The 115,343-nt window shown below is 34.3% G+C and carries 114 protein-coding genes (2 of these 114 running past the window's edge); 64 read left to right on the forward strand and 50 right to left on the reverse strand.

What is annotated here, in order from left to right; translation table 11 throughout:
- The 3 genes in view from glmS to PQ462_RS23085 are tightly spaced (at most 22 nt apart) and all read right to left on the reverse strand, a layout consistent with a single transcriptional unit that may run on beyond the window.
- A protein-coding gene (gene glmS / locus PQ462_RS23075; protein WP_073410147.1) for a glutamine--fructose-6-phosphate transaminase (isomerizing) crosses the window boundary here: on the reverse strand, positions 1-19 show its 5' end (the start). 1,832 nt of this gene lie to the left of the window's left edge; 19 of the gene's 1,851 nt are visible here — the first part of the coding sequence; it begins with the start codon at positions 17-19; its stop codon lies beyond the left edge, outside the window.
- Positions 20-28: 9 nt separating this feature from the next.
- A complete protein-coding gene (locus PQ462_RS23080; protein WP_274251755.1) occupies positions 29-1,645 on the reverse strand; it encodes a DUF4270 domain-containing protein in 1,617 nt (538 codons plus the stop codon).
- Positions 1,646-1,667: 22 nt separating this feature from the next.
- Positions 1,668-2,474, reverse strand: a complete 807-nt coding sequence (locus PQ462_RS23085; protein WP_274251756.1) for a glycogen/starch synthase — start codon at positions 2,472-2,474, stop codon at positions 1,668-1,670.
- Between the two features lie 78 nt (positions 2,475-2,552).
- On the opposite strand from PQ462_RS23085, the gene panC reads away from it, so the two are divergent.
- The 5 genes from panC to PQ462_RS23110 all read left to right on the forward strand — a co-directional run bounded on the left by panC (position 2,553) and on the right by PQ462_RS23110 (position 8,497).
- Positions 2,553-3,431 carry a pantoate--beta-alanine ligase gene (gene panC, locus PQ462_RS23090; protein ID WP_274251757.1) on the forward strand — a complete coding sequence of 293 codons (879 nt, stop codon included), beginning with the start codon at positions 2,553-2,555 and terminating at the stop codon, positions 3,429-3,431.
- Positions 3,432-3,445: 14 nt separating this feature from the next.
- Positions 3,446-3,796 carry an aspartate 1-decarboxylase gene (gene panD, locus PQ462_RS23095; RefSeq protein WP_274251758.1) on the forward strand — a complete coding sequence of 117 codons (351 nt, stop codon included), beginning with the start codon at positions 3,446-3,448 and terminating at the stop codon, positions 3,794-3,796.
- A gap of 197 nt (positions 3,797-3,993) precedes the next feature.
- Positions 3,994-5,148 (forward strand): alpha/beta hydrolase, encoded by a 1,155-nt coding sequence (locus PQ462_RS23100; protein ID WP_149205965.1) that lies wholly within the window; start codon positions 3,994-3,996, stop codon positions 5,146-5,148.
- The gene (radA, locus tag PQ462_RS23105) at positions 5,148-6,509 is read left to right on the forward strand and encodes a DNA repair protein RadA (protein ID WP_274251759.1); all 1,362 of its coding nucleotides are present in this window, start codon (positions 5,148-5,150) and stop codon (positions 6,507-6,509) included. The genes PQ462_RS23100 and radA overlap by 1 nt, the downstream gene beginning before the upstream one ends.
- Positions 6,510-6,529: 20 nt before the next feature.
- The gene (locus PQ462_RS23110; protein ID WP_274251760.1) at positions 6,530-8,497 is read left to right on the forward strand and encodes a transglycosylase domain-containing protein; all 1,968 of its coding nucleotides are present in this window, start codon (positions 6,530-6,532) and stop codon (positions 8,495-8,497) included.
- 174 nt (positions 8,498-8,671) lie between these two features.
- Here PQ462_RS23110 and PQ462_RS23115 read toward each other — a convergent pair whose 3' ends face one another.
- The 3 genes from PQ462_RS23115 to PQ462_RS23125 form a co-directional block, all read right to left on the reverse strand.
- Positions 8,672-9,709 (reverse strand): aldo/keto reductase, encoded by a 1,038-nt coding sequence (locus PQ462_RS23115; RefSeq protein WP_274251761.1) that lies wholly within the window; start codon positions 9,707-9,709, stop codon positions 8,672-8,674.
- A 257-nt stretch (positions 9,710-9,966) separates the two neighbouring features.
- The gene (locus tag PQ462_RS23120) at positions 9,967-10,911 is read right to left on the reverse strand and encodes an OmpA family protein (protein ID WP_012022918.1); all 945 of its coding nucleotides are present in this window, start codon (positions 10,909-10,911) and stop codon (positions 9,967-9,969) included.
- Between the two features lie 76 nt (positions 10,912-10,987).
- On the reverse strand, positions 10,988-11,749 hold the full coding sequence (locus PQ462_RS23125) for an exodeoxyribonuclease III (RefSeq protein ID WP_274251762.1): 762 nt from the start codon (positions 11,747-11,749) through the stop codon (positions 10,988-10,990).
- Positions 11,750-11,869: 120 nt separating this feature from the next.
- Here PQ462_RS23125 and PQ462_RS23130 point away from each other — a divergent pair, with 120 nt between their 5' ends.
- Entirely contained in the window at positions 11,870-13,672 is a 1,803-nt protein-coding gene (locus tag PQ462_RS23130; protein ID WP_012022920.1) for a GNAT family N-acyltransferase, read from the forward strand.
- A gap of 86 nt (positions 13,673-13,758) precedes the next feature.
- Here PQ462_RS23130 and PQ462_RS23135 read toward each other — a convergent pair whose 3' ends face one another.
- The 5 genes from PQ462_RS23135 to PQ462_RS23155 all read right to left on the reverse strand — a co-directional run bounded on the left by PQ462_RS23135 (position 13,759) and on the right by PQ462_RS23155 (position 16,466).
- A complete protein-coding gene (locus tag PQ462_RS23135; RefSeq protein WP_274251763.1) occupies positions 13,759-14,124 on the reverse strand; it encodes a DUF805 domain-containing protein in 366 nt (121 codons plus the stop codon).
- A gap of 196 nt (positions 14,125-14,320) precedes the next feature.
- The gene (locus tag PQ462_RS23140; RefSeq protein ID WP_121359828.1) at positions 14,321-14,560 is read right to left on the reverse strand and encodes a TM2 domain-containing protein; all 240 of its coding nucleotides are present in this window, start codon (positions 14,558-14,560) and stop codon (positions 14,321-14,323) included.
- A gap of 84 nt (positions 14,561-14,644) precedes the next feature.
- On the reverse strand, positions 14,645-14,923 hold the full coding sequence (locus tag PQ462_RS23145; RefSeq protein ID WP_012022924.1) for a TM2 domain-containing protein: 279 nt from the start codon (positions 14,921-14,923) through the stop codon (positions 14,645-14,647).
- Between the two features lie 24 nt (positions 14,924-14,947).
- A complete protein-coding gene (locus tag PQ462_RS23150) occupies positions 14,948-15,319 on the reverse strand; it encodes a DUF805 domain-containing protein (RefSeq protein WP_012022925.1) in 372 nt (123 codons plus the stop codon).
- Between the two features lie 202 nt (positions 15,320-15,521).
- Positions 15,522-16,466, reverse strand: a complete 945-nt coding sequence (locus tag PQ462_RS23155; RefSeq protein ID WP_274251764.1) for a 2-hydroxyacid dehydrogenase — start codon at positions 16,464-16,466, stop codon at positions 15,522-15,524.
- Between the two features lie 469 nt (positions 16,467-16,935).
- Between PQ462_RS23155 and nhaA the strand changes: the two genes are divergently transcribed.
- From nhaA to PQ462_RS23170, 3 genes are read left to right on the forward strand one after another with little or no spacing between them, the layout of a single operon-like run.
- Complete coding sequence (gene nhaA, locus PQ462_RS23160; protein WP_274251765.1) at positions 16,936-18,081, forward strand: Na+/H+ antiporter NhaA; 1,146 nt, start codon at positions 16,936-16,938, stop codon at positions 18,079-18,081.
- Between the two features lies 1 nt (position 18,082).
- A complete protein-coding gene (locus PQ462_RS23165) occupies positions 18,083-18,619 on the forward strand; it encodes a hypothetical protein (RefSeq protein ID WP_274251766.1) in 537 nt (178 codons plus the stop codon).
- 24 nt (positions 18,620-18,643) lie between these two features.
- Positions 18,644-19,063, forward strand: a complete 420-nt coding sequence (locus PQ462_RS23170) for a c-type cytochrome (protein WP_274251767.1) — start codon at positions 18,644-18,646, stop codon at positions 19,061-19,063.
- 77 nt (positions 19,064-19,140) lie between these two features.
- Here PQ462_RS23170 and proC read toward each other — a convergent pair whose 3' ends face one another.
- The 9 genes from proC to PQ462_RS23215 form a co-directional block, all read right to left on the reverse strand.
- Positions 19,141-19,917, reverse strand: a complete 777-nt coding sequence (gene proC, locus PQ462_RS23175; RefSeq protein ID WP_012022929.1) for a pyrroline-5-carboxylate reductase — start codon at positions 19,915-19,917, stop codon at positions 19,141-19,143.
- A gap of 113 nt (positions 19,918-20,030) precedes the next feature.
- Positions 20,031-21,380, reverse strand: coding sequence for a magnesium transporter (gene mgtE / locus PQ462_RS23180; RefSeq protein WP_012022930.1), 1,350 nt, complete (start codon positions 21,378-21,380; stop codon positions 20,031-20,033).
- A complete protein-coding gene (gene rsmA, locus PQ462_RS23185) occupies positions 21,364-22,149 on the reverse strand; it encodes a 16S rRNA (adenine(1518)-N(6)/adenine(1519)-N(6))-dimethyltransferase RsmA (RefSeq protein WP_012022931.1) in 786 nt (261 codons plus the stop codon). The genes mgtE and rsmA overlap by 17 nt, the downstream gene beginning before the upstream one ends.
- Positions 22,150-22,357: 208 nt before the next feature.
- The gene (locus PQ462_RS23190) at positions 22,358-22,669 is read right to left on the reverse strand and encodes a DUF4286 family protein (RefSeq protein WP_012022932.1); all 312 of its coding nucleotides are present in this window, start codon (positions 22,667-22,669) and stop codon (positions 22,358-22,360) included.
- Between the two features lie 140 nt (positions 22,670-22,809).
- Complete coding sequence (locus tag PQ462_RS23195; protein ID WP_274251768.1) at positions 22,810-24,591, reverse strand: tetratricopeptide repeat protein; 1,782 nt, start codon at positions 24,589-24,591, stop codon at positions 22,810-22,812.
- 88 nt (positions 24,592-24,679) lie between these two features.
- Positions 24,680-25,951 (reverse strand): serine--tRNA ligase, encoded by a 1,272-nt coding sequence (serS, locus tag PQ462_RS23200; protein WP_274251769.1) that lies wholly within the window; start codon positions 25,949-25,951, stop codon positions 24,680-24,682.
- A 162-nt stretch (positions 25,952-26,113) separates the two neighbouring features.
- Positions 26,114-27,523: a tetratricopeptide repeat protein gene (locus PQ462_RS23205; protein ID WP_274251770.1), complete on the reverse strand. Its 1,410-nt coding sequence runs from the start codon at positions 27,521-27,523 to the stop codon at positions 26,114-26,116.
- A 25-nt stretch (positions 27,524-27,548) separates the two neighbouring features.
- Positions 27,549-28,445, reverse strand: coding sequence for a hypothetical protein (locus PQ462_RS23210; protein WP_274251771.1), 897 nt, complete (start codon positions 28,443-28,445; stop codon positions 27,549-27,551).
- Positions 28,446-28,616: 171 nt separating this feature from the next.
- Positions 28,617-29,156: a DMP19 family protein gene (locus PQ462_RS23215; protein WP_274251772.1), complete on the reverse strand. Its 540-nt coding sequence runs from the start codon at positions 29,154-29,156 to the stop codon at positions 28,617-28,619.
- A gap of 203 nt (positions 29,157-29,359) precedes the next feature.
- Here PQ462_RS23215 and PQ462_RS23220 point away from each other — a divergent pair, with 203 nt between their 5' ends.
- The 6 genes from PQ462_RS23220 (at position 29,360) to PQ462_RS23245 (ending at position 33,672) form a co-directional block, all read left to right on the forward strand.
- On the forward strand, positions 29,360-30,103 hold the full coding sequence (locus PQ462_RS23220; RefSeq protein ID WP_274251773.1) for a hypothetical protein: 744 nt from the start codon (positions 29,360-29,362) through the stop codon (positions 30,101-30,103).
- Between the two features lie 131 nt (positions 30,104-30,234).
- Complete coding sequence (locus PQ462_RS23225; RefSeq protein ID WP_274251774.1) at positions 30,235-30,681, forward strand: protease complex subunit PrcB family protein; 447 nt, start codon at positions 30,235-30,237, stop codon at positions 30,679-30,681.
- Between the two features lie 187 nt (positions 30,682-30,868).
- Positions 30,869-31,360, forward strand: a complete 492-nt coding sequence (locus PQ462_RS23230) for a hypothetical protein (protein ID WP_274251776.1) — start codon at positions 30,869-30,871, stop codon at positions 31,358-31,360.
- A 12-nt stretch (positions 31,361-31,372) separates the two neighbouring features.
- On the forward strand, positions 31,373-31,930 hold the full coding sequence (locus PQ462_RS23235; protein WP_012022941.1) for a YdeI/OmpD-associated family protein: 558 nt from the start codon (positions 31,373-31,375) through the stop codon (positions 31,928-31,930).
- A gap of 74 nt (positions 31,931-32,004) precedes the next feature.
- Entirely contained in the window at positions 32,005-32,907 is a 903-nt protein-coding gene (locus PQ462_RS23240) for a PhzF family phenazine biosynthesis protein (protein WP_274251778.1), read from the forward strand.
- 15 nt (positions 32,908-32,922) lie between these two features.
- On the forward strand, positions 32,923-33,672 hold the full coding sequence (locus tag PQ462_RS23245) for a DUF2695 domain-containing protein (RefSeq protein WP_274251780.1): 750 nt from the start codon (positions 32,923-32,925) through the stop codon (positions 33,670-33,672).
- Between the two features lie 66 nt (positions 33,673-33,738).
- Here PQ462_RS23245 and PQ462_RS23250 read toward each other — a convergent pair whose 3' ends face one another.
- Positions 33,739-33,966 (reverse strand): CDGSH iron-sulfur domain-containing protein, encoded by a 228-nt coding sequence (locus tag PQ462_RS23250; protein ID WP_012022943.1) that lies wholly within the window; start codon positions 33,964-33,966, stop codon positions 33,739-33,741.
- Positions 33,967-34,423: 457 nt separating this feature from the next.
- Here PQ462_RS23250 and metG point away from each other — a divergent pair, with 457 nt between their 5' ends.
- The 13 genes from metG (at position 34,424) to PQ462_RS23315 (ending at position 47,584) form a co-directional block, all read left to right on the forward strand.
- Positions 34,424-36,559: a methionine--tRNA ligase gene (gene metG / locus PQ462_RS23255; RefSeq protein WP_012022944.1), complete on the forward strand. Its 2,136-nt coding sequence runs from the start codon at positions 34,424-34,426 to the stop codon at positions 36,557-36,559.
- Between the two features lie 125 nt (positions 36,560-36,684).
- Positions 36,685-36,897 carry a hypothetical protein gene (locus PQ462_RS23260; RefSeq protein ID WP_274251781.1) on the forward strand — a complete coding sequence of 71 codons (213 nt, stop codon included), beginning with the start codon at positions 36,685-36,687 and terminating at the stop codon, positions 36,895-36,897.
- Between the two features lie 237 nt (positions 36,898-37,134).
- Positions 37,135-37,413 carry a hypothetical protein gene (locus PQ462_RS23265; RefSeq protein ID WP_073410177.1) on the forward strand — a complete coding sequence of 93 codons (279 nt, stop codon included), beginning with the start codon at positions 37,135-37,137 and terminating at the stop codon, positions 37,411-37,413.
- Between the two features lie 1,026 nt (positions 37,414-38,439).
- Positions 38,440-39,000 carry an NfeD family protein gene (locus PQ462_RS23270; RefSeq protein WP_187775475.1) on the forward strand — a complete coding sequence of 187 codons (561 nt, stop codon included), beginning with the start codon at positions 38,440-38,442 and terminating at the stop codon, positions 38,998-39,000.
- Positions 39,001-39,011: 11 nt separating this feature from the next.
- Positions 39,012-40,526, forward strand: a complete 1,515-nt coding sequence (locus PQ462_RS23275; protein ID WP_274251782.1) for a flotillin family protein — start codon at positions 39,012-39,014, stop codon at positions 40,524-40,526.
- A gap of 120 nt (positions 40,527-40,646) precedes the next feature.
- The gene (locus tag PQ462_RS23280) at positions 40,647-41,531 is read left to right on the forward strand and encodes a DMT family transporter (protein WP_274251783.1); all 885 of its coding nucleotides are present in this window, start codon (positions 40,647-40,649) and stop codon (positions 41,529-41,531) included.
- 219 nt (positions 41,532-41,750) lie between these two features.
- A complete protein-coding gene (locus PQ462_RS23285) occupies positions 41,751-42,458 on the forward strand; it encodes an HAD family hydrolase (protein ID WP_274251784.1) in 708 nt (235 codons plus the stop codon).
- The gene (locus PQ462_RS23290) at positions 42,458-43,090 is read left to right on the forward strand and encodes a chloramphenicol acetyltransferase (protein WP_274251785.1); all 633 of its coding nucleotides are present in this window, start codon (positions 42,458-42,460) and stop codon (positions 43,088-43,090) included. Before PQ462_RS23285 ends, PQ462_RS23290 begins: the two co-directional genes overlap by 1 nt.
- A 109-nt stretch (positions 43,091-43,199) precedes the next feature.
- On the forward strand, positions 43,200-44,330 hold the full coding sequence (locus PQ462_RS23295) for an OmpA family protein (protein WP_274251786.1): 1,131 nt from the start codon (positions 43,200-43,202) through the stop codon (positions 44,328-44,330).
- 160 nt (positions 44,331-44,490) lie between these two features.
- Positions 44,491-45,960 carry a hypothetical protein gene (locus PQ462_RS23300; RefSeq protein WP_274251787.1) on the forward strand — a complete coding sequence of 490 codons (1,470 nt, stop codon included), beginning with the start codon at positions 44,491-44,493 and terminating at the stop codon, positions 45,958-45,960.
- 65 nt (positions 45,961-46,025) lie between these two features.
- Positions 46,026-46,544 (forward strand): ferritin, encoded by a 519-nt coding sequence (locus PQ462_RS23305; RefSeq protein WP_121359804.1) that lies wholly within the window; start codon positions 46,026-46,028, stop codon positions 46,542-46,544.
- A gap of 81 nt (positions 46,545-46,625) precedes the next feature.
- Positions 46,626-46,805 (forward strand): hypothetical protein, encoded by a 180-nt coding sequence (locus PQ462_RS23310; RefSeq protein ID WP_274251788.1) that lies wholly within the window; start codon positions 46,626-46,628, stop codon positions 46,803-46,805.
- Between the two features lie 86 nt (positions 46,806-46,891).
- The gene (locus PQ462_RS23315; RefSeq protein ID WP_274251790.1) at positions 46,892-47,584 is read left to right on the forward strand and encodes a DUF2461 domain-containing protein; all 693 of its coding nucleotides are present in this window, start codon (positions 46,892-46,894) and stop codon (positions 47,582-47,584) included.
- An 84-nt stretch (positions 47,585-47,668) separates the two neighbouring features.
- Here PQ462_RS23315 and PQ462_RS23320 read toward each other — a convergent pair whose 3' ends face one another.
- Entirely contained in the window at positions 47,669-47,995 is a 327-nt protein-coding gene (locus PQ462_RS23320; RefSeq protein WP_012022955.1) for a single-stranded DNA-binding protein, read from the reverse strand.
- 175 nt (positions 47,996-48,170) lie between these two features.
- Between PQ462_RS23320 and PQ462_RS23325 the strand changes: the two genes are divergently transcribed.
- The 3 genes from PQ462_RS23325 to PQ462_RS23335 are packed head-to-tail and all read left to right on the forward strand — an operon-like array spanning position 48,171 to position 52,455.
- Positions 48,171-49,697: a carbon-nitrogen hydrolase family protein gene (locus tag PQ462_RS23325; RefSeq protein ID WP_044048221.1), complete on the forward strand. Its 1,527-nt coding sequence runs from the start codon at positions 48,171-48,173 to the stop codon at positions 49,695-49,697.
- Positions 49,697-50,044 (forward strand): hypothetical protein, encoded by a 348-nt coding sequence (locus PQ462_RS23330; RefSeq protein WP_012022957.1) that lies wholly within the window; start codon positions 49,697-49,699, stop codon positions 50,042-50,044. The genes PQ462_RS23325 and PQ462_RS23330 overlap by 1 nt, the downstream gene beginning before the upstream one ends.
- An 11-nt stretch (positions 50,045-50,055) precedes the next feature.
- Positions 50,056-52,455: a M28 family peptidase gene (locus PQ462_RS23335; protein ID WP_274251791.1), complete on the forward strand. Its 2,400-nt coding sequence runs from the start codon at positions 50,056-50,058 to the stop codon at positions 52,453-52,455.
- 59 nt (positions 52,456-52,514) lie between these two features.
- On the opposite strand, the gene PQ462_RS23340 is transcribed toward PQ462_RS23335, so the two are convergent.
- Positions 52,515-52,910, reverse strand: a complete 396-nt coding sequence (locus PQ462_RS23340) for a rhodanese-like domain-containing protein (protein ID WP_274251792.1) — start codon at positions 52,908-52,910, stop codon at positions 52,515-52,517.
- A 147-nt stretch (positions 52,911-53,057) separates the two neighbouring features.
- Here PQ462_RS23340 and PQ462_RS23345 point away from each other — a divergent pair, with 147 nt between their 5' ends.
- The 4 genes from PQ462_RS23345 (at position 53,058) to PQ462_RS23360 (ending at position 55,980) form a co-directional block, all read left to right on the forward strand.
- Entirely contained in the window at positions 53,058-53,957 is a 900-nt protein-coding gene (locus tag PQ462_RS23345) for a LysR family transcriptional regulator (RefSeq protein WP_274251793.1), read from the forward strand.
- On the forward strand, positions 53,945-54,394 hold the full coding sequence (locus PQ462_RS23350) for a GNAT family N-acetyltransferase (protein ID WP_274251794.1): 450 nt from the start codon (positions 53,945-53,947) through the stop codon (positions 54,392-54,394). The genes PQ462_RS23345 and PQ462_RS23350 overlap by 13 nt, the downstream gene beginning before the upstream one ends.
- A gap of 147 nt (positions 54,395-54,541) precedes the next feature.
- On the forward strand, positions 54,542-55,354 hold the full coding sequence (locus tag PQ462_RS23355) for an SDR family oxidoreductase (RefSeq protein WP_274251795.1): 813 nt from the start codon (positions 54,542-54,544) through the stop codon (positions 55,352-55,354).
- A 149-nt stretch (positions 55,355-55,503) separates the two neighbouring features.
- Complete coding sequence (locus PQ462_RS23360; protein WP_274251796.1) at positions 55,504-55,980, forward strand: methylated-DNA--[protein]-cysteine S-methyltransferase; 477 nt, start codon at positions 55,504-55,506, stop codon at positions 55,978-55,980.
- Positions 55,981-55,984: 4 nt separating this feature from the next.
- Here the strand turns inward: PQ462_RS23360 and PQ462_RS23365 are convergent, their stop codons facing one another.
- On the reverse strand, positions 55,985-56,341 hold the full coding sequence (locus PQ462_RS23365; RefSeq protein WP_274251797.1) for a winged helix-turn-helix transcriptional regulator: 357 nt from the start codon (positions 56,339-56,341) through the stop codon (positions 55,985-55,987).
- A gap of 115 nt (positions 56,342-56,456) precedes the next feature.
- Between PQ462_RS23365 and PQ462_RS23370 the strand changes: the two genes are divergently transcribed.
- From PQ462_RS23370 to PQ462_RS23400, 7 genes are all read left to right on the forward strand, one after another.
- Positions 56,457-56,873, forward strand: coding sequence for a carboxymuconolactone decarboxylase family protein (locus PQ462_RS23370; protein ID WP_274251798.1), 417 nt, complete (start codon positions 56,457-56,459; stop codon positions 56,871-56,873).
- Positions 56,874-56,911: 38 nt separating this feature from the next.
- On the forward strand, positions 56,912-57,625 hold the full coding sequence (locus PQ462_RS23375; RefSeq protein WP_274251799.1) for a 3'-5' exonuclease: 714 nt from the start codon (positions 56,912-56,914) through the stop codon (positions 57,623-57,625).
- Positions 57,626-57,693: 68 nt separating this feature from the next.
- Positions 57,694-58,767, forward strand: a complete 1,074-nt coding sequence (locus PQ462_RS23380; RefSeq protein WP_274251800.1) for a winged helix DNA-binding domain-containing protein — start codon at positions 57,694-57,696, stop codon at positions 58,765-58,767.
- Positions 58,768-58,923: 156 nt separating this feature from the next.
- Positions 58,924-60,363 carry a nucleoside recognition domain-containing protein gene (locus PQ462_RS23385; RefSeq protein WP_274251801.1) on the forward strand — a complete coding sequence of 480 codons (1,440 nt, stop codon included), beginning with the start codon at positions 58,924-58,926 and terminating at the stop codon, positions 60,361-60,363.
- Between the two features lie 184 nt (positions 60,364-60,547).
- Positions 60,548-61,009 (forward strand): IS200/IS605 family transposase, encoded by a 462-nt coding sequence (tnpA, locus tag PQ462_RS23390; RefSeq protein ID WP_274251802.1) that lies wholly within the window; start codon positions 60,548-60,550, stop codon positions 61,007-61,009.
- A 4-nt stretch (positions 61,010-61,013) separates the two neighbouring features.
- Positions 61,014-61,757, forward strand: a complete 744-nt coding sequence (locus PQ462_RS23395; protein ID WP_274251803.1) for a hypothetical protein — start codon at positions 61,014-61,016, stop codon at positions 61,755-61,757.
- A 72-nt stretch (positions 61,758-61,829) separates the two neighbouring features.
- Entirely contained in the window at positions 61,830-63,434 is a 1,605-nt protein-coding gene (locus tag PQ462_RS23400) for a fumarate hydratase (protein ID WP_121359790.1), read from the forward strand.
- 148 nt (positions 63,435-63,582) lie between these two features.
- On the opposite strand, the gene PQ462_RS23405 is transcribed toward PQ462_RS23400, so the two are convergent.
- Together PQ462_RS23405 and dinB are read right to left on the reverse strand one after the other, a co-directional pair.
- On the reverse strand, positions 63,583-64,083 hold the full coding sequence (locus PQ462_RS23405; protein ID WP_274251804.1) for a PAS domain-containing protein: 501 nt from the start codon (positions 64,081-64,083) through the stop codon (positions 63,583-63,585).
- An 83-nt stretch (positions 64,084-64,166) separates the two neighbouring features.
- Positions 64,167-65,249 carry a DNA polymerase IV gene (gene dinB, locus PQ462_RS23410; protein ID WP_274251805.1) on the reverse strand — a complete coding sequence of 361 codons (1,083 nt, stop codon included), beginning with the start codon at positions 65,247-65,249 and terminating at the stop codon, positions 64,167-64,169.
- Between the two features lie 140 nt (positions 65,250-65,389).
- On the opposite strand from dinB, the gene PQ462_RS23415 reads away from it, so the two are divergent.
- Both PQ462_RS23415 and PQ462_RS23420 read left to right on the forward strand, forming a co-directional pair.
- Positions 65,390-66,124: a metallophosphoesterase family protein gene (locus PQ462_RS23415; protein ID WP_274251806.1), complete on the forward strand. Its 735-nt coding sequence runs from the start codon at positions 65,390-65,392 to the stop codon at positions 66,122-66,124.
- Positions 66,125-66,173: 49 nt separating this feature from the next.
- On the forward strand, positions 66,174-66,704 hold the full coding sequence (locus PQ462_RS23420; RefSeq protein WP_274251807.1) for a DUF6646 family protein: 531 nt from the start codon (positions 66,174-66,176) through the stop codon (positions 66,702-66,704).
- Positions 66,705-66,865: 161 nt separating this feature from the next.
- Here PQ462_RS23420 and PQ462_RS23425 read toward each other — a convergent pair whose 3' ends face one another.
- The 6 genes from PQ462_RS23425 to PQ462_RS23450 form a co-directional block, all read right to left on the reverse strand.
- A complete protein-coding gene (locus PQ462_RS23425; protein WP_274251808.1) occupies positions 66,866-69,637 on the reverse strand; it encodes a M4 family metallopeptidase in 2,772 nt (923 codons plus the stop codon).
- A gap of 351 nt (positions 69,638-69,988) precedes the next feature.
- Complete coding sequence (locus tag PQ462_RS23430) at positions 69,989-70,642, reverse strand: CoA transferase subunit B (RefSeq protein ID WP_012022974.1); 654 nt, start codon at positions 70,640-70,642, stop codon at positions 69,989-69,991.
- An 81-nt stretch (positions 70,643-70,723) separates the two neighbouring features.
- Positions 70,724-71,425 (reverse strand): CoA transferase subunit A, encoded by a 702-nt coding sequence (locus PQ462_RS23435; protein WP_274251809.1) that lies wholly within the window; start codon positions 71,423-71,425, stop codon positions 70,724-70,726.
- A 168-nt stretch (positions 71,426-71,593) separates the two neighbouring features.
- The gene (locus tag PQ462_RS23440; RefSeq protein ID WP_274251810.1) at positions 71,594-73,900 is read right to left on the reverse strand and encodes a penicillin-binding protein 1A; all 2,307 of its coding nucleotides are present in this window, start codon (positions 73,898-73,900) and stop codon (positions 71,594-71,596) included.
- Positions 73,901-73,910: 10 nt separating this feature from the next.
- On the reverse strand, positions 73,911-74,390 hold the full coding sequence (locus PQ462_RS23445; protein ID WP_012022977.1) for a gliding motility lipoprotein GldH: 480 nt from the start codon (positions 74,388-74,390) through the stop codon (positions 73,911-73,913).
- Positions 74,374-75,744, reverse strand: coding sequence for a PSP1 domain-containing protein (locus PQ462_RS23450; protein ID WP_274251811.1), 1,371 nt, complete (start codon positions 75,742-75,744; stop codon positions 74,374-74,376). The genes PQ462_RS23445 and PQ462_RS23450 overlap by 17 nt, the downstream gene beginning before the upstream one ends.
- Positions 75,745-75,974: 230 nt before the next feature.
- On the opposite strand from PQ462_RS23450, the gene PQ462_RS23455 reads away from it, so the two are divergent.
- The 7 genes from PQ462_RS23455 (at position 75,975) to PQ462_RS23485 (ending at position 82,333) form a co-directional block, all read left to right on the forward strand.
- Positions 75,975-76,766, forward strand: coding sequence for a hypothetical protein (locus tag PQ462_RS23455; protein WP_274251812.1), 792 nt, complete (start codon positions 75,975-75,977; stop codon positions 76,764-76,766).
- 229 nt (positions 76,767-76,995) lie between these two features.
- Entirely contained in the window at positions 76,996-78,177 is a 1,182-nt protein-coding gene (locus PQ462_RS23460) for an ankyrin repeat domain-containing protein (RefSeq protein WP_274251813.1), read from the forward strand.
- Positions 78,178-78,207: 30 nt separating this feature from the next.
- Positions 78,208-79,560 carry an ankyrin repeat domain-containing protein gene (locus tag PQ462_RS23465; RefSeq protein ID WP_274251814.1) on the forward strand — a complete coding sequence of 451 codons (1,353 nt, stop codon included), beginning with the start codon at positions 78,208-78,210 and terminating at the stop codon, positions 79,558-79,560.
- Positions 79,561-79,583: 23 nt separating this feature from the next.
- Complete coding sequence (locus PQ462_RS23470; RefSeq protein ID WP_274251815.1) at positions 79,584-79,877, forward strand: hypothetical protein; 294 nt, start codon at positions 79,584-79,586, stop codon at positions 79,875-79,877.
- Positions 79,878-79,886: 9 nt separating this feature from the next.
- Positions 79,887-80,441: a hypothetical protein gene (locus tag PQ462_RS23475; RefSeq protein ID WP_274251816.1), complete on the forward strand. Its 555-nt coding sequence runs from the start codon at positions 79,887-79,889 to the stop codon at positions 80,439-80,441.
- A gap of 86 nt (positions 80,442-80,527) precedes the next feature.
- Entirely contained in the window at positions 80,528-81,271 is a 744-nt protein-coding gene (locus PQ462_RS23480; RefSeq protein ID WP_274251817.1) for a hypothetical protein, read from the forward strand.
- A gap of 18 nt (positions 81,272-81,289) precedes the next feature.
- The gene (locus PQ462_RS23485) at positions 81,290-82,333 is read left to right on the forward strand and encodes an XAC2610-related protein (protein ID WP_274251818.1); all 1,044 of its coding nucleotides are present in this window, start codon (positions 81,290-81,292) and stop codon (positions 82,331-82,333) included.
- A 51-nt stretch (positions 82,334-82,384) separates the two neighbouring features.
- Here the strand turns inward: PQ462_RS23485 and PQ462_RS23490 are convergent, their stop codons facing one another.
- The 4 genes from PQ462_RS23490 to trhO form a co-directional block, all read right to left on the reverse strand.
- Positions 82,385-82,615 carry a ferredoxin gene (locus PQ462_RS23490; RefSeq protein WP_012022989.1) on the reverse strand — a complete coding sequence of 77 codons (231 nt, stop codon included), beginning with the start codon at positions 82,613-82,615 and terminating at the stop codon, positions 82,385-82,387.
- On the reverse strand, positions 82,615-83,856 hold the full coding sequence (locus PQ462_RS23495) for a peptidase U32 family protein (RefSeq protein ID WP_274251819.1): 1,242 nt from the start codon (positions 83,854-83,856) through the stop codon (positions 82,615-82,617). The genes PQ462_RS23490 and PQ462_RS23495 overlap by 1 nt, the downstream gene beginning before the upstream one ends.
- A gap of 306 nt (positions 83,857-84,162) precedes the next feature.
- A complete protein-coding gene (gene tnpA, locus PQ462_RS23500) occupies positions 84,163-84,597 on the reverse strand; it encodes an IS200/IS605 family transposase (RefSeq protein WP_274251820.1) in 435 nt (144 codons plus the stop codon).
- Positions 84,598-84,622: 25 nt separating this feature from the next.
- On the reverse strand, positions 84,623-85,981 hold the full coding sequence (gene trhO / locus PQ462_RS23505) for an oxygen-dependent tRNA uridine(34) hydroxylase TrhO (RefSeq protein ID WP_274251821.1): 1,359 nt from the start codon (positions 85,979-85,981) through the stop codon (positions 84,623-84,625).
- Positions 85,982-86,241: 260 nt separating this feature from the next.
- On the opposite strand from trhO, the gene PQ462_RS23510 reads away from it, so the two are divergent.
- Genes PQ462_RS23510 through PQ462_RS23520 form a run of 3 tightly spaced genes read left to right on the forward strand, consistent with a single transcriptional unit; the run spans position 86,242 to position 91,910 of the window.
- Complete coding sequence (locus PQ462_RS23510; protein WP_274251822.1) at positions 86,242-87,396, forward strand: efflux RND transporter periplasmic adaptor subunit; 1,155 nt, start codon at positions 86,242-86,244, stop codon at positions 87,394-87,396.
- A 3-nt stretch (positions 87,397-87,399) separates the two neighbouring features.
- Entirely contained in the window at positions 87,400-90,546 is a 3,147-nt protein-coding gene (locus PQ462_RS23515) for an efflux RND transporter permease subunit (protein WP_274251823.1), read from the forward strand.
- Positions 90,543-91,910 carry an efflux transporter outer membrane subunit gene (locus tag PQ462_RS23520; RefSeq protein ID WP_274251824.1) on the forward strand — a complete coding sequence of 456 codons (1,368 nt, stop codon included), beginning with the start codon at positions 90,543-90,545 and terminating at the stop codon, positions 91,908-91,910. The genes PQ462_RS23515 and PQ462_RS23520 overlap by 4 nt, the downstream gene beginning before the upstream one ends.
- A gap of 353 nt (positions 91,911-92,263) precedes the next feature.
- On the opposite strand, the gene PQ462_RS23525 is transcribed toward PQ462_RS23520, so the two are convergent.
- From PQ462_RS23525 to PQ462_RS23555, 7 genes are all read right to left on the reverse strand, one after another.
- Entirely contained in the window at positions 92,264-92,674 is a 411-nt protein-coding gene (locus PQ462_RS23525) for a BrxA/BrxB family bacilliredoxin (protein WP_179003802.1), read from the reverse strand.
- 136 nt (positions 92,675-92,810) lie between these two features.
- The gene (locus PQ462_RS23530) at positions 92,811-93,242 is read right to left on the reverse strand and encodes an ArsR/SmtB family transcription factor (protein WP_274251825.1); all 432 of its coding nucleotides are present in this window, start codon (positions 93,240-93,242) and stop codon (positions 92,811-92,813) included.
- A 141-nt stretch (positions 93,243-93,383) separates the two neighbouring features.
- A complete protein-coding gene (locus PQ462_RS23535; protein WP_274251826.1) occupies positions 93,384-94,553 on the reverse strand; it encodes a lycopene cyclase family protein in 1,170 nt (389 codons plus the stop codon).
- 19 nt (positions 94,554-94,572) lie between these two features.
- Entirely contained in the window at positions 94,573-95,037 is a 465-nt protein-coding gene (locus PQ462_RS23540; RefSeq protein WP_274251827.1) for a thioredoxin family protein, read from the reverse strand.
- Positions 95,038-95,211: 174 nt separating this feature from the next.
- Entirely contained in the window at positions 95,212-97,464 is a 2,253-nt protein-coding gene (locus PQ462_RS23545) for a TonB-dependent receptor (protein WP_274251828.1), read from the reverse strand.
- A 197-nt stretch (positions 97,465-97,661) separates the two neighbouring features.
- Positions 97,662-98,567 (reverse strand): NAD(P)/FAD-dependent oxidoreductase, encoded by a 906-nt coding sequence (locus PQ462_RS23550; protein ID WP_274251829.1) that lies wholly within the window; start codon positions 98,565-98,567, stop codon positions 97,662-97,664.
- Between the two features lie 11 nt (positions 98,568-98,578).
- Positions 98,579-98,932: a MerC domain-containing protein gene (locus PQ462_RS23555; protein WP_274251831.1), complete on the reverse strand. Its 354-nt coding sequence runs from the start codon at positions 98,930-98,932 to the stop codon at positions 98,579-98,581.
- A 95-nt stretch (positions 98,933-99,027) separates the two neighbouring features.
- On the opposite strand from PQ462_RS23555, the gene PQ462_RS23560 reads away from it, so the two are divergent.
- From PQ462_RS23560 to PQ462_RS23570, 3 genes are all read left to right on the forward strand, one after another.
- Entirely contained in the window at positions 99,028-99,420 is a 393-nt protein-coding gene (locus PQ462_RS23560; protein ID WP_012023018.1) for a Fur family transcriptional regulator, read from the forward strand.
- Positions 99,421-99,494: 74 nt separating this feature from the next.
- A complete protein-coding gene (locus tag PQ462_RS23565) occupies positions 99,495-101,363 on the forward strand; it encodes an Nramp family divalent metal transporter (RefSeq protein WP_274251833.1) in 1,869 nt (622 codons plus the stop codon).
- 103 nt (positions 101,364-101,466) lie between these two features.
- Positions 101,467-102,120 (forward strand): metal-dependent transcriptional regulator, encoded by a 654-nt coding sequence (locus PQ462_RS23570; RefSeq protein WP_274251834.1) that lies wholly within the window; start codon positions 101,467-101,469, stop codon positions 102,118-102,120.
- 478 nt (positions 102,121-102,598) lie between these two features.
- On the opposite strand, the gene PQ462_RS23575 is transcribed toward PQ462_RS23570, so the two are convergent.
- From PQ462_RS23575 to PQ462_RS23605, 7 genes are all read right to left on the reverse strand, one after another.
- Positions 102,599-102,997: a hypothetical protein gene (locus PQ462_RS23575; protein WP_149205903.1), complete on the reverse strand. Its 399-nt coding sequence runs from the start codon at positions 102,995-102,997 to the stop codon at positions 102,599-102,601.
- Positions 102,998-103,218: 221 nt separating this feature from the next.
- A complete protein-coding gene (locus tag PQ462_RS23580; RefSeq protein WP_073410225.1) occupies positions 103,219-104,001 on the reverse strand; it encodes an enoyl-CoA hydratase/isomerase family protein in 783 nt (260 codons plus the stop codon).
- 11 nt (positions 104,002-104,012) lie between these two features.
- On the reverse strand, positions 104,013-105,428 hold the full coding sequence (locus PQ462_RS23585; protein ID WP_012023024.1) for a sensor histidine kinase: 1,416 nt from the start codon (positions 105,426-105,428) through the stop codon (positions 104,013-104,015).
- 131 nt (positions 105,429-105,559) lie between these two features.
- A complete protein-coding gene (locus PQ462_RS23590) occupies positions 105,560-106,108 on the reverse strand; it encodes a CopD family protein (protein WP_095930221.1) in 549 nt (182 codons plus the stop codon).
- A gap of 85 nt (positions 106,109-106,193) precedes the next feature.
- Entirely contained in the window at positions 106,194-107,207 is a 1,014-nt protein-coding gene (hemH, locus tag PQ462_RS23595; RefSeq protein ID WP_250834714.1) for a ferrochelatase, read from the reverse strand.
- Between the two features lie 157 nt (positions 107,208-107,364).
- Entirely contained in the window at positions 107,365-107,907 is a 543-nt protein-coding gene (locus tag PQ462_RS23600) for a hypothetical protein (protein WP_274251838.1), read from the reverse strand.
- Positions 107,907-108,773 (reverse strand): helix-turn-helix domain-containing protein, encoded by an 867-nt coding sequence (locus tag PQ462_RS23605; RefSeq protein WP_229353723.1) that lies wholly within the window; start codon positions 108,771-108,773, stop codon positions 107,907-107,909. Before PQ462_RS23605 ends, PQ462_RS23600 begins: the two co-directional genes overlap by 1 nt.
- A 443-nt stretch (positions 108,774-109,216) precedes the next feature.
- Here PQ462_RS23605 and PQ462_RS23610 point away from each other — a divergent pair, with 443 nt between their 5' ends.
- The 7 genes from PQ462_RS23610 to PQ462_RS23640 all read left to right on the forward strand — a co-directional run.
- Positions 109,217-109,651, forward strand: coding sequence for a hypothetical protein (locus PQ462_RS23610; protein WP_274251839.1), 435 nt, complete (start codon positions 109,217-109,219; stop codon positions 109,649-109,651).
- Positions 109,652-109,668: 17 nt separating this feature from the next.
- Entirely contained in the window at positions 109,669-110,256 is a 588-nt protein-coding gene (locus tag PQ462_RS23615; RefSeq protein ID WP_229353720.1) for a hypothetical protein, read from the forward strand.
- Between the two features lie 357 nt (positions 110,257-110,613).
- A complete protein-coding gene (hemA, locus tag PQ462_RS23620; protein ID WP_274251840.1) occupies positions 110,614-111,864 on the forward strand; it encodes a glutamyl-tRNA reductase in 1,251 nt (416 codons plus the stop codon).
- A 104-nt stretch (positions 111,865-111,968) separates the two neighbouring features.
- Positions 111,969-112,892: a hydroxymethylbilane synthase gene (gene hemC, locus PQ462_RS23625; RefSeq protein WP_274251841.1), complete on the forward strand. Its 924-nt coding sequence runs from the start codon at positions 111,969-111,971 to the stop codon at positions 112,890-112,892.
- A complete protein-coding gene (locus PQ462_RS23630; RefSeq protein ID WP_274251842.1) occupies positions 112,892-113,557 on the forward strand; it encodes a uroporphyrinogen-III synthase in 666 nt (221 codons plus the stop codon). Before hemC ends, PQ462_RS23630 begins: the two co-directional genes overlap by 1 nt.
- An 88-nt stretch (positions 113,558-113,645) precedes the next feature.
- Positions 113,646-114,671 (forward strand): uroporphyrinogen decarboxylase, encoded by a 1,026-nt coding sequence (gene hemE / locus PQ462_RS23635; RefSeq protein WP_274251843.1) that lies wholly within the window; start codon positions 113,646-113,648, stop codon positions 114,669-114,671.
- Positions 114,672-114,749: 78 nt separating this feature from the next.
- A protein-coding gene (locus PQ462_RS23640) for a hypothetical protein (protein ID WP_274251844.1) crosses the window boundary here: on the forward strand, positions 114,750-115,343 show its 5' portion. Its footprint extends 84 nt past the window's final position; 594 of the gene's 678 nt are visible here — the first part of the coding sequence; it begins with the start codon at positions 114,750-114,752; its stop codon lies off the right edge, out of view.

Genomic DNA, 115,343 nt, shown 5'->3' on the forward strand with positions numbered 1-115,343 from the left:
ATCCAACAATTCCACACATATATATTTATTAATTTGGTTTCGTGTAGTAAACCTCAAGCCTTAATCTTTTATCTTCTGGGACAGAAGCTTTACCGCCATACAAAATTGTACCCAGCGGATTCATGATTGATGCTCTTGGTACTTGCGAAAAGTACTCGTTTGGCTGAAGTACAATTCTATTTTCCAGAAAATTAGAAGTCGTAATACCAATACTTTCTGTAACAACCAATCCTAAATTGACATTTTTGGCTGTTTTATCTTTTATCAGATTTCTAATATATTCTGTAATTCTTATTTTATACGTTTTACCTCTCTTGTTATCTCCAAGATTGATCAATCCTCCAAAAACGTATTTAGCCCCTTTAGTATCACCCACAGTTAAACTAGTAGTTTGATCTGCATAATAATCGGCCAAAGGTACATTATTAGTTAAATCGTATAAATAAACTCTTTTAGGTTCATCAGCTCCTGTCATCAAATCAGAGTCTATATTAAAAATCAGGTTAGCCTCGTTAACTTTCCAGTTTTTAGCTCTGATATCATCAAGTTTAGAAGCAAAATCATTAAGTTTAATAACCGCTGCAGATCCCTGGCCGCCTTTTATATACAACCTTTCATCGCCTTCTGTTTTATTTACATTTGATGAACTTATAGCACCTGAATAACCGGTACTTTTAGCATCTTGCAGTAGATTTGCAGTGCCTCCTGAACTTGTTGGATTTACCAAATTGATTACTATTGTTCGTTCTTCTGTAGTTTCGGGAGCGTCAGTTGTAATATCTGTTTTTGCTTTGTAAGTAATTGTAATTTTTCCTTTCGAAAAATCCATCAAAGCCATATTACTTGGACTGCCATCAGCTTTTTCAACTTTAAAATACAATCCTCTAAAGTATTCCTGAAAAACATCAGTACTTGCTATTTTAGACGCAGGTGCTTTTAAGATTTTGTCCTGAAAAAAAGCGCTATTTAAATTCAAACGCATTTCTGGAGCTGTATAAGTAGTCGTTTCTTTATCGTTACTATCTTTAGTTACGGTTTTATATTCTTCAGAACTAAAAAAGAACTGGTCATTTTGAAACGGCTTAGTTAAATCATCATTTAAACGTGCACCAACTTTAGCCTGATCAAAAGTAGAATTTTGCGAAGTATAATAATATTGAGGCAGTTCTGTACCATTACTTGGAAAAGAACTTCTCATCTGATATCCTGACTCATAAACACTTAACTTTAACTTTCCGTTTGCAGGACCGTAAATAGAATCTAATTCATAAGTATGGCTTCCATCAGTATTACTTACCGTTACGTGGCTGAAATAAGGAATACTTAATACTGCACTTTCTATAACAGGATCTTCTCCAATACTTGGTGCATAAGCTACAAGCGCAACTTGTGTTACATAGTTAGCTGTTGTTTCTCCAAAAACAGGATTACTATAAATTCCTAAAGCACTTGTTGGCAGCACATTTGACTGCACTGAAGTAACTTCTTGATTATAAGACAAAACATCATATTTTTCAGACTCAAGTCCAAAATGATCATCACCAATTAAATCACCGCCAATCGCATTAAAATCTTTATCGCATGAATAGAGAAAAACAGCAGTTGCTGCTAATAGAATTTTCTTAATAAAAGAAGTATTGTACATATTAAATAATCAAAATTAAATTTTAAAGACCAAACGTTCTGTAGAAATTTGTATACGCTTCAGCGAATGCATCTTTCGTGGCGAAAGGTAAAAAAGGTTTTCCTGAAGATTCTATAAATTTTGTTAAACTTGGGGAAAGATTTGGCGATGCTATAACAACACCGTCTGAATGCAATATGCTGGCTTTTAAAATATTTTCGTAGTTTGGTGTTTCAAGATCAGAAATTGACTCGTGCGGAACACCATCAAATTTAACCTTATTGATCATCTCCATGTCTAAATTTTCATCAAAAGACTGACCGTAAACCGAAGTGATAATTTTAGTATCATTGAACAAAGCCTCATTTTTATAATAATGCTTCATATAAATTGGCAGCATTGCAGCAAGCCATCCATGAACGTGAATAATATCCGGAACCCAGTTTAATTTTTTTACGGTTTCAACAACTCCCTTTGCAAAAAATATAGCGCGTTCATCGTTATCCGGATACAAAGCACCTTCTTCATCTGCAAAAGTTGCCTTGCGTTTAAAATACTCATCGTTGTCAATAAAATAAACCTGAATTCTTTCTTTTGGGATTGAAGCAACTTTGATAATCAATGGCATATCTAAATCATTCACTACCAAATTCATCCCTGAAAGTCTGATCACTTCATGTAATTGATGTCTTCTTTCATTGATATTCCCATATCTTGGCATGAAAATTCTTATCTGACCTCCTTGATCATTAATCATTTTAGGAACGTCGTAAGACATTAAAGAAACCTCATTTTCAGCCAGATACGGCACGACTTCAGATGATACGTATAATATCCTCTTATCTTTCATAATAGTATTTTACTTAATTTTTGGTAATAAAAACGTCGCAAAATTACAAAATTTTATGCAGTTTATAACTAATATATTATGTTTGCACTAAATTTTAATAATACCGCCATGCATATTTTCTACGGTAAAGTAGCTCTGATAGCCTATTTAAAAACTATCAAAACCGCAAATTCAACTATCGGATTTGTACCCACTATGGGAGCTTTACACCAAGGGCATCTGGCTTTAATGCAGCGTTCACTAAAAGAAAATGACGACACTGTTGTAAGTATTTTTGTCAATCCAACACAGTTTAACAACCCTGAAGATCTTGAAAAATATCCTCGAACTCTTGAAGAAGATGTAAAGAAAATGAGAGGATTAAGTGACAAAATAATTTTATACGCTCCTTCTGTTGAAGATATTTATGAAGGACAGACCGTTTCTCAATCATTTGACTTTGATGGATTAGAAAATCAGATGGAAGGAAAATTCCGTCCAGGACATTTTAACGGAGTTGGAACTATTGTAAAACGCTTATTCGAAATTGTTACTCCAACCAATGCTTATTTTGGCGAAAAAGATTTTCAGCAGCTTCAAATTGTTAAAAAACTAGTCGAAAAAAATAATTTACCAGTCAACATTGTAGGCTGTCCTATTTTTAGAGAAGACAATCTTTTAGCGATGAGTTCTCGTAACGAACGTTTGACTTCCGAAGAAAGAAAAGAAGCTGCAATTATTTACAAAACTTTGACCGAAGCCAAGGAAATATTCCAAAATAGTACGCCTGCCGAAACAATTCAGTTTGTAGAAGATGCTTTTAAAGACAATAAAAGATTTGAGCTGGAATATTTCGTAATTGCTGACGAATCTACATTATTATCCATCGATCATAAAATTAAAGACAAAAAGTACCGTGCGTTTATAGCGGTATTTGTTAATTCTATAAGACTGATTGACACCATTTCATTAAATTAAATTACCTTTGCTGCATGCAAATTCAAGTTATAAAATCAAAAATTCATCGAGTAAAAGTTACTGGAGCTGATTTAAATTATATTGGCAGTATTACTATTGATGAAACTTTACTGGAAGCCTCAAACATTATTGAAGGCGAAAAAGTATCTATTGTTAACATTAATAATGGAGAACGTTTTGAAACTTACGCCATAAAAGGAGAAAAAAATTCAGGCGAAATTACACTGAACGGTCCTGCTGCCAGAAAGGTTCAAAAAGACGACATTATTATTATCATTTCGTATGCAACCGTTGATTTTGAAGAAGCTAAAACCTTCAAACCATGGATCATTTTCCCAAATGAAAACGATAATTCGTTAACCTAGATTTCACCCTAAACATTTTTAGATTACCTGCTTTGTCAAAACTATTTTGCACAAACAAATATTCTTTTGCTCTAATCGAAATATATTTGCGTAAGAATTCATTGCTTTTTTAAAACTCCCAATATCAAAAAAGCAAATAAAGTATTATATTGCCCTCTATTTCCAATACTTTTTAATTCACTGAAATGCCACAAATCATGAAAAAAGTTTACCTGCTGATTACCTTAATTTCTGCTTCTGTTTTTGCTCAGAAAAAATTTGACAATATTCAATCTGAAAAACTAGGAGAAGAAAGAAGAATTACCATTGGGCTTCCTGCTTCTTATGAAGCTAAACCAGACAAAAAATATCCGGTTTTATATTTATTAGATGGAGATTATTTGTTTGATCCTTTTTCTGGAGCCGTAAGTTATGGTTCTTATTGGGATGATATCCCGGAAATGATCATCATAGGAATTCATCAAAATAAAGATGAAGAACGTTATGACGACACAACAATAGATCAAAATACAGGTTTACCATTCGAAAAAGGAGCAAAATTTTTCGAATTCATAGGAGCTGAATTAGTTCCATATATTGAAAAAAAATATCGCACATCGCCTTTCAGAATAATTGCGGGCCACGATGTAACAGCAAGTTTTGCTAATTTTTATTTATACAAAGAAAACCCGCTTTTTAGTGCATACATCTGTTTTAGCCCGGAACTTGCCCCAAAAATGGAAGTTAGAATAGCTGAAAAATTTGCCAAAATACAAAAACCAATTTTCTATTATCTTTCTGCAGGCGAAGGAGACATCAAAAAAATCAAAGAGCCGATAGAAAAATTAGACAGTAATATTAAAATTGCAAATAATTCGTTAGTGAATTATAAATACGATGTATTCAAAGGCGCAACGCATTATACAGAAGTTTTACATTCAATTCCAAACGCATTATATCAGATATTTGAAGCTTACAGACCTATAAACTCAGCCGAATACAACAATAAAATTGCGGTTCTTGAAACGGGTTATGCAGATTATCTGGAGAAAAAATACAATATCATGTCTGAAATCTTAGGAGTTCAGATTCCTGTTAGAATGAGTGATTTTAAAGTAATTGAAAACATTATTTTAAAGAAAAATGCTTACGACGAATTAGGAAAGATGGCCGAAATTGGAAATGTAAATTATCCAAAAGCCATGTTAGGCGAATATGAACTAGGATTAATGTACGAAAAAATGGGCGATCCAAAACATGCATCTAAAAAATACCAGAATGCTTCTCAAATGGAGCCAATTGGAGATTTAAACAAAGATTTGATGTATGAGAAAATCGACGAAATGAATACGCTTGCTAAAAAAAGTAAATAATGTCAAAAGTTAAAACTTCCTTTTTTTGCCAAAATTGCGGCACCCAATATTCTAAATGGCAGGGGCAGTGCAACGCGTGCAAGGAATGGAACACAATTGCTGAAGAAATAATCCAGAAACAGGAAAAAGTAGCCTGGAAAAGCGAACCGACTTCATCAAGTAAAGCGCCAAGACCTTTAAAAATAACCGAAATTGATTCGGCGCAGGAAATTCGCATGGATACTACCGACGGCGAATTGAATCGTGTTTTGGGAGGCGGAATTGTTCCGGGATCTTTAACACTTTTAGGCGGCGAACCAGGAATTGGAAAAAGTACACTTTTACTTCAAATCTCATTAAAATTACCTTATAAAACCTTATTTGTTTCTGGCGAAGAAAGCCAGAAACAAATAAAAATGCGTGCCGAAAGAATAACGCCAAACAGCGATAACTGCTATATTTTAACGGAAACCAAAACGCAAAACATTTTTAAACAAATTGAAGCCATTCAGCCTGAAATTGTAATCATCGATTCGATTCAGACTTTACATACAGATTATATTGAATCTACAGCCGGCAGTATTTCTCAAATTAGAGAAACAACTGCCGAATTAATCAAATTTGCCAAAGAAACCAATATTCCGGTTATTTTAATTGGTCATATTACTAAAGACGGAAATATTGCCGGACCAAAAATTCTGGAACACATGGTAGACACCGTTCTTCAGTTTGAAGGCGACAGAAACCATATTTACCGAATTCTGCGTTCGCTGAAAAATCGCTTTGGTTCAACCTCAGAACTGGGAATTTATGAAATGCTTGGAAGCGGTTTGCGCGAAGTCAGCAATCCGTCAGAAATACTAATTTCACACAAAGACGAAGAATTATCAGGAACTGCAATTGCCACAACTCTTGAGGGAATGCGCCCGCTGATGATCGAAATTCAGTCTTTGGTAAGTACAGCTGTTTATGGAACTCCGCAAAGAAGCACAACAGGTTACAATGCTAAAAGATTAAATATGATTTTGGCTGTTTTAGAAAAAAGAGCCGGATTCCGCCTTGGAGCTAAAGACGTTTTCCTGAACGTAACCGGAGGAATTTCTGTAGATGATCCTGCGATTGATCTTGCAGTTGTTGCAGCAATTTTATCATCAAACGAAGATATTCCTGTTGGAAAAGGTTTTTGTTTTGCCGGTGAAGTCGGACTTTCTGGAGAAATTCGTCCTATAAACCGTGTAGACCAGCGTATTCAGGAAGCCGAAAAATTAGGCTTCGACACGATATTTGTTTCTAAATACAATAAAATTGCTTTAAAAAATACAGGAATCAAAATTGAACTTGTAGCAAAAATTGAAGATGTTGCCAGTATCCTTTTTGGTTGATCTCTGATAAAAATACCTCTATGAATTTTCCTAAACAAAAAATATACAAAGCTTTAAAAATACTTGCCGTAGTATTTATATTGCTTTGCATTGGTCTGTACTTTTTTCGCAACTCACTTTTAAAACAGGCTATTGCTAAGGTAACGCACAAAATGGCGGTTACCTACAATAGTGATTTCTCCATCAAAGAAGCTTCATTTGACGGATTATCAACCATTAAACTTACAGATGTTGTTCTCGTCCCTAAAAATGCCGATACATTATTAAAAATCAACAACATTGAAACCAGTGTAAGTTTAAGTAATTTATTAATTGGCGATGTTCAGGTTGGAACTTTAAACATTAACAAAGGTTATGTTCAATTAGTCAAAAAAGGAAAAATCCGCAATTTTGATGCTTTCTTAAAAAGAAACAAAGACGACGAATCTGAAAAAAATGAAAAAAGAAAATATGGCGCCTTTGCTTATCGCATCATTTCTAAACTGCTTAATTTAGTTCCTACTGACATGAATTTGGAAAACTTCCAATTCAAGATTGACGACAACGGCAAAAAAACCAATATAGCCATAAATAAGCTTGTTTTAAACAACAAACAGCTAGAAACCAACATTCATGTTGTAAGCAAAGATTTTGACCAGCGATGGAATCTAAAAGGTTTTGCAGATCCAAGGAATCAAAAAGCCGATATTCGATTTTTTAATTTAGATACTGGAGCAATTAGAGTTCCTTATTTAGATGAAAGATATAACCTAAAAGCAAGTTTTGATTCTATTCGTTTAAATGTTGAAAATATTGACAAAAGCGGCAGTGAACTTCATATCGACGGATATACTTCGATTGTAAATCTAAAAATCAATCATCCAAAAATTGCAAACAAAGATGTTGTTATAAAAAATGCCCGATTTGATTATCGCTTTTTGTTAGGTGACAGCTTTATTTCGATCGACAGCACTTCAACAATGCAGCTGAACAAAATAAAAGTCCGACCTTATGTTTCGTATGATACTGAAAAAGACACTGTTTATACATTAAAAGTCGATATTCCTAAAATGAAAGCGCAGGATTTTATTGTTTCGCTTCCTGACGGATTGTTTACGCATTTTCAGGGAATGCAGGCTACCGGAAATTTTGATTATAAACTCGATTTCAAATTCAACCAAAACAAACCCAATACACTTGTTTTTGACAGCAAACTCAATAAAGAAGATTTACGAATTACAAAATACGGCGAAGCCGATTTAAATAAACTAAATGGCGAATTTGTCTATCGTGCCATTATTCAAAATGTGCTGCAAAGACCTATTTTGGTTGGAAACGCCAATCCAAATTATACGCCATTGGATCAAATTTCACCATATTTGAGAAAATCCGTTTTAACAACTGAAGATCCTTCTTTCTTCTCGCATCGTGGTTTTATAAACGAAGCTTTTAAACAATCGATTCTGAAAAATATCAGAACCAAAAAATTCTCACGCGGTGCCAGCACAATCAGTATGCAGTTGATTAAGAATGTTTTTTTAACTCGTGAAAAAACGCTTTCGCGAAAACTTGAAGAAATATTATTAGTTTATATTTTAGAAAACAACCGAATTGTAAGCAAGGAAAGAATGCTTGAAGTGTATTTTAATATTATTGAATGGGGGCCAAATGTTTACGGAATTGGCGAAGCGAGTCATTTTTATTTCCAAAAAAGTCCTTCGGCTTTAAATGTAGACGAATGTTTGTACTTAGCTACAATTATCCCGAAACCAAGAAAATTCATGTATCAGTTTAATGATGAAGGCAATTTGAAAGATTACGCCGTTAAAAATCAAAAGTTCCTGAAAAATTTAATGTTTAAAAGAGGGCTTTTAGTTCCCGAAGATACTATTGGACAATTACCGGTTTATATTTCTGGAAATGCACGTTCTCTAATTCGCATAAAAGTGCCAGATTCAACAGCAATAAAAAATGATTCTTTGTCTATGGGCGATGAATTTGATTTGTAACCACAACATAAGCAAAGTTTAACCGCAAGGTTCGCAAAGATTTACGCAAAAAGCACACAAAGATCTTTTTTACTTATAAAAGTAAATCTTTGTGTGCTTTTCTATTATTTTTTTAATTAAAAACATTGCGAACTTTGCGTAAATCTTTGCGAACCTTGCGGTTGAATCCCGTTTTTAAGGTGCTGGATCAGGAATAATTGCCTGAACTTTGTTTATTTCTAGTATAATTTCTTTAGAAAGTTCAACATCAATAGCAGCAATATTTTCTTTTAATTGTTCCATTGTAGTAGCACCAATAATCGCACTGGTCAAAAATGGCTGCTGCAATACAAATCCCATTGCCAGTTCTGTTAACGTTAAACCATGTTTTTTAGCGATTTCATGATATAATTTGGTCGCCTGTGTACATTGATCGCTTTTGTAACGTGTATATTGTGGAAATAGATTAACTCTCGCATTTGGATGTGCTTCACCAGTTAAAAATTTCCCCGTTAAAACTCCAAATGCTAAAGGTGAATACGCTAATAAACCAACATTTTCATGTTTTGAAACTTCAGCCGAATTCACCTCGAAAAGTCTATTCAATAAATTATAAGGATTTTGAACGGTTTTAATTCTTGGAAGATTTTGATATTTACTTTCTTCCAAAAGACGCATCATTCCCCATGAATTTTCATTTGAAACTCCAACATGTTTAATTTTTCCTTCTTTGATTAATCCGTCAAAAGTTTCTAAGATTTCTCTAAAATTATCTTCCCATGCATCTTCGTAACCTGTAAAAGCACGGCTGCCAAAATTATTCGTTTTGCGTTCCGGCCAGTGCATTTGGTACAAATCGATATAATCTGTCTGAAGACGTTTTAAACTATTTTCTAAAGCATATTTAATACTTGCCGGAGAAAAATCCAGTTTTTCGCGCATGTAACCAAAATTTGGATTTGGACCTGCGATTTTAGACGCTAAAATAACTTTGTCTCTATTTCCCGACTTTTTAAACCAGGTTCCTATAATTTTTTCTGTGCTCCCATAAGTTTCTTCACGCGCAGGAACCGAATACATTTCAGCAGTGTCAAAAAAGTTCACCCCCTGATCAAGAGCGTAATCCATTTGTTCGTGCCCTTCGGCTTCTGTATTCTGCTGTCCGAAAGTCATAGTTCCAAGACAGATTTTACTAACTTTTATATCGGTGTTAGGTAATGTAGTGTATTTCATTTTTTTTAAGATACTGAGTTGCTAAGATTCTAAGGCTCTAAGTTTTTTGCCTTTTTTAATAATAAGTCATCAAAGATACGAACGGATTTCTCAAATCTAAAAACCAGAAAGGTTAAAAAATGTACAAGTTTTTTGGTGGTTTCGGAGTTTTACTAAAGAGCGAAGATTTAACTTTTATTGGTCATAAAAAAAGGTTCAAGTAAAAAACTTGAACCTTTTTAAATCTTAGAACCTTAGTATCTCAGAACCTTAGCGTCTTAATTAATACTATTAAGCATCTCTGCAATCTCATCTAATCTTGGAGTTAAGATAATTTCGATTCTTCGGTTTTTAGCTTTTCCTTCTGGAGTAGCATTACTTGCCAAAGGAGAAAATTCGCTTCTTCCTGCTGCAGTTAGTTTTTGCTTGTTGATTTTTGGGTTTTCACTCAAAATAGCCACGATTGCTGTTGCTCTTTTAGTCGATAAATCCCAGTTGTTTGCAATTGGTCCAGAACCTGCATACGGATCATCATCTGTATGTCCTTCGATAAGAACTGAAAGATCTGGATTGTCTCCTAAAACTTTTCCAAGTTCTACCACTGCTCTTCTTCCTTCTGTGCCAACAGCCCAGCTTCCTGAATTGAAAAGTAATTTATTCTCCATAGAAACATATACTTTTCCGTTTTTATGTTCAACCGTTAAGCCTTTACCTTCAAAACCTGTTAATGCTTTAGATAAAGTTTCTTTTAGCTTACGCATTGCTTCTTCTTTGGCAGCAATCATATCTTCAAGTTCTTTCAAACGGCTGGCAGTTTTATCCAAACGTGCTTGTTCATCTGCGAGAGCTTTACCTTTTGCTTCTAACTGTGCTAACAATTCACGGTTTTTAGCCATGTTTTTCTCTAATGCATCGTTGCTGTTCTTCTCTAATGCATTATATGAATCTTGCAATACTTTGTATTTCTTTTGTTCTGCAGCTAAATCAGCTTTTTGTTTTGCAAGATCGTCTTTTGTACTGGCTAAATCTTTAGTCAGTTTATCACGGTCTAATTCTAACTGATTTTTTGCTTTTTTCAAATCAGCATTTTCGTCTGCAATTGAACGGTTTTCTTTTTTTAGATCTGAATATTTTGTTTCAAGATCATTGTAAATCTTTTTGGATACACAAGAAGTTGCTGACAATGCCAAAACTACTAATCCAATGGAGGCTTTTTTAATCATTTTACTTTTCGGTTTTTACTTGGAGGCGATTTATAATTTTAAACAGCTATTCTTTCAACAAGAACAATACCAAACTTTACTCAATTTCGACTAAAACCGGACAATGGTCTGAATGTACTGCATCCGGAAGTATAACAGCACGTTTTAATCTATGCTCAATAGCGTTGCTTACCAAATTGTAATCAATACGCCATCCTTTATTATTTCCTCTTGCTCCGGCTCGGTAACTCCACCATGAATAATGATGCGGATCTTTATTAAAATGACGGAAACTGTCTATAAATCCAGATTTCATAAAAGTATCAAGCCAGGCACGTTCTTCCGGCAAAAATCCTGAAACCGTTTTATTACGAACAGGATCATGAATATCTATGGCTTCATGACAAATGTTGTAATCTCCACAGATTATTAAATTTGGAATAGAAATTTTCAATTCATTAATATAAGTTTGAAAATCGTCCATGAACATAAATTTATGATCCAATCTGTCAATATTAGTTCCCGATGGAAGATACAAACTCATTACTGATACATCATCAAAATCGGCACGAAGGTTGCGTCCTTCAAAATCCATATGATGAATTCCTGTTCCATAAACTACTTTTTGGGGTTCAATTTTAGATAATATTGCAACGCCGCTGTATCCTTTTTTGGTTGCCGGATAATAATATTGATACGGATAGCCTGCAGCCGTTATAGCCTCTACAGGAATTTGATCCTGAGTTGCTTTAATCTCCTGAAGACAGATAACATCCGGACTCGCCGCTTGCAGCCATTCTATAAATCCTTTGGTAATTGCAGCACGAATTCCGTTTACATTATAAGAAATAATTTTCATCTTGGTATTTTTTTTAGGATTCCAAATGTAATAAAAAAGTGCAAAGTTTATTTTGGAAACAGCGAAAAGTAGAGTTTTTTGTTATCTTTGTTCGCTGTTCTAATAAATTAAAAATAGTACATGGGTTTAGTTACCGCGAAAGAAGTTGCAAAGGCAATAAATGTTGAAAAGTACGGAGTCCTCGGTACGTTTTCTGGCTGGATTCTTATGAAGGTTCTTAAGATCTCGACCCTCAATAAAATTTACGATCATAATAAGCATTTAGAGGATGTTGCATTTTTAAATGGAATTTTGGATGAGATGGAGATTAAATTCGAAATCCCGGAAGAAGATTTAAAACGTCTGCCAAAAGAAGGCCCGTACATTACCATTTCAAATCATCCGCTTGGAGGAATTGATGGGATTTTGCTATTGAAATTAATGCTTGAAAGAGAGCCTAATTTCAAAATCATTGCCAATTTCTTATTACACAGAATTGTTCCGCTAAAAAAATACATTATGCCGGTTAATCCTTTTGAGAATCATAAGGATGCCAAATCTAGCGTAGTGGGTATTAAAGAAACTTTGCGTCATTTAAGTGACGGAAAACCGCTTGGAATTTTCCCTGCCGGAGAAGTTTCAACTTATAAAGACGGGAAATTAGTAGTAGACAAACCTTGGGAAGAGGGCGCTCTGAAATTAATCAGAAAAGCTAAAGTTCCGGTTGTTCCAATTTATTTTCATGCCAAAAACAGCAAGTTATTCTATTGGCTTTCTAAAATAGACGATACTTTACGTACTGCTAAATTACCTTCTGAGCTTTTAACGCAGAAAGATCGTGTAATTAAAGTTCGTATTGGAAAACCAATTTCTGTAAGCGAACAAAACGAAATAGAATCGTTTGAAGAATATTCAGAGTTTTTAAGAAGAAAAACTTATATGCTGGCTAATCCTTTTGAGAAAGACACCAAATTGATTGACACTGCTAGCTTAAAAATTCCAAAAGCACCAAAAAAGATTGTAACTCCGGCGAATGAATCTAAAATGCTTGATGAAGTTCAGGCGCTAAGAGACAGCGACTGCCGATTTTTGCAAAGTAAAAACTACGAAGTATTCTTTGCTAGAGCAAAATCAATTCCGAATATTTTACATGAAATTGGACGTCTTCGTGAAATTACTTTCCGTGAAGTTGGTGAAGGAACAAATGAATCTATAGATATTGACCAATACGATCAATATTATCACCATATGTTTTTATGGGATGATGACACCAAGAAAATTGCAGGTGCTTACCGTATGGGATTAGGTTCTGAGATTTATCCAAAATATGGTATTGAAGGTTTTTACCTGACTGATCTTTTTAGATTTGAACCGGAACTTCATGATATGATGCACAAGTCAATTGAAATGGGACGTGCGTTTATTACTCGCGAATATCAGCAAAAACCAATGCCGTTATTTTTATTATGGAAAGGTATTATTCATACTACTCTGCGTCATCCTGAACACAAATATCTGGTTGGCGGCGTAAGTATCAGTAATCAGTTCTCAGACTTCTCTAAATCATTGATGATTGAGTTCATGAAATCGAATTATTACGATCCGTATATTGCTCAATATATCCATCCGAAAAAAGCTTATAAGGTAAAATTAAAAGATGCTGATAAAGATTTTATTTTTGACGAAGCAGAATCTGACTTAAATAAATTCGATAAAATCATTGATGAGTTAGAACCAGGAAACCTTCGTTTACCGGTTTTAATTAAAAAGTACATCAAACAAAATGCCCGCGTGGTTGCTTTTAATGTCGATCCTTTATTTAACAATGCTATTGACGGTTTAATGTACATTAGAATCGCAGATATTCCTGAAAGCACAATGAAGCCCGTTATTGAAGAGTTTCAAATAGAATTAGAGCGTAAATTATCTGAAAAAGAAGATTAGTTATAATCTGCCGAAATAAAAAAATCCCATTTGCAAATGCAAATGGGATTTTTTAGTTACAACTTTTATTTAAAACTATATCGGAATTATTCTTTTCCAATTTCCTCTAGATCTTCTAATTGATTTTTAGGATCTGCACCATATTGGTTTGGTCCTTTTTCACCTTCTGTACAGGCTAAAATCAAACTATAAATAGGTATTAGCAAAAACCATCCACTTTTCCCAACGTCATTCATTCTTCTTACTCCAACCGCTATTGAAGGGATTAAAACTGCTAAGCTGTAAACATTGGCAACTAAAGCAAGTTTTGGCGAAATCAAACTTAAAATCAATAACAAACCATAACTGATAATTGTATTTAGCAAAGTAAACAACCAAAATTCTCTTCTTCTTGCTCTCCCGTTAAAATTTGTGTAGTTTTCAAAAACTACCTTCTTATACATTTCTAACATAATAAATCTTTAAAAATTCCCCTACTCTTTATGGATTTTCAGTTACTCCATTACTTTTAACAAAGTGCAAGATTACTTACTTTTAGAGTTTATAAAAGGAGGTAAACGTTTTTATTATAATAAAAAAGGACATTTCTTTGAGTTGAAATTCAGTCAAATAAAAAATCCCATTCTTTCAAATGGGATTTTTTATTTTTTAGAACCAGCCTTTTTTACCAACCTGATAGGTTTGATAAAATTCTTCATCTGACTTTGTTAGATAAAGAATTCCTTCAATTATACCAATTATACCTCCTATACCGCATAAAAGACCCAAAATAAGCTGGATTATACCTTCTTTGCTGTATCCTAAATAAAACTTATGAATTCCTAATGCCCCTAATAATATAGCAAGAATTCCTGCAACAACTTTTTTATTCTCTTGTGTACTTTCCATACCTGTATTTTTAAAGTTTATTATTAAATGTAAATGGCAAAAAAAATCCCATTTGATAGTATACAAATGGGATTTAATATCGTTTTAGAACCAGCCTTTTTTACCTACTTGGTAAGTTTGGTAGAATTCTTCGTCTGTTTTCGTAAGATAGATAATTCCTTCGATGAAACCAATTAAGCTTCCTGCTCCGCAAGTTACTAAAGTAACCACGATTTGAATTATTCCTTCTTGTGTATATCCTAATACGAATTTGTGAATTCCAAATCCTCCTAATAAGATACCAAGAACACCTGCAACAACTTTTTTATTTTCTGGTTTTGGCCCCGAAGGCGTATTCCATGATTCTGGTTTTGTAGTTTCCATATTATATAGTACTATTTATATCAATTATAGCTCGGCTTTACCAATTTCATTAAGTTCATCAAACTCATTTTTAGGATCTGGTCCGTATGCGTTTGCTCCTTTATCTCCTTCAGTACAAGCTAAAATCAAGTTATAAATTGGAATAAGGATAAACCATCCGCTTTTACCTACATCATGCATTCTTCTAATAGCAACAGCAATTGAAGGAACAAGAACAGCAAGGCTGTAAACGTTTGCAATTAAGCCTAAACTAGGTGAAATTAATCCAGCTACAAAGCCTAAAACAAAACTTATAATAATATTTGTCAAGAAAAACATCCAATATTCTTTTCTTCTGGCTCTTCCGTCAAAGTTTGCATAGTTTTCAAAAACTACTTTTTTGTACCATTCAATCATAATTAATAAAATTAGTTAAGTAATAATGCCTACTCTTTTTTGGATTTTCGGCTTCTCCAAGAAAAATAAAGAAAAAGTTATTTAGACTGATTCTTTAAATATCGGAAACAATATTATTAAAAATTAACAAATAAAACTAATCGGCAGCGAAAAATTTACAAGAAAAGACTCGTTATTTAAAATTAACAAAGAAAACAACGTTCTAGGCATATACAGCCTTAATTTTATCTACAATAACCTGAGCCAGACGCTCGTGACTTTCGAATGTCCAGCCTGCAATATGCGGCGTCAGCAAAACATTTTTTGCTTCAAGCAGATATTGGAATGCTTCCGGCGTATTTTTATCCTGAAAAAGTGTTTCAAAAGATAGTTTTTCATACTCAAGAACATCCAATCCTGCTCCTAATATTTTTTTTGCCTTCATTGCTTCGACTAAATCTGCTGTAACAATGTTTTTACCGCGCGAAGTATTAATGATCCAAAATGGCTTTCTAAAGGCATTTATAAAACCGGTGTTAACCATTTTGTCTGTTTCTGGTGTCCACGGAAGGTGAAGACTCAAAACATCTGTTTTTTCTTGTAATTCTACAAGAGAAACTTGTCTGGCATTTTCATCGCCAACATTATCCAGAATATCATAACATAAAACCTCTGTCTCAAAACCGCGGAGTTTTTTAGCAAAAGCCTTTCCCATATTTCCGTAACCAATAATACCTACCGTTTTTAAGTCCAGTTCGTGACCGCGGTTGCTTTCGCGATTCCATTGTCCGGCTTTCACTTCGGCATCGGCCTGATTTAAATTATTAAAAAGCGATAAGATTACGCCAAGCGAATGTTCTGCAACTGCATTTCGGTTTCCTTCAGGCGCTGCAATTAAATGAATTCCTTTTGTTTCGGCATAATCACAGTCAATACTTTCTAAACCTGCACCAACTCTGGCGATAAACTGAAGATTTACGGCTTTATCTAAAAAAGTCTTATCAATTTTAAATCGGCTTCGAATTACAATACCATTATAATCCTGAATTTTAGCTTCAATTTCTTCTTTAGAAGATTTAAAATCGGCATGGTTTTCAAAACCTGCTTCTTCTAACTGATTCCACAGAACCGGATGGTTGCTGTCTATATGTAGAATTTTCACACTCATTTTAATTGAATTTAATGTCAGGCAAAAGTACGAGTAATTCTCTAAGATCGTTTAATCTAAAGGATAAGATATTGAACGGAAAACATGCGGATATTCCCAATTGTTATTTACATAATCTGCATTATAGGATATAAATCCTGCAACAAGTTTTCCATTAACTTCCTGCATTTCAAAATTGGTTAAACCAAAATAAGCGGGAGTTTGAAACTAGCTGACCAAACGGCCTTAACTGCCGTCTGCTGCAGTGTCTTCTACTCCTTCAATGTAAAAAGTAGTATCGGGATTTAAACTGAGTATTACTATCAGTCTCCTTATAACCTTCATAGCTGTTAAAAGATTTTACTCATTTAAAACAGGAATATTTGCGCTATGGAAGTGAAACTTTTTATTGGTCAGATTTTTTTTTAACTTTGAAAATACAAGCCTCAAAGAAATTCTGTCATTTCTAAATCATCACAAACTTTCCAAAATGAAATTAACCAAGACTTTTAAAGCCTTCTTTGAAAACGAAAAATCAGGCGGATTACTATTATTATTTGTCACCGTAATTTCGTTGTGGGCTGCTAACTCATCTTATTCAGCTGGGTACATTGCCTTTTGGGAAAAAGATTTAGGAGGGCATTCGATCACGCATTGGATTAATGACGGATTGATGACGATTTTCTTTTTATTGATCGGTCTGGAACTGGAACGTGAAATTTATCATGGCGAGTTATCAAATATCAAAAATGCTTCGCTGCCTATTATGGCCGCGTTTGGCGGTATGCTTATTCCAGCTGCTACCTTTCTTGCTCTAAATTTTGGAACTTCAACTCAAAACGGTGCCGGAATTCCTATGGCAACTGATATTGCTTTTGCTATTGGAATATTATCGCTTTTAGGTGATAAAGTCCCGGCTTCATTAAAAGTCTTTTTAACAGCCCTTGCAGTAATTGACGATTTGGGAGCCATAATAGTTATTGCCGTATTTTATACCACTTCAATTGGGTTTGTAAATCTTGCAATTGCATTAGGAATTTGGGTTTTCTTATTTGTTTTAAACAGAATGAAAGTCTACAATTTGATTCCGTATCTAATTGGCGGTGTCATAATGTGGTATTTCATGCTTAATTCTGGTGTTCATGCTACAATTACAGGAGTTATTTTGGCATTTGTAATTCCGTTTGGCGACGGAAGCGAAAAATCTACTTCATACAAATTGCAGCATTTTTTACATCAGCCTGCTGCATTTTTTATTCTTCCTCTTTTTGCGATTGCCAATACCTGCATTGCCATAGAATCAAACTGGCATATTGGCTTAAATCATCCCAATGCATTCGGAATTATTTTAGGTCTGGTAATAGGAAAACCTCTTGGCATTCTGCTTTTTTCTTCAATTGGAGTAAGTGCCGGATTATGTGCCCTGCCAAAAAACTTAAAATGGGCACACATATTAGGAGCGGGAATGCTGGGCGGAATTGGTTTTACAATGTCCATTTTTATAACTCTTTTAGCTTTTAAGGATCCTGAAATTATTGTTTTCTCTAAAATTGCAATTATTATTGCCTCAATCATTTCTGGAATTACAGGTTTTGTATATTTACGGTATATTCTTACAAAAAATAAAAATACCTGAAATGAATTTTATAAATAAACTTATCATACCAATTTCTGCAGTTTTAATAATTTCAGCCTGTAATACAAAAAAAGAATCTGAAGTTATCGAAACAAAAATTACAAAAGATACTATTGTACTTCCTGTAGAGAATAACGAAGAGACTGTTGAAGGCACTTATGAAACAAAAGCAGAAGAAAATGATTCTGGTGAATGCAGACTTACTTTGCAAATAACTAAAACCAAAAATGGGTATTCTTATTTCTTAAAAACAAAAAGCAGGGAACTGAAAGGGACTGCCACTTTTAAAGACCAAAAAAATGGAGAAAAGTACTTGGTTTTAGAAGGTATAAAATGGGCCGAATATGAAGGCGACATCAGTAATGAAGAAAACGATTCTGTTTCAGATTTAAAAGATTTAGAAATCCCTGTTGGAATCAGTGCCAGTTATGTAAAAGATACGCTTACAATTCAAAATTCTGGCAATTCAATGAATTATTATACGAAGCTTTCAGAGTGTGATAGAAAGTATATTCTTTTAATAAAAGTCCAAAAATAAAATTCCAAATTCTAAACTTCGCAAATGAAAGGAATACGTCATATTCTTTTATTCTCAATTACTTTTATAATTCTGCTCGTTGGAGTAATCTTTTATGAAATAAAAACATACAAACCTCAAACAAACTGGTATTGTAAAACTCCTGTTCCTGTTTGTGGAACAAAATATCCTGAATTAACAGACAATCAAAATAAAGGAAAAGAAATTTTCAACTCTAATTGTGCCGCTTGTCATAAATTAGACGCCAAAAGCACTGGACCAGCATTACGCAGTACAGATTCACTGGTTTTAGTAAAATGGATACTCCAAAAAAACAGGAAAATTGACAGTACCAAAATTGAGACCTTGGGAATTGATTATCACAGGAGTATGTTTAAAGAAGTTATAAATGAAAAAAATCTGCCACTAGTAATAGACTATTGCTCAACAAAACGTGATTACTAAATCTTAAACACAAAAAATCCCAAACCCCAACAAGAATTGGAATTTGGAATTTTAAAAATATTCGAATTTCTTTACAACTAACCTTTGATTTGTTTCAAAGAAGTTTTGATGCCTTTAATTAAAGATGAACTGAAACCATTGTGTTCCATTTCATTTAAACCAACAATTGTACAACCTTGCGGCGTTGTTACGCGGTCGATTAACTGTTCTGGGTGAACTCTTTCTTCTAAAAGCATTTTTGCAGCTCCTTTTACCGTTTGTGCAGCAATTGCGAGAGCGGTGTTTGAATCAAACCCAATTTCGATTCCTGCCTGCATAGAGGCACGAATATAACGCAAAGCATATGCAGTACCACACGCGCCTAAAACAGTCGCTGCATCCATTAATTTTTCGTCTATTACAGGAGCTGTTCCCAAATCCTGAAATAAGTCTACAATTGGCGCCGCGTTTTCTTTGTATTTTTCAGGAAAAGAAATACAAGTTGCCGATTCTCCAAACTGTGCCGCAATGTTTGGCATAATACGTACAACCGGATATTCATTATTTGTTTTAGATTGAAGAATATCCAAAGACAAACCGCTTACAGCAGAAGCAATTGTTTTATTTTGAATTACCGGTAAAATCTCTGCCAAAACTGTATCAACCTGATACGGTTTTATGGTTAAGATCACTACATCGGCTTCTTGAATATTGTGCTTATTATCGTTAGAAACTGTAATTCCGTATTCCGTTAAATATTGAATAGCGGCTATATTTCTTCTGGTTACAGTTACTTGATTGTTTTTAGAAAATTTTGCAATTCCCAAGGCAATAGAAACTCCAAGGTTTCCTCCCCCTATAATGTGTACTTTCATCCTGCTTGGTTTTAATTTATTTTGGCTGCTAAACAGCAGATTTTATCGGCGTGTAAATTACGCAGATTTTACAGATTTTAAATCACTGTAAGAGGTCAATTTGTGGCAAAAATCTAAAAGCCGAGAATCATTTTTGCTACTCCAAAATAGAGCATGATACCAAAAACATCATTTGTTGTGGTAATAAAAGGACCTGTTGCAATAGCGGGGTCTATTTTATTTTTATGAAGAAAAAGCGGGACTAAAGTTCCTAAAGTTGCGGCAAACATAATAACCACAATCATAGAAATCGAAATAGCGATTCCCACTAAATATTGTCCGTACATAAGAGAATGATAGGCCAGCAAAAGCAATGAAATAATGCTTCCGGAAATCATCGAAACGGTAATTTCTTTACTGAAATAACTTTTACTGAATTCTTTCAAGGTTCCGTTGGCCAAACCCTGAACTACGATTGCCGATGCCTGAACTCCAATATTTCCGGCTGTTGCCGAAAGCAGAGGCACAAAAATAATTAATGTTGAATATTTTTGAAAAGCGGTTTCATTATCTTTTAAAACAAAAGAAGCTACAATCTCAATCACCATACCTATTAAAAGCCAAGGCAGACGAGCTTTTGTTAATTCGAGAACGCTGTCATTAGTTTCAATGTCCTGTGTAATACCCGCAGCTAACTGGTAATCTTTATCTGCTTCTTCTTTGATTACGTCTACGATATCATCAATGGTGATTCTTCCAACCAGACGCCCCAATTCATCAACAACCGGAATTGCCTCTAAATCGTATTTCTGCATGATACGGGCAACTTCTACATCTTCAGTATCAACATTTACAAAATTCAATTTTCGGATATAAACTTCTCCAATCTGAGTTTTGGTAGAAGAAGTCAGCAAGTCTTTAAGAGAAAGTCTCCCTTTTAAACGGTTTTCATCATCAACAACATAAATAGAATGCACTCTTGAAACATTTTCAGCCTGAATTCTCATTTCTTTTACGCAGGTCAAAACGTTCCAGTTTTCATTGACTTTTACAAGCTCTTTCCCCATTAAACCACCTGCCGTGTTTTCGTCATAGCGTAATAACTCGACAATATCTTTGGCGTGTTCAACATCAACCATCTCCGAGATAACCTCAGCTTTGATTTCCTGAGAAAGCTCGGCGATAATATCTGCCGCATCATTTGTTTCAAGCTCATCAAGCTCTTCGGCAATTTCTTTTGGTGAAAGTCGGCTTAAGATATTTTCACGCAGGTCTTCCTCTAATTCAAGAAGAATCTCAGCGGTTTTATCACTATCTAAAACTTTGAAAATGTAAGTTGCTTCGTCAAAATCTAATTCTTCAAGAATTTCGGCGATATCAGCGTGGTGAAGATCATTAAGTAAAACTTCAAGTTCATTGTCGTTTTTCTTAACGATTAGTTCCTCTAATTGGTGGATAAATTCTCTGCTAACTTTGAACTCCATCGGCTTCTATTTTTTGAGTCAAAACAATAAATTCCTCAACACTTAACTGTTCGGGACGTTTATCAAAGATAATGTCTTCTCGCAGTTTATCTGATAAATTTAATGTTTTCAAACTGTTACGTAATGTTTTTCGTCTTTGCTGAAAAGCCGTTTTTACAACCGTAAAAAATAACTTTTCACCACACGGAAGACTATAATCTTCCTTTCGGGTCATTTTCATCACACCCGACTTAACCTTGGGCGGAGGAATAAAAACATTTTCGCTTACAGTAAACAAATACTCAGTATCATAGAAAGCCTGTGCCAGTACAGACAGGATTCCGTAGGTTTTTGATCCTTTTTTCTCACAGATGCGTTCTGCAACTTCCTTTTGAAACATTCCTGAAAATTCAGGAATCTGATCTCTAAATTCTAATGTTCTAAAAACAATTTGAGATGAAATGTTATAAGGGAAGTTACCAATTATAGCAAACTGCTTGTTTTCGTAAACCTGATTTATATTGTATTTCAGAAAGTCTTCTGAAATAATTTTATCTTTTAATTTTGGATAGTTTACCCCCAAATACTCAACAGATTCTGTATCAATTTCAATTACTCGTGTATTAACAGGTTTGTCAAGTAAATATTTAGTAAGCACACCCATTCCAGGTCCTATTTCTAAAACCTCATCGTATCCCTTTAAACTCAAAGTATCGGCAATTGCTTTTGCAATGCTTTCGTCTTTAAGAAAGTGCTGTCCTAAATGTTTTTTGGCTTTTACTTTTTCCATTTTATCATTCTTGTTTTGCCACGAGGGCGCAAAAGTATTCTTTTGCTGTGAAGGGTCAAAGCTTATTTCACTTTTTTTGCCATAATGGCACAAAGACTCAAAGCTTTATATTTTTTTGCCGCGATTATCACAATTTTAAATCTAATAATCTGTTTAATCTGCAGGCAATTCTGTTTTCTGAAAACTGAAAACCGAGACTTAGAACTGATTAATGTTCTGAAACAACCTCAAGTTCTGTTCTAAAAGAAAGCATTTTATCTGCAAAGAGTTCTAAAGCTTCTTTATCAAATCTGGGCTGGTCTTCCAGATAATATTTCTCTAAAGTATCCTTACTATCTGTTGTGTATTGTACAGAATAAGTAACTCCGCCCATTTCTTCTTCAACCAAAACTTTTACAATTCGTGCCGAAGAAAATTTTTGTGTCGCCAAAATCTCCGGTATGTGCTTTTCCTGCATCCATTTTAACCATTGATCGTGCGCGCTTTCGTGTATATTGGTGGTAACGTTAAAAATAATCATGTTTTTTAAAAGATTCTGAGATTCTAAGATTCTAAGTTTTCTTTTCTTAGACTCTTAAAATAAACATCTCATATTACTAAATTCATTTGTTTAATCGTAAATTCGGTTAAACGGTTAAACAAATAACCAATTAAACCAAACTATAAATTCTTATCTCCTCTCAATTCCCGGTATTTTTTTCTGGCATCAACAAAGTAAATACTGTCCTGATGGTTAAAAATTACCTTTTCATATAAAGGCTTGGCCTTTTCTACGTCTTTTAATTCGTCGTTGTAAATTTCTGCCGAGAAAAACAGCGCTTCATCTACATAAATTCCGTCGCTGTGATTGTCTATTATTTGCTGGTATTGGCTTAAAGCCGAAGCAAAATCCTTTTGGCTTTCGTATATTTTACCTAAACGCAACAATGTTACAGCTTCTATTTCCTGACCTTTAAAGTTCTTTAAAATATTCTGAAACTGTGTAATAGCTTCTGGTTTTTTATTCTGATAAAGTAAAAAATCGCCTTTTGCAAACTCCTTTAAGGCTGTTTGTGTCGAATCGGCTGCTGTGTTGTCATTTATCAGTAAAAAATATTCAAGAGCATCATTGGCAATTAATTGCGTGTTTGCCGATTTTAATTCTTTAAATTGTTTTAATGCCCATTCAAAATCGCCTTTGTAATAACTCGTTTTCGCAGCCTTTAAACTGGCTTCGTGCGACATGACATCATTCTTTAAATCTAACTGAATCTGCGAATAATAAATTAACGCCTGATTGTACTTTTCTTCTAAAAGCAAAATATCTGCAAGCTCCATTTTGGCATCAGCCTGCTGATAAGCATTCAAATTTAACGTTAGAGATTTCTTTACAACTGTTTTGGCTTCTTCTGTCTTTTTTAAATTAAAAGCCAAAAAATGAGCCTGAATTAATTGCAAAGATAAGGTAAAAGGAGTTACTTCGTAAGTAACCAATAATTGCTGCAGTTCGTTTGTAATGGCCGGATACTCTTTTTCCTGGGCTTTATCAATTTTAATCTGCATTAAACTTGCATTGCTTTTAATAAGCAAATCGACATCTTTTGTGTTTTGAAGAATAAAATTCAGGATTTCAGAAGCTGTTTCGGTATCATCTTCATTCAATGCAAACTGACTCAAATTTACAATACTGATTAAAGATTCCGGTTCGCGTTTGTAAATCGCTTTTTCCTGAATAAATGCTTTTCCAAACTCTTTCTGCTGTACATAAAACCAGCTTAAGTAATGATTCCAAAAAACATCCTGATCTTTCTGGGTTCTTAAAATCAATGCTTTTCGCATCGCATCTTTAAAAGCCGTATTATCGGTTTCGCCGTTCATAAAACGAGAAAGCTGCATTTGGATCAAATTAGCATTCTGCTGATTGTTATACGATTCTGTCAGCAGGAGATCAATCATCAAATCGGTTTTGCCTAACTGGCCGTACAACATTCCAATTTGAAAATTGAAATTATAATTCGGCTGCACCTGCATTGCGGTTTGATACGATTTTAGAGCATATTCTAATAAAACCTTTTTCTCAAATGCATTTCCAACTCCGTAAACATCATTGGGATTGGTTTTGATTTTTTCGATGGCCTGCTCGTAGTAACTTTTGGCTTTCGATTCATTTTTCTGTAATTGATAATTGTATCCCAATTCAACCAAGAAAACGCCTTGTTTGTAGCGGTTGTAACGTTCCAGAATTGTTTTCTCTGCAATATCAAACTGCTGTAACTGCTGGTAACAATCTATCGTTCTTAAAAAATATTGGGTATTGGATGGTGAGTTTCTTAAAAGATCTTCGTAGATAATCTTAGCTTTTTCAAAATCGCCTTTATCGTAGTAATTGTTCGCTAACTGTTCATTTTGTGAGAACATAAAACCAGACCACAACAAAAAGATATAGATAAGGATGTTTTTCATATTTCTGTTTTTAGCGTGGTATTTTAAACAATTAAGAAAACCTGACGGGTTTTAAAAACCCGTCAGGTTTAACTCTAAATTACTAAAATTAATTTATAATGTCAAATCCGCAGTAAGGACGTAAAACTTCTGGAATTACAATTCCTTCCGGTGTTTGGTAATTTTCTAAAATTCCAGCTAAAACTCTAGGCAATGCCAATGAACTTCCGTTTAATGTATGTGCCAATTGGTTTTTACCATCTTTATCTTTGAAACGTAATTTTAAGCGGTTTGCCTGAAAAGTTTCGAAATTAGAAACAGAACTAATCTCTAACCAGCGGTCCTGTGCTGTAGAAAATACTTCGAAATCATACGTCAATGCCGATGTGAAACCCATATCGCCTCCGCAAAGACGTAAAATTCTGTATGGTAATTTCAATTCCTGAAGAATGTTTTTAACATGTTCTACCATTCCGTCAAGCGCTGCGTATGAATTATCCGGATGTTCAACACGTACGATTTCTACTTTGTCAAATTGGTGTAAACGGTTTAATCCGCGAACGTGTGCTCCGTAAGAACCTGCTTCACGACGGAAACACGGCGTATAAGCCGTATGTAAAACTGGTAAATCACTTTCGTTTAAAATAACATCACGGAACAAGTTCGTAACCGGAACCTCAGCCGTTGGAATTAAATATAAATCATCAACTCCGGCGTGGTACATCTGCCCTTCTTTATCTGGCAATTGTCCGGTTCCGTAACCTGAAGCTTCGTTTACCAAATGCGGGACTTGAACTTCGTTGTATCCTGCTGCTGTATTTTTATCTAAAAAATAGTTGATTAAAGCACGCTGTAAACGAGCTCCTTTTCCTTTGTAAACAGGGAAACCTGCACCCGTAATTTTTACACCCAATTCAAAATCGATGATATCGTATTTCTTTACCAATTCCCAGTGCGACTGTGCGCCTTCGTGTAAAACCGGAATATCACCTTCTTCAAAAACATTCAAATTGTCATCTGGAGTTTTTCCTTCAGGAACAATATCAGCCGGAAGATTTGGAAGTGTGTATAATTTATTTGTTAACTCAACTGATAAAGCTTCTGCTTTTTCGCCAAGTTCTTTGCTTTTTTCTTTTAATGAAACCGTTTTTTCTTTTAAGATCGCTGCTTTAGCTTTCTCTCCTGCTTTCATTAATTCGCCTATATCTTTGGACAATTTATTAGATTCAGCTAAAGTATTATCTAATTCCACTTGAGCTGCACGACGGTTTTCGTCTAATTGCACCACCTCTTCAACAACGCTTTTAGCATCGATATTACGTTTTGCTAAAGCCTTGATTACTTTCTCCTGATTTTCTCTAATAAATGCGATTTGTAACATAGCTTGATTTTTATAACTATTGTATTTTTTTATAACGGAAGCAAATTTAAGGAAATGTTTGCTAAGATTACCTACAAAGTTTAGTCTAAAGTTATTTCGGGGATTAAGCAGAGATACGCGAAGGTTTTGCAAAGATGCGAGGGGAGTTTTCCTCAATGAAACCTATTCTTTTATGACTTTAAAAGTTTCTACAGTTTCTCCAATAGTAGTTTTTAAAATATAAAACCCGGAATCTAGTCCAAGAATGTTTATTGTCCCGTCGCTGGTTTTTCCTTTTAAAACCGATTTTGATTCAAAATTAAAAAACTCAAAATCAAAGTTTTTTGAATTAAGATTCTCAACTGTAATTGTGGTTTGAGCCGGATTTGGAAAAACATACGGTTTGATTTTAACTTCTTTTTCCGGCTGGCGTTTATTACACGCATCTTCTAAAAGTGCTTCCAGATCAAATTCGTCGTAAGCTAAAGTGTAATTGAGATCTTTTGCTTTTTGAAATAATTCGCAGGCATCGTCATATTTTTTCTGATCCAGATAAATTATGCCGAGATTTTTCATTGCATACGAATTGTTTTTATCCATTTCTAATGCTGCTTTCAAATCGGCAATTCCTTTTTTGGATTCTCCAAGTTTATGATAAATTAATCCTCTGGTTGTTTTTAAATCTCTTCCTCCGTAAGCAGTTGTTCTTTCAATAATCTGCTTTTCGTATTGAAACGCTTTCTGGATATTTTCGAATGCTTTTTCATACTTGCCTTCATCACTCAATAATCTGGCAAGTCCCCAGTATGCGTGGGCATGGTCTGGTTTTTCGATTACAATTTTCTCTAAATAAAAACGCGCCAAATCATTCATTTTTCTATTTTGCAACAATGTTGCGAAATTATATAAAATGCGATAATCATTGGGCGCGTTCTTAATTGCTTTATGATAATAATTTAGAGCAAAGCCTTCCATTTCAAGCGCTGCGTAAATACTTGCCATTCGGTCATAAAGCTTGCTGCGAAAAATAGCTGCCTTTTTTTGAACCGAATCTGAAAATACTAATTTTTTATTTTTCGGATCTTTATCAATCGCGTATTCAACCTTTTTTAAATCTTCAATCGCCAGAGTATTATTGCCAAGACTAATGCTTAAAACACCACGATTGTAAAGATCATTTATTTTTGTTGGATTAAAATTAGTTCTTGTATTAATATCCGTGAGCATTTTTAAAGCTTTGGTTACCGTTTCTTCACGATCTTTATTAAACGGAAGTTTATGATCTGTTCTTGCGGTCATTTTTCCGTTTGCAAAATTCCATGTTACCAATTTTTCGCCCTGCTTATTATATTGAAAACAATCGCCGTCTTTTAATCCGTCTTTATCAAAATAGAAAACTTCATTTAGTTTCCCGTTCGAATAATAAGTTTTCGAACTATCCGGTTTTTTATCTGCTCCATACCAAATCGCAACCGAAACTATTTTATCGTAATAAAAATATCGGGTGACATTATCAGATACCTCTTTTCCTTTTTCCTGAGCCAGCAGAAAAACAGGGCAGATAAATAAGGCAAAAAGAATCTTTTTAAACATTTTTTAGTTTTAATAAAATGTGAACTTACAAAAATCGGCTTCGATCGTCTTTATGAAATGAATACGTTTTACCATCAAATTTTAATCTCTGAAATTCTTTTTTAACTTTTAAATCGCTTTTTTGCTGAATATCATTTTCTACATCTGCCTCAATAGCATCTTCGTAAGTAAAGATTTTAGAAACCATTAAGTCATAAAACCCGTTTGTCTGCGTGTCAGAAATACTAATTCCGGCTTCTAGGGTTTCTATTTGATAAGTTCCTCCTCCGTTTGAATCTCCATTTGCTGATCGAATTGGATATTCATATAAAACTTTCTTCATTTTATTTCCGTCGAAAGTTATAATGGTAAATTTTTCTTCAGAATACATTACAACCCTGCTGTTCGAATATACTTCTGTAGTCAAAGCTATTGCACGGGTTGTGTCGTTTAATTGCAGTAAATCTTTTAAAACATAAGTTTTGGCGGCTCTTAAACCATCATTTTCATAATAACCAAGATTTTTATCGTTTTCTTCTGCCAGGATTTTCCCGTCTTCGTTATTAACAAAAAGATACTTTCTCTGGTAGTAGTTACCTAAATTTTCTTCATTTGATTTTGCTTTCTCAGGTTTATTGATAATTGAAATAACAAAAAAAGTAACATTATCATTATAACGAATCGAACTTACATCTTCGGTTTTAATGGAAGCATATTTGATGTTTAGATTTTCTGCTGCTTTCTTGAGCAGACTCAAATCGAGTTCGTCTGATGGGATAATGTATTCGCTTTTTTTAAAGATTAGCTTTTCGACTGCTTTGGGGCTTTCAGACTGAACTGCTAAAGATGGGGCGTTTTCTTCAATACGCTGTTTTTCATTCTTCCCGCAGGAGAACAAAAACAGAAAAGCGCCGCTGAGAATTAAGTAGGTGTTAATTTTCATTGGTTTTTGATTTTAAAATTAAGGGCTATCAAATATAAAATATTCTGACTAAGCTTTTTAAATTAAATCAAAAAAATACACTTATAAATTACAGATTCGCAAAAACGCCATTAAATTCGATTCGCAATTTTGTTTCAAAAGACAGATTAAATATCACAGAATCTTGAAAATTTAAGATCTTTTAATCTCATGTCCTGTAAATTCTTCCAAAACAGCAAAAATTTCATCTACAGCAAGCACCTCAAAATCAGGATGATTTTTTAAGAAATTGGCATTCAGCTCAACCAGATTTTCATCTAATTCAAAAAAAGTATTGTTATTTAAAGTATCACGAACCGGGTTTACGCCTTCTAATTTCCCTTTCAGAAATTTTCCCAGTTTAATATTGCTCATAATTCTAACCTTCTTGCTTTGTTCCAAAAACAATTCTAAATGTTTTTCGGCGCCAATTAATGCCAGGCCTTCTTCAATAAGTTCATTTAATTCTTTGTTCCAGCCTGAGTTGTAAACAAACTGCGAAAAATTTCCTTCGGCACATTGCGAATAGTAGTAATCGAGATAGTAACTCGTAAGCGCATCTTCGTGAATAAGTTCGTCGTCTACGCCTTCTTCACGCATTAAGTTGATTACCGAAATATTGGAGTGAATAACATCCTGCAGATTTTCACTTTTCATTGCCGTCTCTGAAACTATAATTCTACCGAATTCCATTTGAGTTTTTATTTAGTGTTTTGTTTTGCAAAGTTGAGAGAAAATTTCACGCAACCATTAAAAAAAAATCACATCTGTATAATTAAATAGCTTTTCATTCCCATAACGAGAACGTAAAAGATTATTTCTTCAGTTTTTACTAATACTCAAAAGCAATTTTTAATTATCTGCATTTAATAAATGCATGTTTAATCAGGCTAAATATGAAATTTTACAAAAGATATTTAAATGGAGAAACAAAAACCGTTTACAATGACATATATAAATTAGGTGATGATGCTTTTCTACCGGAAAACATTATAGATATTGAGAACGTTTTAACCGAAACATTTGAAAGAACGGCACACAATCTTAATATTATTTATAAGGAACTTACCAATATAAATTACCTTTTTAAAACCAATTTTCAGTTCAATTTTGAACGTCCGTTAGTAAAACCGCTTTCAAACACAGATCAATTATTAGGCGAACTCGAAAAATCGGTAAAGCCATTTGGTTTTATTCCGGCATCGTTAAAAATGTTTTATAAAATTGTGGGTGCCTGCAATTTTGAATGGGATTACGATACAAATGAAAACTTTATCTGGGAACGTGCTGATCCAATTCAGATAGTAAGTCTTGACGATTTTGTTTCTCATGTTTCAGATGAAGACAGTCATGAAGTTTTTCAGGAATGTTTTAAAGAAGATGGTTTTGTTTCATTAGATCTTTCTTCAGATTATCTCCATAAAGACAATATTTGCGGCGGTCTGCCCTATTCACTCCAAATTACACCAAAGCAAAGTATCGATGCTCCTTTTTTACATGAAGAACACAATACTACTTTTATAAACTATTTGAGGATTTCTTTTGAAAACTGTGGTTTTTCAAGAATTACAAATCCCGATTATGCCAATGATTATCTTACTTTTTTTGAAAAAGTAAAGCCTCAGTTAAAAATGATATAACAAGCTGAAAATATTATTAAAACGTTCCCAAATAAAAACTTAATATTGAAATACACAACCATATAAATAAATACCATCTGTTTAATAAATAGCATTTAACAAGAAATGTTAGTTAACTAAAACCAAAAATTATGAAACAGATTTTATTTATTTTGAGTATTTTATTTACGCTTATAAGCTGTAGTAACGATGAGTCGGCATCGTCAAAAGTAGAATTTACAGATCTGTATCATGCAGATTATTTCAACGGAGATTACAACAATCCAAAAGCTAACCTTGTTATTAAAGACCTGGCAGAATGGAACAAGTTATTGGTAAAACTGGACCTCAATATTAAACCTTGGCAAAACAGCATTAGCACCGATATTGACTTTGAAAAATATACCGTTATTGCAGTCATTGATGAAGTACGTAACTACGGCGGTTTCTCTATAGATATTACCGGAATTACCCAAACTGAAAATCGTATAGCAGTTAATGTTGAACGATTAAATTCAGGAGGCCTTGCAACAGTAATTACACAGCCTTATCATATTGTTAAAATAGCAAAAACCAACAAAAAAGTAGTTTTCGAATAAATTTTTCATTTCTCTTATTTGTTATACTTTTATAAAACCATAAAGACATTGCATATTGTTTTTATGGTTTTATAATTTTAAAGAATGGAAGACCTAAACACAACAATACAATATCTTTTAGTAGTTGCTTTAATTGTATATTTTGGCAGTCATTTTTATAAGAAATCGAAATTAAAAAGACAGACAAATGGGACTTTTTAGCCAGAACAAAAACAAATCTGAAAACATCGGGTTTGAAGAAGCTTTTTCCAGCTTAAAAAGAATGGGAGAAATTGTTCCGAGTGCGAAAAAAACTTTTGAATTACTGACAGAATTCAATTCAGGAACAACAGATTTTGAATGGGATAATTTGATTTCTGAATTTCATAAAATACAATACGCCTCTAACACCAACAGCTATTTTTATTTCTATCTGCCAATAGTAAGTCATATTTTGTATTACAAACCACAATACGAAAAAGAACTTTTAAGATATTTAATTGCGCCTAATTTTGCCAACGGAACATCTGAAACTTATGAAATGATTGAAATAATTCTTGGCGCGATGAAATACAAACTCAACGAAAACCAATATTATTTAACTCAGGAAAGCAAACATTGGATTGAAAATGAACTTCCTCAATTACAGAAAGAAGTTAAACGAGAAATTGACGTTTGCTGGAAAGAATTAAATGAATAATAAACTTAAAAAATGAACCCGACTTTCTTCGCAACTCAAGAAAAATTTAGAGAATGGCTGGAAAAGCATTATAAAAAAGAAACCGAACTGTTAGTAGGTTTTTATAAAGTAAACAGCAAAAAGCCGTCTATGTCCTGGTCAGAATCTGTAGATCAGGCGCTTTGTTTTGGCTGGATCGATGGTGTTCGAAGATCTATTGACGAAGAAAGTTATTCGATACGGTTTACTCCAAGAAAAAAATCAAGTATCTGGAGCGCCATCAACATTAAAAAAGTAGAAGCACTCACAAAAGCCGGATTGATGAAAGAAGAAGGCATAAAAGCTTTTGAATTAAGATCTGAAGAAAGATCTAAAATTTACTCGCATGAAAACGAAGCTTACGTTCTTGATCCCGAACTTGAAAAACAATTTAAAGCCCATAAAACAGCTTGGGAATATTTTAGCAGTCAGGCGCCATCATACAGAAAAGTAATAATACATGTGATTATGAGCGCCAAACAAGAAAAAACCAGAATTGCAAGATTGGAAAAAGCAATAAAATTTAGCGCTGAGGGAAAACGAATGTTGTAAAGGTTGTTGCTTTGATATTTTTTAAACTGTAACTTTATTCCGTCTAAACAAGCTCAGCTATAAAAAAGGAAAATATGGAGGGAAGAACAGCATTAGAATATTACGTTTTAGATGTGTTTTCAAACGAAAGTTACAAAGGAAACCCTCTTTCTGTAGTTTTTACTGATGGAAATTTAAGATTAGAAACCTATAAGGATATCTCTAAAGAATTTGGCTATTCTGAAACCTCTTTTGTCTATTATTCTACAAGAGAAAAAGCGCTCGTAGTTCGTTCCTTTACCCCAACAGGAATCGAAATCGACGGTGCAGGACATAATTTATTGGGCGCAGTCTGCGGTGCTTTGCTAAAAGGAATGCCCATTTTTGACGAACAAAACGAAAGCGAACCTTTTGTAATCATGAAACATTCGGCGATACCTGTAACAGTAAGCTTCGATCCGGTTACTTTTTATCCTGTGGTTCAAATGCATCAAAAATCGGCAGTCATTAAACAGGAAATTCCAACCTATAAAATTGCAGTAGCGCTAGGCTTAAAAATTGAGGATTTAGATGTAAGTGCTTTTGTTCCAACTGTAGTTAAAACAGAAGTTGCACACACAATGGTTCCTATAAAAAACAGCCAATTACTGAACAGTTTTGTACCAGATAATCAACTTTTAATCGAAATATCTAAAGAATACAATTTTGAAGGATTTTATTGTTTCACAATTGCCGATGAAGGTCAGGAACATATCGTTGAAACAAGATTTTTTAATCCCATAATCGGAATAAATGAAGATCCTGCAACGGGAACTGCTGCAGGTCCTTTAATTGGTTTTTTAACTCAAAAAAAATTCACCAAATCTGAAAAAGAATATAAAATTCTTCAAGGCGTAAAATTAAAACAAGCCTCAATGATCGAAGTTATGAATCGCGAAGAAGATATTCTGGTTGGCGGTTCTTCGGTAATTACAATGAAAGGGGAACTTTACATATAATTATTTTTGCTATTTATGGACAAGAAAAAGCGAAAAGAAATATCAGATAGGTTGAGGAAAGAAAAACTAATCGAATTCAGACAAAGTCTTCCTATTGACGAAAATTTATTTCCAAAGTTATTTGATTTTTTAGAAGATGGATTAGAAAAAAATGGGTGCAATCATAATTCATTGATAACCGAAAAATTTTTACAAAAAAATGGAATTACAAATGCAACTGAGGTTATTTGTTGGTTAGCTGAAAATGGTGGTTATTGTGATTGTGAAATTTTAGCTAATGTTGAAGATTTGTTTGATTATCTTAATCCACCTAAAATTAATCTTATTTCCAAAAATACGATACATAGACAAAAAATCCATAGGTTAAAGACTGATTTTGACTTTTGTATCGAAAAAGTTCCTTCTCCTTGGAACTTAATAAAAATAACATCAACAAGCGGCAAAGAATACCAATTTCAAATTGGAAAAAGCAATAATTGCACAGTTAGTTTACAAAGTAATTTCTCTTCATTTCAGCATGATAACGACGAAAAATGGAAAAATCTCTGGATAAATGAAACTAAACTAAATTATAATCTTGAAGACTTGACTATTGAACGCATTCAATTAGGAAATTATTCTGCAATTGTTGCAAAAACTAAAAATTGGACTCCTGTTAAAATTTGGTGTACAAACAAAGTCAATACAAAATGGTTCCTGAAAATGAATACTGAATTAAGTAGATACAAAGGAGACATTAAAGAATTTGGAGAAACTATTGAATAATATTATTTAAATAAAAAAAGCTGCATCCAGAAAATACAGCTTTTTTATATTCGAAACTAAAGAGTTTTAGTTTGTTTTCATTGGTGGTAAATCGAATGCAACAGAATCGTGTTCGAAGTTGTTTCTGTGTCCGCCATCGCAAAATGGTTTGTTTGCAGATAATCCGCAGCGGCAAAGTCCAAGTGCAGATCTTCCTTGTAATCCGTAAAGCGCTCCTTCCGGATCCATGATTTCGAAATCACCTTCAATTTTAATTGATCCGTTTTTATTGATGATTAGTTTTGTCTTGCTCATAAACTTGTTTTTTGTTTTTTTCGAATGCAAAGATTGCGAAATAAATCTTGAAGATTTTGCTTGTAAGGCTAGTTTAAACTGGTTCTATTTTATGGGTTTACCGACAGCTATATACGAAGATTTTATTCGATTGTCAGACTGAGCGAAGTCGAAGTCCCGCAAAGATTGATAAATTTATATGAATCGTTCCTACGGAACTCTTATTTTGACAATGGTTCATTTTCAACGGATTAAAATCCGTTGCTACAAAACAAATTTTTCCTACGGAACTTTTATGTAAAGAGCCATTGGCTCGAATTATATTGTAGCAACGGATTTTAATCCGTTGAAAAAATACGGATAGAAACAAAAGTTCCGTAGGAACGATCCATATTAAAAGTCCTTTTCGTTCCGAATCTCCATGAAACTTAAAAATCTCAATTCTATTCCTTATTTTTGCACTCAATAAAATTGAGTTATGACACAGAATCCAAAGAGATATACAATCACGGCGGCATTACCTTATACAAATGGACCAATCCACATTGGGCATTTGGCGGGGGTTTACGTGCCTGCAGATATATATTCGAGATATTTAAGATTGCAGGGAAAAGATGTTGCATTTATTTGCGGAAGCGATGAACACGGCGTTGCAATTTCAATGAAAGCAAAAAAAGAAGGAGTTACGCCACAAGAAGTTATTGATAAATATGATGGAATTATTCGTAAATCATTTGCTGATTTCGGAATTTCATTCAACAATTACTCTAGAACTTCGGCAAAAATTCATCACGATACGGCTTCAGAATTCTTTAGAACTTTGTATGATAAAGGCGATTTTATTGAAGAAGTTACAGAGCAATTGTACGATGCAAAAGCAAATCAGTTTTTAGCAGACCGTTTTGTGGTTGGAACTTGCCCAAAATGCGACAATCCGGAAGCTTACGGGGATCAGTGCGAAAAATGCGGATCGACTTTGAACGCAACCGATTTGATCAACCCAAAATCGACTATTACAGGAGAAACTCCAATTTTAAAAGAAACAAAACACTGGTTTTTACCTTTAGACCGTTATTCTGATTTCTTAACAAAATGGATTTTAGAAGGTCATAAAAACGATTGGAAACCTAATGTTTACGGACAAGTAAAATCCTGGATTGACGGCGGATTGGAACCTCGTGCCGTAACGCGTGACCTAGACTGGGGAATTGACGTTCCGGTTGAAGGTGCCGAAGGAAAAAAATTATACGTTTGGTTTGATGCGCCTATCGGTTACATTTCTTCTACAAAAGAATGGGCAGCACGCGAAGGAAAAGACTGGGAACCCTATTGGAAAGATGAAGAAACTAAATTGGTTCACTTTATTGGAAAAGACAATATTGTTTTTCACTGTATCATTTTCCCAGCGATGCTAAAAGCCGAAGGAAGCTACATTTTACCAGACAACGTTCCGGCAAATGAGTTTTTAAATTTAGAAGGAAACAAACTTTCGACTTCTAAAAACTGGGCAGTTTGGTTACACGAATATTTAGAAGAATTTCCAGATAAGCAGGATGTTTTACGTTACGCGTTAACATCAAACGCTCCTGAAACAAAAGATAACGATTTTACCTGGAAAGATTTCCAAGCTAGAAACAACAACGAATTGGTTGCTATTTTTGGAAACTTCGTAAATCGTGTTGTGGTTTTAACCAACAAATATTACGATGGTGTTATCCCGACTCCAAACGAATTTACTGAAATCGACGAACAAACTTTAGCTGAATTAAAAGCATATCCGGCTGTAATTTCAAGTTCGGTTGAGCGTTACAGATTCCGTGAAGCTTTGGGCGAATTGATGAATGTTGCTCGTTTAGGAAATAAATACCTTGCAGATGAAGAACCTTGGAAAGTAATGAAAGACAATCCAGAGCGTGTAAAAACACAAATGTATGTAGCATTGCAAATTGCTGCAGCTTTGAGCGTTTTGGCTGAACCGTTTTTACCTTTTACAGCGGCTAAATTGTCTAAAATCCTGAACTTAGGTGATCTTAAAGAACATTTTGAAGGGTTTAGCAAGTTCCTGAAAGAAAGACATCAGGATGCAAACGACATCATTATTGATAAAACATTGGGTTGGAATGATATTTCTGAAAACTCAGATTTAATTCCGGCCGGACATAAAATTGGCGAAGCTGAATTGCTTTTCGCTAAAATAGAAGACGAAGAAATACAAAAACAAATAGATAAATTGGAAGCGACAAAAACCGCAAATATTGCTGAAAACCAAAAAGCAGAACCACAAAAAGATTTAATTCAGTTTGAAGATTTTGCAAAAATGGACATTCGTATAGGAACTATTCTTGAGGCTGAAAAAATGCCAAAAGCAAACAAACTTCTGGTTCTTAAAGTAGATACAGGAATTGATGTTCGTACAATTGTTTCGGGAATTGCAGAGAGTTTTTCGCCAGAAGAAATCATCGGAAAACGTGTTTCTGTATTAGCAAACCTTGCTCCAAGAGCTTTACGCGGCGTTGAAAGTCAAGGAATGATCCTGATGACAACAAATGCTGAAGGAAAACTGGTTTTTGTAAATCCAGATGCTGATGCACCAAATGGAGCTACAGTAAACTAATTTAAAGTTTATTTTAAATAACTATAAAAGAAAGTCATCTCCCTAAAATATCTGGCAGATGACTTTCTTTCTTAATAATAACATTCGACAAATAATTATAATTTTGAGTACATTAAAGTAATATTATGGATTTGAATTTTACAAACAAACCTCAAAACCTCTCTGATTCATCTGAAAAAAATCTTTATAAACTTTCTAATGATCAAGAAACAGCCATTGAAAACGGCAGGATGGAAATTGTGAATGAGCATTTTCATAAAAATGAAAATGTAATTTCAGAATTGCGAGAGAAATTTAAATGTCATCAATCAAGTTTTCTTTCATCAAACACAAAATAGAAACCACTAAAAAGTATAAGAATTTTCATTCTTTTTAATCGTTTCTGCTAAATTAATTTTGTAAGTTTGTCTTGCAAAAAATACACTATAGGATTTATTTAGAAACTTCTAATAAAAGTTAACATAAGCGAATCCCTCGTCATGATGTCCCTGAGGAAACAATGGGAAAACCTATCCCTATGGGGTATTTTTTGCACATCTAAAACGAGGGATTCGTGCGTTTAATATTTTCGGTTTATGCAAAAAAGAGAAAATGAACAAACAACAGAAACAGCTGTAATGACAGCAATGGCAAAATTTCTTTCCGAGATTTGGTTTGAGGAAGAAATTAGAGAGCAGCCAGAACACATGTGCGAAATTTTTGAAGCAATTCTGGTTACCCAAGTCGGCGACTATATGGATCTTCGCATCAAAATGATTAATTGCATTAGAACCATTAACAAACTGGCAGAGGCACTTGAACCTTTTTCAGACATGGAAATCAAAAAGGCTTACCAAAAAATGCTCAACGCATAATACCACACAAAAACAAATTTAATCCTCTTTTATAGTATCAATTAAAATCAGCCAATTATGCCGTTAGGCATTAAAGAACATGAAATTTAAAATTCGGTTTCGTGCCGTAGGTACGATACATAAATATCTTGCGTACCTACGGCACGCTAAATCAATGCTAATCCATTTTTTTCTACCAACCTTTAATGCCTAACGGCATATTTAAAAACCATTACAAAACGAAAAATATATCTGAAATTTTAGAGGCAATTTAATCCTCTTTTATATCAGCAATTTAAAATCAGCAAATTATGCCGTTAGACATTAAAGGTTGGTAGAATATTAAATTTAAAATTCGTTTTCGTGCCGTAGGTACAATACATATCTTGCGTACCTACGGCACGCTAAATCAATGCTAATCTATTTTTTTCTACCAACCTTTAATGCCTAACGGCATATTTAAAAATCATTACAAAACGAAACATATATCTGAAATTTTCGAGGCAATTTAATCCTCTTTTATCAGCAATTTAAAATCAGAAAATTATGCCGTTAGGCATTAAAGGTTGGTAGAATGTGAAATTTAAAATTCGGTTTCGTGCCGTAGGTACGACACATATCTTGAGTACCTACGGCACGCTGAATCGATGCTAATCTAATTTTTTCTACCAACCTTTAATGTCTAACGGCATATTTAAAAACCATTACAAAACGAAAAATATATCTGAAATTTTCGAGGTAATTTAATCCTGTTTTATATCATCAATTTAAAATCAGAAAATTATGCCGTTAGGCATTAAAGGTTGGTAGAATATTAAATTTAAAATTCGGTTTCGTGCCGTAGGTACGACACATATCTTGAGTACCTACGGCACGCTGAATCAATGCTAATCTATTTTTTTCTACCAACCTTTAATGCCTGACGGCATATTTAACCTCTTTGATGGTTCTCTCATATTACATTTTTATATAAATTTTACACAAATTAGTTTTCTTTCATAAAAAGTAAGATATTAGCACCAAAAGCTATTCGAAAAACTAAAAATTATGGAACTATTAGAAAGTTTGCCTACACTGCTTAAATCTTTTTGGTATATCGCAATTCCAACAAGTTTAATTTTTCTTATTCAAACCATTATTACCTTTACGGGTCTTGATGTTGCAGATGGTTTCGACACTGATTTTCATGCCGATGCACACGATGGCGACTTTCAGCTTTTTTCATTACGAAACCTTATCAATTTTCTTTTAGGTTTCAGCTGGACGGGAATTTCGTTTTATTCTACAATTGGCGAACATACCTGGTTTCTTATTATTTTATCACTTGTTGTTGGCGTTTTATTTGTGCTTTTGTTTTTCTTCGTTATCAAACAAGTACAAAAACTAGCAGAAGACAATTCTTTTAAAATCACTAATACGCTTAATAAAACCGCCGAAGTTTACTTAACAATTCCGGAAAATAAAACAGGAAAAGGCAAAATCATGATTAGCGTAAACGGTGCTTTTCATGAATTAGAAGCGATGACAGAACAAAGCAAAATTCCGTCTGGAACTGTTGTAAAAGTTATCAAAATCGAAAACAACATTTTAATTGTAGAAACCATATAACACAAATCATAATGAACCCAATTATTTTAATTGCAGTTGCGGCAATCGTTCTATTCGTAACAATTTCGGCATTAATATCGCGGTACAAGCGTTGTCCGTCAGACAAAATCTTAGTTATTTACGGTCGTACAGGCGGAACCTCAGCACGATGTGTACACGGCGGCGGTGCTTTTATCTGGCCGGTAATTCAGGATTATGCATTTTTAGATTTAAAACCGCTTTCAATCGAAGCTAATTTAACTAATGCGCTGAGCCGTCAAAACATTAGAGTAGATGTTCCTTGCCGATTTACCATTGCAATCTCTACAGAAACAGACAGTATGAATACTGCTGCCGAAAGATTGTTAGGTTTATCATACGAGCAGGTGCAGGAACTGGCAAAAGATATTTTGTTTGGTCAGTTACGTTTGGTAATTGCTACCATGACAATTGAAGAAATCAACTCAGACCGTGACAAATTCCTTGATAATATTTCGAAAAACGTTGACAGCGAATTAAAGAAAATTGGTTTAAAATTAATCAACGTAAACGTTACTGATATTCGTGACGAATCTGGATATATTGAAGCTTTAGGAAAAGAAGCCGCTGCAAAAGCTATTAACGAAGCAAAAATCAGCGTTGCAGAGCAGGAAAAAATCGGGGAAATTGGTAAGGCTCTTGCCGATAGAGAAAAAGATACTCAAATTGCAGAAACACACAGAGACCGTGACGTAAAAATTGCGATTACTCAAAAAGATAAAGAAATCAGTATTGCTACTGCATCAAGAGATGAAACTATTGGTAAAGCCGAAGCGCAGAGAGATACAAGGGTAAAAACTTCTGAAGCAAACGCAATTGCGATTCAGGGAGAGAACGAGGCTAAAATTGCCATCGCTAATTCTGAAGCATTACGTAGAGAAAAAGAAGCAGAATCATTGCGTGTTGCAATAGCTGCAGAAAAAGTACAACAGGCAAAAGCATTAGAAGAATCATACGTTGCTGAGCAAAAAGCCGAGCTTGCACGTTCTGAAAGAGAGCGTTCTACTCAAATTGCCAACATTGTAGTTCCTGCCGAAATTGCTAAACAAAGAGCTATTATCGAAGCTCAGGCTGCTGCCGAAACTATTAGAGAAAATGCCCGAGGTGAAGCCGATGCGATTTACGCTAAAATGGAAGCCGAAGCAAAAGGTCTTTTCGAAATATTAACCAAACAAGCCGAAGGTTACAAAGATGTTGTGGCTGCTGCTGGCGGAGATCCAAGCAAAGCATTCCAGCTTTTATTATTAGAGAAGCTTCCTGAATTGGTTAAAACTCAGGTTGAAGCTGTTAAAAACATCAAAATTGACAAAATTACCGTTTGGGATTCTGGAAATGGTCAGGGCGAAAATGGCGGTTCAACAGCCAATTTTGTTTCCGGAATGATGAAAACAGTTCCGCCATTGAATGACTTATTCAATATGGCCGGATTAAATTTACCGAGTTATTTAAAAGGTGAAGATACACCCGAAATTCCGCCAGCTATTGAAGTTGTAGAAAAAGAAGAATAATTTTTAAATTCTGTCATAAAAAAGCGCGAACCGATTAACATTTTTAATTGATTCGCGTTTTTTGCTTTCAAAGTATTCACTTTGTAAAGTATCTTTGAAAAATAATACACGATTAATACAATGAAAATCACAAAACCAAGATTAGCTCTAATCTGCGGTATACTCTGCATCTCCATTTTCCCGATATTGGTTAAATTACGTTTAACGCCGGGATTAATTTCGGCTTTTTACCGAATGGCTTTTGCCGTGATTCTGCTTTTGCCGTATGTGTTATTGAGCGGCAATTTTAAAATTCCAACATTAAAATTCGCACTTTTGGCAGCACTTTGCGGTATTTTATTTGCGTCAGATGTTGCCGTTTGGAATATCGCCATTCAGGAATCAAGCGCGACTCAGGCTTCGCTGCTCACTAATTTATCTCCGGTTTGGGTTGGTGTTGGTTCTTTCTTTTTTCTGAAAGCAAAACCTGCCGCAAATTTCTGGATAGGAACATTTGTCGCTTTATTAGGAATGATAACCTTAGTTGGTTTTGAATTTTTCATCGATTTAAACTTTGATAAAGCATTTCTATTTGCCGTTTTATCCGGAATTCTATATTCCGTTTATATGTTGGTAAGCAAAAATGTGCTTTCTGCAGTCGATGTTTTATCATTTATGACAATTAGTTTATTGGCTTCGAGTATTTATTTAGGAATTTTGTGTTATTCGCTGGACGAACCTTTTACCGGATTTCCAAATACGGGATGGTTTGTTCTCGTCCTTCAAGCTGTTATTTGCCAATTGTGCGCCTGGCTTTCGATTAGTTATGCGACTCAGCATATGCGCGCAACTCGAGTTTCGTTAAGTTTACTGAGTCAGGCCGTAATTACTTCAATTTTGGCTTGGTTGTTTTTAGAAGAACAAATAACTTTACAAATGGTTTTCGGCGGAATCATTCTGCTTTTCGGAATCCGAGTTACTTTTTACGACAAAACGATTTCTTTGAAAAGGCTTTTTTCTAAATAATTTGCCCACTGATTTTACGGATGAAACTGGTTTACACTGATAGTTTGTGCAATTCGAGGTTTCACGCAGATTGAGCAGATTTTAAAAAATCATTTTAATCTTAATAATCTGTGGCTAAAAAAAATTAGTGCAATTCGTGAATTGCTTCGCCTGTTCACTATCGCTCGGGTCGTGGCGAAAAATAAACCTGAAACAAACAAAACTTGAAACAAAAAACTTATGTTACATAAAACCAAAATACCAAACTTAAAAGTAATCGCATTTGATGCCGATGATACTTTATTTGTAAACGAACCTTATTTTCAGGAAACCGAACATAAATTTTGTGCTTTGATGGAAGATTATCTTTCGCATCAGGGCATATCGCAGGAATTATTTAAAATTGAAATTGCCAATCTGCCTTTGTACGGTTATGGAATTAAAGGCTATATTCTTTCGATGATCGAAGCCGCAATGAATATTTCAAACAATACGATTCCGGTTGAAGTAATTGAAAAGATTATTCAGTACGGAAAGGAATTACTCGAAAAACCAATCGAACTTCTTGACGGAATCGAAGAAACTTTACAGGCTTTACACGGAAAATACAAATTGGTCGTAGCAACAAAAGGCGACTTAAAAGACCAGCACAGCAAATTGCACCGTTCTGGTTTAGGTCATTATTTTCACCATATCGAAGTAATGTCAGACAAACAGGAAATCGATTATCAAAAATTATTGGGTCGTTTAGACATTCAGCCAAATGAGTTTTTAATGATAGGCAATTCATTAAAATCAGATGTACTGCCTGTTTTAGAAATTGGCGGTTATGCTGTTCATATTCCGTTTCACACAACTTGGGAACACGAAAAAATCAATCACAAAGTTGAACACAAACACTTTAGTTCATTTGAAAAAATTACTGAGGTGGTTCATAATTTATTATAATGAAAACACTTTTAGACTTAGAAAACTGGAACCGTAAAGAGCATTTTGAACATTTCAGCCGAATGGAAGAACCATTTTTTGGCGTGACTGTCGAAATTGATTGTAAAAAAGCATATGAAACGGCAAAAGAATTAAAAGCTTCTTTCTTCATTTTCTATTTACACAAAACTTTAACGGCCGTAAACTCTGTTGAAAATTTCAAATACCGAATTTCAGAAGGCAAAATTTATATCAACGACCGCATAGATGCTTCGGCAACAATTGGCCGTGCAGACGGAACTTTCGGATTTTCTTTAATCGAATACAATCCTGATTTTAAAATCTTCGAAAAAAATGCTCTGGCAGAAATTGAACGTATTCAAAATACAACCGGACTTTTTACAAGATCTTTTGATGATGATAATCTGATTCATTTTTCGGCAATTCCGTGGTTAAACTTCACTTCTATTTCACACGCCAGAAGTTACACGTTTCCAGACAGCTGTCCTAAAATCTCATTTGGAAAAATGATTGTTTCTGAATCTGGAAAACGCACAATCGCAATGTCTGTGCACGTTCATCATGGATTAATGGACGGTTTGCATGTAGGACAGTTTGTAGATTCCTTTCAGGAGGCCATGAACTCAAAATAGTTTTAATCTTACAAATTTACCTTATTTTGATACTCTAATACCTTTTAGGGGACGTCTTAAGCAGTAATAAATTCGTTGGTTTGGGGAAAATTTTAAAACTCATATTACAATGAAAAAAATTGTTATTACTCTGGCGTTTGCTTTAGGGTTAATTCATGTAAATGCACAAACAGAAAGCTCTGCAAGCAACTATAACAAGTGGTCTGTAGAACTTGCGGGAGGATTAACTAAACCTCAAAGACCATTCTCTGCAGGTTACACTACCGCTACTCCAAGCCCATGGGTTGGTGATTTAGGTGTTCGTTACATGTTTAACAACAAATTTGGTTTAAAGGCTGATTTTGGATACAACAGTTTTACTGCAAAAAGCAATTCTATAGATTTTGATTCAAAATATTATAGAGTAGATTTACAAGCTGTTGCCAACTTAGGCCGTATCATGAACTTTGAAACCTGGACTAACACTATTGGTTTATTAGGACATGCAGGTTTTGGTTATGCTCAATTAAGAAGCGACAACTTTAAAGGAGCTGATGAAATGGGTAACTTTATTGCTGGTGTAACCGGACAAATAAAATTATCTAACCGAGTAGCTTTAACTGGAGATTTCTCTACAATCTTAAACGCATCTCAGGATCATGCTTTTGATGGCGCTTATCTTGATGGAAACAGAGGTTTTTCTGGATTAATGTTCAATGGTACAGTTGGTTTAAACGTTTACTTAGGTAAAAATACTAAACATGCTGACTGGACTGTAGTTTCTGAAAATGTAGACCTTAGTGCTTACGATAACAGAATTGCTGATCTTGAAAACCAAATCAAGAACATACCATCAAAACAAGTTGTTGTAGAAAAACCAGTTAACAACACTACTGTTGTAAACGATAAAGATGTTGTAAAAGAATTAATAAACGATAAATATTACAGCGTTTATTTTGATTTCAACAAAGCAACTCCTATCGAAAACTCAACTGCTGCAATCGATGTGGTTTTAACTTACTTAAGAAAAAACCCTTCTGCATCTCTTGATATTATTGGTTATGCTGATCAGGTTGGAAAAGCAGAATACAATGAAAAACTTTCAAACCAAAGAGCAGAAAATGTAAAAACTATCTTTGAAAAAGCTGGAATTGCATCTTCAAGATTAAATGTTATTCCTGCTGGTGCAGATACTTCAATCCAAAAAGATTCTGAAGAAGCTAGAAGATTAGCTAGAAGAGTTACTTTTAAAATAAAATAATTCTTTTTTATAATTAAAAATCAAGTCCTTAAGAAATTTCTTAAGGACTTTTTTATTTCTTTAAGTTTCAAATCAAACCCTATTATCACGATGTAATTCTATTGCATTTATATACAGTTTATTTCGCTAAATTTGGAATGATATTTGACGTTTAAAATTCATGAAAAAGCTATTACTTATCTCACTTTTACTTTCGAAATCAGTACTGATAGGTCAAACAGTATTAAATTCGTTTCCATTAAACTTAAACACTTCTTCAGAAAATGCCCAAACGCTGAATGTTGAAGATATAAAAACAAATGATATTTATGTTTTTGCTGCAGATGATAAAAACATTAATATTTTAAAATATAATAAATCCCTATTCCTTACAAGTCAATTTACTGATTCTATAAGAACTCCTTTAAACAGATCTTTAAGCGGTTACAGCATTGCCGATGATGGGAACCCATTATTATACTGGAGTTCTTCAAATACAAAAAATCTTAAAATCGTAAAATACTTTCTGGACTCGAAAACTTCACGAACATTAAACTTTGATTTTCCAGAAAACAATGAATATATCATAACAAGCTTTCAGAAAAATAATGCTTTTTATATTCTGGGAAAAGAAAAAGGTCAAAAACACCTTCTTTTGTATGAATTTCAAAATGGAAAATGCGAAATAAAAATGTTCGATTTTTCCGATTTTAATTTTCAAACTGAGAGAGGGCAAGGTTTTACTTTTAATCTCTTGGTTCGAAACTATCCTATTCAAAAAATAGAATCAGATGATTTTAATACTTTAGACAAAACCTCGGGTATAAACAAAATGTATGTTCTCGATGATCATATTATTTTAACATTTGACTATAATACTCAAAAAACACAGGTTTTTGATCTTAATCTCCAAACTCTTGATGTAATCGAGAAAACATTTATCCAGCCCAGCACAAAGAAACAGGCTAAAAGTGCGAATTCATTTTACAGTGATGGAAAACTATTTCAGATTAAAGCCAATAACGATGAGTTCTTGTATGATATAAAAGACTTTGCTTCAGGACAAATCTTAAAAAGTGTTTCAGTTTCAAAAAATGACACCATCCGTTTTAAGAATTCACCACTGCTGGTTCAGGCCAATAACCAAAAGCCTCAGGAATTAAAAACCACTGCTAAATTCCTTAAGAACTTATCCGATTTAAGTGCAGGTATTTCAGTTTTTAAACACAACAACAAAAACTACGTAACCTTTGGAGGCTTTGTAGAATATGTTTTTACAAATTATAACAGCCTGGATGATGTTCTTGGTGAATTTGGTATTGGTGGAAGACCGTATTATGATATTCAAAATAAAATGGTCTTTTTCGACTCGACATTCGATTCTAATCTTAATTTCATAAGTACCAAACAATCAGAACCTCTCGCAATTGACAATATTTACTATTATTTGAGTACCAACAAAAATGTTTCACTGCAGAATATTTTAAAACTAAAGGATTATTACATTTTAAGTTATTATGACAATACTTTAAGACAGTTTATCCTTCGCAAATTTACAGATGGTATTATTCGGGAAGACAATGGAAATCCGATCATGAATAAGTCTGTATTCTCAAAGCCTGCTTCTTTTGATCCAATAAAATCCCGTTAATGTTTTCGCGGTTTCCAAAAAATGGTTTGGATTATTTTTTCTAATTTTACAAAAAAGACATCATTATGCTATCAAAAAATATTGAATCGGCTTTAAATAAGCAAATCCGCATAGAAGCAGAATCTTCTCAAACTTATCTTTCTATGGCTTGTTGGGCTGAAGTACAAGGATTAGAAGGAATTGCTCAATTTATGTACACTCAGTCAGATGAAGAGCGTGCACACATGCTTAAATTGGTTAAGTATGTAAACGAACGCGGAGGGCATGCACAGGTTACAGATCTTAAAGCGCCAAAAACAACTTATACTACTTTCAAAGAGATGTTTGAAGAGCTTTACAATCACGAACTTTTTGTTTCGCAATCTATCAACGAATTAGTGCATATTACTTTTGAAGAAAAAGACTATGCTACACATAATTTCTTACAATGGTACGTTTCTGAACAAATTGAAGAAGAAGCTACAGCTAAATCTATTTTGGATAAAATCAACTTAATTGGAGACGATAAAGGCGGACTTTATTTGTTTGACCGTGATATTCAGCAATTAACAGTTACAAGCTCTATTGCTATAAATCCAAAATAAAAAAGTTAAAGTTTATTTAGAACGCTTAAAAATAACTTTTTTCGTTTATATTTGTCTCTGTTTTTATAATACAGAGGAATTTTGAGCAAGAAAGACAAAGACAAGGACAAAAAAAAGGATAAAAAGAAGAATAAAGATATCCTTGATAAAATTAAGAAGATTGAAAACTGTAAATCTTCTTGCTGTGAGAAATATAAAAAGAGCGAAAAAAAACGCTGCTCACGTTGTCCTATGTTTGATTTATTTAAAAAAACAGCTTAACGATATAGAAAACCCACCAAGAAATCTGGTGGGTTTTTAATTTTACTTACATTCGTCTTCTGATTACAAAAAGGTTCAATTTAATTATGGAAAACCAAATTCTTATTCCCAAATCGAGTTTAGATTTTTTAGTACAGCTTAAAGAAAACAACAATAAACCGTGGTTTGAAGAACATAAAGCAGAATATTTAAAAGAACTCAATTACATTGAAACTTTTGCAGGCGCACTTCTTCATGAACTTTCTAAAACCGATGTTTTCGAAACACAATCAGGCAAAAAAAGTGTGTATAGAATTTATCGCGATATTCGTTTTTCTAAAGATAAAACCCCTTTTAAAACCTATTGGGGCGGCAGTTATAAACGTGCTACAAGTGCAAGACGCGGCGGTTATTATTTTCATATCGAAAAAGGAAACACTTCTTTGATTGGCGGTTTTTGGGGACCAAATGCTGCCGACTTAAAACGCATAAGAAGTGAATTTGCCCACGATCATGAATCATTTAGAGAGATTTTGAATTCGAAAACATTCAAAAATAATTTCGGAACCATGCAAGGCGAACAGCTCAAAACAACGCCAAAAGGTTTTGATGCAGATCATGAAGCTATCGACTTACTTCGTTACAAACAGTTTTTAATCATAAAACGTTTTACGGATGAGGAAGTTTTGAGTCCGCAATTTCTTGAAAAAGCTTTAGAAGCATTCCAAAACATGAGACCATTTTTTGATTATATGAGCGAAGTGCTTTCAACTGATATAAACGGCGCTTCAGTATTATAAAATATTTCAACGCAAAAGTTAAACCCGACAGGTTTAAAAACCTGTCGGGTTTGTTTCTTTACGCGGCGTTTAATCAAAGAGTATTTACAGCAATAAAATCTCGTTTACAACAACTTCGGTTATATACTTTTTTTCTCCGTTTTTGTCATCGTAACTTCTGTGGGTTAACTTTCCGTCGATTGCAACCTCTTTTCCTTTTACAACAAACTTTTCGATTATTTCTGCCGTTTTGCCCCACGCAGTAACTCGGTGCCATTCCGTCTGCTCTACTTTATCGCCTTTCTCGTTTCTGTAAATTTCGTTAGTTGCAATTGTCAAATGTGCCAGCTTTTTACCGCTTTCTAATGTTTTAACTTCTGGGTCGTTTCCTGCGTTACCAATTAATTGTACTCTGTTTTTCATTGCATTCATGGCGTATACTATTTAAATGTTCATATAAAAATTCGTTGATCAAATTCAACGATGCAAAATTGCGCTGTCTCGGCTAAAATATTCGGTTGCAAACTATTTACTTTCGGTTGTAAATATTTGTAAGCGTTTGTAAATGGAATTTATTTTTGCTATATTTGAGATAAATCGTACATATATGCAGACAGAAATTAAAAAAGTTGAGTTACGAAACCTTGCGTTTGAAGATTATAAACAATTGAAAAATTCAATGGTTGAATCGTATCCAGAAATGGCAAACTCCTATTGGAGATCTAATGACATCAAAAAACTACTCTCAATATTTCCCGAAGGACAATTGGTAATATTAGTCGACGGCGTAGTCGTAGGTTCGGCATTATCGCTTATTGTTGATGAAAAACTGGTAGACAAAAGACACAATTACAGACAAATCATTGGCGATTATACTTTTTCGACCCATAATCCTGACGGTGAAATTTTGTACGGAATTGATGTTTTTATTCATCCAAACTACCGCGGACTTCGCTTGGGCCGACGTCTTTATGATGCCCGAAAAGAACTTTGTGAACAACTGAACTTAAAAGCGATTGTTTTTGCAGGAAGGATTCCCAATTACAATCAATATTCGAAAAAGCTTTCACCAAGAAATTATATTGAAAAAGTAAAAGACAAGGAACTTCATGATCCGGTTCTTTCATTTCAATTGAGCAATGATTTTCATGTATTACGCATCATTAAAAATTATCTGGAAGGCGACGAAGAATCTAAAGAATTTGCAGTTCTTCTGGAATGGAACAATGTCTATTATGACGAAAGTCCAAAGTTGATTAATTCTGAAAAAAGCATTATTCGTTTAGGATTAATTCAATGGCAGATGCGTCAGCTTAATAATGTTGAAGCTCTTTTTGAACAGGCCGAATTTTTTATTGATGTCGTTTCCGGCTATGGAAGTGACTTTGCTCTTTTTCCAGAACTTTTCACGGCTCCTTTAATGGCCGATTTTAATCACTTATCTGAAGCCGAAGCGATTCGGGAATTGGCAAGACACTCTGACCCCATTAGAAAACGCTTTCAGGAATTTGCCATTTCATACAATATCAATATTATAACAGGAAGTATGCCGCATCTCGAAAATGGTATTTTGTATAATGTTGGTTTTTTATGCAAAAGAGACGGAACTTCTGAAATGTATTATAAAATTCATATCACACCAAATGAAGTGCATCATTGGGGAATGAAAGGTGGATCTGAGTTTAAAACTTATGATACGGACTGTGGTAAAATTGGAATTTTAATTTGTTATGATGTCGAATTCCCGGAACTTTCAAGATTATTGGCCGATGAAGGAATGAATATCTTATTTGTTCCGTTCCTAACCGATACTCAAAATGCTTACACTCGTGTTAAACACTGCTCTCAGGCGCGTGCGATCGAAAACGAATGTTATGTAGCCATTGCCGGCTGTGTTGGAAATCTTCCGAAAGTAAACAATATGGATATTCAATATGCTCAGGCTTCGGTTTTTACGCCTTCTGATTTTGCTTTTCCAAGTAATGGAATTAAAGCAGAAGCTACTCCAAATACAGAAATGACTTTGATTGTTGATGTTGATCTAAATTTATTGAAAAATCTTCATGAACATGGAAGTGTGCGAATTCTAAAAGACAGAAGAACAGATTTGTATCAAATTAACAAAACAAAATAATGAGAACGTGTCTTGAATGCTCTGAAAAACTTGTAGGCAGGGAAGATAAAAAGTTTTGTTCAGACAGCTGCCGTAATGCTTATAATAACAAAATAAACAAAGACAGCAACAATTATATGCGGAATGTAAATAATAAGCTACGAAAAAATTATCGCATTTTATCGGAGCTGAATGTTGATGGAAAATCAAAAGCAACGAGGGACAAAATGATTAACAAAGGCTTTGATTTTGATTTCTTTACTAATATCTTGCAGACCAAAACAGGCAATACCTACTATTTCCTGTACGACCAGGGATATAGATCTTTGGACAATGATTATTATATGCTTGTTAAAAAAGAAATTTAGATGTATTTACTATGAGAAAAAACCCCACCTCGATTCTCGCAATAATCTGCATTCTGGCATTGTTAGCTGCTATATATGCCACAATGATGCCTCAATACATTTCAAAAAATGATGAAGCTCTCGCTGATTTTTCTACCGAAAGAGCTTTAAATCAGGTTGAAATTATAGCTCAAAAACCTCATTATGTAGGTTCAACTAATCATGAATTGGTTGCTAATTATCTTAAACTTGAGCTTAACAGAATTGGATTAGAAACAAGTGTTCAGGAAGGTTTTACTCTTAATGACAAAGGGCTTTTGGTAAAATCTAAAAATATCCTTGCCCGAATAAAGGGAACAAACAATACAAAAGCACTATTATTACTTTCTCATTACGATAGTGCACCGCATTCTTTTTCAAAAGGTGCAAGTGATGATGCCTCTGGGGTTGCCACAATATTAGAAGGAATCAGGGCTTTTTTATATGCCAAAGAACCTCAGAAAAACGATATCATCATTCTTTTTTCAGATGCTGAAGAATTGGGTTTAAACGGCGCGGCACTTTTTGTAAACAAACATCCGTGGGCAAAAGATGTTGGTTTGGTTTTAAACTTTGAAGCAAGAGGGACTTCAGGACCAAGTTATATGCTGATGGAAACCAATCAGGGAAATCAGGCACTTGTAAAAGAATTTACCAAAGCAAAACCTTCTTATCCGGTTTCAAATTCATTGATGTACAGCATCTATAAAATGCTTCCAAATGATACTGATTTGACTGTTTTTAGAGAGCAGGGAAATATTCAGGGGTTTAACTTTGCTTTTATCGACGGACATTACAATTATCACACACAGCAGGACGATGTTCAGCATTTAAACAAAATGACATTGGCGCATCAGGGTTCTTATTTGATGCCTTTATTAAAATACTTCGCAAATACTGACTTAAACCAAATTACTTCACCAAATTCAGAAGATTACGTTTATTTCAATGCTCCTTTTTCTTTCATAAGTTATCCTTTTTCATGGGTAATGCCAATGACACTTATCGCTTTCGGTCTTTTAATGCTTTTTATGTTTATTGGAAAAGCCAAAAGAATGATTTCATTAAGAGAAATATTCAAAGGTTTTGTACCGCTTTTAGGATCGGTAATTATTGCCGGTTTGGTAACCTTTTTAGGATGGAAAATCATTTTAGAGATTTACCCGCAGTATTCTGATCTGTTAAACGGATTTACATACAACGGACATGCTTACATTGGAGCGTTTGTAACTTTAAGTATTGCAATCTGCTTTGCTTTTTACCACCACTTTTCTGATGCAAAAATAACAATGACCCATTTCGTAGCGCCTTTGCTGCTTTGGATTATTATTAATGCCTTTTTAGCAAACAGCTTAACCGGAGCAGGATTCTTAATTATTCCGGTGTATTTTGGAATTCTTTTATTTGGAATCTTCGTTTTTACGCAGCATTACAGTTTAGGCATGAATTTACTTTTCAGTATTCCGGCTTTGGCTATTATTGCTCCGTTTATAGTAATGTTTCCAATTGGTTTAGGTTTAAAAATACTTTTTGGAAGTGCAATTCTAACCGTTCTTCTTTTCGGATTATTACTTCCAATATTTAATACTTTCGCTAAAAAAGGCGTATGGATTATGGTTTTCTTTGCTGTTTCCATCGGATTTTTTATTTACGCAGGTGTTCATTCCAGCTATGAACCAGGAAAAGCAAAATCTAACAGTTTGTTATATATCTATAATGCAAACACCAACTCGGCAGTTTGGGCAACTTATGATGTAAACCTTGATGAATGGACTAAAACGTATTTAGGACAGAAAAATCAAAAAGTTGTTGGGCTCAACAGTCTGCCAATTGCAAGTAAATACAATACAGGATTTACATACAGCTCCATTGCACCAATTGTTGATGTTCCAAAACCAACTATTGCTTTCCTGAAAGACAGCGTTGTGGGCAATAATCGCTATTTAAAAATCAAGATTACGCCAAATAGAAAAGTGAACCGTTACGATATTTACGCTAATCCAAAAATGACATTTTATAATTTCAAAGCAAATGGTGTATCTACTTCGGGCGAAAAGACAAATCGTTTAGAAAGAGAAGGAATGCGCCTGTTATGCTATTATGTTGTAGGCAACGAACCGCTTGTTATGGATTTCTATATTAACAAATCGTCTATTTTTGATATGGATTTAATTGAAAGTTCTTTTGATTTAATGACAAATCCTCTGCTTAAAGTAAATCCAAGAAGCGACTGGATGATGCCGACTCCATTTGTATTGAATGATGCCGTAATGATTCAGCAGAAAATTAAACGATATACCGCTCCGGTTAATCCGCCTATACAGCCGGCACCAGTTAAAGACAGCGCCGTAATTGCAAAAGACAGTTTAATACAGCCTGTTACGCAGCCGTAATAAAGTATTTTCAAAATAATAAAAAAGCAGACTTTGATTATAAAGTCTGCTTTTTATTTTTAACAGGCACATTCAATTTTTAAACCTGTTTTAATTCCTTTAGAACCTTCTGTTGCATATCCGTCGAACTTCCACCACTCGATTCCACCCATCAGCTCTTTTACTTTAAATCCTAATTTAGTCATATTCAAAGCACCTTTTGTTGAAGCATTACAGCCAATTCCATCGCAATAAGTAACATACAAAACATCTTTATCTAAATATTTTGTTGTTTCTGCCGACATTTCTCGATGCGGAATGTTAATCGCATTTGGGATATGTTCTGCTTCAAATCCAAAAGCTTTTCTGGCATCAAGTGCTATTACTTTTTCACCATTATTTAAAGCGTCAAATAAATCTGAAGGATCCATTTCAAAAGCTAACTTATTCTCGTAATGTTTAATTTGTGTTTCCATTTTAATTGTGTTTTAGCGATTTGTTTTTTCAAAAGTAGAAGATCATTAGATGTCATAAAAACGAAAAGAATTCATAAACGACATTAGTTTTTTTCATGCAAAAGCCAGTTTAAATTTTTGTTACTTTGTTGTACCAATACTTTAAAAATGGAAATACGTCATTTAAAATTGATAAAAGCAATTGTTGAAGAAGGAAGCATAACAAAAGCTATTGACAAACTTCACTTGACACAATCGGCTTTGAGTCATCAGCTCAAAGAAGCAGAATATCAATTGGGTACGCCCATTTTTTTAAGAACCAATAAAAAACTGGTTCTTACCAAAGCCGGAGAAAAAATCTATGAACTGGCAAATGAAATCCTAAACAAACTCACCGAAACCGAAAGTCAGATCAAACAGATGGTTTTTGGAGAACATGGCGAAATTAGAATCAGTACAGAATGTTTTTCCAGTTATCACTGGCTTCCATCGGTTTTAAAGCAGTTTCACCTTTTATATCCAAATGTTGAATTGAAAATTGTTACCGAAGCCACTCATATTCCGCTTCAAAAACTTTTAGAAAACACGATTGACATCGCCATTGTAAGCGACACTATAAAAGACCATCATATAAAATACACCGAATTATTTCAGGATGAAGTAGTAGTGGTGATTTCAGAAAACCATCCGTGGGCCGACAAAAAGTATGTCGTTGCCGAAGATTTTGTAACTGAACATTTAATTATTCATTCCCTTCCTATGGAAACGGTTACAATTCATCAGTATTTTTTGGCTCCAGCCAAAGTAAGTCCGAAAAAGATAACACCGCTTCCATTAACAGAAGCTTCTCTTGAAATGGTAAAAGCTGATATGGGCATTATGTCGATGGCAAAATGGGCATTGCAGCCACATATCAAGAATAATTCAATTAAAGCGGTAAAAGTGGGCAAAAATGGCTTAAAACGAAAACATTTTATCGCTACCAGAGCTAACGAAACTTATCCTGATTATTTTCAGCATTTTATTAATTTTTTACAAAACGAAATCAACCTCCAATGGAATATTTAATTAGAAAGTGCGAAATCGCCGATTTACCCAAACTGGTTATTTTATGTCAAAAACACGCCGACTTCGAAAAGGCCGACTATTCTCCGGAAGGCAAAGAAGAAGGTTTGAAAAAAGCCTTATTTAGCGAAAACCCAAAACTGCATTGTTTAGTTGTTGCAGTAAAAAACACTATTGTAGGATATGTTTCTTATACTTTCGATTTTTCTACCTGGAACACTGCCGAATTTTTGTATATGGATTGTTTATTTCTGGAAGAAGAAGCCCGCAGTTTTGGAATTGGTGAAGTTTTAATCGATAAACTAAAAGAAATTGGGATCGAAAATAACTGCGTTAACATACAATGGCAGACACCTCAGTTTAACGAAAGAGCTATTAAATTTTACAACAGAATGGGCGCAAAAGGAAAAGATAAAGTCCGATTTACATTAACTTTATGATGATTAAATTTCCCAATCCAGGGGCGAATACAGAAAATTCAGCCACACATTAGAGGATTGAAATATTTTTAAAATGTGTTTAAATCTGCGTGAAGCAAAAACCTCTGAACCTTTGTATCTTTGTTTCTTTCAACCTCAAAAAACAAAATGAAACAAATAAGCATATTGGGTTGCGGCTGGCTGGGTTTCCCCTTAGCCAAAAAACTAATCGAAAAAGGACATACGGTAAACGGATCGACAACATCTGAAAATAAACTTTCAATATTAAAAGATGCTGGAATACATCCATTTTTGGTTATTGTTGAAAGCGACAGCGTTTCTGAAAACTTTACTGATTTTCTAGCCGGAAGCGAAATCCTGATTATTGATATTCCGCCAAAGTTACGAGCTGTTGTTTCAGATTCTAATATGGTTTTTGTGCGAAAAATCGAAAATCTGATTTCATTTATAGAAAAATCAAGCATTCAAAAAGTACTTTTTGTGAGTTCAACTTCTGTTTATGGAGATGATAATGATTGTATTACCGAAGAAACAATTCCTAATCCGGAAACCGAAAGCGGAAAACAATTGCTTTTAGCAGAAAAGGTTCTTCAAAATAATCCAAACTTCGAAACTACGATTTTGCGTTTCGGCGGGTTAATTGGCGAAGATCGTCATCCTGTTAAATTTCTGGCTGGAAAAGAAAATCTTGAAAATCCGGACGCGCCAGTAAATCTAATTCATCAAAATGACTGCATTGGAGTTATTGAAGCAATCATAAAACAAGAAAAATGGAATACTGTTTTTAATGCCGTTGCTCCTTTTCATCCAACAAGAGAGGAATATTATACTCTAAAAGCAAAAGAACAAAACTTAGTTTTGCCAAAATTCAGTTCAGAGAAATCAAATATCAAAAAGACTATTTCAAGCAAAAAAATTGAAAATATTCTAAACTATCAATTTAAGATCGAGAATTATTAAACCATATAAGTTGTGTAAGTTCATTTAATCAAGACTTCCCAAACTTTGCACGGCAAAACAATTACTAACCTAACTTATATCGTTTAAAAAAACTTTGCGAACTTTGTGAAACCATCGTGTCTTTACGGTAAAAACTTTACGGTTAAATTATGGAAACAGTATATATCAATTCGCCTTTAGGAATTACCAAAATAGTTGGTGATGAAGATGGTATTGCTGTAATTTCAGTTTCTGATGTAGGAACAAACGAAGTTTCAAAAAAAATTCCAAAGGTTTTAAAAGATGCCGTTTCACAGCTTGAAGAATACTTTGAAGGCAAAAGAACCGATTTTGACTTAAAACTAAATCCTCAGGGTACCGAATTCCAGCAAAAAGTCTGGAAATCATTACTAGAAATTCCATACGGGAAAACGGTAAGTTATATGGATCAAACCAAAAAGCTGGGCGATGTAAAAGCAATTCGGGCCGTGGCTTCGGCAAATGGAAAAAATCCGCTTTGGATTGTAGTTCCCTGCCATCGTGTTATTGGCACAAATGGTTCTTTAACAGGTTACGCCGGAGGATTATCCCGTAAAAAATGGCTTTTGGAACACGAAAGTCCAAGTAAACAACAAAGTCTATTTTAGGTTTTTATTTTTTAGGAGGAAATTCGATACCCGCTTCCTTCACTAATTCATAACCATAATTCATAATTGTTTCAATAACAGGAATAGCTTTCATTCCCTTTTCAGTAATGGAGTATTCTACTTTTGAAGGCACAACAGGATATACTTTTCTCTCAATTAAGCCTTTCCCTTCTAACTCTTTTAACTGGCTTGCAAGCATTTTATCAGTAATATGCGGAATATCCTTTTTTAACTCCCCGTATCTCAAAACGTTTTTGTGCAGTCTCCACAGAATTGGCATTTTCCATGTTCCTCCAATATGATTTAATGCAAATTCAATTGGAGTATAATACAATTTATTGTCGTAAAAAAATTCCGGCATGATTCAAAGATTTGATTATGATATACTTTCAAAAAAGTAAGTATACTACATAAAAGTGAGTATTAAAATTTAAGGTTTTTCCTGATGTAAATTTGCAAAAAAATTAAATCACATTATGGATTACATTAAAATTTCGCAGGAAACAATTGGGCATTTATACAAAGCTCACACAAGTGTTAGAAAATCAGAAATAGACATTAAGCTTCTGGCATTGACAGATCTTAGAGTTTCACAATTAAATGGCTGCGCTTATTGCTGCAGTTTTCATTCTAACGAATTAAGAGAATTTGGAATTGAACAAAACCTACTTGATAAATTATCAGGGTGGAAACTTTCTGATGCGTTTGATGAAAAACAAAAACTGGCTTTGGAATGGGCAGAAGCAATTACAAAAATGGAAACAGATTTAACTGCCATTAGAAAGAGATTAGAAATAGTTTTTACCGAGAAAGAATTAGTCGATTTAACTGCAAGCATTTCAATTATGAATACTTTGAATCGTTTGAGAATTACATTAGGGGATAATCATTAATTATGTAATTTTATACGCACAATAATGTCCGCATAAAAATGATTGAAAAAATAAACCTAAACAATATTCTATTTCTTGATATAGAAACCGTTCCGGAAGAAGAAAACTTTAATTCACTTGATGCAGAAATGCAGTCACTTTGGGATACTAAAACACAATATCAGCGAAAAGACGATTTTACACCAGAAGAATTTTATGACCGTGCCGGAATTTGGGCTGAGTTTGGAAAGATTATTTGTATTTCGGTAGGCTATTTTACAATCAAAGGCGATATTCGGAATTTTAGGGTGACTTCTTTTTTTGGAGAAGAAAAAAAGATCCTGAAAGACTTTAATAACCTGTTGAACAATCATTTTAATCAGCCGCAACATCTTTTATGCGGACATAATGCGAAAGAATTTGACATTCCCTTTCTGGCCCGCCGAATGATCATCAATCAAATTGCTATTCCGGACAAACTAAATTTATTTGGGAAAAAGCCGTGGGAAATAGCACACCTTGATACTTTAGAATTATGGAAGTTTGGTGATTACAAACATTTTACATCTTTAAAATTACTCACCAAAATTCTAGGCGTTCCTTCTCCAAAAGGAGATATCGACGGCAGTCAGGTTGCACATGTTTATTATGTAGAAAAAGACATTGACCGAATTATTACGTATTGTGAAAAAGATACAATTGCCGTAGCACAGATTTTTCTTCGTTTACGTCGAGAAGATTTGCTGATTGATGAAGAAATAATTCATGTATAGTTTTTGAGATACAAAGTTTATATTGAGGTAAACTAACATAACTTACAGTTTTTAAATAGTTTATAATAATGACATACGAGGAAATTTCACATCACCGGCTTGTTTCACAAAAACTTTACAAAACAGAGAAATGTTCTCCGCAGACAATAGTGCGTCATTTGGGTGCCATGCAGGCTCAGGATTATGCCATGGCAAAGTGGGCAATTGGTTCCAGATGTGATGCTTCTGAAAAAGAAATTGAAGAAGCTATAAACTCGGCACAAATTATTCGGACTCATATTTTACGGCCAACCTGGCATTTTGTTTCAGCTGATGATATTTACTGGATGCTTGATCTTTCTGGACCTCAAGTACAAAAAATGACAATTTCTGCTGTTAAAAAATATGGTTTTGACATCAAGAAATTAGACAAAACAATTAATTCGATTGAAAAATTATTATCTGGAAATACACATTTAACCCGAGATGAAATCATGCAGGAACTTGACATTAAGAAAACTTCGAAAGAAGATTTTCTTAGTGCAGCGATTATGATGCATGCAGAACTTGATGGTTTGGTTTGCAATGGAAAAATGAAAGGTAAACAAATCACGTATGCCTTACTTGAAGAACGTGTCAAAAAACCAAAAACGAACTTTACAAAAGAAGAAGCTTTAGCAAAATTGGCCAAGCGTTATTTTGAAAGCCACGGTCCAGCAACTTTACTCGATTTCTCGTGGTGGTCTGGTTTTGCGCCAACTATCTGTAAAAAAGCCATTAACGCAATTGAGTTGCAAATAAACTCCGTTGATATCAACAGTCAAACGTATTACTTTACGAATCAAGGATCTGACGAGAATTCTTTCCGCGAAAGCGTACACTTTCTTCCTGCTTTTGATGAAATTTTGATTTCGTATAAAACTAGAGAAGCTTCTTTTCTATCAGATCATCAAACTAAGGTTTTTACCAATAACGGCATCTTTAAACCAATAATTCTGGAAAATGGAAAAGTTATTGGAATATGGAAACGAACCATAAAAAAAGAACACGCCAAAATTGAAACGGAGTTTTTTAATGAAACTGAAAGTTCAAAAAAAGAAATTTTATTTGGAGGGATTAAGTCTTTTGAGAAATATTTGGAAACTAAAGTTATTATTGAATAATCTACTATTCTAAAAAACTGAATCATTATGTTTCACTTCGGTGGGGCGACATATTTAAACATTATACATGCCCTTAATTATCGAATTCCCGTCTCAATAAATAAAATCTTTGTGCATATTCTGGCTAAATAATTACATTTACAAAAAAATAGAATTATGGTATTAAGCAGATTTTGGTTAGTTATTTTTATTTCTTCGATTGTTTTTATTGTTGTGAGCTTATTTACGGCCAACACTTATACTATTGATTCTATTTTAAATGGAAAGAAAGACGATCCAATTCTGGTATCTGAAAAATACATTGAACAGCTTCCTGTTTTTATTAAAGACAGTATAAAAAAAGCTCCGGATCAAACCATGATTATTAATCGTGACACGCTTAATGCTGACACGACTTATGTTTATAAAAACAAAACTGTAAAAATTTACAGCGGACTTCAGAAATCTGATGGTTTACTGCCGACTTGTAAAAGCACTTTGGTTGATTTAATTTTGCCCTTGATTGCTTACTTGGCTTTTTTCTGCGGCTTAATGGAACTTTTAATTGTTTCAGGTGCATCTGGAAATCTGGCTAAAGTATTGAGTCCGGTGTTTGTAAAGGTTTTTCCAAGTATCCCAAAAAATCACCCGTCAATCTCATACATGACTTTAAACTTTGCTGCTAATTTCTTGGGATTGGATTCGGCTGCAACACCATTTGGACTTAAAGCCATGGAGAGTTTACAGGAAATAAACCCCGATAAAGACAAAGCCAGCGACGCCCAGATTATGTTTATGTGTCTGCACGCATCGGGTTTAACCTTAATTGCGACTTCAATTATTGGATATCGTGCTGCTGCAAACGCAAGTAATCCTGCAGATGTTATGCTGCCTTGTATTATTACTTCTTTCATAGGAACAATTGCTGCCTTTTTAATTGTGGGTATCAAACAAAAAATAAATTTTAAAAGTGCTTCGCTTCTTATTGGTCTAATGGGATTAATCGCTGCCATTATTGGCTTATTGATGTATGTTAATCATTTAGACTTAATTGGAAAAAACTACTTCACTTCTAACCTTTCTGGATTAATCTTAATTGCCATTATTGCTTTTACTTTGATTTTCTCTTTCAAAAATGAAAAGAAATTCAGCGAAGCCAACACAACTGTTTTTGACACTTTTGTTGTTGGCGCTAATAATGGTGTTAAAACCGGAGTTACTATTTTTCCTTATGTTTTAGGAATGCTGGTTGCTATCTCTTTATTCAGAAACAGCGGTTTGTTCGAAATTATCAGTGATGGAATTGCGTTTGTATTTTCTAACATGGGTGTAAGCAAAGAAATCACAAATGCTTTACCGGTTGCAATGCTTCGTCCGTTTAGTTCTGCAGGATCACGCGGCTTCCTTATCGACTCTATGAATACTTTTGGAGCCGATTCTTTAACAGCAAGATTAAGCAGTATTTTCCAATGCAGCGCCGAAAGTACGTTTTATGTAATTGCGGTTTATTTTGGATCGGTTAATATCAAAAATACCCGTTATGCTTTAGGAACGATGCTTTTGGTTGATCTTATTTGTGTTATTACGGCTATTTTTGTGGCGACTTGGTTTTTTTAAAAAGCACGAAATTCCGAAGGAATGATTCTTTTTGCAGCAACGGATTTTAATCCGTTGATTATAATACCGTCCCAGTTGAAAGTTCCGTAGGAACGGCATATTTAAACCGACAAAAAGAAAGTTAAATATTACAAAAAACATTGATTCAACCATAAGATTTATTTCATTTGCGAAAAAATTCAAAATGGCAAACACTTATCATCCGGTTTATATTCAGGTTGTTTTTGCAGTAAAATATAGAAATGCAGTAATCGAAGAAAAATGGAAATCAAATTTATGCGGCGTCATTGGAAACCTAATCAATGAAACAGGATGTAAAACAATGATTATTAATGGAGTTGAAGATCATGTTCATTGTCTTTTAGCACTTAAACCAACAATAACAATTTCAGAAGTAATGAAAACTGTAAAGGCTAAATCTTCCAAATACATCAATGACAATCAATTAACAAAATCAAAATTTTCATGGCAGGAAGGTTATGGAGTATTTTCATATAGCCAGTCTCAAATTGATTCCGTTTATAAATACATTCAAAATCAAAAAGAGCATCACAAAAAACAAAATTTCAACGAAGAATATCTAAATTTTCTGAACAAATTCAATGTACAATACGAAGAAAGATATATTTTTGAGGATCTAATGTAATATCATGAAAATACAATATATCTTAATTGCAATTCTTTTTGCTGCATGCCAAAAAGAACAGAAAAAAACGGAGACAGCAGATTTTAATTCTATTGAAATTCCAGAAGTAGCCGAAACCAATGCAAAAGAAACCGAAAAACTTCCGCTGCATATTGACACTATTATTCTTTCTGAGGAGAAAAATGCAAATGTCAGCCGTATTCTGGCAAACTTAATGGAGAAAGAAGTAGATAAAGACAGTATTGTAACTTCTAAATTCAGACTTGATTTTTATCAGAATAAAACCAAAGTTGCTTCTTCAAATGTAGAAATCAAACAATATGAAAAAGGCGCTGAATGGTACGGATCATTTGGTTTAAAAGATTCATCAGATAAAAATTCTTCTTTTATAAAAATTACTTCGGGATATCCGGCTTGCGGTTATACTCATGACAACTATCTGTATTACTTAAAAAATAATGATCTTCAGCTTGTTCACCAATGGTATTCAATGTCTGACAGTGGCTGGGGAAGCTGGACTGAATTTGCAAGCGATGAGACTGGAAAAGACCCTAAAAACTTTTATTGCAAAACTGTTGCATTTGAACCTTCAGATGATGATTCTGAGGATTCTGGCATTGTAACTTACTCTGATTCCATTTCATTTTCACTAAAAGGAGACAAATGGAAAAAGAAACTGCTTTCGGCAAAAGAGAAACCTTATTTCGAAAAGAAAATGACTTTTAACGAGTTTCACAATCAGCAATAAAACTGTTTTAAGAGGTCTTATTCAAATTCTTTCTTAGGTAAATAATTTCTAACTTTGTAAAAAAACAAAGAAATGATTGATTTTATATACCAAGATCCTTATCCAATTTTAAAGGATGATACGCAGTACCGCAAAATCACCTCTGATTTTGTAAAAGTTGAAAAATTTGGAGAACGTGAAGTTTTAACCGTTGATCCAAAAGGTTTAGAATTATTAGCTGAAGAAGCTTTAACCGATGTTTCGTTCATGCTTAGAACGTCGCATTTACAAAAACTAAGAAACATTCTTGACGATCCTGAAGCTACAGATAATGATCGTTTTGTTGCCTACAATTTACTTCAAAATGCTTCAGTTGCTGCCGAAGGTCAATTACCAAGCTGTCAGGATACCGGAACAGCAATTGTAATGGCTAAAAAAGGCGAAAGCATCTTTACAGGTGTTGATGATGCTGAATGGTTAAGCAAAGGAATTTTCAATACATACCAAAAACGTAATTTGCGTTATTCGCAGATTGTTCCGATTTCGATGTTTGAAGAGAAAAACTCAGGATCGAATCTTCCGGCACAAATTGATATTTATGCTAAAAAGGGAACTTCTTACGAATTCCTTTTTATGGCAAAAGGAGGCGGATCTGCAAATAAAACATACTTATACCAACAGACAAAATCGTTATTGAACGATAAATCTATGGATGCATTTATCCGCGCCAAAATCAAAGACTTAGGAACTTCGGCTTGTCCGCCTTATCATTTGGCTTTAGTAATTGGAGGAACTTCTGCGGAAGCGAACCTAAGTGCTGTTAAAAAAGCTTCTGCCGGATATTATGACAATCTGCCAACTTCAGGAAACATGGCTGGTCAGGCATTTCGTGATTTAGAATGGGAAGAACGCGTTCAGAAAATCTGTCAGGAAAGTGAAATTGGAGCTCAGTTTGGAGGAAAATATTTCACACATGACGTTCGTGTCATTCGTTTACCTCGTCACGCTGCTTCTTGTCCAGTTGGATTAGGGGTTTCTTGCTCTGCAGATAGAAACATTAAAGGAAAAATTACAAAAGACGGAATCTTCGTTGAGCAGTTAGAAGTAAATCCAAAACAGTTTTTACCAGAAACGGCGCCGCATTTAGAAGCTCCGGTTGAAGTTGACTTAGATCAGCCAATGGCGGATATTTTGGCTAAACTATCTCAATATCCTATCAAAACCCGTTTAAAACTAAACGGAACTGTTATTGTAGCTAGAGATATTGCTCACGCAAAAATTAAAGAATTATTAGACGCCGGAAAACCAATGCCGGAATATTTTAAAAACCATCCGGTATATTATGCTGGTCCAGCAAAAACTCCGGAAGGAATGGCTTCAGGAAGTTTCGGCCCTACAACAGCCGGGCGTATGGACGTTTATGTAGATGAATTCCAAAAAAATGGCGGCAGCATGGTTATGCTTGCTAAAGGAAATCGTACTAAACAAGTTACTGATGCCTGCAACAAATACGGCGGATTCTATCTAGGTTCTATTGGAGGTCCTGCTGCTATTTTGGCACAAGATAATATCTTAAAGGTTGAAGTGGTTGATTTTGAAGAATTAGGAATGGAAGCAGTTCGTAAAATCACTGTTAAAGATTTCCCTGCCTTCATTATCACGGATGATAAAGGGAATGATTTCTTTGAAAATTTATAATTTTTTTTTAGTGGCTAAGGTACTGAGGTTCTAAGCTGCTAAGTTTTAAATACAAAACCGCCTGTTTGGGCGGTTTTTTTTATTCTTAATAGATCATTTTTCTTTGTGGCTTCGGATTAAAAAGCTGCGTACTTTGCGGTTAAAACCTCTAAGTGGTTTTATCTTCTTTTTCAAATGCTATGAAATGGGAAATTTTGCCTTTTAAATTATAAATCGGCGCTGCATCGACACTGCATTTATAAGTCCTTCCGTCCTTTTTATAGTTTTCTATTGTTTTTTTAAACGGAACTTCTAGTCGGATGGCTTCTTTAATTTCTTTTAAAACAGATTTAGAAGTTGCAGGCCCCTGAAACATTTTAGGTGTTTTTCCTAAAACTTCTTCTTCCTGATACCCTGTCATTCTTTTAATTCGGTTTGAGGCAAAAACAATTTTCAAATCTAAATCAGTAATAAGCACTACTTCTTCTTTGATTCTTTCTTCTATTTTGAGATCTTTTTCGTTCCAGGTAAATTGAGAAGCGATTTTATTTACCTTTTTCAAATCGGCAAAAACAGCTTTTAATTCATTTAAATACTCATAATGAAGATCTAAGGCCAAGATTGGCACCAAAGTGCGGTTTGTTATATCTTCAGAGCTATTCTTTTTCATTTTAAATGAATTTTCGAAATACTTTTCCCTCAAAGATAGCACTAAAATTGCAATTAGATTACGTTAAACCTTATTTATACGAATTAAAAAGCAAATTTCAATTGTACTACAACCGCCTTTTTTTCTTCGGTATTTAAATTACTGAGTGAAATTCCGAGTAACCGAACCGAATCTTTCATTTTTTCCTGATAAAGTAATTCTTCTACAATCTCCATAATCAAACTTTTATCTGAAATAAAATAAGGCAGTGTTTTACTTCTTGTCTGCTGGGTAAAATCGCTGTACTTTATTTTTAGAGTCACTGTTTTTCCTGAAACATTATGCTTCTTTAATCGTTTTTCAAGCGAAACAGCTATTCTCTCTAATTGTTCGAGCATGAAAATTTCTGAAGAAAGATTTACATCAAAAGTATGTTCTGCGGCAACAGATTTAGTTATTCGGTGCGGTTTAACTTCGCTGTTATGAATACCGCGAACCACGCTGTAATAAAAAGTACCAGACTTACCAAAATGTTTTTCAAGAAATTCCAACGATTTGCTTTTAAGATCTAAGCCCGTAAAAATTCCGAGCTGGTACATTTTTTCAGTCGTAACTTTTCCAACACCGTAAAACTTTCTAATAGGCAGTTCTTCTAAAAAAGGAATAATTTCTTCTGGATTAACCGTTTTTTGTCCGTTTGGTTTATTGACATCACTGGCAATTTTAGCTACAAATTTATTGACCGATATTCCTGCCGAAGCGGTTAATCCAACTTCATTAAAAATTCGGTTTCTGATGTCTTGTGCCAATAAACTGGCGCTTGGATTTCCTTTTTTATTTTGGGTTACATCGAGATAAGCTTCATCCAGCGAAAGCGGTTCAACCAGATCGGTATATTCGTGAAAGATTTTATGGATTTTGGATGAAATTTCTTTGTATCGGTCAAATCTTGGGCGGACAAAAATAATTTCGGGACAATATTTTTTGGCCAAAACACCGCTTATAGCACTGCGAACACCAAACTTTCTGGCTTCGTAACTTGCCGCTGCAACTACTCCTCTATTTTCTGAACCGCCTACTGCCAAAGGTTTTCCGCGCAAAGCAGGATTATCCATCTGCTCTACCGAAGCATAAAAAGCATCCATATCAATATGGATAATTTTTCGATATGTTGGCACATTTGACATTATGCAAATTTAAAAAGGAAAAGCAATAAAAAAGCGTTGTCAATAGTTATAAATAGTATCAATTTTTAAAGATTATCAACTAAATGAATCCAAACAAATCATTTTACTTATTTTTGTAGTTACATCCGAAATATTTAAAAATGCGAACATTTGTTATAGGCGACATACACGGAGGATTACTCGCACTTGAACAAGTATTGAAGAAAGCCGAAGTTACTACAAAAGATACTCTTATATTTTTAGGCGATTATGTTGACGGCTGGAGCCAGTCGGCAGAAGTTATTGACTTTTTAATCGACCTTAAAACCAAACAAAACTGCATTTGCATTAGAGGAAATCATGATCAGCTGGCATTAGACTGGCTGGAAAACAGACATGAGGATTTTGATGAAGAAATGTGGTACAAACATGGCGGAAAGGCTACTGTTGAAGGATATTCTAAAATATCTGCTGAAAGAAAAAAAGAACACATTGCTTTTTTTGAATCATTGAAAGATTATTATCTTGATGATGAAAACCGACTTTTTGTTCACGCCGGATTTACCAATTTAAATGGTGTAGTCTGGGAATATTTTCCAAAATTATTTTATTGGGACAGAACACTTTGGGAATCAGCTTTAGCATTAGACCCAAATTTAAAACCTGACGATTTATATTATCCTAAGCGTTTTACCGTTTATAAAGAAATCTACATTGGCCATACTCCTGTTACAAGAATTGGGCAGACTGTTCCTGTAAACAAAGCCTGCGTTTGGAATGTTGATACGGGTGCGGCTTTCAAAGGTCCGTTGACAATTATGGACGTGAATACCAAAGAGTTCTGGCAGAGCGATCCGTTAAATGAATTGTATTCTAACGAAAAAGGTAGGAATTAATCTGTAAAAAACTAAATTTGCACCAGCAAAATAATTAATATTTAAGTTTATGAAAAAAGTTATCACATTATTGTTTTTAGTATCATTTGGATTTATTCAGGCACAAGAGGCTTTTACAGGTAAAGGCGACATTAGAGTAAACGTGGGTGCTAATCTTCAAGATGGCGGTTCAGGAATTCAAGGTTCTGTTGATTTTGGTTTAGGAGAAAATTTCTCGTTTGGATTTGTTGCCAATTACTTACTTGGAGTAGATAATTTTAATGGTTTTTACCACAACGACCCAACTCCATACAACGATTACAAACCAGAATTTAAAGATCGTTTTGATGCAAAGGCTAGAATTAATGCTAACTTAAGCAGTGTTATTGGAGTAAAACAATTAGATGTGTATCCTGGTTTAAGTTTAGGGTTACGTAACTTTGGCGGACATGTTGGAGGACGTTACTTTTTTACTGATGGATTTGGTGTTTTCACAGAGCTTGGTTTTCCAATTGCAAAATACAGCACGGAGAAAGATGTATTCGATCATTTAAACAATCAAGTTACTTTCAGCTTAGGAGCTTCTTTTAAACTGAACTAAGTTTATATTATAATCATAGGCGAGGTTTTGTTTGTGATTTAATTACTTAAAAACGTTTCGCAAAGTTTTATAAATTAAAAACCGCTCAATTTAGAGCGGTTTTTCTTTTTTGGGTAATCTGTAAAAACCTTTTAAGGGTTTCTATTTATTAATCTCTGTTTTTATTTTTTAGCAAATTTCTTAACTATTTTTTCTTTGCCATTATTCAATTCGATAAGATAAATTCCTGTGCTTAATCTGCTTACATCAATTGCGCCTGAAACTTGTCCAGAACCAAGCTGCTGCCCAAGAGCATTAATAATTTTATACGAATATGCATTTTCTTCTGAAACAGTAACATTTAGCTCACTTTCAACAGGGTTTGGATACAATGCAAATCCTTTTGTTTCAGTTTCAACAATTCCCGCAGCAATTGGTTCTGCTTCGATCGTTCCAGAAGCTGTTATGTTTATGGTATAATCTTCAACTTGTCCATAAGAGAATCCTTCGCATGATGTTGGAACAGCATTATATTTCATAGAAACTCTCATTCTTGTTGCGCCTAAAACTGCAGTTGCCGGAATTGTAATCGTTCCTGTTACCGGAGTAGTTTTTGATGCTGCTTTTGTCCAAACTGTTTCTCCAGAATCTGCAAAATCTCCATCTTGGTTATAATCGATAAATACCGCATAACCTTCATTGTAAGTTGTTGATGTCCAAACCGGAGTTATAGTGATTGTGTAAGCACTTCCTCTTGCTGCATTTGTAGAAATAGCAGTATAGTCTTCATACCCCGCTGTTCCGGTTGACGTATTATTGATTGTTCCAAAAACAACTTTACTTATTCTTTCATCAGCAGTGCTGTTTCCCTGAGAAGCACAATACGATACTGTCGCTGCTGTTGTGGTAACGCTAACCGCATTACTTGCTGCAGAAACATTTCCCGCAGCATCTTTAGCTTTTACAGTAAAGCTGTAAGTTGTTAGTGCTGTTAATCCCGTAACATTGTATGAAGTTGTAGTTGATGAACCTTTTAAATTTGTTCCCTGATAAATATCGTATCCTGTAACGGCAACATTATCTGTTGAAGCTGTCCATGTCAAATTTGTTGTTGTTCCGGTTGTTCCAGAAGCTGCCAAACCTGTTGGCGCAGATGGAGCTACTGTATCTGTAGTTCCAGAATAGGCTGCACCTACTCCTATCGCATAAAATGCATTTGTAGTTGCAATAACTTCTGCAGAACCTGCTCCATACAAATCAATAGCAGATTGAATTCCTGATGTTCTTGCATTTGCAAAAGTTGAGTTTGAAGTTAAATAAACATCTTCTAAACGAAATGCAATTTTAGCTGCTTTATCAATTCCAATACCTGTTACGTTGTATGAACTTCCAATATCATTAGTTCCTGTTTTTCCAACAGATAAAATATAAAACCAGTGATTAAAAACTCCAGAGTTGGTATGCACACCGCAATAATCATTACTGCTTGTCGGCGTACAGCTTACACTAATCCAATTTGTTCCTCCATAAGTATCCGGCTGACCTTCTGATTTTGGGTTGCTCATTGAACGAAGAGCTACATGCCCGCTTCTTCTTTCAATATCTTCACCTACTAACCAAGTCGACTTTGTCGGCGCGGCGCGATATTCAATACAAGCTGCCCATATATCAGAGAAAGCTTCGTTCATTGCTCCAGATTCTTTTTGATATGCCAAGTTTGCAGTATATGTACAGACTGCGTGGCCAATTTCATGTCCGGCAACATCTAATGAAGTCAAGATATCAAATCCGCCTGTACCGCTTCCGTCGCCGTATGTCATAACACTTCCGTTCCAGAAGGCATTGTTGTTACTTGAATATCCTGCAGCAATTAAATTATAATGCACATAACTTTTAATTTTTGCCCCGGCATCGTCATAACTATTTCTGCCGTGTACTGCAGACCAATAATCATAGGTCATTTCTGCACCCCAATGTGCGTCGAGCGCTCCATTGTCTTTATTGGTATTATTATATTCTGCTGCTGTCCAGTTATTATCAGCATCGGTAAAGTTTGTTGTTGGATAAGTTGCAGTTCTTGCAGAATTATAAGTTTGAATTCCGCTGCCACGCGTTCCGTCTAATAAAATATAAGATGAACCGCTCAAAGTAGTTTCTATTGTTTGCGTTCCACTGTAACGAGTGGCCGCATTTGCTGCTACTATTGCTTTTTTTGCAGAAGCTGTTTCTTTACTTACATTTTTTGAAGAAGAAACTTTTCTTGCATGAACATTATCGTTTAAGTGCTTAATTGCAGCATTATAAAACAATGCTTTTCCTGTTTGAGCATCTATATACAAATCGCCTCTGCTCAAAGGTTTTGTTGCATAGATATCGAATTTGTAAGCTAGACGAACATTGTCTGTCGTTCTTTTTTCTCCCTGTTGTTCCATATCTGGCAGAAGAACCAGCTCGCCAACAGGTTTTTCATATCCAATTTCTTTAGCATCTTGTGGCTTATCCCAAAGATATTCCGAGGCGTGTGTATGACTAACTGCTCTGTTAAAAGCTTCCTGAGGAGAAAGAGCCGGAGTAAGTTTTACATTTTCGATGTTGTAGTATTCACCATTCATCGAAACTAATCTTCCGTTTTCAGAATGTAAAGTATAATTGGCAAATTCTACTTTAATTCCCTGTTCATACAACTGAAATTTTTCATGCGTGTAACCTTGTTTATCAGTTTCTGTTTTTACTTTTCTAAAAGTCTGATTGTCTTTTAGTCCAAGCTGTTCTTTAAAAACTTTTTGAGAATCTGTTCCTTTATACGTTGATACATCGCTAAAGGTAATTAAACTAGGCTGTCCGTTTTCGGATACATTTTTTTGGCTTATCCTTTTGTCAGTAACCTGCGCAGCTGCAGAAAGTGATAAAATAAGTAAAGCTGCCGTAATAATTCTTGGTAATTTTTTTTCCATAATAATTGGGGGTTTTTTAAGTTTGGTTAAATAATTACAAACAAATGAATTAAAGTAAGTAAATACTTAAATTTGAAATAAAAGTATTTTAATTTTGTTAGATAATCGATGAAATTTGCCGTTAATCGATAAAATGCAACAATTTTTACTTTAAATTCACTTTTATTTAACAAACCGTAAGAAATTCTCAAATAAAAGTGCGAAATTTTGTATAGTTTAAATATTTAAACAACTGAAAAACAGCACAAAACTCAAAAATAAGTCAGTTTTATGGACAGAATTTTAATTTATTCTTACAAAAAAAGCCAGCTTAATGCCGGCTTTTCAATTTTTCGTAAAATTCTTATTTATTTAGATATCCATTTCCGGAATTTCCCCTTCAATTATCAAATCTGCTTCAGTTGAAGCAATAATATGCTCAACAGACACACCTGGCGCTCGTTCTAAGAGCTTAAAACCCTTTTCAGTGACTTCGAGAACTGCGAGCTCAGTTACAACCTTTTTTACGCATCCTACACCAGTTAACGGTAAGGTGCATTTTTTTAGGATTTTAGATTCTCCTGCTTTATTAACGTGCATCATAGCCACAATGATATTTTCGGCAGAAGCCACCAAATCCATTGCGCCTCCCATTCCTTTTACCATTTTTCCGGGAATCTTCCAATTGGCAATGTCTCCGTTTTCAGAAACTTCCATTGCACCCAAAATAGTTAGATCAACTTTTTGGCTGCGGATCATTCCAAAACTAAAAGCCGAATCGAAGAAACTTGCTCCAGGCAATGTTGTTATGGTTTGTTTACCAGCGTTAATAATATCAGCATCTTCTTCTCCTTCAAAAGGAAAAGGCCCCATTCCTAAAACGCCGTTTTCACTTTGAAATTCGACCGCAATATCTTCTCTTACATAATTTGCAACCAGAGTAGGAATTCCAATACCCAGATTCACAAAGTATCTGTCTTTAACTTCTTTTGCAATTCGTTTTGCTATATCTTCTTTTGTTAACATATTTTCTAATGTGTCAATTTGGAAATTAGATGATTAGATAATTCAAAAACAATTATCCAATTGTCCCATTATCTCAATTATCTAATTTCTAGTTCTTACAGTTCGCTGTTCAATTCTTTTTTCAAATTTTTCTCCCTGAAAAATACGCTGTACCATAATTCCGGGAATGTGAATTTGATTTGGATCCAGAGTTCCAACAGGAACCAGTTCTTCAACTTCGGCAATAGTGATTTTTCCAGCTCCCGCCATGCAGGCATTAAAGTTTCTTGCAGTTCCTTTAAAAATAAGATTTCCAGCTTCATCACCTTTCCACGCTTTTACAATTGCAAAGTCTGCTTTAAAGGCTTCTTCCATAATATGCATTTTGCCGTTAAATTCACGTACTTCTTTGCCTTCGGCAACTTCGGTTCCGTAACCAGCAGGTGTAAAAAATGCCGGAATTCCTGCCTGAGCTGCACGACAGCGTTCAGCCAAAGTTCCCTGCGGTGTTAATTCAACTTCCAGTTCTCCAGAAAGCATCTGACGTTCGAACTCAGCATTTTCTCCAACATAAGAAGAAATCATTTTTTTGATTTGTTTTTTCTGCAAAAGCAAACCTAAACCAAAATCATCTACACCTGCATTATTTGAAATACAGGTTAAATCTGAAATTTGAGTATTTACTAATGCAGCGATTGTATTTTCTGGAATACCGCACAAACCAAATCCGCCAAACATAATTGTCATTCCGGTTTCGATTCCTGTAATTGCTTCCTGAACATTATTAACTTTTTTTGTTATCATAACAAATGATCTTTATTACTGTATAATTTTGATAAAAATAAGATTTTTAGATTAAATTATAACGATTTCGTAAAAAATAAATTGAACCATAAAAAAACATCCTTTTGCAATCTTCCTTATCCGGAAAAGTACAAAAGGATGTTTCTATTTTAAAACTGATTCTAAGTTTTACAACTCGAATTCGTCTGTGTTTTGTTCTGTCTGTGTCGTATCTTTTACAATAGCAGGTCTTTGGTAACAGTCTACTTTTATAGAAAGATTTGCCGGACGTTCAAATTCTCCTTTAGAAACCTGAAGGTTTTTATCTCCATAACACAATTTCATGAAATAACCCCAAACTGGTAAAGCTGCAGTTGCTCCTTGTCCGTAAGTTAAACTTTTGAAACGTGCTGAACGGTCTTCACATCCAACCCATACTCCGGTTACTAAGTTTGGAACCATTCCCATAAACCAACCGTCTGATTGATTTTGTGTTGTTCCGGTTTTACCCGCAATTGGATTTGTAAACATATACGGATAACCTGTCCAGCGATTATCTCCGCTTCCGCCGCCTTGTGTACGTAAACGTGAACCTGAACCACTTTCTGTTACACCTTGAAGCAGTTTAATTACTGCAAAGGCAATATCTTTATTTAAAACGTCGTGAGATTCCGGAATTGGTTCATAGATTACCTCACCGCTTTTGTTCTCGATTCTGCTTAAAAATTGTGGTTTAACATAAACTCCCTGATTCGCAAAGGTACTGTAAGCCGCAACCATGTCTTCAACTGTAATATCTACAGCTCCTAAAGCAATTGATGGCTGAACTGGTATTTCTGTTTTAACACCAAGCTTTTTTGTCAAATCAACTACGGCTTCTGGACCGGTTCTGTCAATTAATTTAGCAGAAACGGTATTAATAGAAGCTGCTAAAGCTTGTTTTAAGGTTACCATTCCGCGGTATCTATTGTCAGAGTTTCTTGGTTCCCAGTCTTCTGTTACGTGGTGTCGTCCTTTATGAATCATAAAAGGCCCGTCAAGAATAGAATCGCAAGGAGACATATTCAATTCTTCGATTGCAGTTGCATAAACGAAAGGTTTGAATGTAGATCCTACTTGTCTTGCTCCCTGACCTACGTGATCGTATTGGAAATATTTGTAATTGATTCCTCCAACCCAGGCTTTAATGTTACCCGTTTGAGGCTCCATTGCCATTAATCCTGACTGCAGGAAGTGTTTGTAATAACGAATAGAATCCAGCGGTGTCATAACAGTATCACGTTCTCCTTTCCAGGTAAACACACGCATTCTTGTTTTTATTTTGAAAGAAGCGATAATATCATCTTCGCTTTTATCTGCGTCTTTCATTTGAGCCCAGCGTACAGAGTTTTTCATTGCCTGCATCATGATTCTGTCTGTCTCAGCCTGAGTAATGTTTACGAACGGTGCATTTTTATTGTTTTTTTGTTCAATAAAAAACTGCTGCTGCAAGTTTTTCATGTGCTCAGAAACCGCTTCTTCTGCATAAGACTGCATTCTCGAATCAATGGTAGTATAAATTCTTAAACCATCTTTATAAATATCATAATCAGATCCGTCTGGTTTTTTGTTTTCAGTTACCCATTTTTTCAAGTAATCACGAAGATATTCTCTAAAATAAGTTGCTGTACCTTCACGATGGCTTTCTAATTTAAATTTTAATGCAATTGGTAAAGCCTGTAATCTTTCTTTTTCAGCTTCAGAAATCATTTTTGCTTTCACCATCTGCCCCAAAACCACATTACGACGGTTTTTTACTCCTTCAGGATTTCTAATCGGGTTGTATAATCCAGAGTTTTTGAACATTCCAACCAGCATAGCCGATTCGTCGGTTGTTAAATCTTTTGGCTCTTTTGAGAAATAGGTTTGGGCCGCTGAGCTTACTCCTACTGAATAATTTCCAAAGTCGTAAACGTTGCAATACATTGCTAAAATCTCATTCTTGGTATATTGTCTTTCTAAACGAATGGCGATAATCCATTCTTTTACTTTTTGCAGGATCCTGAAAGGCAGGAAACGAGAACCTTCTCCATGAAACAACTGTTTTGCAAGCTGTTGTGTCAATGTACTTGCTCCTCCGTTTGTACCTAAACTAAAAACGGCTCTTAAAGTTCCACGACCGTCAATTCCTGAATGTTCATAAAAACGAGCATCTTCGGTAGCAACCAGAGCTTCAACTAAATTTTTTGGGAGATCAGAATATTTAAGCTGTGATCTATTGGTTTTGAAATATTTACCTAATACAACTCCATCCGAAGAAATAACTTCGGTAGCTAAATTAGAATCTGGGTTTTCTAAATCTTCAAAAGAAGGCATTGAACCGAAAAGTCCCCAAGAAGCAAATAAGAAAAATGCCAGAATTCCTAACAGGAAATAGGCGAAGATTCTCCAGAACTTCTTTTTGTAGTAATTAATATCCTTTGTGGTATTGGTTTGATTGTTTTTTTTAGCAGCCATAACTATTTTTCTAATCTTTTTGTTCTATTCTAAAACCTACGTCTGTAATACCTTCTAAAGCCTCGACTCCGGGAATTTTCCCTGATTCTCTAACAGCTTGTTTAATATGAACTTTGTACTTTCCTTTAAACTTCACATCTTCTTTGTAGTACAGTTTACTTTCTTTAATATCAGTAAAACCGTTCCCCATTAATGTCCCGTCCGGGTTTGCCATTTGGTATTCTAAAGTATCAACTTTTGTAAAACCGCTTGGTGTTTCAATAGCCACAATTAAAAATAAATTATTGAAAGGATAATTGTTGTTATCTCTCAAATTTACAAACAAATTGTACTTTTTGGTAGAATCTAAAACTGGCAGGTCAAAAGTTACAACGCTGTCTTTGTGCCAGGCACTTCCAACAGATTTGTACTCATCGAATACTCTTTTTTTATCGCACGAAAAAAGAAGTATCGCTGCCAAAAGAAGAATCCCGCTATTTTTTATTCTCATTTTTTGTGATAATTATAGGTTTTCTAGGTTCAGCTGGTTTATTATCATTTGAATTCTGCTTATTCGGATTGTTTGAATTATTCGAATTTTTGTGCTTATTCTTATGATTTGGTTTATTTGGGTTCTGTTTATTCTGCGGATTTGGGTTTCCGCCTGCTGGTTTATTGTTGTTGTTATTTGCCTGTTTTGGTTTTTCCGGCGCAGCAACAACTGCACTCTCAGCATTTTGCTTTTTCTTGCGGTTTGGTTTTTTCTTTCTTTTTGGCTGATCGAAACGTGTTAAACTTTCCTGCCCCATTGCGTTATTAAAGTCTTTTTCAGGTTCTGAAGTAACTTCAATTGCAAAATCTTCTAAAGAAGAAACTTTGTTTTTTTGTTTGTTTTCGGCAATAATTTCTTTTACCTGATCTATTTTTAAAACGTGCCAGTTTGCAAAATTATTGGTATAAGCAAACCACATTAATCCTTTAAAAATATCTTGTTTTTGGCAGACAGCATCACCTTTTTCGGTTACGAGTTTGGTATCGTAATCCGGAAAATCTTTCAAAGCGTCCATGTAAGTATCTAACTCATAGTTTAGACAGCATTTTAGTTTACCGCATTGTCCGGCTAATTTTTGCGGATTAAGTGATAATTGCTGATAACGTGCCGCCGAAGTATTTACACTTCTAAAATCTGTAAGCCATGTTGAACAGCAAAGTTCACGTCCGCAAGAACCAATACCGCCCAAACGAGCTGCTTCCTGACGGAAACCAACTTGCTTCATTTCGACTCTGGTGCTGAATTCTTTTGCAAAATCTTTAATTAAAAGTCTAAAATCGACTCTGTCATTTGCTGTGTAATAAAAAGTAGCTTTCGATCCGTCTCCCTGAAATTCAATATCCGAAATTTTCATTTCCAATTTATGCTGAATTGCCAGTTCACGTGCGCGAACTTTCATTGGTTCTTCACGGTCACGTGCTGTAGACCAGATATCGATATCTTTTTGAGATGCTTTTCTGTAAATTTTTGGAACTTCATTACTGTCTGGATTAACTCCTTTTTTCTTCATTTGAATTTTAACCAATTCTCCTGTCAAAGTAACAATTCCAATATCATGACCAGGCGAAGCAACAGTTGCTACAATATCGCCAATGCTTAAACTTAATTTTTCTGAATTTCTAAAAAATTCCTTACGTCCGTTTTTAAAACGAACCTCAACACAATCAAAAATCGCCTCTCCATTAGACGGACTCATGTTCGAAAGCCAGTCAAAAACTGTCAATTTATTGCAGCTATCGGTGCCGCAACTCCCATTATTTTTACAACCCTTAGGCGTGCCGCCATCTGAGGTTGAACAACTTGTACATGCCATAATTATATATGTAGTGCTGCCAGAATGCAGCTTAAGTTCATAAACGTTTGATCGGTAAAGATAGTATTTTTTTTATTTTGCCATTTATAGATTAGTTCTAAAGGGGTGTTAAATAAAAAATGCTCTTTTTTTTAGCTTCAAATATTTTCTTTTTTTTAAGTTTAATCGAAAAAACATACTGCAAAAAAAAGACTTACCTTATAAAACAATTAAAAATCTAAATTAAAATCATGCCGTTTTCAATAATTACAAACCGAATCGAAAAAGAAACTAAACTTAAAAATTTCGATACTCTTGAAAGTGAAATAAATAATTGTAAAAACATTGACGATTTTATCATTGTAAACAATGACCCTGCTATTGATAAAGCTATTTATTTACAAGCAATAGTTACAGACAAAGAAAAGTTTACGCTGGAAATAAGACTGGAATACGACAATGATTTTTCGCAATATGGAATTGAAAAAGTCACAAAAACAGAATGTTTACATATTTTCAGGCAATATTACGAGGGCAATTTACCTGATTTAAATCAATGGGAAAACATAACAAAATATCTTCTGGAATATTATTATGATACAGAAATTGGTCTAAATCAAAAAACTGTACATCCTTCATTCAATGATTACTTTAAATCTGATTTTTATTTCAGTATAAGTGACTTTTATTCGCCTTTTGGTAATGATGCCGGTTTTGACGCTATGATCGAAACGGAGAAATTTTTACAAGAAGATGATTCAAACAACTTTCATCTTATCCAGTTTATTAATGAAATCAAGGTTGAGAGTTATGATTATAATGAAAATAAAGACAATGAAAATTTACATTTTTTAGTTTACGATCATAACGCAATTGTATCAATTGGTTTTACAAACTTAAAAGTAAACGGATTTATCATGGAAGATGTAAAAGAAAAAACTCTGGCTTCGCTTAATTTTTTAAATCAGGTTCAAAATCATGAGAATTACCAAATCATGATTTCAGATTTAAATAAAATTGAAGCCCAAACATATGGGTTATAAAAGTTGCTGCAACTTCGTTTCAGCACTTTTATTTCTGTTTTAAAACATCATTTCTTCAAAAAAACCTTATTCTGTCAATTTTATGCCGTAAAGAGGCATTTTAAATTTTTATTCTGAAATATATTTAACAATTTTATGTTTTATCTTACAACATGAATTACGTTCTCATGAATTTAAAATTCGTGAGAGTATAAATTGCGTTTATATTTCAACTCAAAATATTTTTTACATGCACACACAAAACATTATCGAACAGTACATTTTTCAAGGAAATCTAGATGCCGCGAGAGAAGCTATTAAAAATGGCGAAGCCTTTTCTGAGCAATATCTTAAAAACAACTTTTCGCAGATAACCGCCAAAATTTTTGATGCAAAAGCTCTTGATCTTGTAGAAGCTTTGATAAAAGCTGGCTTTATAGAAACTGATATTTACGAATTAGACAGTTTTGATAAATCGATTTTCAGTTCATTAGCGCGAAATATAAAAGGAGATGACGAGTCTTTGGCTTTCTTCAAAGAAATAATGTCGAAAATGGACAATGTCAATGACGAAATAAGCGACCAGACTTTGTTGGGTTACTGCATCGAAAAGGAAGCCGTTCCGGAAATCATTAAAAGTTTAATAGAAGATTTTGGCTGTAATGCTCAATATAAAAACAATGCACAGGAAAATTTGATTCATAAAATTGTAAACAACTATTCTCTAAATGCAGAGAAAGGGAAAGAATACATCAAAACTCTTCTTGAAAACGGAGTTGACATCAACGAAAAAAATGTTGTTGGCACTACGCCTCTCATGTATGCAGTGAAAAGAAACAAAAAAGAATACATTCCATTGTTATTAGAAAACGGAGCCGATCCTAACGAAAAAGACAATCAGGAAAACAGTTCATTTTATTATGCCGCTGGCGAACAATTTTCTATGCCAATGTATGAACTTTTAGCAGAATCATCTTCTGCTGATTTCAACAGCATCAATAAAGACGGAAGAACTTTGCTGACCGAATTTATCCGCATGATGTCTGATTCAGAAAATGACTTGAATTCACTGCAAAGATTATTATCTGATGGTGCTGACTTAAAACACAGCGCTTTATATTATGGAAATCCAAAATCGGGCTTAGATTACATCGCTGAGAAAAAATCCGGTATTCTAAAATCTGTATTAGACAGCGGCTCTATTGATATCAACGAACAGGACAATCAAGGAAACACCATTTTACACAAAGTCTGCGCATACAATGTAAATTATGATGCCGAAGCTGCAAAAGAAATCTATAGAAAAGCAAAGCTGCTGCTTGAAAATGGCGCCGATAAAGACATTAGCAACGATAAAGACGAAACAGCCTTAACACTTGCTTCTACAGATAATTTGAAAATAAAAACTGTTGAACTTTTAATGAAAGCCTAATTTTTAGAAATTATATAAAATCAAGATTATATGTCAATGTCATTTATAATTGCCTGTGAAAACGGCAACCGAAAAATAGCCGAATTACTTCTTCAAAATAAAGAAGTAGATGTAAAATATACCGATGAAAAAGGAAGAACTGCTCTTCATTATGCCGCACATAGAGGATATCTGGATATTGTAAAAATTTTATGCGAAGATGGTGCAGATTTAGATTATGAAGATCATGAAGGCGAAACGCCTTTGTTCTTTGCCTGTCTTCAAAAGCAAAAACAAACTGCCTTGTATCTTTTAGAAAATGGAGCAAAAATCGAAATCAATGACAAAAGCGGAAACAGCCTTTTGCATTTAACGGTTCAGACAGCACAAATTGAAATTGCAACAAAGTTGCTTGAAGCTGGTATTGATGTTAATTTACTGAACAACAATGGAGAAACTCCGCTTATATTGGCATCTGCACGACTAAACAGAGAAATTATACAATTGCTTTTAGACAAAGGAGCCGATATTAATGTAACGGATAAGCAGGGAAATACGCCATTACTTTATGCTTGTTACACCAAATCGATTCCAATGGTGACTTTGCTTTTAGACAATGGTGCCGAGGTCAATCATACCAACCATGCCGGAGAAAATGCTCTTTTAATTGCCTGTTATGAAACCAATAGAATGCTTGCCAAATTATTGGTAGAAAGAGGTGCCGACGTATTTACATCAAACAACAATGGATATTCTCCTATTTGGTATGCTTGTTCAAATAATCAGAAAGAAATTGTGGCTTTGTTCCTGGAAAATGGTGTTGATGTAAATTACAGCAAACCAGTCGCAGGCGATACAGCATCAATGAACGATTATCTGGATTGGGTTGTAAGTGCATCTAATATCGCTAACGATTCTAGTTTTACACTCAGCGATTCATATAACTATGGCGGAGAAAGCCTTTTGCACGTTGCTACAAAAAAAGGTAATTTAAGTATGGTAAAACTGCTTATTGAAGCCGGAGCGAATATCAATATTCAAGATGAGTCTGGAAATACGCCTCTTCACTACAGTGCTGCCAACGGAAAGAAAGATGTTGTAAAATATCTGCTTGACAATAAAGCCGATGCATCAATCGTAAACGTGAAAGAGCAAAAAGCAATTGACTATTCAAACGTAAAAGGTTTTAATGAAATTACAGAATTAATCTTAAAATATGCTCCTTTGGGAACGGTCGTAAACCCTATACAAACAACACCGCAAAGTGAAGCACCAAAAGCTGATTCTTCAAATTCTATGGAAGCAAAGAAAAAGGCATTACTGGATTTAAAAGAACTTCTGGATGCCGGCATTTTAACATCAGAAGAATTTGAAAGTGAGAAAAGTAAAATTTTAAAAGGCTAAATTTTCATTTATAAGATTTTGCAATGAGAAAAACTATCTGGATCTCTTTATTAACGGTATCTGTTTTTACTGTACTTACTCTTTCAACCGCCAGTTTACATAGACAGGTTGATGGAAATGACGCGTATGGTTTTCCTGCTCGTTTTTATATTCTTTATAGTGAAATGGTTTATCCTGCTCCAGCTTCAGAAATGACACGTTTCATTTTTCTAAATCTAGTTATTGATATTGTATTCGCTTTTATAATTACAATGCTGATTTTTGAAATTTATAAAAAGCTAAAAAAGATGTTCATCAGAAATAAAGTAAAATCCTAAAACCATAAAATGATGTTTGATATTGTATCTGTAATCTCAAAGCACACTGCATTTTTAGAAGACAAATTAAAGCAGTTAAATCTTAATCAAAGAAAAAGTATTGGTAAAGCCTTTATTCCATTCTATTTTCTATTGCCTGAAACAGTGGAATGTATCGAACATCATTTAAAAATTAAAATTTCTAAATCAAAACTGATTCAGGACTTAGAGAATAATACTCTTCAGTATTTTAAAGATGCATTAAAAAACTATGATGCCGAAACAGATGAATATGCTGAAAATTTTGAAGAACTCGATCCTATGGAAGTCAACATTATAAGCGGTTTAGAAAATTCTGTACGTGCTTACGACAAATCAGAATATGCCGTTTACAACTTTTTATTGGTGATTGATATTTTGGACTATTACGAAAATTTCTCTGATAACCCTGAATACTGGAATAATCTGCTTAAAGAAGAAATTGATTTTCAACAGAAAATTGTGGAACAGATTTCAAACGGATCAGTTATTGACGAAAGCATCTATTTTGAGCGATATAAAGAGGTACAATTTGATGAAATTTAAACCCTTTCTGCAATGAAATATTGATTTTGCCTTTTCTATTTATTTAATCACAAACAAATCATAAAAAAACCTAACCTTAAAACTATATGAATAAATATTTAACATTAATTGGTATACTTCTACTATTATCTGGAGCTGCTGCATGTAAAAAAGAAAAACAAACATCAACCGTTGAAACTTTAAACAATCCAGAAGAAATTTCAGAAGATAATGCTTCGACAGTTGAGAAAGGCAAAAGTCCAGAAGAATTTGTACCAAAAGGTTATGTCATTTTTGATACCATATACGGAGATTTAAACAAAGACAAACTTGATGATCTTTTGTTTATTATTAAAGGAACTGATAAAAGCAAAGTCATTCAAGATGAAAATCGCGGCCAGCTAGACCGCAACCGCAGAGGTATAATTGTACTTTTAAACAAAAATGAAGGTTATGAACTTGCTGTTAAGAATTATGATTGTTTTTCGTCTGAAAATGAAGATGGCGGCGCTTACTTTGCTCCGGAATTAAGCGTTGAAATAACCAAAGACAAATTATTTATAAGCTATGGATACGGAAGATATGGATATTGGCAATACATGTTCAGGCTTCAGGACAATGATTTAGCACTTATTGGTTATGATTCCAGCAGTAACAACGGACCTGTAGTAAATGTCGAAACTAGTATAAATTTCCTTACTAGAAAAAAGATAACAAATGTAAATACAAACGAAAATGCTGACAGCGGTGAAGAAGTTTTTGAAAAAACCGAAACTAAAATCGTCAGAAGCAAACTTATGAAATTATCTGAAATCAAAGATTTTGATGAACTGCGTTTTTTTGATGAATAATTTTAATACAACAACTTTATGAAAATAAAATTATGCTTCGTTCTCTTTCTTTTTGCAGAAATATATAATGTAAGCGCCCAAAAAGCATATATCGTAAATGATTTCCTAAAGGATTATACTTTGTACTTTGTGAAACAAACTAAAGATTCAGAAACAAAAGAATATTATAAACTTACAGAGAATCAAACTAAGAAAACAGTACTCGAATATGGTTCGATTGAACTTTCTAAATCAGAAACACTAAAAACAGCTAAAATCACGGCTTTCAAAAGTATTCCAGAAAGTAACATTCGTGTTTTGGGTGATGTAAACTTTGATGGCAGAAAAGACATTGTAATCCATGAAACCGAAATAAACGATGATGGCTGTTATACTGCTCAGGCAACAGCGCATGTTTTTATCAATACACCAGGCAATTTTCTCAGCAGTCCAAGTATTAGCCGCTTATATAACGATGCTTATTGTGTACGAGGTGGATCATTTGAAATTGACTCTAAAAACAAACGTGTTATTACTTCGAGCAGCGGCGGAGCGGCGCTTCATGTCTACTCTTACTACAGTATTTCCGGTATAGAAGCAAAAGAGATAGCTGCTTTTGAGGAAAGAGCAGATGCATTTTCTCCGTTTATAACAATAACAGGTAAAAAATGGAAAGACAACAACTGGGTTTCCGTTACAACCTTATCAGTTTATGAACCAGGCTTAAACAAAGTGTTTTCTTTTGACACTAAAAACGGAAAAGGACGGGTGCTTTTATTTAAAGCGAAAGATATCCTGTACTATGCCTTTCAACAAAATGACGAATATAAGTTTATCTCTTTTGCCTATCCATCAAGTCCTGAAAAAGCAGACAAATCGACTTTTAAATTTAGAAAAAAAAATACTGCTTATGAATTAGAATTCAACAGCGGTCCCATAAAATATATCGCATATGAAACTCCAACCAAAACAGGCATTAAAATTTATGTAAATGGGAAATTATCTGATTGGCAAGGAACAGCTAAAACTGGAACTTTAGCAGCATTAGCAAATACCGATTTTAAAAATGTGATAAAAGAATAACAACTCAATAAAAATAGCTGCAGATTGCAGCTGTTTTTATTTTATATATTTCTAAGTTTCCTTAACTGTAATAATCTTCACCGGACAGGCTTTCGCTGCCAATTCACAACTTTCGACAATAGTATGATTTGGAGATTTTAAAGTATAAAAGCCTTTTGCATTCTGCGAATGAATGAGAACCGATTTCCCGTCTTTCTTAGACATTTGAAAATGCACGGGATCCATTTCAACACAGTAATTACAGCCAATACATTTATCTCTTTGTAAAGTTACGATAACCATTATGCCTCAACAATTTTATATAATTTGTCCGACATTCTGATTCTAAATGGCAGTTTGAAACTGCAGTCATCGCCTTTTGTTGCTTTTTCTCCCGCGACATCATTTACAAACATTTCATCAATAATCATTTCCTGAGCGCCCGTGCTTGGTCCTGTTACCAAGATTTTATCACCGATTTTAATATCATAAGCCTCAATCTTAAACTGCCCAACCTCAGCTTTTGGAAAATAATGGGTGCCTTTACCCACATACACCTTTTTCTGAGTCGCTGCAGATCCCGGAATATCACTCCACTCGCCTAATTCCTGACCCAAATAATATCCCGACCAGAATCCTCGGTTGTAAACCGTTTCTAAAGCTTTCATCCAAACTGCGGTTTTTTCTTTTGAAAAAGTTCCGTTGTAGTACGCGTCGATAGCTTCACGATACGTTTTAGTTACCGTTGCCACATATTCTGGTGCACGGCCACGTCCTTCAATTTTTAAAACTTTAATTCCAGAATCGATAACTTGATCTAAAAAATCCAGTGTACATAAATCTTTTGGTGACATCATGTATTCGTTATCCAATTCGATTTCGAAACCTGTTTCTTGATCGATAACTGTATATTTTTTTCGGCAGTTTTGTTTGCATGCTCCGCGATTTGCAGATGAATTATGCGAATGCAGACTCAAATAACATTTCCCTGAAACCGCCATGCACAAAGCACCATGACCAAAAATTTCGATTTCGACTAAATTTCCATTTGGTCCTTTTATCTGCTCTTTCTCAATTTGGTCTGTGATGTTTTTTACTTGACGCAAACTTAATTCTCGGCTTAAAACCATTGTATCAGCAAATAGACTGTAAAATTTAATGGTTTCAATATTAGTTACATTCAATTGGGTTGAAATATGAACTTCCATTCCAATTGATCTTGCCATTGCAATTACGGCTTGGTCTGATGCAATTACAGCTGTAATGTTTGCTTCTTTGGCTTTTGTCAATAAGGTTTTTACAACTGATAGATCATGATCGTAAATAATAGTGTTTAAAGTCAAATAGCTTCGAACTTTTTTGTCTTCGCATCGATTGGCAATTTCTTTTAAATCATCAATCGTAAAATTCACTGTCGAACGTGCACGCATATTAAGCTGTTCAACTCCAAAATATACTGAATCACAGCCATTATCTAAGGCAGCCTGAAGCGACTCAAAATCTCCCGCTGGAGACATGAGTTCGATTTTGTTTGTAATAGTCATTTTTGATTTATTATTCAAATGACAAAAATAATGTGGGTATAGATTAGATTTCTATGATTTTTATCATAGTCTATATTTTAAAAATTATTTGTGGTAGTCATTCATTGCGTCCTGCGGTTGAAACCGCAGGCTATGTTTTCTTAGCGCATGTTTTTTCAATATAGCCCGTGGTTGAAACCACGGGGAACGTATCGTTGCGGACATTCATTGCGTCCTGAGATTGAAACCGCAGGCTATGTTTTTCTCTAAGAATGTTTTTCAAATATAACCCGTGGTTTCAAACACGGGAAATATGTCGAAGAGCAATCATTTATTTTCCAACCCATACAATTTTACAAACTCATCAAATTCATCTTGAGCATTTTTTTTAAGATGGTGTTGTTTTTGATTTTTAATGTAATTGTAAACAGCATCCAACTGAGATTCACTTACAGAGAAAGCGCCAAAGCCAGTTTGCCAAGCAAATTTTTCAAGGATAAATTCTCCTCTATTCATAAAATGAGAAGAACTTCCTTTTATTTGCTTTACAATGTCTGAGATTGTTTTTTGTGGATTTTGTAAAAATAAAACATGCACATGGTCAGGCATTCCGTTAATAATTCTAACGGGACATCCGAGTTCAGTTAACTCTTGACAAATGAAATCGTATAATGTTTTCTCAATTGAAAAATCAATTAATTCCTTACGATTTTTAGTTGCCCAAATTGCGTGAATCCATAATTTGGTAAAAGAATGTGACATTGTAAATTAGGGTTTTAAAAAACCGCTAATTTACAATTTTATACAACTTATCTGACAAACGAATACGAAATGGAACCTCAAAAGTAACCTTATCACCAATTTTTGCAGACTGAGTTTCTGCTCCGTTAACAATGATTCTATTCAAAACCATTTCCTGATCGCCTGTAGTTGGACCAGAAATTAAGATTTTATCACCGCTGTTTAACTCTTGGTTTTCTATAGTAAATTGTCCAACCTGCGCTTTTACATAATAATGTTCCGCTTTTCCAAGAAGGACTTTCTTAACTTTTATTTTCTGACGGATGTCAGCTTGCTTTTGTGCAGTTGCCAAAGCAGTCTCTGGAAGTTCTCCTGAGTGTTTGAATTTCAGGTTTTCAGATTTACCTTTTCTAAATACTTTATTTCCAACTTGTTTTCCAGTTCTTAAACGAACTTGGTCAACCAAAGGCATATGAATAATTTCTAAACATTCTGTAGAACAGCAGTTTTCCATTGCAGCTTTACATTCATCACACTGAATAAACAATAAATGACAGCCGTCATTTTCGCAGTTTGTGTGATTGTCGCAAGGTTTTCCGCATTGGTGGCATTGCGAAATAATATCATCTGTAATTCTTTCGCCCAGACGATTATCAAATACGAAGTTTTTACCAATGAATTTGCTTTCTAAACCTTCTTCTTTCAATTGTTTAGCGTAATTAATAATTCCGCCTTCCAATTGATAAACGTTTTTAAAACCTTGGTGTTTAAAATAAGCACTTGCTTTTTCACAGCGAATACCTCCAGTACAATACATTACCAGATTTTTATCGTCTTTGTGATCTTTAAGCTGATCATTGATAATCGGTAAACTTTCTCTGAAAGTTTCCACATCTGGAGTAATAGCACCTTTAAAATGTCCGACTTCACTTTCGTAGTGATTTCTAAAATCAACTACAATAGTATTTGGATCATCAAGGATTTCATTGAATTCTTTGGCTTTTAAGTGAACGCCAATATTAGTAACATCAAAAGTTTCATCATTTAAACCGTCGGCAACGATTTTGTGACGCACTTTGATGGTCAATTTTAAAAAGGAATGATCGTCTTGTTCTACGGCAACATTCAATCGTATGCCTTTCATGAAATCATAAGCTTCGAGGGTTTCTCTAAAAGCTTCAAAATTTTCGGCAGGAACACTCATCTGAGCATTAATTCCTTCATGGGCAACGTAAATCCTTCCCAATGCATCTAATGCATTCCAGGCAAGAAATAAATCGTTACGAAATTTTTGTGGATCTTGAATTTTGGCATACGCATAGAAAGACAACGTTAGTCGTTGTTTACCGGCATCATCGATCATGATGGCTCTTTCTTCTGCGCTTAAAGTGTTATACAGTTGCATGCTATAAACATTTTTAAGTTAAGAATAAATTAATTGCGAATCTATAAATGGAATAAATTCGGGCGCAAAGGTAAGTCTTTCTTTTCGATTTTAAAAACAATAAAAACGCTTGATTTTTGGAACCATAGTAAGAAATGTAAGTTCATTATTAAAGCGATTTTATACGCAATAAAGTTGCTTTAACAAAAAACAATCCTTGTTTATCAATTGGTTACAAAAATTCATTAAATTTATGTGGTATAATTTTAACATTTATGATTATGAATGCTTTAAAACTACCAAAACCAATCCTTCCCCTCTTCTTTCTTTTAACCTTATTTACTTCCTGCAAAAAAGAACAGCCCAAAGCACCGCCTCCAATGCAGACTCCTTTTGTTACGGTCAAAAGTGAAGATGTCCCCATTTACAAAGATTTTGCGGGACAGACTTTTGGAGATTTAGACATTGAATTAATCGCAAGAGTGGATGGTATTCTGACCGGCATTCATTTTAAAGAAGGTCAGAGAGTAAAAAAAGGCCAGCTTTTATACACCATCGACCCTTTAGAATATGACACCAAAGTAGATCAGGTCCGCGGACAAGTTGCTGCCGCTCAAAGTAATTTGGTAAATGCTGAAGAAGAATTAAAAAGAATTCGACCTCTTGCAGACATGAACGCTGTAAGTAAGCGCGAACTAGATGCGGCTGTAGCCAAAGACAAAGCCGCTAAATCGAATTTAAACAGCGTGCAGGCCAGCTTAAGAAACCAGCAGATCGAGAGAAGTTACTGTGATATACGATCTCCGATTGATGGCGTAATCGGACTTTCGAACGCTCGACTGGGAGATTATATTACCCGAATAGGAAACGACTCGAAACTAAACACTGTTTCCAAACTAGAAAAAGTCAGAGTTCAGTTTACCGTAAGCGAATCCGATTATTTACGATATCAAAAGCAGGTCAAAGCCGGAGAACGTATTACTGATCTTGCTTTAATACTTTCTGATGGAAGTACCCATTCGGAAAAAGGAAGTCTTAATTTTTCTGACACTAAAATAGATCCTACAACGGGAACTGTAACTATCGAAGCGCAGTTTCCCAATCCAGACGGCACTTTACGATCTGGACAATTTGCAAAAGTTCGTGTTTTAATTCGTACTCAAAAAGATGCCATTGTTGTTCCTCAAAAAGCAGTAACCGAAATTCAGGGACTTTTTCAGGTTTCAATTATAGATAATAAAAATACGATCCAAACCAGAATGGTCGAAGTCGGACAAAAAATTGGTGTCGACTGGATTATTACCAAAGGTTTAAAACCCGACGAAAAGGTCGCTATTATTGGCAATCAGTTTATTCAGCCCGGATCAACTGTTGTTCCAGTTCCTTATGTTGCCGACAAAGATAAAAAGCAGATTGCATCATCTCTAAACAACTAGATTATGGATAATTTCTTTGTACGCAGACCAATCGTTGCTATTGTTCTCTCCATTTTCATTGTTTTAATTGGAGGTCTTTCTGTCCTTTCAACACCTATTGCTCAATATCCTGAAATTGCACCGCCTTTGGTACAAGTTTCAACGAGTTATCGTGGTGCAAATGCCTTAAACGTTGAGCAGGCGGTTGCCACACCGATCGAACAAAAGGTAAACGGAGTTGAAAACATGCTTTACATGCAGTCTACAAATACAGGTGATGGGAGTATGACGTTAAATATTACGTTTGATATGGGAACGGATTTGGATAATGCTACCATGCTGACTCAGAACCGTGTTAATGAAGCAACCAACAAACTTCCAAATGACGTTAAAACAACAGGAGTTACCACGAAAAAGTCGCTCTCAATGCCGATGTTGATTTTGTCCTTGTATTCTCCCAACAAAACCTTCGACGGAAATTTTCTAACAAATTATGCCAATATCAACATTGTAGATGCTTTGGCACGTATTAAAGGAGTTGGAGAAGTTACGCTTTACGGTGGAAGTAATTATGCCATGCGAATTTGGGTCAAGCCCGATATTATGGCCAAATATAATTTGACGGTTCCCGATATTATACGATCCATCCAGGATCAAAATGCCATTGCGCCCGGAGGAAAATTTGGTGCTCCGCCGGCAACCGAGAATAACGAGTTTACTTATAACGTAATGCTGAAAGACCGCTTGGTCAATCCTGAAGACTTTGAAAATATCATTTTAAAATCAAACATTAACAATCAGCAGGTTCGTTTAAAAGATATTGGAACGGTAACTTTAGGAACAGAAAGCTATGCTTCAATTGCCAAATTAAACGGAAATCCTGCAGGAACTATCGGAATCAAACAAATGCCGGGTTCAAATGCTCTCGAAGTGGCTGAAAATGTAAAAAACACAATCGAAAGACTAAGCAAAAGATTTCCTCAGGATTTGAAATATCGTGTTTCATTAGACACCACTTTAGCCATTTCAGAAGGAATTAACGAAATCATGCACACTTTAGTCGAAGCCATTATTCTGGTAATTATCGTGGTTTTTATCTTTCTTCAAAACTGGCGTGCAACTTTAATTCCGCTTTTAACCGTTCCTGTTTCGTTGATTGGGGTTTTTATGCTTTTTCCAATACTTGGATTTTCCATAAATGTACTTTCGCTTTTAGGATTAGTATTGGCTATCGGAATTGTCGTCGATGATGCCATTGTGGTTGTTGAAGCCGTAATGCATCATATCGAACACGGAATGTCTCCGCGAGAAGCCACTAATCAGGCGATGAAAGAAGTTTCCGGCCCTGTAATTGCAATCGCAATTGTATTGACCGCCGTTTTTATTCCCGTAGCTTTAACACCCGGAATTACAGGAAGATTATATCAGCAGTTTGCTATTACGATTGCCATATCTGTGATTTTCTCAGCTTTAAGTGCTTTAACTTTAAGTCCGGCTTTATGTTCTCTTTTATTAAAACCGAATCAAGAAGCAAAAGGCTGGCTCGGAAAATTCTTTGCTTGGTTCAATGATAAATTCGGGAAATTCACTAATAAATACACTGGTTTTTCTGGTTTTCTAATTAAAAAAACGGCACGAAGTTTAATCTTCATCGGAATTATCGTTGGAGCGATTATTCTGTTGGGAGGAAAAATTCCAGGCGGTTTTGTACCCGAAGAAGATCAGGGATATATGTTTGTAAACATTGAACTTCCCGGTGCTTCTTCTTTAGAAAGGACTGGAAAAGTAATTCAAAAAGTAGAGCATATTCTTTCAAAAAATCAAGGTGTTGAATATTATACTTCAGTGGCTGGATTTAGTTTAATCAAAAACTCGGTGGCTACCAACAACGGATTTTTCTTTGTTGCTTTAAAAGAATGGAAAGAACGGGAACAAGACGTTTTCCAAATTTTAAAAGAAGTCAATGGAAAAGTAGTTTTCGGAATTCCCGAAGCAACCGTTTTTGCATTTGGTCCTCCGCCAATTACCGGAATTGGAAATGCGGCCGGATTCTCGATGATGCTTCAGGATCGAGAAGGAAATACACCACAGTATCTTTTTGCAAATGCACAGCAATTTATGGCGGAAGCCAAAAAGAGGCCTGAAATCGGAACGATTCGAACGACTTTTAATCCGAATGTGCCGCAGATTAGCCTAGACATCGATAGAGAAAAAGTAACAGAACTCAATCTTTCTTTATCGGATGTGAATATTGCCATTGGTGCCAGTTTAGGTGGACAATATATTAATGAATTCAACAAATTTGGACGTCAGTACATCGTACTGCTTCAGGCAGATCCAAGTTATACGGTAAATCCCGAGGACATTAATAAGATATTTGTTCGGAGCAAAGACAATAAAATGATTCCGATTTCGAGTATTGCCACAATCCGAAAAATAAGCGGTCCCGAATTTACCACTCGTTTCAATTTGTATCGAGCTGCAGAAATCGGCGGAACACCTGCTCCCGGATTTACTTCGGCGCAAGCCATGACTGCTTTACAGGAAACGGCAAGTAAAGTACTTCCTGCAGGAATGGGTTACGAATGGGCAAACATGAGTTATCAGGAAAAACAAGCCGAAGGAAAAGGAAATACCGTTTTTATCATGGCGCTGCTTTTCGTGTTTTTAATTCTCGCCGCCCAATACGAAAGCTGGAAACTGCCTTTCAGTGTTTTACTCGGAACACCTTTTGCAGTTTTTGGTGCATTTCTAGGATTATACATCTGCCGATTACTCAGCCCGGATTATGTAAATAATGTTTTTGCTCAAATTGGTTTGGTGATGTTGATTGGACTTGCTGCCAAAAATGCCATTCTAATTGTAGAATTTGCAAAAGAAGAATATGAAAAAGGAATGCCTGCAAAAGATGCCGCTTTATATGCTGCAAAACTGCGTTTCCGACCTATTTTAATGACGGCTTTTGCTTTCATTTTGGGAGTTGTTCCGCTATTGACAGCAACCGGTGCAGGAGCCCAGGCCAGAAAAGTTATGGGAATGACTGTTTTTAGCGGGATGCTTGTCGCCACTATTTTGGGAGTTTGTCTGATTCCCGTATTGTTTGTATTTATTGAAACCTTCGGAAAGAAAAAAACCGATGAAACCGATGAACCTAAAAAGGACGAACAATGAAAACTCTAAAAATACTTCTAGCAATATTTTTGACAGCTGTTTTCCCTTACGGATGTATGGTTGGACCAAAATATGTCAAACCAGAACAGCTTCAAACAGATTCTTTCCGTTACAGCAATCAGCCTGCTGATAGCACAAAATCGGTTACGACTATAAAATGGTCAACGATTTTTAATGATGATGTTTTAATTGGTTTGATTGAAAAAGGAATCCAGAATAATTACGATCTTAAAATTGCCGTTGCGCGATTAGAACAAGTACAAGCCAATCTCGGAATGGCAAAAGCCGATTTATTTCCTGCTTTTCAATATTCTGGCCAGGTTAATAGTGCCGAAACTTTCATGCAGCCATCGTCTGTATTTGCCAATATGTCTTGGGAACTTGATTTTTGGGGAAAATACCGTCATCAAACTAAAGCTTTGCAAAATGAACTTTTAGCTTCTGATGAAGCCCGAAAAGTAGTGCTGTCTAATATTGTTAGTACAATTGCGACTTCTTATTTTGAATTGAGGGATTTTGATAATCAGCTTGAAATTACCATTCATACTTTAGAAACCAGACAAAAAGCTTATGATATTATCAACGAACGTTTTATAAGCGGTTATGTTGCGGAATTGGATAAAGTGCAGATCGAACAGCAGGTTGCCATTGCCGAAGCAAATATTCCGCTAATTAAAAGACAGATTACAGCTTTAGAAAATTCAATTTCAATTCTGGTTGGACAAGTTCCACAACCTATTCCAAGAGGAAAAACCAACAGTGAATTATTGATTTTAACAGAGTTCCCAACTTCTGTACCATCTGCATTACTGGGAAACAGGCCCGATGTAAAACGTCAGGAGTATTTGTATAAAGCCGCTTTTGAAAGAATTGGTGTTGCACAGGCATTACGATATCCGTCTTTCAACATTGGAGCGCTTGCTGGTTTTGCGAGTATTACAGTTGGAGATTTATTTAACGACGGTTCTTATACACAAAATGTGGGCGCTGGAGTTGCGGGTCCGATCTTCAACTTCGGAAAAAACAAACGACGCGTTGAAATGAACCGACAAATTGCAGAAGAAGCGAAATTCAATTTCCAAAAAACCTATTTAACCGCTATTTCTGAGGTCGAAAACTCGCTTCAAAATGTGGCGATGTTTAAAGAAGAATGGACTGCCAGAAACCGACAAGTCGTAGCTGCTCAAAAAAACTACGATCTTTCAAATGCCAGATATTACAACGGTTATGTTTCGTACTTAGAAGTTCTCGATGCTCAAAGATCTTTGTTTGAAGCACAGTTGAGTCTTTCGCAGTTAACTCAAAAACAATTAAGTTCTATGGTTCAGCTGTATAAAGCACTTGGCGGAGGATGGAGCTTTTAATTTTTGAGGTTCTAAGATGCTGAGATACTAAGATTCTAAGATTTCTACTTTTTTTCTAATAAAGCTCAGCGTTTCTTTTTTCACATAATGCCATCATTCCGTAGGAATGTTTCGTAGTAGTAGAAAAAAAATAGCAATCAACCAAATTTTACGTTCCTACGGAACGTAAATAACAACAATACATTTTTTTCTACCGACGAGATGTTCCTACGGAACATATAAAAAACAAAAAAAGGTATATTTCAAAATTGAAACAGACCTTTTTTTAAATTTTTCACCTCCGCACCTTCGACACATTGAATCTAAAAAACTTAGAATCTTAGCATCTCAGAACCTTAGCATCTTCAAAAAAATTAACAAAACTCGTTAAACGCATCTTGCAAATTCTCAGCGATTAATTCAGCCGGACGTCCTTCGATATGGTGACGCTCTAACATGTGAACCAATTCTCCGTTTTTGAACAAAGCCATAGATGGTGATGATGGAGGAAAAGGAAACATGTGTTGTCTTGCAGCATCAACCGCTTCTTTGTCAACACCAGCGAAAACCGTAATAAGGTGATCTGGTTTTTTAGCGCCTTCTAAACTCATTTTTGCTCCCGGACGTGCATTTCTAGCAGCACAACCGCAAACAGAGTTTACAACAACTAAAGTGGTACCTTCAGCTTTGATAGCATTCTCAACAGCCTCAGCACTATGTAAATCTTGAAAACCTGCAGCTGTTAATTCAGCTTCCATTGGTTTTACCATGTCTAGTGGATACATATTCTTGTCTTTTAAATTTTACTTTTGAACTGCAAAGTTACGAAGTTTACTCGCAACTAGTTAATTTGAAGTATAAAGTTTTGTTATAGTTCAATATTAAAATTTAAATCAAAGAAAATTATTACTCACAAACAATCTAAAGTGTTTCCTCTTTTATTTTCTTATGAGGAAATTCATAATTGTACTGCTTCAAATGACTTTTTGTACCTTTTGCCCTATGCCTGGTTGTTAAAACGGTAGATTTATACTGTTCAGAAATATCAATTGTTGAAATGTAATTGGCAAAAAACTTTTTAAGTATTTGTATCTTATCTACTTCTATAGAGTAGATTGTTTTTTTCCCTTCATTTTTTATATTTACCAGATTTGCTTTTTTTAGTTCCAGCAGATGTTTAGAAATTGTTGATTGTGCTAATGGTAGTAGTTCGACAATTTCTCCACAAGTTCTATGGTCTTTTCTCCATAAAAGAGTCATAATATGAATTCTAGTCGAATGCCCAAGTGCTTTACAAATTTTACCAATTACTTCTGTTTCTTTATCAAATTTTATTTTTTTACGATTTCCCATTAATTCATTATCGTTAATAACCGATTATATAAGGCAAATCTAAATGCTACATATGTTTATTACCGCCCCAAAAAGTTATTAAAACCAAAAAATAAGACATTTTTTAACCCGTTACTTAATTAGAATCTAAAAAAATAAAAATTATTTTAAAATCACCCGAAACAATGCTTTAATAAAAGGCAGCTTAGGACATTTTAAAATTACTTTAAGATCTTCAGTCAGGCTTGTTTCTTCATCAAGAAATTTAAAGATCAAAGCAGGATTTCCTTTTCTGAATAAAGATGAAAAAACAGTACTTCCCAATTCATTATGACGATAAAGGATATCTAAAAGAAGTAAATCATAAAACCAGAATCGGTTTTTTTTGTGAAATGCTTTCATACCGAGCGGAGTTGAAGCATAATTTTGAAGAAATTCCACTAATTCCGATGATTTTTTATCCGAGTTTTTAAATGTATAACCCGTACTGGCTTTTGTCCATCCGCCCGCTGTGCCAATATTTAAAACCCGTTTGGTATTCTTTTTCCAAAAAGGGTAACAGGTCATGGGAATACTTCCCTGCTCCTTCTCTATAATTTCAAATTCATTAATTCCAAGTTTTTTCAAATACAGTTGAATCTCCTTTTCATATTCTTCTGACGCAAGCAGTTTCTCTGAAAACAGCGTATATTCAACCAACGCTTCGGTTTTCGAAACTGGCAAAACATACATAAATCGTGTATTCCCTTTCTGCTCCACCGAAAAATCCATGAAAGTTACCTCATCGGGATTAAAAACTTCTAATTCTGATTTTACAAACCAGCCCGTAAAATGCTGCTGCAAAACAGGATATTTCGTTTGACTTTCGGCGAAAGCCTTGGTATATATGCTGTTGAATAAATAATCACAGGTATATCGATTTTCTTCAGTTCCAACAAAAACATGCGTTTCGAGTTCGTTGATATCCGTTACTTTTTCATTTAAAAAAGTAATATTCGATTGATTTGAAATGGCTTCGAAAACAAAATTATAAAAATCTAATCCGCTGATTTTATTATATGTGTAAGGCTTCAAATCCAAATTGCGTTTAAATTTTTCATTGGCAAACAAAGCCAAATCCCATTTTTTTGAAACAACCGGATTCCATACCCTTTCTGTTTTTTCCCAAAAACACCAGGTTCTGTCATTTGTTTTCTTCAAATCCTGATCCAGCAGCAGAATAGTTTTATCTGTGAATTTTCCAGATAAAACCATTTTATAAATGGTCATTAAAGATGCAAGACCTGTTCCGGTAAAAATGTAATTGAAGTGTTTAATTTGCGAAGAGTTCATTCTCAAAAATAAGAAAAATTTATTCTTGTAGTTTTTCTAAAAGTACTTTAAAATCTTTAGACGATAAATAGTTTGAATATTGAAAAACAATCTCATTCTTCTCATTCAAAACACACAAAACCGGATATGCAATTTGATTGTTCTGAGTGCCCAATTCCAAAGCCAGTTCATGAATACCAACATTATTTCCAGAAGGCTGATATTTAAAAGTTTGATTATTAAATGTAATATCCCGTTTTTCTTCGGCATTGAAATCAATGAAATAGAAATCAGAGTTTAATTTTTCGATGATTTCTTTGTTTTTAAAAGTCGCTGCTTTCATTCTTTGGCAAAACTGGCACCAATTGGTATGAATGAAAACAATGATTTTTCGTTTTTGAATTTGTTGCAAGCTATCTATTTCTTCAAAAGTTCTGCTTTTTAATTGGCAAAATCCTGTTGAAGTTATTCCGAAGAAGAAAATAAATAGAAATAGCTTTTTCATTTTTTTGTTTTTTTAGCCATAGATTAAAATGATTAGAAAGGATTTTATTCCCTAAGCTTTTTAATTATTTTTTTGTCCCCTTAGCGAAGTCGAAGGGCGTTCCAATTAGACGTGGGCTTCGACTTCGCTCAGCCTGACAAAAAGTATAATCCTCTTAATCTGTGGCCTATAAATTTACCTAAAAGTATATCGTAATCCCAAAAATCCGCGAATAGTTTGGTTCTGTCCATAAACATACGTCGTATCAAATGTCAAACCGTATGGATTATCTGGCGTTACTAATACTTTTCCTGCCGAATCATATTGAACATTTTTATCAAATGGATCATTTGTTCTCGAAATCAAAAACGGATTATTTTGTTTTGGTGTAAAGTTCAACAGGTTTTTAATTCCTCCATAAACTTCAAAATCTTTCCATCCTGAATATGTAAACTGAATGTTCTGAATGCTATACCAAGGCGAATTTGGACTTCTTGGGTCGGTTTCGCTCAACAAAGGCAATTTCATGGGACTGTAAACATTTCCAGTATAATCCATTGATAAATTCCAAGGTTGAATTTTATATGAAATGCTCCAAGTTCCTGTAAAATTCTCAGTCAAATAAGGTCTTTCTGAAATTCCGTTTTCGACATTTTTATTATCTAGAACTGTTGCTCCCACAATAAATTTTAATCCCGATGGAAAATTAAGATCAATATTCGTGCTGATTCCCTGACTTAAAGCGTAACCGTCAATATTGTTGTAAATGATTTCATTTGGATTTGTTTCATAATCTGAAATAATCTTATTGCTGAATCTGGTATAAAAAGCTGTTGTTTCAATTCCCATAAATGTTCCATTTCCAAAGTTGATTTTCTGAATATAATTCAAATTCACGTTTACTGATTTCTCTGGTTTCAAGTCATTTTTAATTACAACATCTCTCGAACCGGTTAAAGCGGCATGATCTTCAGTAAATAGATTCACAACCCGAAATCCTGTTCCTGCATTTAATCTAAAAATTGTGTTTTCGTTTGCTTTAAATCGATAAGCAAATCTTGGTGTAAATATCGAACCGTGAATCGAGTTATAATCGTATCTGGCTCCCAGCAAAACCTGACTTTTGGGAGAAAATGTAATTTCGTCCTGAACAAAAATTCCTGGAAGCCATGTGTTTTCAGCATCTTTAGTTGCGGGTGTATTATCGTCATAATATGTATATCGGCTTGCAATTCCCGCCAGCAGATCGTTTCGTCCAACTTTTTTATCCCACGTTAATTGCACAAATCCAATTTTCTGATTGGCAATATATGATGTCGTTCCGTATCGGCTGTCCTGATAATGAACATTTCCAGAGAACGAAAACATTAGTTTTTCTTCAAAAGGTAATTGGTAGCTTCCAATTAATTCGGCTCTTTTGGTATAAATACTTTCACCGTAGATTTCGTCACCGCCCCGGTATTTCTTTTCCCAGCGAATGTCTCCTCCCCATCGGTCTTCGTACATACCGCGCGCTGCAATGGTAAAAAGGCGATTATGGTTTCGCTTAAAACTCCATTTATTAAAAATCGAAATTCGTTCAGAAAGCGTGACATCAGTAAAATTATCTTTGTCTTTATCGATAACCTGATCGTAGTTAAAATAATTAATTCCGATAAGTGAAACTGCTTTTTTACCTGCATTAAACTTCATTCCCAAATCGAGATTACTTTCAAAATAAGAAGTCGTAAAATAATCTGCAGAAAAAGCTGGCGCATTAATTGGATTTTTAGTAATAATATTAATCAAACCGCCAACTGCCTCACTTCCGTAAAGAGACGAAGCGGGACCTTTTACAATTTCAATTCTTTCAACCAATGAATTTGGAATTCCAGACAAACCGTAAACCGTCGAAAGACTGCTTACAATTGGCATTCCGTCGATCATTACCAAAGTATATGGACCTTCTAATCCGTTTATATGAATATCTCCCGTATTACAGACACCGCAATTCAATTGCGGACGAACGCCATTTATGTTCTGGAGCGCATCATAAATACTTGGAGTTGGATTTTTCTTGAAAAAAGCCGGAGAATACACCTCAACAGGAACAGCACTTTCTAATCGTTTTACAGGTTTCAAAGTTCCCGAAACTACAACTTCGTTCAATTCGTTTTGATCTTCTTCTAATTCAAAATCTAAATTCAAATCCTGATTTTCTAAAAGGGATATTTTTTGAACTATAGGTTTGAATCCTGTAGAGGTCACTTGTATTTTATAGGTTCCTTTTGGAATATTTAGAAACTGATAAATTCCTAAAGAATCGGTTTTTGTTTTAAAGTTTGTATTCAACAAACTAATATTAATCCCCTCCACAACAGGACTATTTGTGATTATTTTTCCTGATATATTTTGAGAATATATACATTTAGATGTTATTATCAATATTGTCAAAAATAAATATTTCATTGTTTTAAAATTAATTTTAGACAAAACTAAAAATTAAATTTGATATACACTTATTCCGAAACATGTTTTTTAAAACATTTCATTTTCAATCCGTTAAAAAATGTTGTGCAAATTTGAATAGCGTCCAGCAAAAGTTAAGGCTGTGCAATTCTTTCAATAAAACCCGACAGGTTTTAAAAACCTGTGGGGTTTAAAGCTCAAAAATCTTCGTCGATTAGTTCTTTGTTAATTACCGCTCCAGCGAAAGAACCGGTAGAAACGGCAATAGCAACAGATCGCATTGGTGTTGTACAATCTCCACTTGCAAAAATTCCAGAGATATTGGTCTTTTGCATTGCATCAACTTTTAATAGGCCTTGTTCATTAAGATCGCAGCCTAAAGCTTCAGGAATTGCGCAATGCTGTTCAAAGGGCGGTCTGGCATAAATAGCCTTTACTTCAACTTTATCCTGATTTTTGAAAACAATATTTTGAACATAACCTTCTTGATTTTCAAAAGATTCAATTTGTTCTTCAAAAATCTGAACGTCATGATTGTTAAGAATCTGTGTTTGTTCAGGAGTTAGTTCTGATTTTCCATTGGTACATAAGCGGAGATCTTTTGTCCAGTTCGAAATCAATTTGGCATATTCAAACCCCATTTCACCATTGGCAATAATCGCCGTTTTTTCATTTTTAACTTCATAACCATGACAATACGGACAATGTAATACTGAAATTCCCCAACATTCTGCAAAACCATTAATTTCCGGAAGCAAATCTTTAACTCCAGTCGCAAATAATACTTTTCTCGAAGTAAAAACATCACCTGACCTGGTTGTAATTTTGAAACCTTTCTCTGTTTTAAATGCCTTTACTGCAAGTCCGTTAAAAAATTGAACTGTTTTATAAATGTCTACCTGTAATTTGGCTTTCGCCGAAATAACAGCAGGCTTTTCACCGTCTTGTGTAATAAAATTATGAGAATGCGGCGTCTGCTTGTTACAAGGCAGACCACTGTCGATAACTAAAACCTTACGCAAAGAACGTCCTAAACTCATAGCAGCAGATAATCCGCTGTAACTTCCGCCAATTATAATAACGTCAAAATGATTTCGTTTCATAACTAATACTTTTAATGATTTTGTTTTCTGTGAAGTTTGTAATTAATCAAATGCCCTGTAATCATTCCAATTCCTCCAAAATATATTAAATCCAGATGTATCTCTAAGAAAATATCTGTCAAAATACTAATCCAGATTAGACACATTGAAACAATCAAAATTGAAGAAACCAAAAGATTTGATTTTTTCGTAATTTTGAGAATTGCAAATAAGCCTATCGAAGCAAATACTAAATCGATAATTGGATTATGACTTATGCCCAATGGAAGGATGGTTAAAATTGGAAAAATCAAACAATGGATCAAACAAATTGAGGCGCTTGAAATTCCTAAAATATCGTAAAAGGATGAGGTAGTTTTCTTCATTTCTTGTACATTTGCTTAATGCAATTTTGTTGCAAATATACACAATAAATTCAAATGCAACAAAGTTGCGTTAATTTTTTAATACAAAAAACAAAATGAAAGCCACGCGTAACACTACAGCAAAGACGGCCGTTTTAGAGGTTTTTGAGAAATCTAAAACCGCACTGTCTCACACCGAAATTCAAAAACAATTGAACGATGTCTGCGACCGCGTCACAATTTATAGAATATTGGATCGTTTGGTAAATGAAGATGTAATTCATAAAATCTCCAATTTAGACGGAACAGTAAAATATGCAAAATGCAATCATTCGCATCAGCGAGTGCACATTCACAACCATGCACATTTCAGCTGTGAAAACTGCCATGAAATTACCTGTCTGGAAACTGTAAAACCAAGCTATATTATGCCGCACAATTATAAAGTAAACGAAATTAACTTTACACTTTCAGGATTGTGCCCAAAATGTTTAAATTCTAACATTTAACTTTTAGACTCGTCTAAAAATATTGTTCAGCGAATGTAATTTTTACATATATTTGTTAAAACAATACTTTTACAATGACTAAATCTTTAGAAGAAGTAAACCAATCGGTCGCTACAGAACATAAAAAAACAGGATTCAGGAAAATATTAGCCTTTTTAGGCCCGGCATATTTAGTCAGCGTTGGATATATGGATCCCGGAAACTGGGCAACAGATATTGCAGGCGGAAGCCAGTTTGGCTATACCCTTGTTTGGGTTTTACTTATGAGTAACTTAATGGCGCTGCTTTTGCAGAGTTTAAGTGCACGTCTTGGAATTGTTACACAGCGTGACCTTGCGCAAGCTTCAAGAGAGACTTATTCAAAATACATTAACTACATTTTATATTTTCTGGCAGAGATAGCTATTGCCGCCTGCGATTTGGCAGAAGTTCTGGGAATGGCAATTGGAATCAATCTTTTATTTGGAATTCCGCTTCTTGAAGGTGTTTTAATTACTGTTCTGGATACTTTCCTTCTTTTATTTTTGATTAATAAAGGAATTCGAAAAATGGAAGCGTTTATAATTGCTTTGGTTGCAATTATTGGGTTTTCATTCATTTTTGAAATGATTTTTGCTGAACCTGAAATTCACAAGATCATCGGCGGACTTGTGCCTTCTATTCCAAATTCGGCTGCTTTATATATTGCAATCGGAATTATTGGTGCAACGGTAATGCCTCATAATCTTTATCTGCATTCTTCTTTGGTGCAAACCAGAAAATTTGACCGAACCCCTGCCGGAATCAAACAAGCTTTGAAATACAATCTTATTGACTCAACAATTGCTCTTAATCTTGCATTTTTTGTAAATGCTGCGATATTGATTCTGGCTGCCGCTACTTTTCATAAAAATGGAATGTTTGAAGTAGCCGAAATTCAGGATGCGCATCAGTTCTTAGAACCTTTACTGGGAACTAAATGGGCACCGATTTTATTTGCCGTTGCTTTAATTGCTGCTGGGCAAAGCTCAACAGTTACAGGAACTTTGGCAGGGCAAATTGTAATGGAAGGTTATCTTCATTTTAGAATTCAGCCATGGGTCCGCAGAATAATTACACGTTTAATTGCTATTGTTCCGGCCTTAATTGTGATTTACATTTATGGTGAAGATATAACGGGGAAATTATTAATCTTAAGTCAGGTAATTTTGAGCCTTCAATTGGGATTTGCCATTATTCCGCTGATTCACTTTGTGAGCGACAAATCGAAAATGAATGGTTTTCATATTTCTAAAACTACTCAGGTGGTATCGTGGATTATTGCTTCAATCATTGTTTCATTGAATGCAAAATTAGTTTATGACGAAATCACTTCATGGCTCGAAACTTCTAACAATCCGGCCTTGTTATGGCTTACTGTTGTTCCGCTGGCTTTTGGATTTTCGGCATTATTGCTGTATATTATTTTTAAACCGTTTATTGCTAAATTCAAAGCAAAAACGATCAATCATTCTCCGCATAACCTGAAACTTCATTTTTCTCAAAAGAAAACTCAGGAAGTTAAAAACATTGCAATTTCTGTGGATTTTTCTCATGCCGATGAAGCGGCACTTAACCATGCGTTCGAATTGGGCGGAATGGATGCAAAATATACATTAATTCACATTGTTGAAACAGTAGGTGCTTTAGTGTATGGCACTCATGTTCATGATCATGAAACAACCATCGACGAAAAATTATTATTAGGATACAAAGAAATGCTTTCAGAAAAAGGATTCAATATTGAAACTGAGCTTGGTTTTGGAAAACCAGCTAAGATAATTCCGGAAATCATAAACAATGGACTTTTCGATATTCTGATAATGGGAACCCACGGCCACACTGGATTAAAAGATATTCTTTTCGGTACAACAGTAGACAAATTGAGACATAAAATTTCTATACCTTTGTTGATTGTTAAATAAAGGTGCGAAGATACTAAGCTGCTAAGATTCTAAGGTTTTTATTAAAAATCCTAAAAAGAAAACTTAGAAGCTTAGAAGCTCAGAACCTTAGAAGCTTAAAAAAATGACCTTTTCAGAAGAAAACTACTTAAAATCGATATATCATCTTACGGCTTCGTTAGAAACTGAAGTAAGCACTAATGCTATTGCTGAAATGATGGAAACGAAAGCTTCCTCTGTAACGGATATGCTGAAAAAACTCGCGGAAAAGGATTTGGTTAATTATAAAAAGTACCAAGGCGTTTCATTGACAGAAAACGGAAAACTTGCTGCTAAAATGATCGTAAGAAAACATCGTTTATGGGAAGTTTTTCTAGTTGAAAAACTCAATTTCAGCTGGGATGAAGTTCATGATATTGCAGAACAGCTGGAACATATTAAGTCAGAACAGCTGATTAACCGTCTGGATGATTTTCTGGGAAATCCAACTGAAGATCCGCATGGCGATCCAATTCCAGATGCAAACGGCCGAATCATTAAAATAGAAAAACAGCTTTTATCTGAATTAGAAGAAAACCAAACCGGAGTTTGTGTAGGCGTAAAAGATACTTCATCAGAATTTTTGAAATACCTCGATAAACAAGAAATAGCTTTGGGTTCTAGAATCGAGTTTTTATCTAAAGAATCATTCGATTTATCAGTCAAAATTAAAGTTGACGGAAGAGAATTATCTATTTCGAATAAAATTGCTTCTAATTTGTTTGTAAAGCTGGTTTAGAGGGTTATTTTCACAGAGGTGCATAAAGAAGTTTCGCAGAGATACGCTAAGAATTATATGGGTCGAACCTACGGCTCTCTATGTTCCTTATCGACAATTACGACGGATTGAAATCCGTCGCTACAAAATTTAACGAGCCTATGGCTCTTTCCTATTATAATCTGCAAGTCAAAATAATAATATCCAAATACCCAACAGGTTTTAAAAACCTGTTAGGATAAAATATCATGCAAAAAGTTCCGAAGGGACGGAATATATTGTAGTAACGGATTTTAATCCGTTGTTGAAATGTCCGCAAATCAATAGAGTTCCGTAGGAACGGAACATATTAATTACATTTAATGCTCTAAAAACATTCAGAAAAACAAAAATGTTATTTTGAAACCGAGTGTCCTAGCCCCGATAGTAGTGAAAATCCTTTTGTGGCGGGGTTCGCCACAAAAGATTGAACGGATAGCGGGATTAAGCTCATAAAAATCTAAACTATCCCTTTCTCAATCATTTCAAGCATCACCGGCGAAGCATTTTTAAATGTCGGCGGCTGCTCGATAATACTTCCGGCATTCTTTTTATTTACCTTAAAAGTCACATCGTTATCTGTTGTAAATAAAAGTGCAGTTAAAAAAGGCTTTTTGATGTAAGTACCTAAAACCAACAACGCTTCATCTAAGGTATGAATGCTTTCAATTTCTTCTGTTTTATAGCGAGAAGTTAAGGAAATAGAAAAAGTATTGTCTTCGTTGAGAACCAAGCGGAAATAGATATTTTTAATTTCGGTATCGCCCATCGTTTTGGCCAAGGTAAGTTTAGCGAAAGTTCCGTTTTGAATACTTTCTTTAACTCGTTCACAAAAAAGGGCAAATATTGGTTCGTACATTTTTTTAAAAGGTGCTAAGGTTCTAAGATGTTGAGGTTCTAAGTTTTTAAAACCTTTGTTTATTATTTAACCGCAAAGTTCGCAAAGATTTACGCAAAGAACACAAGAATTAAGCAAAAAAATCAGCCACAGATTATAGAGATTAACACAGATTCCAGTAAATCCTTTTAATCCAAATAATCTGTGGCTAAAAATTAATATTTTTTGAGGTTAAGAAAAAATTACTTTCCTGTAAATTCAGCTTTACGTTTTTCTAAAAAGGCTGTTGTTCCTTCTTTAAAATCCTGTGTTCCGAAACATTCTCCAAATGATTTGATTTCAGTATCGAAACCATTTTTGCCATCTTTGAAATTAGCATTAATTGCTTTTATAGCTTTTCCTATTGCAAATGGCGCATTTTTAATGATTTTTTGAGCAATTACGTTTGTAAACGAAAGTAATTCTTCCTGAGGCACAACATAATTTACCAAACCGTAATCTTTTGCTTGTTCGGCAGTAATCATTGCTGCAGTCATAATCATTTCCATTGCACGGCCTTTTCCAATTAATTGCGGTAAACGCTGTGTTCCTCCATAACCAGGAATCAATCCTAAAGTTACTTCTGGAAGTCCCATTTTAGCATTGTCTGAAGCTACTCTAAAATGACAGGCCATAGCCAATTCTAATCCGCCTCCAAGAGCAAATCCGTTAACGGCGGCAATAACCGGTTTTTTAAGGTTTTCGATAAAATCAAATAAAGATTCCTGCCCTTCTGCAGCTAATTGTGCACCTTCTACAGTTGTATAATTAGCAAATTCCGAAATATCTGCTCCAGCCACAAAAGCTTTTTCACCGCTTCCGGTTAAAACAATAACACGAACATCATCATTTTTAGATAATGACTCAACGGCGTTACTTAAATCACTAATTGTTGCTTTATTTAAAGCATTTAACTTAGTTGGTCTGTTAATGGTAATGGTTGCAACTTTTTCTTCAATTGAAATTAAGATATTTTCGTAGTTCATAACAACTGGTTTTATGAGTTTGTGATAGGCAAAGAAACCCTGAAAGTCGTTCCTTTTCCGTAAGTTGATTCAAAGGTAATTGTTCCTTTGTAATTTTCTATAATGTTTTTGATAATTCCGAGTCCAAGTCCCATACCGCTGGTTTTAGTGGTAAATTTTGGTTCGAAGATTCTTCCGATATCTTGTTTCTGGATTCCAATTCCGTTGTCTTTTACCGCGATTTCAACATTATTGTTGCGTCGTTTTACGGTAACAATAATAGACTTTTGAAACTGACTTTCCGGAATTGCCTGCGTAGCATTTTTAACCAAATTGGTAATGACACGAATCAGTTGTGTACGATCCATTTTGGAAATGATTTCTTCTTCTTCTTTTTCAAAAGAGATATAATCTTCGTTGAAAATATCCAGAGCCAGTTCGACAACCTCAACAACATTCAGGGTTTCATTTTGCTGCGCCGGCATCGAAGCGAAGTTCGAAAATGCCGAAGCAACTGAAGTCATCGTATCGATCTGCTGAATTAAGGTTTCAGAATAATCATTCATCTTTTGTTTCACATCAGGATCATTCGGGTCAAACTTTCTTTGGAAACTCTGAACCGTTAATCGCATCGGCGTAAGCGGATTTTTAATCTCGTGCGCAACCTGTTTTGCCATTTCGCGCCAGGCTTCTTCACGTTCACTTTGTGCCAATTTAATAGCACTCGTTTCGAGTTTGTCAACCATTCCGTTATATGCTTTGATAAGGAAATTGACTTCTTTGCTGTTGGCTTCTAAAACAATTTTCTCGTTTTTCTGATCCAGATTGGTTTCTTCCAAACGATCTGATATGGTTTTCAGTGATTTTGTAATGTAGGTTGAAAGGAAATAAGCTAAAGCAAAAGCCACTATCAGCATAAAAGAATAAACCTGACTCAAACGAATCAGGAAAGTGTTCAACTCGTTATCATAATAACCGTCGTCTTCTAAATACGGAAGATTAAGGATTCCGAGTGGTTTGAATTTTTCGTCTTTTATTAAACTGTAAGATGATCTGTTTTTAACTCCGTCGATAGTTTTAATGTCTACAAAACGTTTTTCGATAGAAGAACGAACCAATTTTAGAATATATTCGGGAATTGGAGGAGCAATTTTGTCAACGGCAAAAGACTCTTTAGAAGATTTTAAAAGTTTTCCGTCTAGACTGTAAATGTTGATTTCTATTTTGTGAATCTGCGCTAACTCGTGAATTTTATCTTTGAAGATTAAATCTAAGTTTTGGGTTTTAAGCGGATAAGTTGTTGTAGAAAGCACATAATTGATGTGTTCTTTTACCGCATTTTCTTTTCTTTCTAAACGCTCCTGATGGTATTCTTTTGCCTCGGTCTTAAACTGAATAATCGAAATCGAAGCCAATAAAAAAGATGCCACAACAATCAATACAATCATCGACAGGAAAATCCTGGTACGAAGGGACAGCATTGACATTTTGAAGTTGTTAAGCATTTTTTTAGTGATTAGTGAATAGTAATTAGTGAATGGTAAAAGCTTGAAACTAATTACTAATCACTTTTTACTAATTACTTTTTTTCTCTTATTCTTTTATAAAACCTGAATCCCAGCATAATTAAAACCGAAAATAAAATAATTCCGATTACGCCGAAAATCCAGTTGATGGCACTTTTTAAAACTACTAAAAAGACAACGGCAAATAGAATGATGGTTGCGCCTTCATTCCATAAACGCATAAAATTATTGGTATATTTTACCTCATCGTTTTGTAATTGTTTAAAAATCTGATGGCATTTTCCGTGATATAAATATAAAAGAAAAACGAAACATAATTTTACGTGCATCCATGGCATTTTGATCCAAACACTTCCTGCATCGGTAAAAAACAACATCCAAAAAGCAAAAATACTCGCCAAAACCGCCGACGGCCACGTAATAATGTACCACAAACGGTAGGCCATTATTTTGTATTGCGCCTGCAGAATTTCTTTTTCCGGTGAAGGTTTTTCATTGGCTTCAATTTGGTACACAAACAAACGCACAATATAAAACAAACCCGCAAACCAAGTGATCACAAAAATGAGGTGCAGTGATTTTAGATAGTTATAGTATTCCATTATTATTTTGTTTCAGGTTTCAGGTTTCAGGTTTCAAGTTAATCAACTTTGAGAAAAACTTGAAACTTTAAACCTGAAACAAATTTTATTTCGCCCAATCATTAATCCAGTTAGAAACCGTCTGGCACCATTCGTCATCGTCATTCAAACATGGAATTGCCAGAAACTCTTCTCCTCCATTTGCTTCAAAATCTTCTTTGGCGCGCATTGCGATTTCCTCTAAAGTTTCTAAACAATCTGAAACGAAAGCCGGTGTAACAACTGCCAATTTCTTGATTCCTTTTGCTGGCATGTTATCAATTTCAACATCGGTATAAGGTTCCAACCATTTATCTCCCGCTAAACGCGATTGAAATGTCAGACTGTATTTATCTTCAGGAAGCCCTAATAATTTTACAACTTGTTTGGTTGTTTCGTAACATTGGTGACGATAACAAAATTCGTGCGCTGGAGATGGCGTGTTGCAACAAGAACCGTCAATTTTACAATGCGATTTAGTTACATCCGTTTTGCGAATATGACGCTCTGGAATTCCGTGGTAAGAAAACAATAAATGATCGTAATCAAAACCAACTAAATGTTTCTGAATTGAATCGGCTAAATTCTTGATGTAATCCGGTTTGTTGTAAAATGCCGGAACATCTGTAAACTTCATGTGTGGGAATTTCTTCTTACGAATTTCCTCTGCTTTTACTAAAATAGTCAAAGTAGAAGCCATTGCATATTGCGGATATAATGGAAAAAGCATTACATCTGTAACTCCTTTATCGCTTAATTCCTGAAGTCCTTTTTCAATGGTCATGCTTCCATAACGCATTGCTAACGAAACTGGAACATTTACTAAAGGCTGTACTTTTTTCTGCATTCTTTCTGAAAGAACAACTAACGGTGAACCTTCTTCCCACCAGATTTTTGCGTAAGCGTGCGCAGATTCTTCTGGTCTTTTTCTTAAAATAATACCTCGAACTAATAATGCTCTCAATAAATACGGAACGTCAATCACGTACTTATCCATTAAAAATTCATCTAAATATGGTTTTACATCTTTTGGAGTTGGACTTTCTGGAGATCCAAGATTTACTAATAATACGCCTTTCATTATTGTTTTTTTGCATTAGGCTTTAAGCATTAGGCTTTAAGCTTTTATTTGTTTTTAAAAATTTCGTCAAAAGTATTTGATGATACTTTACCGAAATATGATATTTATTACTTTTTAATTATGTCCTTATTTATAAAATTGATATTTGAAAACATCTTTAATTTTTATCTTTTTTATATGTATCGAATAGTTTTCCTAACAATTTAAACTCTTTCTCTGTTCCAAAATTTTCTGTTTCAATTTCTTTTTTAGAACTAATAAGATAAAATTGACGGCAAGAAAGACAAATCTTAGCTATACCTGAAATTTGATTTTTCTTTTTAAAAACTAAAATATCTCTATACTGAGGAGCACAAGCATATACATTTTCTAACATCTTTAAAGAAGATTTCTCCAAAAAAATATCGCTTTTTAAATACTCGGCGTCTTTTTGAGATAACTTAAACTTAGAAAATCCTTCTGAATTAATTGTTTTATAAAAGATACCATTATTTATCTTGTCTGGATAATCATCGAAGAAAATTTTATCAAAAATACCATTGTCAATACTTTTACTATTGTTCTCTCCCATTTCTTCCTCTTTGCTTTTATTCAATGAATAATATTCAACACTGTCAAAATCAAAAAACATTTTTTCTTCTTTTGATTTACAAGACAGCATTAGAAAAAACAATAAAGCTATTGAATATCTTTTAAGCATTAAACATTCGCATTAATCGACATTAAATACTTCTTTGGAGTCGTAGCAAACTTTTTCTTAAATGCCGCAATAAAATGACTTCCTGTACTGTAACCTATTTTCAAACCTACTTCGTTTACATTATATGATCCGCTATCTAAAAGTTTTCTAGCGAAATCCATTTTGTAATCAAAAAGGAAACCGTAAACCGTATCACCATAAATTTGTTTGAAACCCATTTTAAGTTTTTTCAAATTCAAACCAATTTCGTCTGCCAATTCTTGCAATCCTGGCGGTTCGGCCATATTAGCGATAATAATTTCTTTAGCTTTTCTGATTTTGAGAACGTTATCTTCATCAATTAAAAAAGGACATTGTTCTGCGTTTGGATCTTCAGTTCTATTAAAATACAAACTCAACAATTCGTATCCTTTTCCTTTGTAATAAAGGTTTTTTATAGATGGATGAAGGTTATAATGAAACAACTGGCTCAAAACAATCGCCATTGACGGACTTATATTTCCTTCGTTATAATACTTTTTGTCCTTATTGTCTGCACTCAAAAAAGTGATATAATCGGCTTCGGCAGAAAATAAAGCGTGAAATTTCTTTATTGATACAATTACAGAAATCACCCAAGAATTTGGTGCCAATTCTAGATTAAGCGGTAATTGTTTCTGCGGATTGTACAAAAGCAGTGATTTTTCTTCTTTCAAATCTAAAGCATAATTGCCTTGATTAAAGAGAAGTTTGGCATTTCCTTTTAACCCAAAATGAAACTGTATCAGGCCGGTACCAATTTCGTGCTGCGCAACAAAAGGTTCCAGACTATCGTTTTGAAACCTGATTAGTGTAAACTCATCTTCGATTTTTATTTCTTCCTCCATCTTTGATTTACTTTATCCAAGTTATTATATCATTTTATAAGAAACGAATAATTTGACATTTCAAAATTAAATCTTTTTGATGGTTTATCGTTTACTTGCTTCTAAATTTATAAATTCTTTATTGTTTTTAATCTTATAAATAGAATTTTTCAACTATTTCTGTCAAAACTACTCCAGATTTAGAACGGTTCTCTTTTAAACAACCATCGTATCTTAAACTAAATACATACAAACTATCATTACAACAGGACATAAAAACTTAGAATTAATTATAAATTTAATTTACAACGCACATTTTCCTTTTTTTGCGCTACTCTTCTGAATTCCAACCCATAATTATTTAAAACAATTCTAAACTGCCGAATTACCACTTTTTTACAAAACCTATTTTATAAAGTACTCGTAAGTATCAAAAAAACTTAACTAATTTTTAAGATACCGCTATGCAAATTAACAAAACAATAAAAAAAGTACTTTGGGGAGTAATACTAACTTTTGTGTTATTTTTTGGCATTTTAATTTTTCACATTATTACTGCAAAACCTGCCGTTTACGAAAGTCCAAATCTACAAGTAAGCAGAATTGACTTTAAAGAAAACATCGATTCTGCAGCTGCAAAAAAAATCTGCGCCGATTTAAGATCTATTAAAGGATTAACTTCTGATTCTATAATTGTAAAAAGAAATGTTGTGGTTTATTTCCACAATAATAAGATCACCGATTCTAAAAAAGTATATGACGAATTGATGACTAAGGGGAACTATATCGCTGAGCGATACATTCTGCCTGCAAATTTAGCAAGCAAAGAAGTTTGTCCTGTAGACCAAAATAGCTTTAGCTATAAAATGTCTCAAAAAATAAATCGTTTTTTTAATTAACCTTTAAATATTTTACAATGAAAAATTTTTCAAAAATTACACTTAGTGTATTAATTGCTGCTTCGGCAACTTTAACTTCTTGCAGTAATGATGATAATGATAAACCAGCTGAAAAAGAGTCAATTTATGTAAGACTGGGAGGAACTACAATGGTTTCAGATCCAGATAATTCAGGACAAATGATCGAAAAAGGTCGTTTGAGCTTCCGTAAAGTGGTAAACTCAACTATCGGATTAATTGTTGCTGATATTCAATCAAATGCATCTGGCAATTTACAAGCTCATTTTGCTCCGCTTTTGGCAGAAACAGGTAATACTCAAGCTACTAATATTGCAAAATTATCAGACAATTTAACCGATTTCTTCTCTTTTAATACAGGAGGAACTAATGCAGTAAATACTTATTCTGGTTTAAATATGGTTGCTGCACATGATCCTGCAAAAAACCCACGTATGGGAACAAAAGCTAGTAATGCTGATTATACAAAATTTGAAGGTTATGTTGGTGCTGCAGCAAATGCAAACGGTGTTGCTTCTAACACAGAACTTTACACAGATATCGTTGCAGTATTAGAATCTTTGAGAACTCCTATTGTTCAAAAATAATATCTTTTCTTTTAAGCGCTATTTTAACAAATTAAAATAGCGCTTTTAATTCAATAATTAGATAAGTTAAAATAACGCCAATCTCAAAATTAAATGATTTCGAAATCCTGTAATTTAATTTTGAACTCTGAGCGATATTTTTTTTTGATTTTTTTTTACTGATTTGTTCTTAGTTATTTAGAACCACTCTAAACAAAACATTTCAAACGACTTGATTTTACTGAAAAAGTACTGATTTCTACCCAAATAGGTCTACTAACAATTAAAAAAACATGCAGCGACATAAAAAGTACTTTTAGCGTTATTTTTATCGATGGTATAGTAATAATTTTGTTGCACTTTTATGAAAGTGAATTTATGGAAAACAATAATGTACCGAAACACCTTTATTTTTACTCAGTTGGTCTGAGTTATAAAAAAGCTGATGCTGAGGTTAGAGGTCAATTTAGCTTGGATGCCGTTGCGAAGACTCGCTTATTGGAACAAGCTAAAAACGATGGAATAGAAAGTTTACTAGTTACTTCAACATGCAACAGAACCGAAATTTACGGTTTTGCTGAACACCCATTTCAATTAATAAAATTAATCTGCGATAATAGTAACGGCTCTGTCGATGCTTTTCAAAAAGTAGGTTTCGTTTATAAAAATCAAGAAGCGATCAATCATATGTTTCGCGTAGGAACTGGATTGGATAGTCAAATCTTAGGTGATTTCGAAATTATCTCACAAATAAAAACTTCTTTTAGTCATTCAAAATCAATGAATTTAGCCAATGCTTTTATGGAAAGATTGGTAAATGCCGTTATTCAGGCGAGTAAAAGAATCAAAACAGAAACAGAAATTAGTTCAGGAGCAACTTCGGTTTCTTTTGCTTCTGTACAATATATTTTAAAGAATGTTGAAGATATCAGTAACAAAAACATTTTACTTTTTGGAACTGGTAAAATCGGAAGAAATACGTGCGAAAATTTAGTAAAGCATACTAAAAACGAACACATTACTTTAATCAATAGAACAAAAGACAAAGCGGAGAAATTAGCTGGAAAATTAAATCTAATTGTTAAAGACTATTCCGAACTGCATTTAGAACTTCAAAAAGCCGATGTTGTAGTTGTAGCAACAGGCGCTCAAAACCCAACGGTTGATAAAGCAATCTTAAATCTTAAAAAACCTTTATTGATTTTGGATTTGTCTATTCCTAAAAACGTTAATGAAAACGTAGAGGAATTAGAAGGTGTTACTTTAATTCACATGGATTATTTGTCTCAATTGACAGATGAAACTTTGGAAAACAGAAAATTACACATTCCGGCTGCAGAAGCAATCATTGAAGAAATAAAAGAAGAATTTGTTGTTTGGATGAAAGGCAGAAAATTTGCGCCAACCATCAATGCTTTAAAAGACAAATTGAATGCAATCAAAATTTCTGAATTGGACTTTCAAAGCAAAAAAATCGCCGATTTTAATGAAGCGCAAGCAGAAATCATCAGTAACCGAATCATTCAAAAAATTACTACTCATTTTGCCAATCACTTAAAAGACGACGATACCATGGTCGATGAAAGCATCGAATGGATCGAAAAAGTCTTCAAAATAAAAGCATCTTAAATTTTTCATTTTACCATTAATATATTAAGAAAGTTAAGTTTCACACTTTAAAAAGCAGACTTAATTCCCTTAATATCTTAATGGTAAAATTTTAATAAAAAAACATGGCTGAAAAGACAATCAGAATTGGAACGCGCGACAGCGAATTAGCACTTTGGCAAGCACACACTGTAGAGAAAAAACTTAACGATTTAGGTTATAAAACTTCAATTGTTGCGGTTAAATCTCAAGGTGATATTATTCTGGATAAACCGTTATACGAACTCGGAATTACAGGAATTTTTACCAAAACGCTGGACATTGCCATGATCAATGGTGATATTGATATTGCGGTCCATTCGATGAAAGATGTTCCAACAGCTTTACCAAAAGGAATTGTTCAGGCTGCGGTTTTGCCGAGAGCGAATGTTCTAGATATTTTGGTTCATAAAGGAAATCCTGATTTTACAAATCCAAGCACTATTGCAACAGGAAGTTTACGTCGTCAGGCACAATGGTTTAACAAATACCCAAATCATACGGTTGTTGATTTACGCGGAAACGTGAATACACGTATGCAAAAACTACAAGACAATAATTGGGACGGAGCTGTTTTTGCCGCTGCAGGTTTGGAGCGCATTAACTTAAAACCTGAAAATTACATCAATTTAGATTGGATGATTCCCGCGCCGGCACAAGGAGCAATGCTTGTTGTAGCAATGGAAAACGATAATTATACTTTAGATGCGCTTTCTCAGTTAAATGATATTGAAACTGAAATTTGCACCTATATCGAACGTCAGTTTTTAAGAACGCTTGAAGGCGGATGTACAGCACCAATCGGATCTTTAGTAACTTATAACGAAGACGAAGACACGCTGCATTTTCAAGGTGTTTTACTTTCTATTGACGGAAAACAAAAACTAGAAATCAACAAAACGGTTGATATTTCTGAATGGAAAAAATTAGGTTTTAATTCTGCTCAGGAAATTTTGAATAATGGCGGAACGGAATTAATGAAACAGATTAAAGAATCCCTGAAAAAATAATGGCAAACCCAATTCAGATATTATCGACTAAAATATTATCTCCTCTTCAAAAACAAGAGTTGACAAAAGTTGGTTTAGAAGTAATCGAAGCCGATTTTATCAAAACGCAAAACAAACCTTTCGAACTTAAAAATCTAAACGAAAGTCTAATTTTTACCAGTCAAAATGCGGTTCACAGTGTTTTATCAGACCCAAAATCGGAAGAATTAAAGAAAAAGAATGTTTATTGTGTAGGTCTAAAAACCAAAATACTTTTAAGCGATAATGGCTTTAATGTTGTAGCTTATACAGGTTATGCTTCGGATTTGGCAGAAATTATCACTTTGATTTATGGAAATGAAAGTTATACTTTTTTCAGCGGAAACCTTAGAAGAGATACTTTGCCAGAAGCTTTAAAAGAAAACGGAATTAAATTCAATGAAATTCAGGTTTATGAAACTACACTGCAGCCACAAAAAATAAAAGCTAATCCAGAGGCGCTTTTGTTTTTTAGTCCATCTGGAGTAAAAAGTTATCTGAAAGACAACACCATAAATAAACAGCTTTGTTTCTGTATTGGAGAAACCACCGCAGAAGCTTTACAAAAAATCACAAAAAACATCATTATCGCAGATCAGCCCACAATTGAAGACGTGATTGAAGATGTAATTCAAGAATATAAATAGCAATAAGCTTTAGGCAGTAAGCCGTAAGCAAAAAATCATAGTTAAACAAGCTTAAAGCCTAAAGCTTAAAGCCTAAAGCAAAACACAAATGTTAAAAAACGACCTATTTTTAAAAGCATTAAAAGGAGAAACTGTTCAGCGTCCGCCAGTATGGATGATGCGTCAAGCCGGAAGATATTTACCGGAATTCATCGAATTACGTGATAAATATGATTTCTTCACACGTTGTCAGACTCCGGAATTAGCTGCTGAAATTACTGTTCAGCCAATTCGCAGAATTGCTCCGGATGCCGCTATTTTGTTCTCAGACATTTTAGTCGTTCCGCAAGCAATGGGAATCGAAGTTTTAATGAAAGAAAACATTGGTCCGTTTATCCCAAATCCAATTCGTTCAACGGCTGATGTTCAACGAGTTTACGTTCCGGATATTCAGGAAAGTCTTGGTTATGTAATGGATGCAATCAAATTGACTAAAGAAATGCTGAACGACGAAGTTCCATTAATTGGTTTTGCTGGTTCGCCATGGACAATTTTCTGCTACGCTGTTGAAGGAAGAGGTTCTAAGAGTTTTGATATGGCAAAAGGATTTTGCTTTTCAAATCCGGTTGCAGCACATACTTTATTGCAAAAAATCACTGATACTACAATTTTATACTTAAAAGAAAAAGTAAAAGCGGGAGTTGATGCCGTTCAGATTTTTGATTCTTGGGGAGGAATGCTTTCTCCTGTTGATTATCAGGAATTCTCATGGAAATACATCAACCAAATCGTCGAAGCTTTGGCTGATTTAACTCCGGTTATTGTTTTCGGAAAAGGATGCTGGTTTGCTCTTGGCGAAATGGGTAAAAGCCGTGCTTCTGCTCTTGGAGTAGACTGGACTTGTTCTGCAAGAAATGCCCGTTACTTGTCTGGTGGAAACATTACACTACAAGGAAATTTTGATCCTTCAAGACTGCTTTCTCCAATTCCGACTATCAAGAAAATGGTTCACGAAATGATCGATGAGTTTGGAAAAGATAAATATGTTGTAAATTTAGGACACGGAATTTTACCAAATATTCCTGTAGATCACGCAAAAGCGTTTATCGACGCGGTTAAGGAATACGGACAATAGTCGTTGATAGTTTATGGTTGATAGTTGTTGGATACGAATACTATCAACCATAAACCAACAAACCATCAACTTAAAAATATGCTAGCAAACCTAAACCTCAGCAGAAACTCACCGTTTTCATTTATCGAATATGGATTTCAGGCTTATTATGCTTATGTGTTTTTTATGGTTTGGACGCATCCGGAACTTCACCCAGTAAGTCTCATAAATGATCTTGCTGTTTTAATGACTTTTGAGTTTATAATGGTGCATTCGGGAGTTTTTATGGCGGTTATGCCCAAAAAATGGTCGCTTTTTGTCTTTTTCCCTTTATACGGAACGTTTGCCTATTCGTTCAATGAATCGGTTATCAATACTAATATTTTATTTATCTATCTGCTGACGGTTTTAAATCGAATGCGATTTGCGTTTTCAAACGTAACTCCTGATGTCAGAATGATGCAGATAGGAAAATCAGTTGTAAAAGTCATTTTCTATTTCTTCTTAATTATGATTCTTGCAATTGGAAATAAGTATGTTCCTCCGTTTGGATTGACAAATGAATTTTTAGAAAAGTCTCATTATTTCCAAATGGTCAAGTCGAGCGGGTTATTTATAGAAAAGCCTTATGTTCCTATTTGTATGGGATTTATTTATTATTCAGTTCCTGTTTTGTATTTTATTTACCGAATA

It is taken from the genome of Flavobacterium sp. KACC 22758, from assembly GCF_028736135.1.
GTDB lineage: Bacteria > Bacteroidota > Bacteroidia > Flavobacteriales > Flavobacteriaceae > Flavobacterium > Flavobacterium johnsoniae.

Coding starts and splice junctions, on each gene's coding strand:
- PQ462_RS23080 (WP_274251755.1), bottom strand. CDS start 1,645: ATGTACAATACTTCTTTTATTAAGAAAATTCTATTAGCAGCAACTGCT.
- PQ462_RS23085 (WP_274251756.1), bottom strand. CDS start 2,474: ATGAAAGATAAGAGGATATTATACGTATCATCTGAAGTCGTGCCGTAT.
- panC (WP_274251757.1), top strand. CDS start 2,553: ATGTTTGCACTAAATTTTAATAATACCGCCATGCATATTTTCTACGGT.
- panD (WP_274251758.1), top strand. CDS start 3,446: ATGCAAATTCAAGTTATAAAATCAAAAATTCATCGAGTAAAAGTTACT.
- PQ462_RS23100 (WP_149205965.1), top strand. CDS start 3,994: ATGAAAAAAGTTTACCTGCTGATTACCTTAATTTCTGCTTCTGTTTTT.
- radA (WP_274251759.1), top strand. CDS start 5,148: ATGTCAAAAGTTAAAACTTCCTTTTTTTGCCAAAATTGCGGCACCCAA.
- PQ462_RS23110 (WP_274251760.1), top strand. CDS start 6,530: ATGAATTTTCCTAAACAAAAAATATACAAAGCTTTAAAAATACTTGCC.
- PQ462_RS23115 (WP_274251761.1), bottom strand. CDS start 9,709: ATGAAATACACTACATTACCTAACACCGATATAAAAGTTAGTAAAATC.
- PQ462_RS23120 (WP_012022918.1), bottom strand. CDS start 10,911: ATGATTAAAAAAGCCTCCATTGGATTAGTAGTTTTGGCATTGTCAGCA.
- PQ462_RS23125 (WP_274251762.1), bottom strand. CDS start 11,749: ATGAAAATTATTTCTTATAATGTAAACGGAATTCGTGCTGCAATTACC.
- PQ462_RS23130 (WP_012022920.1), top strand. CDS start 11,870: ATGGGTTTAGTTACCGCGAAAGAAGTTGCAAAGGCAATAAATGTTGAA.
- PQ462_RS23135 (WP_274251763.1), bottom strand. CDS start 14,124: ATGTTAGAAATGTATAAGAAGGTAGTTTTTGAAAACTACACAAATTTT.
- PQ462_RS23140 (WP_121359828.1), bottom strand. CDS start 14,560: ATGGAAAGTACACAAGAGAATAAAAAAGTTGTTGCAGGAATTCTTGCT.
- PQ462_RS23145 (WP_012022924.1), bottom strand. CDS start 14,923: ATGGAAACTACAAAACCAGAATCATGGAATACGCCTTCGGGGCCAAAA.
- PQ462_RS23150 (WP_012022925.1), bottom strand. CDS start 15,319: ATGATTGAATGGTACAAAAAAGTAGTTTTTGAAAACTATGCAAACTTT.
- PQ462_RS23155 (WP_274251764.1), bottom strand. CDS start 16,466: ATGAGTGTGAAAATTCTACATATAGACAGCAACCATCCGGTTCTGTGG.
- nhaA (WP_274251765.1), top strand. CDS start 16,936: ATGAAATTAACCAAGACTTTTAAAGCCTTCTTTGAAAACGAAAAATCA.
- PQ462_RS23165 (WP_274251766.1), top strand. CDS start 18,083: ATGAATTTTATAAATAAACTTATCATACCAATTTCTGCAGTTTTAATA.
- PQ462_RS23170 (WP_274251767.1), top strand. CDS start 18,644: ATGAAAGGAATACGTCATATTCTTTTATTCTCAATTACTTTTATAATT.
- proC (WP_012022929.1), bottom strand. CDS start 19,917: ATGAAAGTACACATTATAGGGGGAGGAAACCTTGGAGTTTCTATTGCC.
- mgtE (WP_012022930.1), bottom strand. CDS start 21,380: ATGGAGTTCAAAGTTAGCAGAGAATTTATCCACCAATTAGAGGAACTA.
- rsmA (WP_012022931.1), bottom strand. CDS start 22,149: ATGGAAAAAGTAAAAGCCAAAAAACATTTAGGACAGCACTTTCTTAAA.
- PQ462_RS23190 (WP_012022932.1), bottom strand. CDS start 22,669: ATGATTATTTTTAACGTTACCACCAATATACACGAAAGCGCGCACGAT.
- PQ462_RS23195 (WP_274251768.1), bottom strand. CDS start 24,591: ATGAAAAACATCCTTATCTATATCTTTTTGTTGTGGTCTGGTTTTATG.
- serS (WP_274251769.1), bottom strand. CDS start 25,951: ATGTTACAAATCGCATTTATTAGAGAAAATCAGGAGAAAGTAATCAAG.
- PQ462_RS23205 (WP_274251770.1), bottom strand. CDS start 27,523: ATGTTTAAAAAGATTCTTTTTGCCTTATTTATCTGCCCTGTTTTTCTG.
- PQ462_RS23210 (WP_274251771.1), bottom strand. CDS start 28,445: ATGAAAATTAACACCTACTTAATTCTCAGCGGCGCTTTTCTGTTTTTG.
- PQ462_RS23215 (WP_274251772.1), bottom strand. CDS start 29,156: ATGGAATTCGGTAGAATTATAGTTTCAGAGACGGCAATGAAAAGTGAA.
- PQ462_RS23220 (WP_274251773.1), top strand. CDS start 29,360: ATGAAATTTTACAAAAGATATTTAAATGGAGAAACAAAAACCGTTTAC.
- PQ462_RS23225 (WP_274251774.1), top strand. CDS start 30,235: ATGAAACAGATTTTATTTATTTTGAGTATTTTATTTACGCTTATAAGC.
- PQ462_RS23230 (WP_274251776.1), top strand. CDS start 30,869: ATGGGACTTTTTAGCCAGAACAAAAACAAATCTGAAAACATCGGGTTT.
- PQ462_RS23235 (WP_012022941.1), top strand. CDS start 31,373: ATGAACCCGACTTTCTTCGCAACTCAAGAAAAATTTAGAGAATGGCTG.
- PQ462_RS23240 (WP_274251778.1), top strand. CDS start 32,005: ATGGAGGGAAGAACAGCATTAGAATATTACGTTTTAGATGTGTTTTCA.
- PQ462_RS23245 (WP_274251780.1), top strand. CDS start 32,923: ATGGACAAGAAAAAGCGAAAAGAAATATCAGATAGGTTGAGGAAAGAA.
- PQ462_RS23250 (WP_012022943.1), bottom strand. CDS start 33,966: ATGAGCAAGACAAAACTAATCATCAATAAAAACGGATCAATTAAAATT.
- metG (WP_012022944.1), top strand. CDS start 34,424: ATGACACAGAATCCAAAGAGATATACAATCACGGCGGCATTACCTTAT.
- PQ462_RS23260 (WP_274251781.1), top strand. CDS start 36,685: ATGGATTTGAATTTTACAAACAAACCTCAAAACCTCTCTGATTCATCT.
- PQ462_RS23265 (WP_073410177.1), top strand. CDS start 37,135: ATGCAAAAAAGAGAAAATGAACAAACAACAGAAACAGCTGTAATGACA.
- PQ462_RS23270 (WP_187775475.1), top strand. CDS start 38,440: ATGGAACTATTAGAAAGTTTGCCTACACTGCTTAAATCTTTTTGGTAT.
- PQ462_RS23275 (WP_274251782.1), top strand. CDS start 39,012: ATGAACCCAATTATTTTAATTGCAGTTGCGGCAATCGTTCTATTCGTA.
- PQ462_RS23280 (WP_274251783.1), top strand. CDS start 40,647: ATGAAAATCACAAAACCAAGATTAGCTCTAATCTGCGGTATACTCTGC.
- PQ462_RS23285 (WP_274251784.1), top strand. CDS start 41,751: ATGTTACATAAAACCAAAATACCAAACTTAAAAGTAATCGCATTTGAT.
- PQ462_RS23290 (WP_274251785.1), top strand. CDS start 42,458: ATGAAAACACTTTTAGACTTAGAAAACTGGAACCGTAAAGAGCATTTT.
- PQ462_RS23295 (WP_274251786.1), top strand. CDS start 43,200: ATGAAAAAAATTGTTATTACTCTGGCGTTTGCTTTAGGGTTAATTCAT.
- PQ462_RS23300 (WP_274251787.1), top strand. CDS start 44,491: ATGAAAAAGCTATTACTTATCTCACTTTTACTTTCGAAATCAGTACTG.
- PQ462_RS23305 (WP_121359804.1), top strand. CDS start 46,026: ATGCTATCAAAAAATATTGAATCGGCTTTAAATAAGCAAATCCGCATA.
- PQ462_RS23315 (WP_274251790.1), top strand. CDS start 46,892: ATGGAAAACCAAATTCTTATTCCCAAATCGAGTTTAGATTTTTTAGTA.
- PQ462_RS23320 (WP_012022955.1), bottom strand. CDS start 47,995: ATGAATGCAATGAAAAACAGAGTACAATTAATTGGTAACGCAGGAAAC.
- PQ462_RS23325 (WP_044048221.1), top strand. CDS start 48,171: ATGCAGACAGAAATTAAAAAAGTTGAGTTACGAAACCTTGCGTTTGAA.
- PQ462_RS23330 (WP_012022957.1), top strand. CDS start 49,697: ATGAGAACGTGTCTTGAATGCTCTGAAAAACTTGTAGGCAGGGAAGAT.
- PQ462_RS23335 (WP_274251791.1), top strand. CDS start 50,056: ATGAGAAAAAACCCCACCTCGATTCTCGCAATAATCTGCATTCTGGCA.
- PQ462_RS23340 (WP_274251792.1), bottom strand. CDS start 52,910: ATGGAAACACAAATTAAACATTACGAGAATAAGTTAGCTTTTGAAATG.
- PQ462_RS23345 (WP_274251793.1), top strand. CDS start 53,058: ATGGAAATACGTCATTTAAAATTGATAAAAGCAATTGTTGAAGAAGGA.
- PQ462_RS23350 (WP_274251794.1), top strand. CDS start 53,945: ATGGAATATTTAATTAGAAAGTGCGAAATCGCCGATTTACCCAAACTG.
- PQ462_RS23355 (WP_274251795.1), top strand. CDS start 54,542: ATGAAACAAATAAGCATATTGGGTTGCGGCTGGCTGGGTTTCCCCTTA.
- PQ462_RS23360 (WP_274251796.1), top strand. CDS start 55,504: ATGGAAACAGTATATATCAATTCGCCTTTAGGAATTACCAAAATAGTT.
- PQ462_RS23365 (WP_274251797.1), bottom strand. CDS start 56,341: ATGCCGGAATTTTTTTACGACAATAAATTGTATTATACTCCAATTGAA.
- PQ462_RS23370 (WP_274251798.1), top strand. CDS start 56,457: ATGGATTACATTAAAATTTCGCAGGAAACAATTGGGCATTTATACAAA.
- PQ462_RS23375 (WP_274251799.1), top strand. CDS start 56,912: ATGATTGAAAAAATAAACCTAAACAATATTCTATTTCTTGATATAGAA.
- PQ462_RS23380 (WP_274251800.1), top strand. CDS start 57,694: ATGACATACGAGGAAATTTCACATCACCGGCTTGTTTCACAAAAACTT.
- PQ462_RS23385 (WP_274251801.1), top strand. CDS start 58,924: ATGGTATTAAGCAGATTTTGGTTAGTTATTTTTATTTCTTCGATTGTT.
- tnpA (WP_274251802.1), top strand. CDS start 60,548: ATGGCAAACACTTATCATCCGGTTTATATTCAGGTTGTTTTTGCAGTA.
- PQ462_RS23395 (WP_274251803.1), top strand. CDS start 61,014: ATGAAAATACAATATATCTTAATTGCAATTCTTTTTGCTGCATGCCAA.
- PQ462_RS23400 (WP_121359790.1), top strand. CDS start 61,830: ATGATTGATTTTATATACCAAGATCCTTATCCAATTTTAAAGGATGAT.
- PQ462_RS23405 (WP_274251804.1), bottom strand. CDS start 64,083: ATGAAAAAGAATAGCTCTGAAGATATAACAAACCGCACTTTGGTGCCA.
- dinB (WP_274251805.1), bottom strand. CDS start 65,249: ATGTCAAATGTGCCAACATATCGAAAAATTATCCATATTGATATGGAT.
- PQ462_RS23415 (WP_274251806.1), top strand. CDS start 65,390: ATGCGAACATTTGTTATAGGCGACATACACGGAGGATTACTCGCACTT.
- PQ462_RS23420 (WP_274251807.1), top strand. CDS start 66,174: ATGAAAAAAGTTATCACATTATTGTTTTTAGTATCATTTGGATTTATT.
- PQ462_RS23425 (WP_274251808.1), bottom strand. CDS start 69,637: ATGGAAAAAAAATTACCAAGAATTATTACGGCAGCTTTACTTATTTTA.
- PQ462_RS23430 (WP_012022974.1), bottom strand. CDS start 70,642: ATGTTAACAAAAGAAGATATAGCAAAACGAATTGCAAAAGAAGTTAAA.
- PQ462_RS23435 (WP_274251809.1), bottom strand. CDS start 71,425: ATGATAACAAAAAAAGTTAATAATGTTCAGGAAGCAATTACAGGAATC.
- PQ462_RS23440 (WP_274251810.1), bottom strand. CDS start 73,900: ATGGCTGCTAAAAAAAACAATCAAACCAATACCACAAAGGATATTAAT.
- PQ462_RS23445 (WP_012022977.1), bottom strand. CDS start 74,390: ATGAGAATAAAAAATAGCGGGATTCTTCTTTTGGCAGCGATACTTCTT.
- PQ462_RS23450 (WP_274251811.1), bottom strand. CDS start 75,744: ATGGCATGTACAAGTTGTTCAACCTCAGATGGCGGCACGCCTAAGGGT.
- PQ462_RS23455 (WP_274251812.1), top strand. CDS start 75,975: ATGCCGTTTTCAATAATTACAAACCGAATCGAAAAAGAAACTAAACTT.
- PQ462_RS23460 (WP_274251813.1), top strand. CDS start 76,996: ATGCACACACAAAACATTATCGAACAGTACATTTTTCAAGGAAATCTA.
- PQ462_RS23465 (WP_274251814.1), top strand. CDS start 78,208: ATGTCAATGTCATTTATAATTGCCTGTGAAAACGGCAACCGAAAAATA.
- PQ462_RS23470 (WP_274251815.1), top strand. CDS start 79,584: ATGAGAAAAACTATCTGGATCTCTTTATTAACGGTATCTGTTTTTACT.
- PQ462_RS23475 (WP_274251816.1), top strand. CDS start 79,887: ATGATGTTTGATATTGTATCTGTAATCTCAAAGCACACTGCATTTTTA.
- PQ462_RS23480 (WP_274251817.1), top strand. CDS start 80,528: ATGAATAAATATTTAACATTAATTGGTATACTTCTACTATTATCTGGA.
- PQ462_RS23485 (WP_274251818.1), top strand. CDS start 81,290: ATGAAAATAAAATTATGCTTCGTTCTCTTTCTTTTTGCAGAAATATAT.
- PQ462_RS23490 (WP_012022989.1), bottom strand. CDS start 82,615: ATGGTTATCGTAACTTTACAAAGAGATAAATGTATTGGCTGTAATTAC.
- PQ462_RS23495 (WP_274251819.1), bottom strand. CDS start 83,856: ATGACTATTACAAACAAAATCGAACTCATGTCTCCAGCGGGAGATTTT.
- tnpA (WP_274251820.1), bottom strand. CDS start 84,597: ATGTCACATTCTTTTACCAAATTATGGATTCACGCAATTTGGGCAACT.
- trhO (WP_274251821.1), bottom strand. CDS start 85,981: ATGCAACTGTATAACACTTTAAGCGCAGAAGAAAGAGCCATCATGATC.
- PQ462_RS23510 (WP_274251822.1), top strand. CDS start 86,242: ATGAATGCTTTAAAACTACCAAAACCAATCCTTCCCCTCTTCTTTCTT.
- PQ462_RS23515 (WP_274251823.1), top strand. CDS start 87,400: ATGGATAATTTCTTTGTACGCAGACCAATCGTTGCTATTGTTCTCTCC.
- PQ462_RS23520 (WP_274251824.1), top strand. CDS start 90,543: ATGAAAACTCTAAAAATACTTCTAGCAATATTTTTGACAGCTGTTTTC.
- PQ462_RS23525 (WP_179003802.1), bottom strand. CDS start 92,674: ATGTATCCACTAGACATGGTAAAACCAATGGAAGCTGAATTAACAGCT.
- PQ462_RS23530 (WP_274251825.1), bottom strand. CDS start 93,242: ATGGGAAATCGTAAAAAAATAAAATTTGATAAAGAAACAGAAGTAATT.
- PQ462_RS23535 (WP_274251826.1), bottom strand. CDS start 94,553: ATGAACTCTTCGCAAATTAAACACTTCAATTACATTTTTACCGGAACA.
- PQ462_RS23540 (WP_274251827.1), bottom strand. CDS start 95,037: ATGAAAAAGCTATTTCTATTTATTTTCTTCTTCGGAATAACTTCAACA.
- PQ462_RS23545 (WP_274251828.1), bottom strand. CDS start 97,464: ATGAAATATTTATTTTTGACAATATTGATAATAACATCTAAATGTATA.
- PQ462_RS23550 (WP_274251829.1), bottom strand. CDS start 98,567: ATGAAACGAAATCATTTTGACGTTATTATAATTGGCGGAAGTTACAGC.
- PQ462_RS23555 (WP_274251831.1), bottom strand. CDS start 98,932: ATGAAGAAAACTACCTCATCCTTTTACGATATTTTAGGAATTTCAAGC.
- PQ462_RS23560 (WP_012023018.1), top strand. CDS start 99,028: ATGAAAGCCACGCGTAACACTACAGCAAAGACGGCCGTTTTAGAGGTT.
- PQ462_RS23565 (WP_274251833.1), top strand. CDS start 99,495: ATGACTAAATCTTTAGAAGAAGTAAACCAATCGGTCGCTACAGAACAT.
- PQ462_RS23570 (WP_274251834.1), top strand. CDS start 101,467: ATGACCTTTTCAGAAGAAAACTACTTAAAATCGATATATCATCTTACG.
- PQ462_RS23575 (WP_149205903.1), bottom strand. CDS start 102,997: ATGTACGAACCAATATTTGCCCTTTTTTGTGAACGAGTTAAAGAAAGT.
- PQ462_RS23580 (WP_073410225.1), bottom strand. CDS start 104,001: ATGAACTACGAAAATATCTTAATTTCAATTGAAGAAAAAGTTGCAACC.
- PQ462_RS23585 (WP_012023024.1), bottom strand. CDS start 105,428: ATGATTGTATTGATTGTTGTGGCATCTTTTTTATTGGCTTCGATTTCG.
- PQ462_RS23590 (WP_095930221.1), bottom strand. CDS start 106,108: ATGGAATACTATAACTATCTAAAATCACTGCACCTCATTTTTGTGATC.
- hemH (WP_250834714.1), bottom strand. CDS start 107,207: ATGAAAGGCGTATTATTAGTAAATCTTGGATCTCCAGAAAGTCCAACT.
- PQ462_RS23600 (WP_274251838.1), bottom strand. CDS start 107,907: ATGCTTAAAAGATATTCAATAGCTTTATTGTTTTTTCTAATGCTGTCT.
- PQ462_RS23605 (WP_229353723.1), bottom strand. CDS start 108,773: ATGGAGGAAGAAATAAAAATCGAAGATGAGTTTACACTAATCAGGTTT.
- PQ462_RS23610 (WP_274251839.1), top strand. CDS start 109,217: ATGCAAATTAACAAAACAATAAAAAAAGTACTTTGGGGAGTAATACTA.
- PQ462_RS23615 (WP_229353720.1), top strand. CDS start 109,669: ATGAAAAATTTTTCAAAAATTACACTTAGTGTATTAATTGCTGCTTCG.
- hemA (WP_274251840.1), top strand. CDS start 110,614: ATGGAAAACAATAATGTACCGAAACACCTTTATTTTTACTCAGTTGGT.
- hemC (WP_274251841.1), top strand. CDS start 111,969: ATGGCTGAAAAGACAATCAGAATTGGAACGCGCGACAGCGAATTAGCA.
- PQ462_RS23630 (WP_274251842.1), top strand. CDS start 112,892: ATGGCAAACCCAATTCAGATATTATCGACTAAAATATTATCTCCTCTT.
- hemE (WP_274251843.1), top strand. CDS start 113,646: ATGTTAAAAAACGACCTATTTTTAAAAGCATTAAAAGGAGAAACTGTT.